The following is a 115,343-nucleotide window of genomic DNA, read 5'->3' as shown; positions in this document are numbered from 1 at the left end:
TATGATTACGGAAACTCTTTAGAAAGCTGAAAATATAATCCCATCTTCCGCAATTTAACCCAGCAGAATGATCTTTAAGCTCATACAAAATTTCATCCATTTCAAACGAAGCGTGAATCGTTTCCAGTAACACCGTCGCTTTAATTGTTCCGTTTGGAATACCGATATATTTTTGAGCAAATACGAAAACATCATTCCATAACCTTGCTTCTAAATGGCTTTCCATTTTCGGTAAGTAAAAGTATGGACCGCTTCCTTTTGCTAAGAGAGCTTTCGCATTATGGAAAAAATAAAGTCCGAAATCTACTAAGCTACCAGACATATTCTTCCCATCAACTTGCATATGTTTTTCTTCTAAATGCCATCCTCTTGGACGCACAATTAATACTGCTGTTTTACTATTTAAACGATATTCTTTTCCATTTTCATTTTTATGTGAAATCGTTCCCTGCACTGCATCTCGTAAATTTATTTGACCTTCAATCGCATTTTCCCAAGTTGGTGAATTCGAATCTTCGAAATCTGCCATAAAAAGATGCGCTCCTGAATTTAAAGCGTTAATAACCATCTTTCTATCCACTGGTCCAGTAATCTCTACGCGGCGATCCTCTAAATCTTTTGGCAATTGAGCAATTGTCCAATCCGCTTCACGTATGCGCTTTGTTTCTTCTAAAAACTTCGGAAACTCTCCTGCATCAATTCTCTTTTGTTTCTCCGCACGCTTTTGTAAAAGTTCTATGCGGCGCTTATTAAAATTTTCATGTAGTTCCTTTAAAAAACTAAGCGCCTCAGGTGTCAATATTTCGTTGTACGCTGGTAACATTTCTCCGGGCAATGTAACCCGTGAAGTTTGCGTCGACATATTAGCATCCCCTTCTTAAACTGTTTTATAACAGATTTGATTTTATGTTTTATATTATATAACAAATCTTCAGAAAAGGAAGTTTTTTTTGAAAATTCATTTCGTTTTTTTCAAAATACCTTTCTTTCGCGCTTTATCCCATACAAAAAAGGCCACTGTTATACAACAATGACCTTTTTGTATTATTTTTCAAATATCACTTTACTAGTTAAACCTTATTGCTGTCCTTGTTCCATATCATGCAAAATTGCTTTGTATAAAAACTGTGCGTATTGCTCTCTTTTTACTTTCATGGATGGGCCGAATTTATTATCTCCGATTCCCGCCGTAATACCATTTGTTTGAATTACACTAATTGCATTCTTTGCCCATGAATTTGCTGAAACATCATTAAGCGTAGGAGATCCCTTCGCCTGTAAATCAAAAGCATTCGTAAGCACTTGCGCCATTTCCACACGAGTTAACGTTGCTTTCGGTCTAAAGTTTCCATGCTCGTCTCCCATAAAAATTTCTAGTTCCGTTAAAGCTAATATCTCTTCAATAAAGTTTGTTGAGTTTTCATCGATATCCCCATATGGGTTTTCATATTCCTCTTGTTCTTCTATATCAAATACACGATAAATTAAAGCTGCAACTTGTTCACGTGTTACGTCATCACCAAAACCGAAAATTCCATCCCCATATCCAAAAATAATTTCGTTTGCCGATAAATTATGAATTGCCTCTTCTGACCAATGTCCTTTTGGTACATCTTTAAATACAATTGGATTTGTATTTTGCAATGGTGCACTTTCCGCTTTTACAGGGGCCACATTCGTCCCTGCAAATATACCGCCTACCATTGTCGCAATCATCATTACACCCAATATTTTTTCTTCATTGTCCTCTCTGCTTTATACCTCCTTCTTTCTTATTTCAAAAAGGAAGCTGTCACATCTAAGGTACTATATATTAAAAATTCTACAATCTCTTTGTGAACTCCTTTACATTTTTAAATTTCACTTTATTGACACAAAAAGACGCAAATAGTATATATATGCGTCTTTTTAATATCATTTTATTCAAATTATAAAGTAGCACTTTCCTTCATCGATAATTCCTTCTCTGTTCCCTTGCGAAAAGTAAATGCCATTCCTACAAATATAAGAACAATCCCTACTACTTGCATACTAGTCGGTCTAAACCCGGTAAAGACTGTATCTAATAATATTGCAACCGCAGGATCTAAAAACACTAATACAGAAATTAATCTCGTCGATAAACCTCTTAAACTGTCAAAAAATAAGTAATATACAAATCCCGTATGTATAAGTCCTGTTGCTGTAATCATCATCCAGTTCATCTCTGTTAAACCTTGAAACTTGCCAAAATCTACGAATGGTAGCAATAAAAATATACCTAAAAACGTTTGTAAAAATGTCATCGCATATGCGCTCGTATGCTGAATTCCTTTTCCTAATAAAGTGGTAAAAGCATAAAATAACGCTGCAAGAAGTGCCCATACCATTCCAGATGACATTAATTTCTCTAACGACATACTACCGTCTACTCCAGCTACTAAAACGGTACCGATAAAACAAATGACAATGGACATAACCGCAAATACTGTAAGTCTCTCTTTAAATACAATACTACCAATCATTAATACGATAATGGGTGCAAGATGGTACACTGAAATCGCAATTGTAATCGACATAACTTCAAACGCTTTAAATAAAAATACCCAGTTAAAAACGAGAAATACGCCGCATGCTAATATTTGCATTACTTCTTTTTTATTCCATTTCTCACTTTTATACTGTCCTGTTACGAGCCAACACAATGCTAAAAATATAGTTGCACAAATGCAACGAACGAATACTAATTCAAAAGACGGTAAACCTGTTTGAGTAGAAAAAAATCCAATTGATCCGAAAATAGACATCGAAAGGATCATTTTTATAGCCGGCATTGATTTTTTATTGAACACCCTTTCTCCCCTCCTATAAACTATCTTTTACAAATGAAAAATCTCCAAAACATTACGTATTATTATATATTACAATCGGAAAATTGTAAAAAATTAGAATATATTAAGTGATAGCTGCGCAAAATTCCCATAAAAAAAATCATCCTTTGTTATATAGGATGATTTTTTTATTTATTGAGTGGAATTTTTCTATATTAAAACTTAAATATACTACTACTTTTGAAGAGTAAATTGAGCAACTATTTGTTTTAATCCTCCTGCTGCGTTATGCATATGTTCAATTGAAACCGAGATCTCTTGAACAGATTTTTCTTGCTGTTGAATAGACTCTTTTACCCTATCAGTTCGGTCAGATGATCTTTGGGAAATTTGAGCCATGTCTTCTGCCGAAGCCGAAATCTCCTCACTACTCGCTGCAATTTCATCCGTAGACATAGATACCGTTTGAATTTGCTCAGATACTTGCTGTATTTTTTCTGTAATTTTTCCAAATACTTTTTCTGTATGCATTACTACTTGTGTACCTGCCTGTACCTCATGATCTACTTTCCCCATCATATGTACCGTATGGCTCGTTGTTCCCATAACTTGAGTAATAAGCTTCTCAATTTGTTTTGCAGAATTACTAGATTGTTCCGCTAATTTCCGCACTTCATCTGCCACAATCGCAAATCCTCTACCACTTTCCCCAGCACGGGCAGCCTCAATTGCGGCGTTTAATGCTAATAAATTAATCTGAGAGGTAATACCTTGCATAACATCAATAATTTTAACAATTTCTTCTGATTGTTCTTTCATAGTCTCTACTTGTTTAACACCGCTATGTACTGAATTTTGGATTATATCCATCTGTTGATTCATTTGTTTCATTAACTTATTACCACTCTCTGCATCTAATGCTGACTGTGCAGACAATTCATTTACAGATGATGATGTATTCACTATACTCTGCATTCCTTGTGTCAACTCTTCCATCGCACCCGCAGTTTGTTCCATTGCTTGCATTTGGCTCTCTGCACCATTTGCAACTTCTTCAATATCCATCGTTATTTTCTTCGCTGCACTGCTAGATACTTCTGATGCAGATACCACTCCGTCTGCATGTTGGAATAAAAGCTGAATATTATTCTCTACTTCTTTCATATTTGTTCTTAACCCTGTAATCATCTCATTAAAATCACTTACTAATACACCTAATTCATCTTTAGCATTATACTCACCATGTACAGTCAAATCCCCATCTTTCGCTCTTTCCATCATACGACTAACCGTTTGTAAAGGAGCAACTATAAGCCTGCTAATAATATAACTTACTATGCATATAACGATTGTAGTAACTACTACAAGAATGATAAAAGTAATAACGGACCGATCTATCATTTTTTGAGAATCTTTAAATACTTGGTCAGCTAAATTTGAAACATACGCTTCTAGATCTACAGCATAACTAGCTAGCTCTACTCCCTTCGGTTTTAATTCCTTATGAAATTCGTTTACCATTTGAGATTCATTTGTTACCTTCGCTTTATCAAACAACTTCTTATATGTCTCCATATAACTTGGCAAATATTTCTTCATCTTCTGAAACAGTTCATCCTCTTGCTTACTTAAATTGAAGCCATCATCATATTCTTTTAATAAAGAATCATATTTTTCAAGATCCTTTTCAATGTTACCAATAATCCCCTCTTTATTTGCCCCCTCATTTGGTGATGCTGTAATTAATTCTAGTAAGTTATACTCTAGTGAATTCTGTGTACGAAGCATTCCTTCTAATAAAACTACAGAATGTTGATAATCATCTACTACAACCTCTGTATCATGCTTAATCTTATTAATAGAATTAATTGCTACACAGCTCATAATTACCATACCTAAAACTGCTAATGAAATAAGCGATAATAATTTATATTTCACTTTTAAATTTTGTAAAAAATACATTTTTCCACCTTTATTCCTTTATATATAGATTTTTAGAATTTTATAGCTTATTATTTACAAAATCACAATAAAAAGCAATGATAAATATTCCCAATATCAAACTTATATCTCTATAAAGAAAGAAGTAGCATAATAGCTACTCCTTTTTGCTTTGTTTCTCATATTGTTCAAACGTATGAATTCTTTCGAAAATTGGTGGATGTGTGTATAAGAAAAACTTCACTAACTCAGGCGGATTTACTTGACTTAAACTCGTTTTTGATAAATATTGAAACGTTTTTACACCAGATTCCCCATCTTTCGTCATGTCTAAAGCATATTGATCTGCCGCTCGTTCTTCTATACGAGAAACATAGTTTGTTGCGGGCTGTGATGCAAAAGAGAGAACAGAAGAAATTAAGAAAAATAAAGGTAAAATTGAAAAACATGCTACTTTTGAAATTTGCAGCGTATCTCCCCATTTTCGAATACACATATTTATAATACGACTAATGAAATACATCCCTATAAACGATAGCAACACATAACTCGCCACGCCCCAATATATATGTTTCATAACATAATGCCCCATTTCATGAGCCATTATAAATAAAATCTCTTTATCTTTTAATTGCTTAAGCGTTGTATCCCACATTACAATACGCGAGTTAAGTCCTATTCCTGTTACATATGCATTTAACGCATTCGTTTTTTCCGACATATTTACTTCATATACATGTTTAGCCGGAATATCGGCTTTGTCTGCCATCTCTAAAATTTTCGTTTCTAATTCTTTATTTTTCAGCGTCGAGAAGTCGTTATAAAGTGGATCAATAACGACAGGCTGTATGAATGTTAAAAAGATTGTAAATGGAACAGAGAGTGCCCACCCTGCTAGCCACCATCTCTTTGGGAATTTACGGATGAGCCATAACAGAACGGTAACTACGATTAACATCGTCGCATAACTCTCCCAAAAACCGATAACGTGATCTTTTATCCAGCTTTGTGTACTTTGCGTTGAAATGCCGTAATCAACGGATACTTTTCGGCTAATCCATTGCATTGGCAGGGCAAGAACTGTTGTAAGTAATGATAAATAAAAGAAATAAATCGCAACTTGCAGGACACTTATTTTCGTCGTTTCCTTCGACCATTTCTCAAACTTCTTTGAAATACCGAGCACAAGTACAAATAATAATATAATCCATTCCAGAGGCGTCGCTAAAAAGTACAGTAAATTTTTCACGCGCGAATAATCTTGGCTTAGCGTAAGCTCTCTTGCATTCATAAACGTTTCTGGATCTGCACTCGTTCCTTTATACATGTCCGGAATAAGTTCATGATTCCATCCAAATAAATACCAATATATAAGCAACGCAAACCCAACGTACAAAAAAAGCGACCACCCAATAACCTTCCTCACGCTATTCCCTCCTCTATGCTGCCTGTCTATTATTATTGTAAGTTCGTACATGCTAAATTAGAACAAGCTTATTACGCGAATTGCTCGAGATCCTTTTATTTACATAAAAAAACTCTTCTACAAAAAGAAGAGTTTTACCTACCTTTAGACACTTTCTTCGGTTCATACTCTGGGATAAGAAACGTACTTACAACCCAACATATTAAACCAGCGCCTTTTAAATAGCGTATATATTCATAGTCTTGAAAAAATAAAGTCGTTACAATAAGCGTAAAAAATCCAATTAAAACTAGTACGTATCCTATTTGCTTCTTAGATAACATAACGTGTCCCCTTAAGGAAGTACATCCACTAATAAACTAAAATCTTGTAAAGAAAAAGTACTATATTTCATAATACCTTGTACAGCTAAAAGTAAAATAAGACCGGTCACACACATATAATTAACGCTTTCTTCACTCTTTTTTTCAGCAACTATTCCGCCGCTTATACATAATATTCCTAACAAATGGAGTGCTAAATACATAAAGAAATAAGCTTCCTCCCAGCGAAGAATAACATTGACTGTCGTTATCAGCACAATACTAGGGTGTGTCTAAAAACTGTTGTTCATTGTGTTAATCGAAAAATGGCAGCGATATACACAAAGGCTAAAAAAGAAGATGCCAGCTTATCATAACGTGTTGCGATTCTACGGAAATGCTTGATTTTATTGAAAAAACACTCCACTAAATGGCGTTCTTTATATAAATACCAATCCACATTCCAAGGAGCTTTCGCATTTGACCTGGGTGGAATGGTATAGGTTGCTTCATGATCGGTAATATAGTTACGAATCGTATGAGAACCATAGGCCTTGTCACCAAGAATATTGCTGCCCTTAATCGGTATTTCATCCAAAAGCTCGCAAACAGGAGTGCTATCAAAAATATTTCCGCCAGTCAAATGAAATAAAATGGGGTTGCCTAAACCATCAACAATTGCATGGATTTTGGTAGTTTTTCCACCGCGACTCATGCCAATATGCTGATGACACTCATGATTTACAGCCTTTTTTTTGCACCAGCACTATGTTGATGCGCTTTGATACTGGTTGAATCTATGCTGAGGTTTTCAAGATCCGGTTCAGCATTTAATTCTTGAAAAATAGTCAGTAAGACACCTTCATCACGCCATTTGCAGAAGCGAGCATACACGGTTTTCCATAATCCGTAATGGTCCGGCAAATCACGCCAGGGAGCGCCGCTCCTAGCTATCCATAAAATAGCATTGAACATTTCACGATTACTCCTTTTAGGCGGACGACCAGTAAAATACGGTGGGAAAAAGTCTTTGATTTGTTCCCATTGTTCATTTGTAAGTTCGTAGCGGCGTGGCGTCATAGAAAATACCCCTCTCTAAATGATTTGAGGTAATCCTATCATAGAAATAGTTTTTAGACACACCCTAAGCAAAATCAAATAAAAAAACTTATTTGATGATATTGTTTCATTCATATAATTTTATACATCCCTTTCAAATTTAGAATTAATGATGTTTTAAAGCTATAAAGTAAATGATTGTTTTCATACTATAAAACAAAAGGAAAGCCACTATTACTTTCTCGAATACTTTATGAACCCACATATACTTCTCTTCATTTTTTCTGAAGATGCGCTTCATCATTTCTTCTACAATTAGACCAAATATTAGTAAAACCCCTAACACAATAAGAAGAGAAATAATATTTTCTTTTACATGAGTACTAGAAAATAAGTAATACTCTGGAAACACAATCGTATCTACTACAGGTTGCACCCAATGACAAACGCTTTTATCACACATATCTGTAATAGACGTAGCATCTATAATGTCTTTCAATATTTTTCCAATCGCCTTCTTCATCTCATTTACTCCCCACTACGTCTGAAAAGCTTTTTTCCTGCTCTACATATATAGCTGGCATTTCTTTACTCCAATATTTGCGGTTAACAAATAAGAAGATGAGTACTAAGTTTAATCCTGTTATAAAAATAATAAGTCCTGGGAAAAAGGTCGTATAATTTGAGAAATCTGCAAAACTCATTATCTCTTCTCTGTTTATTAAATAAGAAGCGCCGATTACAAATGCATTGTTTAACATGTGAATAGCAATTGGCATAAGTAAACTATTCGTACGAATATATACGATTGATAGTACAACGCTAAATACTACTGCGCCTAGGAAATCAACATGTAACAACGCAAACAACATCGCTACTACAATAATCGCTATACTCGTTCCCCATTTTGCTGCAAAGCGTTGCAGTAAAAATCCACGAAAAACAAATTCACCAATAATTGGCGCAATGAATACGACCATAATAAATTGATATACATATCCCCCTGTACTATCTATAATCGGTTCACGTAATGCGTTCATAATAAATTCCGGTGTAATCCACGCAAAGCTATACATGTACAAAATAAGATACCCGTAACTAAACACGCATAACATAATCGTAATGTATAAAACTTGCACCAGGTTAAATGTTTCATTTTTATTAATAAATAATGAAAATGAAACACGTTGTTTTCTATACTCAAAAAAAATCCATGTAATCGGAAGAATATAGAATATAAGAATATTTATAAAAGTAGAATTCTGCATATGAAATGTATTTTCTATCAATTCATTACTGGCTCTTGCAACTAAAGTTAATAGTGCAAATACAATTAAAAAATATCTAGCTCGCATCGCTTGAAACGGATTCACACTCATCTCCTCCCCTATGTTCTTTTATCATATCATTTGATTCTTAATTTTTTGCGAAAGAAAACCTTAAAATTTCCTTAAAAATTCCATAAATTATAGAAAAATGATATGATATTCGAGGAAATTAGGAGGGATTTTTTATGTACCAAGCAAATATTTTGCTCGTTGATGATGAAACAGCAATTTTACAATTACTAACTACCATTCTTGAAAAAGAAGGTTTTTCTCATATTACAACTGCAACATCCGCTGAAATAGCTTTATCTCTCACCGCGCAAAACAATTACGATTTAATTATTTTAGATGTCATGCTTCCTGGACAATCTGGTTTTGATATTTGTCCAATCATTCGCGAAAAAACAGATTGCCCTATCTTCTTCCTCACAGCCAAAACATCTGATTTAGATAAAATATCTGGATTTTCACACGGTGCAGATGATTATATTACGAAGCCATTTAATCCACTTGAAGTAGTCGCTCGTATGAAAGCACAACTCCGAAGACATATAAAACAAGCAGTACCACACGAACAAAAAGCAAACTCCAGTTCATTTGGTAGATTTGAAATTGATCGATATTCCGCAGAACTTACAGTAAATGGACATGTTGTCGAATGTTCCGCCCAGCTATTTCAGCTATTACTCTTCTTTTGCGAGAATCCGAACTACGTATTTTCGAAAGAAGAAATATACGAGAAAGTTTGGGGAGCACCTGCCTATAATGGCGATGATAATACCGTTATGGTTCACATTCGAAAACTACGTGAAAAAATTGAACAAGACCCAAGTAAACCAGAATATATAAAAACCGTTCGCGGACTTGGCTATAAGTTCATTACAAAGTAAGGTGACGATATGAACTTTAATAAACGACTTATTATCCAATTTATCATGCAACACGTATTTGTTTTAGTTACATTACTGATTGCTGTAGTAGCTGCTTTCACTTATTTATTTTTTCTTGTTACGAGTACTTCATACGAACCGAACATTCCAGATTCTGATAATTTTACGATTTCCAGATATATCTCTTCAGAAGATGGCGATATTTCGTTAAAGGTTGAAGTAAAAGACTTAATTAAAGAGAAAAATGATTGGATTCAAGTTGTAGAGGAAGACGGAAAAGTTCTCTATCACTTTAATACGCCTAGTGACGTGCCAACATCTTATACGAAAACATCATTATTCTCTTATATACAGAATCATATAGAAAGCCCTTATACGTTTACATATTGGGAAATTGAATTAGAAGAAAAGAACGTACTTGTTATTTACGGCGGTACGGTAAAAAGCAATCTATTACTGAAAACGATACAGAAAGAGCACCCTTCTGTATCTACGGATACGTTCACATTAACAGAAGAAGAAAAACAGTTACTTTCTAAAGAAAAAGCAACGCTTCAAATCTTTAATAGTGTCGGCGAAGAAGTATTCTCCTATCCAAATGAAAAGAAAAAAACGTTTTCTGCCATACAAGCTGCTCTTAGCGAAAAGGAACCGTGGAATCATAAAGAAAACACGTCTAGCTTTTACGATACAAATAGCAATCACCTTCTCGTTATAACTGCAAAAAATGAGCACTACTACCCAGTTGATGAAATAGACGATGTATTTGCTAAAAAGTTTCTAATCGGATGCGGGTTAATCCTTCTTATCGTATTTGTTTATTTAGTCATTCTTTCTATTTGGTACGGTAATAAATTTGGAAAACCGTTATTACACGCGATGCGCTGGCTTAAAAATATCGCTGGTGGAAAATACGAAGAGCCCTTTAGTAAAAAAGGGAAACCTGTCAGGTTCCGGCGATCTGGTAAAGAAAAATGGTCATTCCGCTTATTTAGTGATGTGACAAATTCACTAGAGCATCTTTCTATTACACTCAAAAAAAATGATGCGATGAGGCAAGTACTGCAGCAAACACGTGAAGAATGGATTACCGGTCTCACACATGATTTAAAAACACCACTTAGTTCTATATATGGCTACGCATTATTACTAGAATCACAGCAATACAACTGGACTGATCGCGACATTCAACAATTCGGCAGCGTTATGAAAGAGAAATCTCAATATATGACGACATTAATCGATGACTTAAGCTTAACGTATCAATTAAAAAATAACAGTCTTCCTGCGCAGCACGTAAACATTGAAATGAATCAATTCGTTCAAAAAGTATTATTACAATTCATTAATAATCCAACACTTCAAAATCAAAATATTGAATTCGTACCAAGCTCAAATAAAATTCAATATTTCATTGAAGAAAAATGGTTCCAGCGTATTATCGAAAACTTACTCGTAAACGCTGTAAAACATAATAATGAAACGACAAATGTCAGCGTAAAACTTTCCCAAAACACTACTTCATTTACACTCTCTATTTCAGATAACGGAAAAGGAATGGATGACAAAACGAAAGAACTTCTATTTGAGCGATATTACAGAGGAACAAATACAGAAGAAAGCAACATCGGAACGGGGCTTGGCCTTGCTATTACGAAACAGCTCGTTCATGCTCATAACGGAACGATTTCTATTGAGAGCGAACTTGGAAAAGGAACGACGATTATACTTATGTTCCCGTTTCATTCGTAGAAAAGACGCTATGTGGCGTCTTTTCTTTTTTTCATTTCTGGGGGGCGTCGGTAAATGAAATTATACCGGCGATTTTCTAGATATATCGATTTGTCGACAAAACCAACAATACTAATCTACTTCTCCTACTTATACAAAGTAAAAATAAAACTATTAACAAATACATTTCTAAACTGTTATACTATAAATAGAAGTATAAACTAATTAAGTTTTGCATAAAATGAAGTAGACGAGGTGCTTCCAACACCCCGTCACTGCAACTAATTACCGCCAGGGGAAGGTTGCAACTAAAGCTTATTTGCGTTTAGAAGACTTCCCACGCTTCGCAGGCAGACGGGTGGTCTTCTTTTTGCGCTTTTTTGCCGTTAATTTCTTAAATCCCATAACTATACCTTCTCTAGCTATAGTTTTTGTGATTTCCAACAAAATTTGCAAAAGAAATTCCATATGATTACACCTCCTTTCTTCATTAAATGAAGAAAGGGTATAACCTTCCACCCGCAATATTTAATTGCTACTTTATTTTACAATTTTCAAATGTATTACAGATAAAGCAATACAAATTTAACAATCCACTCATAAAGTGAAACTTTAATCAGTGGGGGTTTTCTTCATCCCCCACTGATTATTAGTTGAACCAATCGGACTTTTATGGGCAGTTGATCCTCCACCTAACTTCTTTGTTTTCGCTGAATTTTGAGGTGGGGGTCTTACTGCCCATTAAAGCGGGATAAAAATAACCTTTCACAACTCACTATGAAAGGTCATCTCCATATTTTAGCTATTTCCCTACTAATACAAACTCATTCTCATCAGGTGCTTCCATTACCGCAACATGTCCTGATTCTGTTGGAAATGGTTCGCGAATCCATTTTACATCTTTATTATCTTTTAAACTTTCATACGTTTGTTGCACATCTGCTACTAATACTTCGACTTCCATAAAATTAATATCCGGATGATTACTTATTACTAACTCCGAACTTTTTTCATCTGGAAACTTCAATCCTATTCACGTCCAAATAATCCCTTCTTCTAATTCTCTTTCTATAACCCAGTTTTGCTCCATTCCCATTTCTTTATAAAAAGAAACTGACCTTTCTATATCCTTCGTATGTATAGATACACATTCTAATTTTTTGAACATCTTCCCATTTCCCCCTTTATAAAAAAGCGAACCATCTCCCAATGATTCGCTCTTATCCTATTACTTCTTCTTCACTGGTATCCAAAGTTCAATTTGAGCGAACTCACTTTTATCTGCATGGGAACGCTCATCGTATAGTTCAAACTCATTAACGCCGCAATGTTCGTATCCTGAATGCGGGAACCATTCTGAGAATACAGCATTCCACGTTTGGTGAATAGACGATACCATTTCTTCATGAGGAACTTTCGGCGTTGTAAATACAGCATATGTCGCTGCTGGGAAAGTACGCTTTGCAACTTCATTTGGTACATTTTCAAAGCCTGTAACTTCCATTCCGATAATATAAGTGAAATCGCCCGTTTCTAAATTAAAATCAGTACATAATCCAAGCTCTACCCATTGGCTCGTATCTTTACGATTCGGAATTGTCGTTCCAAGATCTTTTTGTAAATATTCTTGCCAAAATGCTGGGATGTCTTGATGGTTTTTCCCTTCTTTACTTGTCGTCTTCAGCTCATAACCCGCCACTAAAAATTCTGGTTTATTTACAATACGATATTCCATTTGTATGCCTCCTAAATACGGATTTAATTTTCTTTGCTTTACATTTACGCTGTAATACATCGGTGTTTCAATTTCTTGTTTTCGATATTCACTCGGTGTCATTTGAAATATTTTTTTAAAGGCTCTCGTGAACGTTTCGTGAGATTGAAAGCCATGCTCAAATGCGATATCAATAACTTTTTCATCCGTATGAGAAAGTTGATAAGCTGCCCGGGCTAACCTCCTCTTTCGAACATACTCCATTACTGTATCACCTACTAATGCCTGAAATACACGATGAAAATGTGACTCAGAAAAACCTGCAATACGTGCTAAATTACGCAGCGTTTGTTTTTCCATTACATCTTCTTCAATATAATCAATTGACCTTTGAATTTGTGTTTCATAGCTTTCCATCTCTGTTCACCCGCCTTATATGTATTATGATAAAAGAGAATCCTATCCAATTCTTGACGTTTTTTACTATAATTCCATGAAAAATTGTAACTTTTTTATATGTATTTCGTTGTTATGTATGAAGAGAAGGAAATGTAGTGAAACGCAAACAATCATTAGAAGAAATTTACTCCGAACATATGCAAGATTTATCCCACTTTAATGGGCAGTAAGACCCCCACCTCAAAATGCAGCGAAAGCAAAGAATTTAGGTGGGGGATCAACTGCCCATAAAAGTCCGATTGGTTCAACTAATAATCAGTGGGGGATGAAGAAAACCCCCACTGATTAAAGTTTCACTTTATTTCGCTATCTTCTCTCCCTAACCGGAGATTCTCACTGTGCTGAAGATCTCATGCAAGAAACATTTTATCGAATGCTCGTCCACATTGATTATTATAAAGGAGAAGAAATTAAGCCTTGGTTATTTACGATTGCCTACAACGCCTTTATCGATTGGTATCGAAAAGAAAAAAGATATAAAACAACAGAGGTTACAGAATTCCATTTACCAAACGTACCAAGTACAGAGCACTCTTATTTTGTAAAACATGAGATTGCTAGTTGGTTAGACAGTTTATCTTCTCTTCCGCTCCAAAGACGAAATGTGTTACTACTACGAGATTACTACGGATTCTCATATATAGAAGGAATTTTTTCTGATGTGATAATTTTGAAAGGATTATGGTTGCGATTAACGTTGCTTCTTCTAAATATATTTTATCTTTCTTTTTAACAATTGTATATAAATGGAATTACATTTATACACTCACAATAAAACCCTAATGTGCTACGCTCATTAGGGTTTCGTCTTTTCCATATATTTCTTCCGATAATGCAAGGGTGTTTCTCCGTATATTCTCTTGAATATTTTTGCAAATTTACTTGGGTTATCGTATCCAACCTGCATTGAAATTTCGGTAATGGATTCATTTGTATGAATAAGTAATTCCGCTGCGTACTCTACACGTTTACGCTGTATATATTGATAGACTGACATTCCAAACGACGCTTTAAAATAGCTTTGCATGCTTGATTCACTAATATTCGCCATTTCGGCCAAATGCTGAACTTGAATCGGTAGGTGAAATTGCTGATGAATTACATCGAGAATTCCCTCAATTCGCTGATCTACAACTTCTGGCCAAATTTTTTGAAGACTATGCGCTAAAAACTCTAAAACCTTCGCTTTAATTAATAAATGGTTCATCGCATTTTCTTTAAATTCGATTTGTAAATAACGCGCAATAGAACGATGAATGGTTTCGCTATTTTTTTGAAAAATAATTTTTTGAGAATGAAGAAAAAACTGCTCAATTTCCTTCCAGCTATCAAGCTGATTTTCTTGAATAAGATAACGTTCCAACCACTCTAAATCGAGAAAAACACTCATTCCTGTTAGCTGATCATATTGAAGTTGTTCTTCAATTTCATTAAAGAATAGCAATGTTTTCGAGTCATATTGTGCGGAAAGTAACGGCTTTCTTTTTTGGTTAATTTGTCCATCCAATATGACTGTAATCTCTAATATTTTTTTCAATATAGGCATTTGGGGGCGTTGAAATGTACAGTTATCAAAAATCTGAATTTCAACCCCTTCTTCAATATACAACCGTCTGACTTTACCATTTTGAAAAGGAAAATGATAAGCCGTTCCTAGCCAAATCTCGTGATGAGCAGCGTCGTTCATTCTTTTTATTTCCGTAAAAAAGGCGTTTAATATATTTTTCAATTTCTTCACCTCCGCCTCAAATTACGATTTCGGGCTATTTTTTCGTTATTGGAGTAGTTAGAACTACTGATAATGTTTATCATTTGGATTATCAATGGTTAGGAGATGAATCGAAATGAATATAAAAAAATTTGCAGCAAAAGATTTAATTACAATTGGATTATATACCGTTCTCTTATTTATCGTACAGTCTATCGTCATCGTCGTCGCGAGTCCACTCATGGCATTTGCACCACCACTTACTCCCGCTATCGGTATGTTCTTTGGCGGCATCGTCTATATGTTAATGGCCTTGCGCGTGAGTAAAAGAGGAACACTTTTATTAATGGGGACATTAACAGGGATTTTCTTTGCCTTAATGGGAACACCTATTATTCTACCTTATTGCATTCTAACTGCTTTCATCGGTGAACTTACTTTACTGAAAGGCGACAGTTCGCAATATAGAAATCGTCATCGTCAAGCAATCGCATACGGAATTTACGGTGCTTTCTTCAGCATTGGTTCCTATATGACAATTTATTTACTCGGTAGTAGTCAGTTAGAAAAAATGCGTTACTCAAAAGAAGCAATCGACGAATTAATTTATTTTGCTTATTCACCTATATGGATGACAATCGGTCTTATCGGCGGATTCATTCTATCCTTGTCTGGCTGTTACTTTGCAACAAAACTATTACAAAAACATTTTGTTAAAGCTGGCTATTTATATATGAAGAAATAATTAGGAGAGGTTTTTATGTTTGATGCTCGTTTACAATTTACTCTATTAATCATCTGTGGATTTTTAGCAATTTCCGCTACAAGCACCGGTTCACTTATGCTCGCAGCGTTTGCTATTCTTTTACTCATTTGTCAAAAACAATATCGTTTAGGACTCAAATGGTTCATTATATACGGTTGTTTGTTCTTTGCACACTATTTCATTTCAACTTATATGAATGCTTCCATTTTAAATGTGTTTTTATTAATGCTACTCATTGCCTTAAAAACTTTACCTACGTTAATTATTGCATCTGGATTATCGAAAGTCCCATCAGGGCAGCTACTAGCAAGTTTACAAAAATTAAAAATTCCTGAAAGTGTTTTATTAACTCTTACAGTTGCCTTGCGGTTCTTTCCTATTTTACGCGCTGAATCCAAAATCATCAGAGAAAATGTACGTATTCGTGGTATTTCATTAAAAAGCCCGAAAAATTGGATTCGTTTAAATCAAGTGTTTGAATATGCAATTATCCCTTTATTGATGAGAACGATTCGACTGGCTGATGATTTGAGTGCCTCAGCAACAACTCGCGGAATTGATGCACCTTGCAAAAAAACAAGTCACTATGCGATTGCCTTCTGTCCGAAAGATAGCATTGCTCTTCTCCTCGGTTTATGCATGTTTGGCACGCTTTGGATTTCATAAGGAGAATAGCTATGATTACACTCAATAATGTTCAATTTGAATATCAACCTGGAAAACCCCTTTTAAAAAATATAAATGTAACAATTCAGGAAGGAGAATGCGTCCTCATTACCGGCCCTTCTGGATCCGGAAAAACGACACTAGGACGAATATTAAATGGTTTAATACCAAGCTTTTATGAAGGAAACTTACAAGGTGAAATTATCATTAATAATGTCCATACGAAGGATACTCCGATATGGGAACTTAGTAAAAACATTGGTAGCGTCTTTCAAGATCCAAAATCTCAATTTTTCACTTCTATCGTTCAAGATGAACTTGCTTTTGAACTTGAAAATCATGGAGTTGAAAGAACTGTAATTCAACACCGATTACAAGACGTTTTACAACAAATGAAATTAGAATCTATACAACATAACCCCGTCATGAGTCTTTCTAGTGGTCAAAAACAAAAGGTGGCAATTGCTGCGTCGCAGCTAATTGATCCATCCCTATTTGTAATGGATGAACCTTCTGCGAATTTAGATTTACAAGCAACGAATCTTCTCAAAGAAGAATTAGTCTCCTTACGAAAAAAAAATAAAACAATTGTCATTGTAGAACATCGCCTTTATTACTTAATGGATCTTGTAGATCGTATTATTTATATGGAAAATGGTGAAATCAAAAAAATCTACACGCCAAAAGAATTGCTCGCGTTCTCTTGCGAAGAAATACAAGCACTAGGCTTACGTTCTCCCTTTATTGAAAAAGGAAAAATGAACGACCGTACTTTTCCTTCAAAATTAGAAAAAATGCAGATTGAAGGCTTGCACGTCAAACATAAACGAACAAAAGATTGGGTACTGCAAGATTTGAACATCACACTTCATGCAAATGAAGTAACCGCATTAATCGGAAAAAATGGTGCAGGTAAAACGACGTTTGCCCGCACATTAACAGGATTAAAAAAAGAAAGTACCGGCAACATCCACATCGATAACATGCAACTAAAAGCAAATAAAAGAATGCAAAAAATTTGGTTCGTTATGCAAGATACAGTGTACCAACTATTCACCGATAGCGTATGGAATGAAGTATTACTCAACCATCCTAACCAGGAGGAAATGGCCGAAAACGTTCTAAAAGACCTCCATTTATGGCATTTGAAAGAAAATCATCCTGCCACTTTATCAGGTGGAGAAAAACAACGGCTCGTTCTCGCAATCGGTTTAATGAATGAAGCTTCTATTTTCATACTAGATGAACCGACTTCTGGTTTAGACGGCATGAACTTACAACGTGTTATCGAAGTAATTCATCAACTCGCCAAACGCTCCTGTCACGTACTTGTCATTACTCATGATCACGAACTCGTAGCTGGTGCTTGCCAACGTATTATAAAACTAAAAAACGGGAAGATTACAACTGATGTTCAAGCCAATACATTCTCTTATCGAGAACTTGTAGATTTTATGTATGAGATAGAGTAGTTTAATAGAGGATTAACCGTTAAAAACACCTTACTAACAACTAAAGATAAATAATAAAGTACAACAAAAAAGGTTACCCTAAAATAGCTACATCACTATTTCAGGGTAACCTTTTCTATTCAATCTGAAATCACTTTCACATACATCCCTCTCACCGCTTTTTCATAAGCGACCTCACTCATCTGTTTTATATTTTCTGATACGACAGACGATTGAACAACTTCACCTTCACGAAGGAATGGAGGATTAATAAGACGAACTTTATTTTTCTGATACAAATCATAGTCGTTTCTATCTTCTTTTACCTTTACATTCGGATGAACTTTGCTTAATAAAGCACCTACTTCTTGATCTTTACATAGCTGTAATTTCGAAATTAATTCCTCATCTTCAAGAAGAAAGTCATCTACATGAATAACCTTTTTATGTAGAGCTAACTTTAGCGTTTTCGCTAACATATCATTTCCGTAAATATTCATTGGCTTCATAAAGAAATCGATTACTTCTTTGTAATACGTTTCTGTAAACCATTCGGCTATTTCGATGTTTTGAAGAACCATCTTTCCATCAACTGCGATTAAATCATCTAAAAAATCTTGAGCTTCTTCCAAAGAAATATATCCATATGTATACATATCTCTCAATGTATAATCCACTCGATCTGCGCATAATTCGGGCGCTGACCTTTCCAGTAACGTCCACTTCGAATCATCTAACAAAATATCTTCATAGTTATAGCCATACTTCGCAAGGATCGCTGGAATTTCTGAGTTTTTTACGACAGAACTAAATATCTCTTCATGATAACTTTCATTTCTATTATCAAAAACGTAATCAATCACATGAGAAAAAGCAGTATGTGATACGTCGTGCAGTAAACCTGCCATTTGCTCTTCTACTGAACCACCGAGTTTTTTTATTAACAACATAACACCAACTGAATGATCAAAACGTGTTACATTCCATTTCTCATTCATTAAGTAACTTGCTCCTGCTTGATGAATTCCTTTCAGTCTTTGCACAGACTTACTTAAAATTAATTCTTCTAACACTTGATCCACTTCAAATTCTCCGTATAGTACATCTGATATGATCACTTATAATCCCCCTTTATTTCAGCCATGTCTTATAATCGTACCTTTTTTATGAAATTAGCACCAACAGAGATATTTATTGTTATTTGTTTTTATTGAAAAAAATAGAGAGCCATCAGCTCTCTATTTTTTAATCCTATTCAAACGTAACTTCCACCTGTACAATCTCAGATCTACTTCCAAGTCTAAGCGGTGGTCCCCAAAATCCGAAACCAGAAGAAACAATAGCGTGGAATGCACCTTTTTGTGCGTATCCCCAGTCTAGTTCGTACATTCTTCTCGTTACAATATGATTCGGCGCCATTTGTCCACGGTGCGTGTGACCGGATAATAGTAAATCTACACCAGCATCCGCTGCCTGTTTTAACTCGAATGGTTGATGATCCATTGCGATAACTGGCATAGATTTATCTACCGTACTCATTAAACTTTCAAAGCTTTGGCGATCTCGCTCAGTTTTATCTCTTCTTCCAACGAGATAAAAGTTATCTTCAATTGTGATCACTTCATCTAACAAAATACGAATATCAATCTTATCCATCTCTTGTAAAAACTCAGGAACCGCCCGTCCGTAATATTCGTGGTTTCCTAACACACCATATACGCCTAGTGGAGCTTTCATTTGTTTCATAATTGGTCCCATATTTTTTTGAATGAACACACCTGGATGATCATCGATAATATCACCTGGCAGTAAAATAATATCGGGCTCCATCTCCTTTACATGACGGACAAGCCTTTTTAAATGCGAAACGCCAGATAATTTACCGAAATGCATATCAGAAGCCATCGCAATGCGTAAGCTTTTACGTCCCTCTACTTTTTTCGGTATGTGCACCTCGTATTTTCTTACTACTGGGCTATATGCGTTGAATACCCCATATGCAAAAATAAAGATAAACGCAAGTAACACGACAGTTCCTGTCCAAACAATTGCCGTCTCTTTCTCCATTGAAAACTGTAGAAGGAAAACTGTAATATCGGCTAACGGCAATAACATAAGCGCATATTGTATGACCGCAAACCAAATTGAACCTATCGTTCGTAGAAATGGCAAAAACTTAAACACTTGTACGAGAATGTATGCATATGAAATAAATCCGACTACGAAAGCGTAATATCCCCAAGATTGCCAGCCGAATACTGCATGAAGCCAAACCCATCCGTTCCAGCCGATGTAAAACATAAGTAGTGTGTATATAATTAATATCGTAAATATATTGAGATAACGAAGATTTTTCACAGCGAGCCTCCTTCTTGATTTCTTCTATTATATCTTGTTATGCACTTATAGCGTAAATATTAAGCACTTCACTATTCACAATAAAAACCTCGATAAATGTATCGTCTTAACATTTTTAGGCATCTCTTCACCTTTATTTCGAAAAGCCCCCTTCACATATTAAGTACATCAGTATAATAAAGCATATCATCCGTCTGAAAATACATAACAGATCCGCGGCTATAATAATTAACAAATTGAACCTGCTCTCCTAGTTCATTACGAAGATTCATATCATGCACATGATTATCGTTTAAATCATAAACAACCAACTTTTTATCTTGCGTAATGAATACTACTTTATCTTGAGCAACCGCAAAACTTCCCGACCATGTTTCCCTAGTTAAATTTATTTCATTCCACGACATATGAAATTTTTTATCTTTCATTTGAACTAAAGGAAATTCTGAATAATAATAGAGCCAGACGTCTCCATCTAAAACATTTATTGCATAACAATCATCTATATACGGTATATTATATTTTTCTACATATTGATCATAGCTATCAAAAATCAATTGACCTGTAGAATTAAAAGCAACTATACCATTTACTCCAATTGGGCACTCTCCAAAAATCCCTTCATCACAATAACTAACCCATATATCTTCATTCGCATCAACCTGACAATCTTGAATCCCTTCTCCAGCATAAAACTTAACATATTCACTTCCATCTGGATTATAAATAACTGCATTATCCTCTTCATACTTAAACATAAGCAACCATCTCTCTCCGATTCGTTGCATACATATCACCGATTCAACATCTATATCTACATTTAAATTAATATTACTTATACTCCCATTATTTTTATCCAAATAAATAATACAAGGGCGATCCTGATTATCTTGTACTAATAAAATTATATTTTGTTTATAGTCCACGTTCATTTTTCTAAATTGATAAGCTTCAACAATAGACTTAAAACTGATTAACTCTTTACATACGATATCTTTCATATAGATAAAAACCCTCTCATTGATTCTAAACATAAAAAATAAGCGTCAAACTTCCTTAATTTTAATAAGTTTGACGCCTATCCTCAATTATAATTTATTTAACTACAAACAATATCTCTTACTCTCTCAAAACCTATATATAACCCTAAAGATTTTTTATATTTCCTTTATAAATTATGAGCACCTCAAAATTAACCAAGGATACCACAATATCTCTTCCGCCTCTATCTTTTGATTATCAATTAAATGAATAACATATTGTGCATCCTCATAATTAGCGATAAGTGATAATTCATTTAAATTCTTACCATACTTTCTAAAATCCGTCTGTAAATTATTATGAATAAACGAATAAAAATTATTGTTACTATAGCCACATATATCAAAGCCTAACATTTCATCGTTATTGATACAGAATGGCAATGCATCTTCCATAAAATTATATATAGAACAATCAAAATCATTCTCTTCTCGCTCATTCAATAAAAAATTCGCCCGATACTCTTCTGAAAGATTTAAACTAACAATTTCCAACTCCTCTATACCCTTTAAATAGTTTTGCTTAAAAAATCTCGCATCCTCTAAATTCCTAAAAACATTAGGCCAGGAGAACCTTTTTTCCTCTATCAATGTATCTAAAAAACATTGTGCCTGTTCATGCTCCTCTTTACTAATCCTTAATCTTGAATTTATTAGTTTAGTAATAGATTCATTTTCATTTGTATTGGACCAAGGGAAAAACCAATAATCAGGGAATGTAGGTCGTACACCATTACTTATCGTTACAATAATTGAGGAAAGTCCCTCAATTATACAATTTTGATAAATAAGCTCTTTTTCATATGAAATTATTATAATACAAAGGCAACCATCTTCATAAAGATGGTTGCCCCTATTTTTAAACTTGCATCGCTTTTTCTTTTAACGCTCTTCTTAACAATTTACCCGTCGTATTCTTCGGCAATTCTGTTAAAAATTCGATACTCATTGGCACTTTATATTTTGCTAAATGTAACGTGCAATAATGCATAAGTTCCTCTTCTGTTACGTTAGCTTGTTTCAAAACGACGTATGCTCGTACTGCTTCTCCTAAGTTTTCATCAGGAACGCCAATTACGACAACTTCTGCTACAGATTCGTGTGTATATAATACTTCCTCTACTTCACGAGGGTATACGTTATAACCGCCAACTAAGACGATATCTTTTTTACGATCAACGATATAGAAGTAACCTTCTTCATCCATTTTCGCTAAGTCACCTGTATATAGCCATCCGTCTTTCAATGTCGCTGCTGTATCTTCTGGAGCGTTATAATATCCTTTCATAACGTTAGGCCCGCGAACAATTAATTCACCGACTGCGCCAACAGGTACTTCTTCCCCAAGTTCGTTCACAATTTTGTTTTCTACATGCCAAATATTTGTACCGATCGACCCAGGTTTACGCGGACGATCTAGCGGGTTAAAACAAGTAACTGGTGATGCTTCTGATAAACCATATCCTTCTGAAACGATTACGTCAAAACGTTTTTCAAAGTTTTGCAGAAGAGCAACTGGCATTGACGCACCACCTGAAATACAAAGGCGAAGCGTCTTCACATCTCCTGCGCTTGCTTCTTCAAATAAATATAAATAATTGTACATTGTCGGTACACCAGCAAAAATTGTTGGTCCGTACGTGCGACAAATACGGAATACTTCTTTCGGACTAAATTTCGGTAACATTAAAATAGTTGCTCCGTTCACAATCGGTGCATTTACCGCCACTGTTAAGCAAAATACATGGAACATCGGCAAAGCCGCAACAACGCGATCATCAGCAGTATATTGTAAATACGACGCTACATCGCTCGCATTACTATATAAGTTTTTATGTGTTAACATCGCACCTTTCGGTTTTCCAGTTGTACCTGAAGTGTATAGAATAACCGCTACATCTTCTTCATCTAATTCTGGGCCTTCAAAAGTTAAATCTCCAGACCCTATCATTCTCGTAAACGTTTTCATTTTTTCGGTTTCTGCATGGTTAAAATCTGATGAGGTTTCGCATATGATGATGTTTTCAAGTGAAGGAAGTCTTGTTGTAAGAGATTGTATAACAGGTAGAAGGACGTCGAGTACAATGATTGTTTTTACATCTCCATTTTGTAAAATATAATGCATTTCGTCTGCTGTATAAATTGGATTAACTGGAATAACAGTTGCTCCAGCTTTCATTGTTCCGTATAAACCGACCAAAAAATGTGGTGAATTTCCAACAACTAATGCGACATTGTCCCCTTTTCCAATGCCCATCGCTGCTAAATTGTTAGAAAACCTTGTGACCATTTTGTTTAATTGGTCATATGAGACCGACTGATCCATAAATATATAAGCCGGTTTATCCCCCTTCTTTTTCGCCGTTTCAGCCAAAGATTGAACGAGATTCACACAAACCCCACCTTTATAAAATTTAGAATATTTAAAAATTCTAAATTAATTATATTAAAAGAAAATTAAAGTAGCAAGTGATATTCCATTAACTGCATATACAACGATCACCTCCTGTTGACTCTCTTTGGAAAGATAAGGGGATTTCATTTATTAGCACACTATGAAACGAGTGCTAAAATCATTTCAGGATAATATGCATTCATTTTTTCTCTCAGCATTGCAAGTTCTTCTTTATTTAAGCTCGTATACTCCCCGTACAAGTTAAGAACGTCCGCTCCATCTTCATGAAAAAACAATGTAACATATAATATCGGTAATCCTTTATTGTCATCTATCGAAAAGACAAGATCTGGCGTTTTATTCACCGTACTAAAAGTTTCATTTCTTTTCCATTTCTTATTTTGAAACATTGTTTGTATATCAGCGATCTTTCGTTTGTTATCCGTATGCGTAAAATATATGACATGATCCTTCGCTGGCTTTCCAATAGATAAAAGTGTGCGACTTGAAGATGTTTCATCGTTACAAGCTGTCATTCCGATAACGAAGCTAAGCAATAATACAACGTACATTACCCTTGTCATTTCGATCCGCCTCCTTTTGAATATATATATTCCTTTATAAGAGGCAAATGTCCTGTGATTTTATGGTATATGAAATTATATCGGCGATTTTTCGAATATATCGACTGTAACTCGAAATATATCAGCGATTTTCCAAGTATATCTACCGTAACTCGAAATATATCAACGATTTTTAAAATATATTGACTTACCGACAAAACATGACAACCTACGCAAAAAGAAAGAGGCTGTCCGTTACGGCAGCCTCCCTTATTTTTAGAAGAATAAATGTAAGAAATCTTCTGTTGTAATATTACCGAAGTAGCGTTTAATATCTACGCCTTCCAAAGCTGCAGTGAATGCATCTTTATCAAATTGTACACCTGTTAGACGCTCTTCAATGTCATGCACATCTAGTGATCCGAAGAAATCACCATAAATTTTACATTCTGTTACTGTTCCTTTTTTCACTTCAAGACGAACATCAACTTGTCCAACTGGGAAGCGGTGTGAATGTTGTAAGTTGAACTTCGGAGATTTTCCGTAGTTCCAGTCCCAATTTTGGTAACGTTCTTCAGAAAGTTTATGGATTTCTTTCCAATCCTCTTCTGTTAATTCGTACGCCGGAATTTCTGTTTCCCCTTCGAAAATTGTTTCTAGAAGAAGTTGTCTAAACTCTTCTGTCGTCATTTTTTCGTTTAAGAATTCTGTAATGTTCGCAACGCGGCTACGGATTGATTTGATTCCTTTTGATTGAATCTTATCCATTTTTACTTTTAACGCTGATACGACGTGATCGATTTCAGAGTCAAATAGTAACGTACCGTGACTGAACATACGACCTTTCGTTGAGAACTGTGCGTTACCTGAAATTTTTCTACCTTCAGCTAAAATGTCGTTACGACCACTTAGTTCTGCATTTACGCCTAATTTGCCGAGCGCTTTCGTTACAGGCTCTGTGAATTTTTTGAAGTTGCTGAAACTGTCGCCATCATCTTTCGTAATAAAGCTGAAGTTTAAGTTTCCTAAATCGTGATATACTGCCCCTCCGCCTGATAGACGACGAACGACATGAATTCCTTGTTCTTTTACGTAATCTGCATTAATTTCTTCTACTGTGTTTTGGTTTTTACCAATGATAATGGAAGGTTCGTTAATGTAGAACAGTAAATATGTTTCGTTAATATCTAAATTCTTCACACAATATTCTTCAATTGCTAAGTTTATTCTAGGATCTGTAATCCCTTTATTATCAATAAATAACATCGTATCACCTCATGAATTCCATACGTAGCCACTATGCGCTAGCGTAATATGGCCACTGAAAATTTGTTTTGCTTCTGTTACTAAATCAGATGGGTTGCCTGTATGCGGTAAGTGCGTTAATAAAAGTTCTTTTACATTCGCATCTTTCGCAATACTTGCCACTTCTGTACTATTCATATGCCCTGCTTTTGCAGCCTCTTGATGTGCATACATATTACACTCACAAATGAAAAGATCAGCATCTTTTGTGAATGGAATGAATTCAGGAATATAACTTGAATCAGCGCTATATACTACAGCGTCACTACCAGCTGTAATACGCATCGCAAAGCATGTAACAGGATGAACAGTTTTTAAGAATGAAATCGAGAACGGTCCAATTTGAAGTGTTTCTTCTGGATTGTACGCGATTCCTTTCGTATGTGGTTCATGCGTTAAAGAATGGAATCCATTCTCGTCAAACGTATGACCGTATATTGGTAATTCCGGTAGTTGCCCCTTTGTCGCACTTGTAATTAATCTCGCATATTGCAATACCCCAATGTCTGCAACATGATCATGATGATAGTGTGACAGTACAACTGCATCTATATCAGATGGTGTTATATATTTTTGAAGCTGTGCTAGTACACCACTACCACAGTCGACAAGTAAACGAAAACCATCGTGTTCAAACAAATACCCCGACGTTGCTTCTCCCGCTTCTGGAAAGCCGCCCCAAAAGCCGACAACAGTCATTTTCATATGTATCCATCCTTTCTCAAACCGAGTAGGAATGCATGTTTCACTTACATTCTACATTGTTAACTATAATCCATTTCCTAAACTTTTTCATTAATTTTCATTTTGTTATAAAACAGTTGTTGACTTTTGTTTTTTGTACTAATACAATGATAGTAAGAAATGGAAATGGAGGGATTGACATGATCGATCAACCAATGGAGTTTTTCAGAAATTTACCGACGAAAACTTGTGCACACTGTGGGAAAGAAATTGATGAGCAGCACGAAGCATACCATAACAAATGTGATGACTGCGTTCACGAAGAATAGTAGTTTATGAACATAAAAAAACCTAGCAGACATAGTCTACTAGGCTAATAACATCGTATTCTTCTTCATCGTTGAACCTTTCACCAAGAGCTCCAGTTCAAACTCATACAATTCTTTTTGTCGATAATTTTTCGTATGGATTTTATCCATCATCAGGTCGACAACTTTTCGGGCCATCTCATCGATTGGCTGTTCAATTGTCGTAATACCTGGCTCTGTAATCTGTGATAATATTTGATTATCAAAACCGATAACAGCGAGATCATCTGGAATGCTCCAGTCATGGCGTTTTGCCTCTGAAATGATTCCAGCTGCAACCTCGTCGCCTCCTGCCAAAATCGCGGTAGGATTTTTTTTGTCCTTTAATACTTCATGGAATATTCTCTTTCCATCGTCCCAAGAGAAAGCGTTTTCAAGAAAATCGATCGCTTCTACTTGGCGGCTCTTCTCCGTTATGGCACGTAAAAAGCCCATTTTTCGCTGCTGGCTAACCACTTTGGTTTCGTTACCACGGCAAAAAATAAGATTACGATATCCTTGTTCTAACACATGCTTAGCAGCTATGTATGCTCCTTGCGCATGATCAAACTTCACTGTTGGAACATTTGCTTCCTCAATATATTCATTACATAACACGATTGGACCGTGCTGTAAGTATGGCTCTACATCTTCCCACGGATTTTCTAGTGAACATAGAATAATCCCATCTACTTGTTTCGTAGATAATAATTGTAAATACTCCATCTCTTTTTCCGGTAAATATCTTGTTTGACAAATAATCAGTTTATATTTATGTTCAGAAGCAGCAATCTCGATTGCTTCAATAAATCTACTGAAGAAAGGATTTGTAATCCTTGGAACTAGCACCGCAATTGTTTCCGTCTTTTGTTTACGAAGCCTTCTCGCCGCAGAATTAGGAACGAAACCTAAATGCTTCATTGCTAATTGAACCCTTTTTTTCTTCTCATCTGAAACATATGGATGATTATTAATCACCCTAGAAACCGTTGTCCTTGATAACCCCGCTAATTTCGCCACGTCCTCTATAGTCGACACGAAATCCTCCCCCTTTGCATGAAAACGTTTTCTTAAACTGATTATATAGTATATTATTGGAAACTGCAATATCGGTTGTTATGATTTTACTATATTAATATTATACATAGGGAAAAGTCTGTTAATGGGAGGAGAGTTTATACTACTTTTAGAAGTTTATAGTAGGCATATTCATAAAAGGAGGGTGTTGCAAAACTAAAATAAATATGCAATGTTATGAATCAGAAAAACTAGCTGAACATGTAATAAATAGCGATTTTGACCATACCAACGTGGCTGTTCCAGCCCTTTATCTTTGAGATGACCAAACTGTTGTTCAATTTTCCCACGCTCTTTCATCAACTGTTTGCCAAAGATGGTTTGTGCAAAATGAGATAATACACGGCGATGTGTACTTTTGCTTTGTTCGCCATTACGTGGGTTAATTGGATTCACCGCAAAAATATCACATGTTTTTGCAATTTCATAAATGCGCTGACTATCATAAGCAGCATCTGCAATGGAAAATAACACATTTTGATTTTGTATATCTTGAAGCAATACAGGAGCCATTTTGCTATCATGTACGTTCGCTGTTGTAAATGCATACGACAATACAACACCTTCTGGTGTAGAACAGACATGAGCTTTATATCCCTTATACCAACCATAACGAGTAGATTTCCCCCATTTTGCTTGGGAATCATATAAACTACTCCGTAAGGCAGTGCTATCAATTAAAACACACGGAATTAATCCTAAATTCATTTCTTCAAGAGTTTGTTTATGAATCAACGGAATACCTTCATTGCGAAACCAAGTTCCTACACGTGAGAAAGTGGATATATGAGGAACAAAGGAAAGACCACAAGATACACGAAATGAAGGATATTGATGCAAAAAGCGAGTTAACTTACGTAATGAATTGATTTGGAATACCGTTTTCACAAAAAAACATTTGAGTAAAGCTTTTCTACAGATAGGTGGGCGGCCTGTAATAGGCGGAACGCCTCCAATGGTTAAACTGTCTACGTAGGCAAATAAAATGTGTAAAATGGATTGATTGTGATCAAAATTGGTTATCATACTAGTAAATCCGTCCTTTCTGGAGATAGTTTAGGGTACTATCATTCTTCCAGGAAAACGGATTTTTTTATGCATTTATTTTTGAATATTTATGAGTTTTGCAACACCCTCATAAAAGATAAAGGGGAATTTTCATGAATCGGACAGATCGCTTGTTAGCTATATTAATTGAATTACAAAGAAGACAAACTGTTACAGCACAAAGCTTAGCGGAAAAATTTGAGACAAGTATAAGAACGATTTATCGAGACATGGATGCACTTAGTGAATCTGGCGTCCCACTTTTCGCCATGCCCGGCCACGGCTATTCATTAATGGATGGTTATTTCTTACCACCCATTCAACTTACGCCTGAAGAGGCCGTTACTCTTTTACTAGGCGGTGATTATATCGAGAAAACTTTCACTTCTTCTTTTTCTGTACATGCGCGATTAGCAAAAGAGAAACTTGAGGTTGTCCTCCCTACTGATCAACAAACGAAAGCCCAGGAATTACGGGGAACTTTTCGTTTCCTTTCTCCTATATTTTCGCATCAGCAACCCGAGCGAGAGAATTTAGAAAAACAACTTTTCTTACTGCAAGAATCTATTCAGAAAGAGCAAGCGATCTCTTTTTCGTACCTTAAGCCACGTGAAACTATGAAGATAAAGCGAACTGTTCATCCTTATGGCTTAGTCAACATTTCAGGAATTTGGTATATCGTTGCCCATTGTTTACTTCGAAAACAAATACGTAATTTCCGCTTAGATCGAATGGAGGAATTACAGCGAGAACAAGAATTCTTTAAAAAACCTGAAGACTTTTCTTTGCAGGAATATCAGCCTAAAAGCAACCGTACTATGATGATCCATTTATTATTCCCAACCCATATTGCACATAAAATTATTGAATCACGATACTTCTTTATAGATTCATACGAGCATAGAGATAATTGGTTTCACGTCTTTTTAAAATCAAGAAACATAGGCGAAGTATTTCAATGGGTATTAAGCTGGGGAAGCCAAGTGCAAGTACTTGAACCAAACATTCTTTCTGAGAAAATCCGTGATGAAGCAAAAAAAATGTTACAACTTTAATTTTTTTATTTCACTACTGACATAATGTTGTCAGCATTACTTCTTTATAGTAGGTATTAACAAATACATTTTCATAAAAAGGAGTTAGCAATATGAAGAAATTTGAGGAGTTAACAACGTATTACATAGAGGAATTAGAAAAGTACTCTATAGAGCAATTTAGGATGAAGCCTTCTAGTGAGGAATGGTCTCTTGGTCAAATGTATAATCATTTAATTGCCTCAACATACATGCAGTTAGATGCAATCGCGAAATGTACAACTGAAACACCATCAGCAATTAACAAGAAAACGGATATGGGTGAAAAAGTATATAAACTTGGTGCTTTCCCAAATATACAAATCAAAGTACCAAATCATCCTGGATATACACCTGAAAATCCCTCTAATAAAGAAGAAATACAAAAACGTATTCTAGAATTAATTACAGTTGTTAAAGACATTGAGCCAACACTTTCTTCTATTCCAAGTGATTGTAAAGTAAAGCACCCTGGGCTTGGTTACTTACATGCAGCAGAATGGTTCCAACTTATTTCTATGCATTTTGCACATCATTTACGTCAGAAAGATCGACTGGAACTTAAGGTTTGCTAAGTGTAAACATTCTACTAAAAAGAGACTGCCAATATCGGCAGTCTCTTCACTAAAATGTTGACTGACTATACCGTTATTTATAAAGTTCCGTATCTAGGCATGTTACTTGCTAGTAATGGAAGACTCTTTTTTATTCAATATAGAGCCCCATCAATACGTCATCTTCATATGTTCCATCTTCATATTTAATTTGCTTTCTTTGTCTTCCTTCTTCTACAAACCCCATACGTTTATACACCTTAATCGCCCTATCATTAATAGAAACTACACCTAAGCAAATTTTCTCTAAACCTTCCTGTCCTTTAGCCCAACTAATAAGAAATTCAATTAGTTTCGTACCAATTCCTTGATTACAGCACGCCTCTCTAATCCCCATTCCCATTGTACCTGCATGTCGTAGGCGTTCTAGTTCGTAGCGTTTGAAAAGTAAAAAGCCAACCACCTTACTATCTACTTCATAAACTATATAAAGATTCCCTTTTTCATTGCTTTTCCGTATCTTTTCTTTTTCTGCATCAATATCATTTGGTAATTTCTTTGGAGATACTATGAAAAACTTTGTAGTACTTTCTGATAATATAATTTCTTTTCTAATATTCATTATTGCTTCTGCATCAGTCTCTTTTGCTAATCGTATCATTGAATCACCTCGTACCTTTTTCTAAAAACTATAAAGAAGAATAAATAACGTGAAATTCATTATTTTAACTCCTCCCACTTCGCCCAAACTTCTCTCCCATTTATATGGTACATATTATCCTCTCGATCCATAAACCCGTGTACAATAAACTCGCGTCTAATCGTACAAAAATCATCATGATATTGTTTTATGAATGTATTAATTTCTTTTTCCGTATATTGATTTTCAGCATTTAACTTGCTAATTAAATGCTCCAACAATACTAGTTTTTTCTTCTTTTGACCTGGAATCGATTTTAGGCGGTCCTCTTTATCGAAAAAGTTACGAATCGTCGTATCTCTGAATTTGATTTCATTTTCGGTCATGTTGTTATCCCCCATCGGTTTTTATGTAATACAAATTTATTGTTTGTCCTTACTATTCTTCTTCATTCTTTCACTTACAACATTCATAAGGTAATACCCGCTAATTAGCACATAGTAAACTAAAAGTATTCCTAGTGCGTCTTTCATATTTGTATATTTTTCTTTATGAAACAAGATAGGTGAAAGGGCGTAAACAAGAAAGATGATTAGCGGATTTAAGACAAAATAATAAGTAAGATTTCCTTTCATCATATCAACTCCTCTATTCTAGTTTTCTCTGTAAATTGCTGTAAATCCTTTTCTTTCGTCTCTATAGCTTTTAAAAAAATTTATATATAAACTACAGAAAAGACGCCCTACATTAAAATAAAAAAGCACCGAAAAGGTGCTTTTTTCTATGCTTCAATCAATTGATTTTCAGCAATATTTCTAAATTGTCGTTTGTGCATCCAAGTTAATGATGCAATTGTTCCAAGTGATAATATAACGATAAAGATCATGAGCACTCCTATGTTTTGCCACATGAAGTTAAAGTCCCCGCTTGATACGACTGCTTTCAATCCTGATACAGAGTATGTCATCGGTAACCAAGCATTGAATGGTTGTAAAAACTTCGGAATCAATTCTAGTGGGAATGTTCCAGCACTTGTTGTAAGCTGAATAATTAATGTGATGATGGCGATGAAACGCCCTGCATCACCGAATGCTGTTACTAAACATTGAATTAATGCGATAAACGCTAAACTTGTAACGATGCTAAAGAGTATAAAATACGGCATACTTTGTACTTCTACACCTAATCCAAATAGTAATATAATATCTGCTACTATCGCTTGAATAATACCGACTGATAGTAACACGCCGAACTTACTAATAAACCAACTAAATCCTGATTTCGGAACGCCAACTGTATCACGTAATGGATATACGATTGATAATAGTAATGCCCCAACAAATAAACCGAGTGATAAGAAATACGGTGTAAATCCAGTTCCGTAGTTAGGAACTTCCGCCATTTTCTCCGTCTTCACTTTTACAGGACTTGCAAACATATCATACGTTTTATCCGTCCCTTTTACTTCACCAGTTTTCTCTGCTCCTTCGCCAAGTTTCTCAGCAAGTTCACCTGAACCATCGTTTACTTTTACGAGACCATCTGTTACTTTTCCTGATCCGTCTGCTAGTTTATTTACGCCGTCGATTAGTTGGGTTGAGCCGGTTGACATTTTATTTAGGCCACCATTTAGATCGCCCAGACCTGTTGTTACTTGATTTGAGCCATCTGCTAATTTGGTTACTCCTACTGATAATGTACCTAAACCACCTGTTACTTGACTTGAACCGTCTGCTAATTGATTTATTCCACCTGCCATTTGGTTTGCTCCTACAGATAACGTACCTAAACCGCCTGTTACTTGGTTTGAGCCATCTGCTAATTGATTTGCTCCTGCAGATAATTGACCTAATCCAGCTGTCACTTTTCCGGATCCGCTTTGTAATTGTGTTACTCCATTAATTAATTGAACTGATCCATCTTTTAATTTATCCGCACCTATTTTTGCTTTATCTAATCCTTCACCAAACCCATGAAACTTACTAACAAATTCATTTTGTGCGTTCGTTAATTTCTCAACACCACCTGCCAGAGTTTTCACCCCTGCTGGATTTGGTAATTTGTTTTGCAATCCATTTGTTGTTTGATGTATTTCGCCTGTTAATTGTTTTACTTCTTCATTTAATTTATTTGTTCCACCTGCTACTCCGGCAGCTTTTTGCTGAACTGTCGCTGTACTTTTTACAGCACTTGTTACGAATGGTTGTAACTGCTCTTGATATTCTTTTGGTAAACTTTCAATTTGCTTTTGTAAATTCGCTACCTCTTGCGCTGCATTTTTTGCATCTCCTGCTGTTGATTGTGTAAGTTCATTTAACTGAGTTACATTCGCCCCAGCTCCATCTATTTTCTCATTTACTGTATTCAATATAGAAGGAACTTTCGACTGCATTTCCTCTAAGCCTACAGCAGACTTTTGTACGTTACTATTTAACTCTTGCAATCCCTTTTGAATTTCTTGAGACCCTTTTTCTAATTGACTTTGCCCTTCAGCAAGTTTTCCCATACCATTTGATAGGTCAGTTGTTCCTGTTTGTAATTCACCAGATTTACTTACTAGTTTGTTCAAGCCACCAGTCACTTTCTCAGATCCATCACGCAATTCACCCGTTTTGCTATTTAACGTATTTAAACCGTTCGTTACTTTTCCGGATCCATCCACTAATTTTCCTATACCTGTCTGCATTTCACCTGTTTTGCCATTTAGCGTATTTAAACCGTCTGTTACTTTTCCGGATCCATCTTGTAATTTTCCTATACCCGTTTTGCTATTTAATGTATTTAAACCTGCTGTTACTTTTCCAGACCCATCTACTAACTTATTAGATCCATCTGTTAATTTCCCAACTCCATCCTTCATCTCCCCAGACTTTCCTTGAAGTGTATGAAGGCCATCTGTCACTTTACTTGAACCATCGTGCAATTCACTTAATCCGTCATGTAGTTTATTTGCTCCTTCCGCCCCATCTGCTAATCCTTTTGAGACGTCTTGAATAGAATCAAACATTTTCTCTGCATATGTTTTCGTTAACGTACTTGATACTTCACCTTTAATTTTTTCAATGGCTGTTCCGCCAATTTGTGAAGATAAGAAGTTTAAGCTTTCGTTTGGAATGTATTCTAAGTTTAATGGTTTTGGATCATCTTTTAATAACGTTGTAGCGTTACTTGAGAAGTCATTCGGAATGCGTACTAACATGTAATACTTTCTACCTTCCATTCCTTTTTTCGCTTCTTTTTCACTTACAAACTCCCATTTGAAACTTGTATTATCTTTTAAATTATCAACGAGCCCTTTTCCAACCTCAATTGGTTTCCCATCAAATACTGCACCTTTATCTAAATTGACTACCGCAACTGGTAAATCATCTAACTGTTTATACGGATCCCAAAAGGCCCATAAAAACATACCTGCATATAAAATTGGCACGAATAAAACCGCGATAATTGGAATTAATATTTTTTTACTTTTTATAATTTCAGTAAACTCTTTACGAAGTAACTGATTCCATTTCATCATTTCTCCCCCCTTTATTAAAATGACCAAAATGTTCATTTGGTCATTTTTACCCAAACAAAAAGGCTATACCTATTCATACATATGCCTTATCCCCGAATTTATACTATGCAACTGTTCCTTACTACGAAGTGAATATTTCTATTATCCCTCCTAAAATTAATATATGACCATTTTGTTCAATCAGTCACTTTTTTATAATAATAAAAGGATTATCTTAGTTTGACAATCCTTTTAATAAATAAAGTTCAAATAATTCTGCGATTTTTTCTTTTTCTAACGGTTTATGGTTTTTTTCCCAATCAAAAATAAGCGATACGTATAAGCGAAGCATAATAAATGCTGTAATTTCTGGATCACATTTGCTAATTTCACCTTTATCAATCGCAATCTTTAAATACGATTGAATAACAGAAACGATTTCCACATCTACTTGTTGCATCACTTCTTGTACTTCTTTCGTTCCCATATCGCGTTCTTCTTGAATTAATTTAATCATGAGCTGATGTTCTTTTCTGAATTCTAATATGCTATATAATGCTCTATGTACATTTTCAAAAAATGAAACATCTGAACGAATTGCATTTTCTGCAACTTGCTTCATTTCTGTAATTAAATTAGAAATAATTTCACCAAATAGCTCTTCTTTATTTTTGAAAAAAGTATAAATCGTTCCTTTTCCTACATTCGCTAACTTCGCTACTTGATCCATCGTTGTTGCTTTATAACCGAACGCTGAAAAAGACTTTGTTGCAGCTTCAATAATAGAACGTTTTCGATCTATCGCCACATCGTCACCTCCAAAAATGACCAATTGGATAATATAGTCAATCAGTACATCTTTGATATTACCACACGCTTACATTCTAGACAAGTTCTCTTTTTTATTATTTCCAGTATAAAAAAATTCCAGTCAGTGTATATCATACTGTCAATAGTTTATCAGAAGAAAAGAGAAAAGGAAAAGGTGTTCTTAAGATATACAATTAAACCTTACTTAACAACAACAAATTTCCCTTTTTTCAAATAATCAAATAAAAAAACAAGAAAATCTTTACATTTAATAGTAATATAGAAAATAGACAAGTTTATCAAAATAGTGGAGGCTTTTTCAGTCATGATGCGTGCGCTTCGTTTAAATATAAAGCAAGCTTTTTGTAGTCGTATTTCTTTAATTATTATGTTTAGTGGATTCGTTCTTATTTGTATTTATCACTATTACTATGTCATTCGTTATTTAGGAGACGCAGCGAGTGGACCTATTTCAACAGATATAAAATGGATCGGATTTCGCGACAATGAAATGGATGTTTATTTATTATTAATGCCAGTTATTGCGAGTTTCCCCTTTAGTACAAGTTACAATTCGGATAAGTCAGATGGTTTTAAACCGTTTGTGAGTAAGGGGATTTCTTTATTTCCTTATTCAGTAATGAAATATATCGTTACGTTTTTTTGCGGAGGATTTCTTTATACATTTCCATTCATCTTATCGTTATTATTTTGCAAATTAACCATTCCAGACGGAACACCTACGATTGGTTCAGGCATCATAAATGCTGATGGAATGTTCGCAAACCTATATTTCGATGCGCCTCTCACTTACATTACTGTATATATCGGAATTAATTTTTTATTTGCAGGTTTAATGGCCCTTTTAGGACTTGCTGCATCTGTATGGTCACAAAAGGACTATATGGCAATTCTCTTTCCATTTGCAGTTGCCTCCATTCCTTACGTCCTGCTAAATACAATATTTCCTTCAATAGGCGGAGCACCTATTCATTTATATGATCCGAAACAACCATTGCAAGGCATGTCACCGTATATTTTAACGATGCAATGTGCTTTCTTCCTTCTCGTTAGCTTATTTATGTATATACAAGGAGTAAAGCGGGATAGAAAAAAATATAGAAGAAGACTGCAAAAAAGAGATCGGTGTAGAAAAGCGCTTCAAGCAATTTCAGACTAAGTGATTGTACGAATAAGAGCGTAATTCCCTAAGTTAGCTTAGAGAATTACGCTCTTATTCTCATTTCCATTTATCAATCGTATAATCATCTCCCCTTTACGGCGTACCTGCCAATCCCCATAAAATAACGACCGCCGCAAAATAAATCGCTTTAATACCTACAACTAAACATAATAAAACAACTGCATATTTACTTAATTCTCTTCTTGCGCCTATTAGAGTAAAAATGACTGCGAAACTAAATGTTACATAGGACAATGCTGTATGTATTAAGTTATACGTAATATCCAAATTTTGAGTAAGTCCTGTTACCTCCGCTACAAATTGGAGCATGACGATTGTACAAAACAAAATTGCAAGCTGATTCATTAATTTTCCATTTAACCACGCTTGCATCTTTAACCTCCTCATTATAAAAAGCTGAATTTTCAATTAATTTTAACATGATTTTTACAGAAAAAGAACGCTCAGTATATCTCTAAGCGTTCTTTCATGACTATTTAAGAAGCTTTCTTCAAATCAATTTGAGCAAGTACTGGATCGTGGTCACTTACACGTCCATGTTCTTTCATAATGTTTGAGTTTAAGTGTACTGGATCTACAATTGTGTGTGGTGCGATGTTGTTTGTTACTAAAATATGATCTAACACTTGTGCATTTCCTTCATGAATGTACGTGTAGCGGTTCTCTTTCGGCACTGTGTTTAACATATTTTTCAAGATTGTTCCTTCTAGTGCTTTTAGTGGTTTAGCAAACTCAAAATCGTTCATATCTCCTAACACAACAACTGGTGCATTCGTGTTCTTTTTCTGAATTCCTTGTACGAATTGATTTACTTCTTGCGCTAACTGAATTCGTTTTTCTTCACTCTTTAATACGAGCGGCTGTACTTTTCCAAATGGCGTTGCATCTCCTATTTTTGAGTTTAAGTGATTTGCAACGACAACAACGTTTTGTCCTTGGAACGTAAATTCTGCTGCAAGCGGTTTACGTGTACTTTCAAATAATGAACTTTCGTCTCCAATGCGAACAACGTTTTTATCAAGTAACTTCGGTACTGCTGCTAATTTCACCCGTGATGGGTTGTAGAAGAAACCGACGCGAATATTCGCTCCTGGTGCTCCCCCGTCTAGATTATTGTTCGGAGCAATTTCTACATACTCATACTTCGGTCCACGAATTTCTAGCACTGCATCAATGATACGTTTTGCGCTTAACGAAGCATCTGTTGTACCGTCATTAAGCGTTCCGTTATTATCTTGCATTTCCTCTACACCGATAATATCTGGCATTTTTAAATTGTATTTAATAGAATACGCTAACGCTTTTACTTTTTCATCTGTCGTTTCTTTTTTATTCGCCGAGAAGTTTTCAATGTTATATGTAGCAACTGTTAACTTATCAAGACGCGGCTGAATATTCGCACCTACTTGCTTAAATCCACCGTCCACTACTGATGGTAATTCTGTTATTGGCGAAATGCGGAACGAACCGTAATCATATCCGACTACCCCTGTTATATCTCCAGTGAAAGCATCTCCTACTTTCGCTACATAATCACGAGGTACTTTTACAGAAAGACGCTCAGGATTTAATTGATTTTCATCTAAAAGAGGTGTACCATATTTCGTTACGACTTTATCTCCACCATTTTTTACTGTTACATATAAATTCCCGTTTTTCTGAGGAGCAATAATTTTTGGCGTTGGCATCGTAACGCGCATACCTTCTACACTTTCATAAAAGTCGATTGCATCTTCATTTGGATCAAATAAACCAAATGCATCATTATCGATAATTTGATCAGGAATTTTCACACCGTTTTCTCCAAGTACAATCGGCGCTGGTAAAGCTTGATCTTTTGCGATTACAGCAACGCGGTTCGCTTTAATTTCCGTCGTTGTTAAGTCTGTTTCAAATCGCTCTGCATATCCAGGCCCAACATATTCTTCTACTACTCCATCAACTTGAATAAGATCTCCTACCGCTACATTCGCATCTTTTTTGTATACATACATACCTTCTGAAGTAGCTGGATCATTATCTGGCTGATTGTCTTCTATATAAAAACCATTTTTATCAAGCGCTGTTACAACGCCTTCCACATTGTATACTTTCTTCCCGTTGTAAGGAGAAATATGTGATTTTCCTTGAATATCATGAATACGAACTGGTTCATTATTTACGATAATAAATGAAAATGTTGAAACCGCTGAAGAAGTAAGCCCTTCTTTCTCTGCGATTGCTTTAATCACACTATTTTCATTCACTACAATTTGTCCGTTATAACGAACACTCTTATTTGTAGGGTTAGAGCCATCTAACGTATAGTAGATTGTTGCTCCTTCTGTATTAGTTGTTAATGTTACCGCTGTTCCTTTCGCAATTTCCCCGCCACCAGGCGAAGCTACTACATCGCTAACACGGTTTTGTTCTTCCCCTTGAAACTTATGAGCTGTTACCGATTTTAAACCGGGGCTACTAAAATATAATTCAAGCGTTCCTGTTAAACTAACTTTCTTCCCGATATTTTCAGGATGATCTTTCACGTTTACTGCCGATCTCACATCGCCTTTTGGCAACTGAACAGGCATGATTTTGTCTGGATTCGTTTCAGTTGGCGAATCCGCAATTGCTACGTTTGTATCATCAAACTTAGCAGGATCTTTCGTGTATTTAGAAGGACTTTGCGTATATCCAACGATGTATCCTTCCACTGTCCCCTTCGTTTTCCCTTGCTGCTTAAATACTTGAATTGCTTTTTCTACTGACATAGAAGTATTTTCTTCTGCCTGCGCTAAAGTTCCAGTAAATGAAAGCAATAGCAATAATGATAAAAAGACACTTAACAATTTCTTCACAGCCATTTCCCTCTCCCTATTTCATATTTTCTCAGCATTTCTATCATAACAAATGATTCGTTATATAGAATGCTATTTCGACAAGTTTTACAAAAAATTTATTTAATTTACAAGCTTTCAAACTATAATACAAAATAATAATTTTACACCTTCTACGAATGCGACCTATAATAGTAGAGAGAGAAAACAGAAAATATCGAAATTTCATTGGCATGTAAAATGGATTCATTTGAATAGGAGTGATTGGATGGAAGTGCAAACAGAAACATACCGCGCAGCTATGAATGGAACATTAGAACGTCATTTTTCAGATATGATTGCCGTTATACCAACTAGAATTACAATTGAACAGTTAAAACAGCGGCTAGAGACTATCTCTACTAAAGTGGATGAATTAAAAATTGTTTACAGTGATGAGACAAGCCTTATTGTTGAGTTACATATGGATGAAACAATCATACCGTATGAACTGCATATTGATGAAACGGATGATCCAGAAGAATATAAAATGTACAATAGACAAGATTCTACAATCGTAGATCGTAATTTTGAAGATGCTGCTTATGGCACTGAAATTTTCACTCGTACGCTATTTGTAGGCGATGTGCTGGACTGCTTTTTCCAGCAGTTACAGTTTTTATGGAACCTCGCTCCAGACTTGTTATTTGTAATCGATTCAAGTGCAGCAATGAAAGTAATATCTAGAAGCTATATTGAATATCACGTTGAAAATGAATTATTACCTGACATTCCTGACTTGTACGTTATTCATTCTGTTTATGAAGACGATAAAGACGATGAGCCTACGCAATATTGGTTTCATACACACGGCCTTTTAAGAGCAGGCGTAACGGAAATAGAATTAATTATTCCAAATCGTATTTCTTCCTACTACGGCATTGGCGACCTTTTTCAAACATTTGCTAATAACGCCGTTGAGAATGGACAAGTCCCTATGAATGAGCCTATCGTTATCGCGTATAGTCAGCAAGGTTCTATACATACAGTAGCTGTTCCATGGGAAAAGGGATTATCTTATATTGGGCATAAAACGAGTATGGATCAATTATCTTCAATCGAGGATGAAGAAGTGAAACTACAACCAATAGATGCGCAAAAAACATTCTTAGGCGGGATGGATGACCGAGATGAATACCATCAATCTCCGTCCGTTCTCTTATTCAAATTTAATACTTCAGAAGAATATATTGAAAGTTTTTTCAAAGAACACGAGGAAGCTACTGGGCTCATGTTCTATAAAACAAATAGTGAAACCGATCGTATGGCTTACAATGCGAAGAATACTTTCGGGTATTTCAGCAACATTTTTCACATTGAACAATCAAATGAAGATTTTCGTTTCCTCGCTAAGTTTGGTGTCTCCTACGAAGAAGGAAAAAGTGAACATATGTGGTTTGAAATGCAAGAAATCACGGAAGATTTCATTCAAGGAATACTCATTAATGAACCATATTTTATAGAAGATATGAGTGAGGGAAATAGTTATCAGTTAGATTTTGATAACCTAACAGAGTGGGTGATTTATGCGGGAGATGCTGTTATAAAGCCAAATAACTTATATATGTTTATTGGTGAATAAGTAACGAAACGCCTTCAATATGATTGAAGGCGTTTCTTATATTTTATTGTACGAGTAATTCCGTCTCCATTACTTTCTCCAAATGAGATAGTACACGCTTTGCGGCTTTCTCACCTTGATCAATACAGTCCGGAAGACCAGAACCAGCGTAAGAACTACCTGCCAAGTATATACCTGGCAACTCTTTCTCCATAAATGTTGTGAGTTTCTTCATTCGCTCGTTATGGCCTACTGTATATTGGGGCATCGCTTCTTTCCAGCGACTTACGACTGTAAACTCAGGATCCTCTGTAATATCCATCGTCTTTCGTAAGTCTTCTAGTACAAGCTGAACGAGTTCCTCTTCTGTTTGTTCTACAACTGCTTCATCACCAGCACGACCGACGTAACAACGAAGAAGCGTTTTTCCTTCTGGCGTTGTATGTGGCCATTTTTTATGTGTCCACGTACATGCTGTAATTGTGTAATCGCTATTTCGAGATACGACAAATCCTGTTCCATCAATATCGCGCTGAATGGCTGATTTTTGGAAAGCCATTGCCACATTCGCAACTGATGTGGACGGAATGTTGCGGAAGAAACGAAACTGCTTGTACTGTGCAAACATAGATGGCAATACTTTATGTGAGCTTGCCACTACGACCGCGTCCGCTTCTATTTCTTTTCCGTTACTAAGAGTAATCGTGTAAGCATCACCAAGTTTTGCAACTTTTTCAATGCGAGTTCCCTTTATTATCGTACCTTCATGTATCTTCGCTTCGAGAGATTCTACGATAGATTCTAAACCTGTTTTCACTGTTTGGAAGATTCCCTTTTTCGGTTCAGATTTCTCTTTTTTCAGAGCAAGTGTACGCATACCGAGTGAAATACTGCGATGTTTCTGCTCAATTTGATACATTTGCGGGAATGTTGACATTAAGCTCATTTCATCAATATCCCCTGCATAAATACCCGATAGTAATGGTTCTATTAAATTTTCAACCACTTCGTTGCCGAGGCGATGTCTGAAAAAATGCCCGAGTGATTGGTCAGATACTGGCTTTGATCTCGGCATTAACAGATCAAAACCAGCTCTTAGTTTACCAATTGGGGAGAACAGCCTGGAAAATAGAAACGGCGTAATTTGCGTTGGAATTCCCATCATCGATCCGCTCGGCATTTTATGTAACCGATTGTTTACGAGGATAAATGATTGACCGGCCTTATTATTTACAATTTCATCGCCAAGACCTAATTCTCGCGCTAATCTAGCTGCACTTTCCTTTCGTGCTAAGAAAGAATCCGGCCCGCGTTCAATTGTAAATCCATCTTTTCGAACGGTTTGAATTTTCCCGCCAAGTTTACCCGATGCTTCTATCAGTAATGTATCGATCGGCAAGTTGTTGTCATGAATATCTTTTTGTAAGTTATACATTGTTGTTAATCCTGTGATGCCACCGCCGATGATTACAACTTTTTTCCTCAAGCATGCTCCCCCTTTCTTTTTACAATACAGATTCTTTTTTCTTTAATACAACATCTGTTAAGCACTCAATAAATGCGTCCGATGCATTTGGCATTTCTGGACGATAATATTTTGCACCAATTTCATCTGTTACAACTTTACACTCAAAGTCATTGTCATATAGAACTTCTAAATGTTCCGCAACAAATCCAACTGGTGCGTATACGAATGAAGTATAACCATACTTTTCGTTTAGTTCTCTCGTTAAATCTTGTACATCTGGACCAATCCAAGGATCTGGCGTGTTTCCTGCACTTTGCCAACCTACTGCATAGTTTGCTACTTCAGCTCCGCGCGCAATATAATCCGCTGTTTCATTTAACTGATCTGGATATGGATCGCCAAGTGCGATAATTTTTTCTGGTAAGCTATGTGCAGATACGATTAATACTGCTTTTTCACGCTCTGCTTCTGACATACCGTTATATATACCTTTCACTGCATCAACCCAGTACTGGATGAATTTCGGTTCTTTATACCAGCTATCAATGCCGTGAATTGTTAAGTTTCCAAGTTTCTCAGCTTCTTCTTGTGCTCGTCCAACGTATGATTTTACGCTAAATGTAGAATAATGCGGCGCAAGAACAAGTGCGATTGCATCTTGTATACCGTCGTTATGCATATCTTTCACTGCATCTTCAATGAAAGGTTCGATATGTTTTAAGCCAAGATACATATGGTACTCTACTTCATCTTGTACTTCATTTAAACGCTGCTCTAACTTTTTAGCTTGCTCTAATGTAATAGTAGCTAAAGGAGAAATACCACCAATTGCACGGTAACGCTCTGTTAAATCTTCTAGCATTTCAGGACTTGGCTTTCTTCCTCTACGAATATGTGTATAGTAACGTTCAATATCTTCTTCTTTATATGGCGTTCCGTATGCCATTACAAGCAAACCAATTTTCTTTTTCATACAGCAATGCTCCTTTACTTCGCTAACTGCCCTTTAGAGTATTCATGAATAAATGTAGTTAAACGTTTTAATGTATCTGGATTTACTTCTGGGAATACACCGTGTCCTAAGTTAAAGATATAACCTGGCTGTTTCATCCCTTGATCTAAAATACCTTTTACATGTTCTTCAATAACAGACCATGGCGCAAGTAAGAATGAAGGGTCCATATTACCTTGTACCGCTTTATGAACGCCGCGTGCGCGTGCCTCTTCGATCGGTAAGCGCCAATCTAAGCCTACTACATCAAGCGGTAAGTCGTGCCATTCATTTATTAAGTGTGCAGCTCCTACGCCGTGCATAATCATCGGTACACCCACCTTACGAACTTCTGCAAAAATACGCTCCATTGCTGGTTTAATAAATACGCGGTAATCTGCTACATTTACTGTTCCAACCCAAGAATCGAAAATTTGAACAGCTTTTGCTCCTGCGTTAATTTGCGCTTTTAAATATGTAATAACCATATCTGCTAGCTTATCCATTAAAGCGAACCAAGCTTTCGGCTCTGCATACATGAACGCTTTCGTATTATGATAATTACGAGATGGACCGCCTTCAATCATATAGCTCGCTAATGTAAATGGAGCCCCTGAAAAACCGATTAACGGTACGTCTAACATTTCTGTCGTTAATAAACGAATTGTATCTAATATGTACGGTACGTCATCTTCTGGATTGATTTCCCCTAGTTTTTCTACGTCTTGTAAAGAACGAATTGGATTATCAATAACTGGGCCAATACCTGATTTAATTTCTACATCCACACCAATTGCAGGTAGTGGTGACATAATATCTTTATACAGAATTGCTGCGTCTACGTTATATTGATCAACTGGTAACTTTGTAACGTAAGCACATAACTCTGGATTGTGTGTAATTTCAAATAAAGAATACTTTTCTTTTATCTTTCTATATTCCGGCTGCGAACGACCTGCTTGACGCATATACCATGCTGGTACATAATCAGTACGTTCCCCCCTACATGCTTTTAAAAATGTCTCATTTATAGTTCTTACCAAGACCCTTGCTCCCTTCCTTGCCAATGCTTTTGCTCTAAATACGTTCTATTCCGATATTTATCTTTTTTTACTATACAGCTTGTAAAAACAAAATGCATAACATTATGTACGTTGTTCATGAAATTGACACAAACATTCGTAAAACCGCTTACTATTTTCACAACATTCTTATTATAGCACAGAGAAAAACTATGGTTTAGCTACTTTTGACTTTTCTCCTTCACGTTTCGTTTGTGTGTTATATGGTACAACGTAAAAACTCGGTTTTGAAAAGATGTTAACGAACTTTTCCTCATATTCTCCGGCACCATTTACAGTGCCTACATGCGTATGAACTCCGTTTTCCACTCTATAAATACGATACATAATTCTTTCATCTGGAAGTGGTGTCCAGCTTAATTTTGCTTTAAATAAACCGAAAGGGCTAAACGCTAATTTCATTTTCACATCTTCAATCTTGCGCAGCCGAATCGGAGCACCGATTGTTTCCACACCTTCTGGTTTCATAAACTGCTCTTTCTGTTCCACATTTGCCTTCGTTAAAATTTTCTTAAACAATTTCGTTGCTGACGCACTTTCTCCTTGCAACTGATGCTCTTTATCCGTACGGTCATAACCAATCCAAACAGCACCTACTAAATTTGGCGTATAGCCAACGAACCACATATCTCTAGCTCCATTATCGTCATTCGGTAAGGAAGTTGTACCTGTTTTTCCAGCTAATGCACCGCTATATATGCCTGCTCTTGCTGTCCCTTCCTTCACAACCCCTTCTAACATTTTTGTCATATACCATGCCGTTTGTTTCGAGAAAATTTTCGTTTCTACTTTTGGCGATTCTCCAATAACTGCGCCGTGTCTATTTAACACTTTATCAATCACGTGCGGCTCAATAATAGCGCCATTTGCTAAAAATGCACGATACATTTTCACAAGATCAAATGTTGAAACACCATTTTTCAGCCCGCCAAGTGCTGTACTTAAACCAGCATCGGCAATATGAACATTTCCTTTCTCTAAATATTGCTTTCCTTCTTCTACCCCTAACTCATTTAATAAAGAAACTGCCGGCACATTTGCTGACTCTAAAATCGCATCGTACATCGTCATTTCTTTCGAATACGCATGGTTATAATTTCGGGGTTCATAGCCTTCAAATGAATTTCTTTCATTCGTCAATAAAGAATACGGATTATACTTTTTCGTTTCGAGTGCTGGTGCATAGACGATAAGTGGTTTTAGCACAGAACCGGGCTGTCTTTTTGCGAAAATACGATTAAAGCCTCTCGGGACGTACTTTCTTCCGCCAATCGCCGCTTTAATTCCGCCCGTACGATTATCCATTAATAAAAAAGCACCTTGCGCCCCCTCTTCTTTACCAGGGAAATTCCTTGCATCTTGAAACTGGTTATACGCTACCTTTTGAATCTTTTCATCCATCGGTACGACAAACGTATATCCTCCGCGCAGTACTTCTTGATGAGACAATCCGTATAAACGAGCTGCTTCATCTATAACCATATCAATATACGGCATATATGCGAGTTCATTCTCGTCTAAGTTTTTATATAAAGCAATTGTCTTTCCTTGATAACGTACACTATCTTCGGCAGTCAAATAGCCTTGTTTATGCATAAGTGACAATACGAGATCACGCCGCTCCTTACTCTTCTCTGGTGAGAAATACGGTGAATATCCGTTTGGCGACTTCGGAAGACCTGCAAGCATTGCGCCCTCTTCTACTGTTAAATCTTCTACATTTTTATTAAAATACAACTTTGCTGCTGCTTGAATACCGTAAGCCCCATGGCCAAAATAAATATGATTCATATACATTTCAAGAATTTGTTGCTTCGTATATTTTTGCTCTAATTGAAGAGAAATTGCGACTTCCTTCAATTTACGCGTAACTGTTTTTTCACGAGTTAAAAAGACGTTTTTCGCTAGTTGCTGCGTAATGGTACTACCGCCCTCTACCTTTTCTCCAGCTAACGTATCTTTATAAAGAGCACGGAATATAGACGGGTAATCAATTCCTTGATGCTCATAAAAACGAGAATCTTCCACCGCAATAAACGCCTGCTGGACATGCTTTGGAATTTGCTCTACTGGTACGAGATCTCTATTTTCTACATATAATTTCGTAATCTCTTTCCCTTTCTGGTCAACGATACGTGATGAAGAGTGGAAAACGAGCTGCTTTTCATCCATCATATAGCCACCAGCTAACACAATAAGTTTATAAAGTACAATCGCTAATACTAGCGTTGCGAATCCACCTAATAAAGTCCACTTTACTTTCTTCATACATCGGCCTTCTTTCCAAATGATGGTACATTTATTATTTGAAAAAGAAGTATCTTTATGTATATAATCTTCGAAGTTTTTTAAGAGAGTTGATATAATAGAAACAAATAATTAAGGGGGCATTAAAATGAAGGCTATTATTTCATACGAAACACCTCTAGAACAAGCACATTTCACTGCAAAAAATAATGAAAAAGATATGTTTTATAAAGAAAATACAGAAGAATCTGTAGAAGGTTCGCTTCAGTATGACGTACTAGACGCTGTTGGAGAATTTAAAGGACAACCTGGCTATATCGTTTGTAACAACATTTCTGTAACAGACGAAGGTCGCCCAGTATTTGAAAACCGATTTAAAAACCGAGCAGGCCTTATTGAAAACGAACCCGGCTTCCAAGCAATCCGTGTTCTACGCCCATTAAGTAACGATACATATGTCATCTTAACGATGTGGGAAACAGAGCAAAACTTTAAAGATTGGACAGAATCACGTTCATTCGAAAACGCTCATAAAAAACGCCCTGCACAAGCAGAAGGACAAGCTCAGGCGCATCCACATGCGGAACAGCAGAAAAGTATTTTCTCTCGTCCGTCATTTGTGACTACTTTTGATGTGTTAGTTTAGGTTTTGGAGTTCGGAGTTTGAAGACCACGGTATGTGAAATTATATCAACGATTTTCCGAATATATCTATCATATCTTTGAATATATCAACGATTTTTTCAATATATCGACTAATCGACAAATGACGACATAAAAAAGGAAACACCGTTACACGCCGGTGTTTCCTTTTTCTTTGTACCAATTATATATACGAAGCGCATCTTCTTTTTGCATATGCTTCACTTTGTAACGATGCCCCGCTACCGATACCACTGCTGTACATAGCTCGTCTTTCTTTTGAAAATGCGACTGACCATATCCTACTGCTTGAACATGTCTTCTTCGCATAATTCCTGTATATTTCGCGAGTCCTCGGTACACCATTACTAACTGATTGTCTCGTATCATATAACCACTACTTGTATACCGAGCGTATGCAAGTAACATAAATACAATAAATAATGGTATCAGGCTGAATAACGCAATATTCTGTGTAAAATATATACTCGCACCGACGATCGGCACAGCGAGCACAGCACTTGTAATCCATCCCATGATCACATAACGGCGCAATGCTACTTTCGGTAAATGAACGATTTCCTCTTCCATTTCATACGGCAACTGCAAATACGTAAGTAACTGCTGCACATCTTTTTTCTTCATAAAAGGATGTAGCATCACTTCATTCCCTGCCGCTTCTGTACTTTGAATGACTTCTACTTCGACAGAGCAATAACCGAAAGGCTCTCGGAGAATTCCTTCTTTCACCGTAATCGCTTGAATGCGATGTAATTTTAACACAAACTCTTTCTTATCAAATAACCCTTGCACGATGCGAACTTCATTTCCGTTTCGCTCTATTTTAAAGTTCGCATATTTTAACGCATAGCCAGCTGTCGAAACGACCCACGAAACCGCCATTAAAATCGCGGCCATAACGATTAATTCATATACACCGTTATCCATCACATACGCTTCCACTTTATTTATGAGCCATTCTGGAAGAAATTGATTAAACTCTGTGTAAATAAGAAGTAATCCTGAAAACACTAATCCGAATCTACCAGACGTAATGGAAGCTACTAAAATCTCTTTCATCGTTAACTGATAAATCGTCTTACTTTCTTCTGCCATGGGTACTTCTTCACTCGCAGCGCTTCTTTTTTTATTTAATAAAGCAATCAGTTCCTTCGCTTCCTCTTCTCTAATACCAGCTAACATCACTTCCGGCTCACTACCGCCGCCCGCTACTTCAATATTTAATTTCGTCAGTCCAAGTATTTGATAAATGATGTTAGAAGACGTACTAATATTTTGCACACGTTCTTTATTTAAGTAACTTTCTTTCTTAACGAACACACCGTGCTTTATATGTAAAATATTATTTTCAACCCAGTACACTTTGAAATACCATTTTATAGCTGAGAAAATTGCCATAATAAATAATATGGCCAAAAGAACAAGATGAAAAAAATACCAAGGTTTTACTTCACCATCTGAACGAAATAAAACAAGAAAAATAAAAGGCAACAAAGTCGCAATTCGAATACCTAATAAAATTGTGATCGGATGTTGCCTCTTATACATCCTCATCACTCACTTTCGCAAGTTCTCCAATTTGTCTTTTCAGCTGCTCTGCTTCTTCTTTCGTTAAGCCTGGAATACTATGAGAAGTTGCCGCTGTTGAAATATGTAATTCTGCTAAATTATACTTTCTCATAATTGGGCCCTGTTCAATCGTTACGTGCTGTACACGCATCATCGGAATAAGTACGCGTTTTACAACGAACATTCCCTTTTGAATCTCAATCTCTTCTTCATTTAATCTGTAACTATAATAACGTTGACGTAAATTTGGAAACACAAAATAATCAAGCGGGATAAATGTAATAGCGCCTGTTACTAGCAAGCCAAACAACCAGCCCCACCAGTTAAAATTGATCATAAAAAAGAAATACGCAATTACGACTGCTAGTATAACTGCCGCCCCAATTAAAGCGTGGATTCGCCACACTTTAAGCATATTAGAATGAATCTCCCTTTCTAACGGCTGCATCTCATCACTCCAATTATATGAATGTATTAATTATATATTAGTTGGTATATACATATTTGTAAAATTATAGTTTTCTATATCGTATCAATCATTTCCTTAAAATTCCCTTCATTAATCGAATACACTTGAAACTGAATGTAGTCTATTTCATTCGTATTCGGACGGGCATATGGCAAAATAGTAAATTTAGAAGCTGATTTTCCTAACATATCTACAATCATTAAAGAAACGTCAATATATTCGAAGTCTATACAGAATACTACTGCTTCTCCCGTAAATTCATAATCTTTAATCGCATCATAGGACTTATTCGCACTAATGAGCATCACTTTTAATAGTTGGTTCAAATTTTCTGGTTTAAAATTAATCATATATACAGCTCCTTTTTTCAACAAAACACTACAAAAATAGTGTAATCTTATACTTTCATAGCTTCACACATCAATTATATTAAAAATAAAGCTAGTTTTTTATATATTTTTTGATATAATTACATACGGGAAACGGGAAGAAATTTGTCTTCCCTTGTGTTTTTATTTGCATCTAGTACTTTTACTAGATGCCTTTTTTTATGCTAAAAAGGTACCCTCATATACTTTGAGGATACCTTTTCCATCAACTTAGTGCACTTCAACAATTGTACCATCTTCGAATACTTTAAATACACCAGTAAATCCTGGTCCACCTGCACCTTCTATTTTATATGTCGTATGTACTCTTATTTGATAATATTTCTTTCCATTCTCTACTTGCGTATTTTCTAGCGTGTAATCATAGTCTTCTTTATATTCATTTTTGATATATGCTTTCGCTTTCTCAAAAGTAAATGCATCTTGAGTCTTTCCTGTCTCTACTTTTTGGTTCTTTTCTGTTACTACCTTCTGATTCTTTTCTGTCTCAGTTTTTTCGTTCTTTTCTGTTACTACCTTCTGATTTTGCTCTGCCTCAGTTTTTTGAGTCTTTTCTGTTGCTACCTTTTGATTTTTTTCTGCCTCAGTTTTTTGAGTCTTTTCTGTTGCTACTTTTTGATTCGTTACTGCATTTGTTTTTTGTGCCTTCGCTGCAGCTTCATTCTTTGCAGTTTTTTCTTCTTCATTCATTTTAGTAACTAATCCTACCGCTTTTTTATTATATTCTTCAAGATTCTTGTTATCTTTTGTTTCTGCAACTAGCTTATTTAATATCTCTTTCGCTTCTGCATAATTTTTCTTACTTATTAACTCTTCACTTTTCGTCAGTTGCTCGCTATACTTCTTTTTTTGCTCTAAGATGGCTAGTAATGCTGTTCGTTCTTCCTTTGCTTGTTTTACAAGCGTAGCATTTCCATTCTTCATGTTCTCTACTTTTTCAAATGACTTGATTGATTCTTCTACCTTTGTTTCTTCTTTTAACTTCACTGCTTCAATCATTACTTTCGTTTGTTCTACAAGCGTCTTTGCATCTGAATCGTCTTTTTTCTCATCTAGCGCTTTTTCAAATGATGATAAAGCATTTTTATATTCTTTATTCGTTAACGCGGTCTTTCCTTCATCCATTGCTTTGTCAAAATTCCCATTACTACACCCAGCTAACATTAAAAACGTAAGTCCAATTACCATTAATAACTTTTTCATTTTTTCTCCTCCTATATATCCCTAAAACGATAACAGCATATGTATAAAAGTCTGTGTAGTAATTAGACTGAAAATAAAGATGTACTTTGTGTGTGGGAAAGGAAGTACATTTCATTTACTATCATTACTTAAAACTCCTAAATAGTTGGTAGTTGGTTTTCTTCTTCTTTTAAAGACAGAAAGGAATTTTAATAATGTGCGTAAAGCTCTCACCAGGCTCTTTACTACACACACTCTTATACACATAGAAAAACTATTTTTAGGTTGCTATTTTTTCAGCTTTACTTTTTCTCTCTTTGTAACATACCGATAAATAAAAGAAAACAAACCGTAACATAAGTTACCTTTCGTAACTATTTTGTAACACAAATGTAACATAAGACTTTTAAACACACAATAGTTTTTTTACATTATTTTCCCCTATCTACATTTTAAGGTGTTAATACAGTGCTAAAACGAGTTTCATCTCCCACCTGCTATTGGACTATCATCCTTTGAATACTTTAGGAAAAAGCTCTCTTTCTTAAAGTACTCAAATTAATTACATAGATAACTCTTTTTTTCCCCAAAACATTACGAAGGCCTTTAACCTTTTATTTTCACATTAAATATATATAGCTATTTTTTTGATATAACCATATCAAGAAAATAGGAAGAACTTTTTCTTCCTTTTTGTTTCTATTTGCATCGAGTTCTTTTGCTAAATATTTTTCATGCCAAATAAAAAAGGTATCCTCCAATACTTTGAGGATACCTTTTTATTTTTATTATCTCTGCTGTTTTCTACCTAATACGAGCAATCCAAAACTCATCATAATAAGAAGTGCTCCCATATATGGTTCCACAGGCATTTTCTGTCCTGTCTTCGGTAATTCTTTTTCAGGCTTCTCTGGATTCATTGTTCCAGGTTTCTCTGAATCCGTTGTTCCTGGTTTCTCTGAATCCATTGTTCCTGGTTTCTCTGGATCCGTTGTTTCTGGTTTTTCTGGATCCGTCGTTTCTGGTTTTTCTGGATCCGTCGTTTCTGGTTTCTCTGGGCCTGGTGGTGCTAAAGAAGTCAATTTGTTTAATACTTCTAATTGAACTGGACTTATCATTCCTTTTGTAATTTCAAATGGAATTGGATTAGTTAATTTTTCATAACCCTTTGGTGCTTCTACTTCTACAAGTGTGTAGTGACCTACAGATAAGTCTGAGACTTTCGCTTTTCCTTCTTTATCTGTTGCTACTTTCGTTACTACTTTTCCTTTTTCGTCATGAACTTCAAAAACTGCCCCTGATAATACATTCTTACTTTCAGCAGCCATTTTTGTAATTTCTACTGAACCTTTATCTAACTGTTCATTCTCTACTTTTAGTAATAAAACTTCTGTCATACCTTTTTTGATTTCGAATGATACTGATTCTGTTAGTTTTTTGTATCCTGGTAAACTTTCCGTTTCTACTAATTTGTATTTTCCTACTGATAGATCTGAAACTTTCGCTTTTCCTTCTTTATCTGTTGTTACTTTCGTTACTACTTTGCCTTGCTCATCTTGCACTTCAAAGACTACGCCTTCTAATGCTTTTTGACTGTCTTTATCTACTTTTGTAATTTCTACTGAACCTTTGTCTAATTGTTCATTCTCTACTTTTAGTAATAAAACTTCTGTCATACCTTTTTTGATTTCGAATGATACTGGCTCTGTTAGTTTTTTGTAACCTGGTAAACTTTCCGTTTCTACTAATTTGTATTTTCCTACTGATAGATCTGAAACTTTCGCTTTTCCTTCTTTATCTGTTGTTACTTTCGTTACTACTTTGCCTTTTTCATCTTGCACTTCGAAAGTTACGCCCGCTAACACTGTTCCACTGTCTTTATCCACTTTTGTAACTTCTACATTACCTTTGTCTACCAATTCATTCTCTATTTTCAATGATAAGACTTTCGTCATACCTTTTGTAATTTCAAATGATACTGGTTTTTCTAGCTTTTTATAGCCTGGTAAACTTTCTACCTCTACTAATTTGTAACTTCCTACAGATAGGTCTGAAATGTTTGCTTTTCCTTCTTTATCTGTTGTTACTTTCGTTACTACTTTGCCTTTTTCATCTTGCACTTCGAAAGTTACGCCCGCTAACACTGTTCCACTGTCTTTATCCACTTTTTTAATTTCTACTGAACCTTTATCTAACTGTTCATTCTCTACTTTTAGTGATAAGACTTCTGTCATACCTTTTGTAATTTCAAATGATACTGGTTTTTCTAGCTTTTTATAGCCTGGTAAATTTTCTACTTCTACTAATTTGTAACTCCCTACAGATAGGTCTGAAATGTTTGCTTTTCCTTCTTTATCTGTTGTTACTTTCGTTACTACTTTGCCTGCTTCATCTTGGATTTCAAAGACTACACCTGCCAATGTCTTCTGACTGTCTTTGTCCAATTTTGTAATCTCTACTGTGCCTTTATCTACTTGTTCGTTTTCTACTTTCAGCGATAAAACTTCTGTCATACCCTTTTTGATTTCAAATGATACTGGTTTTTCTAGCTTTTTATAGCCTGGTAAACTTTCTACCTCTACTAATTTGTAACTTCCTACAGATAGATCTGAAATGTTTGCTTTTCCTTCTTTATCTGTCGTTACTTTCGTTACTACTTTGCCTTTTTCATCTTGCACTTCAAAGACTACGCCTTCTAATGCTTTTTGACTGTCTTTATCTACTTTTGTAATTTCTACATTACCCTTGTCTAACATTTCATTTTCGACTGTTAAAGCAAGAGATTTTGTCATGCCTTTTTCAATTTGGAAAGTAATCGGATTTACTAATTGCTTATATCCTTTTGGTGCTTTCACCTCTACTAGCTTATATGTTCCAACTGATAAATTAGTAACTTTTGCTTGTCCTTTTTTATCTGTCGTTATTTTAGCGACTACTTGTCCTGCTTCATCTTGAATATCAAATACTGCATCAGCTAAAGCATCTTTATTTTCTTTGTCTACTTTTGTAATTTCTACATTTCCTGTATCCACTAATTCATTTTCGACTGTTAATTGTAATGCTGTAACTCTACCTTTTTCAATTTCGAATAAAATTGGTTTTTCTAGTGGTTTGTATCCGGCTGGTGTTTCTACCTCCACCAACTCATACTTTCCAATAGATAAATCTGAAACGTTTGCCTTTCCATCTTTATCCGTTTTTACTTTTGTTACTACTTTCCCTTTTGAATCACGTACTTCAAATACAATACCTTCTAATGGTGCTTTACTATCTTTGTCTATTTTTGTGATTTCAACATTCCCCGTATCCACCATTTCGTTTTCTACAGTGAACGCTAGAGATTTTGTCATACCTTTTTTAATTTCAAATGGTACCGGCTTTTCTAATTTTTTGTATCCTGGTAAGCTCTCTACTTCTACCAGCTTGTACTTTCCTACAGATAAGTCTGAAACGTTTGCTTTTCCTTCCTTATCTGTTGTTACTTTTGTTACTACTTTGCCAGTTTCGTCTTGAACTTCGAAGACTACACCTGCTAACGATACCTTATTATCTTTATCTATCTTCGTTATCTCTACATTTCCCGTATCTACCATTTCATTTTCTATTTTTAATGATAGAACTTCTGTCATACCTTTTGTAATTTCAAATGATACTGGTTCTGCTAACTTTTTGTAACCTGGTAAGCTTTCTTTCTCTACTAATTTGTACTTTCCTGCAGATAAATCAGCAATTTTTGCTTTTCCATCTTTATCTGTCGTTACTTCTGTTACTACTTTGCCTTGCTCATCTTGTACTTCGAAGACTACGCCTTCTAATACTTTTTGACTGTCTTTATCTACTTTTGTAATTTCTACAGATCCTTTATCTAACTGTTCATTCTCTACTTTCAATGATAGGACTTCCGTCATACCTTTTTTAATTTCGAATGACACTGGTTCTGTTAACTTCTTGTAACCTGGTAAGCTTTCTTTCTCTACTAATTTATATTTCCCTACTGATAAATCTGAAATTGTTGCTTTTCCATCTTTATCTGTCGTTACTTTCGTTACTACTTTATCTTTTTCATCTTGCACTTCGAAGGTTACGCCTGCCAATACTGCGCCACTTTCTTTGTCCACTTTTGTAATTTCTACTGAACCTTTATCTAACAGTTCGTTCTCTACTTTCAATGATAAAACTTTCGTCATACCTTTTTTGATTTCGAACGATACTGGTTTCGCTAGTTTTTTATATCCTGGTAAGCTTTCTACCTCTACTAGCTTATATTTCCCTACTGATAAATCTGAAATTGTTGCTTTTCCATCTTTATCTGTTGTTACTTTTGTTACTACTTTATCTTTTTCGTCTTGCACTTCGAAGGCTACGCCCGCTAATACTGCGCCACTTTCTTTGTCCACTTTTGTAATTTCTACTGAACCTTTGTCTAACTGCTCATTCTCTACTTTTATTGATAAGACTTTCGTCATACCTTTTTTAATTTCGAATGATACTGGTTCTGTTAATTTTTTGTATCCTGGTAAGCTTTCTTTCTCTACTAATTTGTACTTGCCTACAGATAAGTCTGAGATTTTTGCTTTTCCTTCTTTATCTGTCGTTACTTCTGTTACTACTTTTCCTTGCTCATCTTGTACTTCGAAGACTACGCCTTCTAATACTTTTTGACTGTCTTTATCTACTTTTGTAATTTCCACTGAACCTTTATCTAACTTTTCGTTCTCTACTTTCAATGCTAGGACTTCTGTCATACCTTTTTTAATTTCGAACGATACTGGTTCTGTTAGTTTTTTATAGCCTGGTAAGCTTTCTTTCTCTACTAATTTGTACTTGCCTACAGATAAGTCTGAGATTTTTGCTTTTCCTTCTTTATCTGTCGTTACTTCTGTTACTACTTTTCCTTGCTCATCTTGTACTTCGAAGACTACGCCTTCTAATACTTTTTGACTGTCTTTATCTACTTTTGTAATTTCTACTGAACCTTTATCTAACTTTTCGTTCTCTACTTTCAATGCTAGGACTTCTGTCATACCTTTTTTAATTTCGAACGATACTGGTTTCGCTAGTTTTTTGTATCCTGGTAAGCTTTCTACCTCTACTAGCTTATATTTCCCTACTGATAAATCTGAAATTGTTGCTTTTCCATCTTTATCTGTTGTTACTTTTGTTACTACTTTATCTTTTTCATCTTGCACTTCGAAGGTTACGCCCGCTAATACTGCGCCACTTTCTTTGTCCACTTTTGTAATTTCTACTGAACCTTTATCTACTAGTTCGTTTTCTACTTTTAGTGATAAGACTTTCGTCATACCTTTTTTAATTTCGAACGATACTGGCTCTGTTAGTTTTTTGTATCCCGGTAAGCCTGCTTTTTCTACTAATTTGTACTTGCCTACAGATAAGTCTGAGACTTTTGCTTTTCCATCTTTATCTGTCGTTACTTCTGTTACTACTTTTCCTTGCTCATCTTGTACTTCGAAGACTACGCCTTCTAATACTTTTTGACTGTCTTTATCTACTTTTGTAATTTCTACATTACCCTTGTCTAACATTTCGTTTTCTACTGTTAAAGCAAGAGATTTTATCATACCTTTTTCAATTTGGAAAGTAATAGGATCTACTAATTGCTTATATCCTTTTGGTGCATTTACCTCTACCAACTTGTATGTGCCAACTGATAAATTAGTAACCTGTGCGTGCCCTTCTTTATCTGTCGTTATTTTAGCGACTACTTGTCCTGCTTCGTCTTGAATCTCAAATACGACATCAGCTAAAGCATCTTTATTTTCTTTGTCTACTTTTGTAATTTCTACATTTCCTGTATCCACTAATTCATTTTCTACAGTTAATTGTAATGCTGTTACTCTACCCTTTTCAATTTCGAATGAAATTGGCTTTTTAAGTGGTTTATATCCTGCTGGTGTTTCTACTTCCACCAACTCATACTTCCCAATAGGTAAATCTGAAACATTTGCTTTCCCATCTTTATCTGTTGTTACTTTTTTAACTACTTTTCCTTTTGAATCACGTACTTCAAATACAACATCTTTTAACGGTGCTTTACTATCTTTATCTATTTTTGTTATCTCTACATTCCCTGTATCCATCATTTCATTTTCTACTTTTAATGATAGAACTTCGGTCATACCTTTTTTAATTTCAAATGATACTGGTTCTTTTAGTTTTTTGTAACCTGGTAAACTTTCTACCTCTACCAATCCATACTTGCCTACAGTTAAATCTGAAACATTTGCTTTTCCATCTTTATCTGTCGTTACTTTTTTAACTTCGTTACCTTTCTCGTCTTGGACAACGAACGTTACTCCCGCTAACGGTGCTTTATTATCTTTGTCTATCTTTGTTATCTCTACATTCCCCGTATCTACCATTTCATTTTCTATTTTTAATGATAGTACCTCGATCATGCCTTTTTTGATTTCAAATGATACTGGCTCTGTTAGTTTCTTATAGCCTGGTAAACTTTCTTTCTCTACTAATTTGTACTTTCCTACAGGTAAATCTGCAACTTTTGCTTTTCCATTTTTATCTGTTATTAATTCCTTTACTACTGTTCCAGCTTCATCTTGCACTTCGAAGACTACACCTTCTAATGCTTTTTGGCTGTCTTTATCTACTTTTATAATTTCTAATGAGCCTTTATCTAACTGCTCATTTTCTACTTTCAGTGATAAGACTTCTGTCATACCTTTTTTAATTTCGAATGATACTGGCTCTGTTAATTTTTTGTAACCTGGTAAGCTTTCCGTCTCTACTAATTTGTATTTTCCTACTGATAAGTCTGAGACATTCGCTTTTCCATCTTTATCTGTCGTTACTTTTTTTACCACTTTTCCTTTTTCATCTTGCACTTCGAAGACTACGCCTGCTAGTGCTTTTTGGCTGTCTTTATCTACTTTTGTAATTTCTAATGAGCCTTTGTCTAACTGCTCATTTTCTACTTTCAATGATAAAACTTCTGTCATACCTTTTTTAATTTCAAATGATACTGATTCTGTTAGTTTCTTGTAACCTGGTAAGCTTTTCGTCTCTACTAATTTGTACTTTCCTACTGATAGATCTGAAACGTTTGCTTTTCCATCTTTATCTGTTACTACTTTTCTTACCACTTTATCTTTCTCACCTTGGACTTCAAATTCGACACCCGCTAATACTGCGCCGCTTTCTTTGTCCATTTTTGTAATTTCTACATTACCTTTGTCTACCATTGCATTTTCTACTGTTATTGGGAATATGCCGTCCCCTGTTACATTTACTTCGAACTCTTTTTCTTTTAATTGGTATCCTTCGGGCGCTTTCGTTTCTTTTAAAATATATTTTCCTGGTGCTAACGGTTTAGAAATTGCCTTACCGTCTTTATCTGTAATAATATGCTCAACTACTACACCGTCTTTTACTATATCAAACTCTGCATTTGCTAACGCTTTACCACCATTTTCCGAATCAATTTTCTTTAATTCAATTTGACCCTTTTGCATGGTATTTTTAATTTCAATTGTTTTTGTTTCTCCAGCTTGAAGCGTAACCTCTACCGGACTTGTTAATTTTTGATATCCCTCAGGTGCTACTTTTTCATAAACTTTATACGTCCCAGGAGTTAAAGTTTGAGGTGCTGAAAAACCTTTTTCGCCTGTTTTCAGTACTGCAACAACCTTATCCTCACTATCTCGAACTTCAAATTCGGCACCTGTTAACTCTTTAGTCGGATCCTCAGCATCTATTTTATGAATAGCTACTGTACCGTCTTTTGGAGGTTCAGGCGGCGTAACCGTTACTTCATTTGATGTTAATTTCTTATCATCAAAATGTAATTCTGCTTTATTAGGAATCTTCTTATCTACGTAAGAAGATAAGTCTGCATCAGCTTTAATTTTCGCCTTAATATTCAAGTTAATTATCTGGTCTTCATATGACTTATAGTCAAAACTCTCACCGAACGTAAATGTTACTTCACTTTTTTGTTTATCTATCTTTAGTGTTCCTTTAGAAGTAATATCTTGGCCATTTTGATCATACACTTTTGCCTCTAATACTTCTAATACATCTTCTAAATCATCACTAATTACCATAGATGTGTATTTAGGAGGATCGTTTGGTATATGTGTACCAACTTGATATTGAATAGGTTGATCCATTTGCGCTAACTGCTGATTCTCTACAAGCTTACCACTCTCATCAACTATATTCTTTTCAATACTAGGTGGATGATCGTCGCCTGAACCAGTTCCTCCCCCACCACTTACGAATACTTCTCCTACTTTTTCTTCAGTTTTAATATTTTTGCCTTCTAATTTCACTGTATTTTTATGAGGCTTTGCAGCAGGATTAGTAATTTTTGTTTTATATCTTAAAATATAACCTTTTGAACTGTCTGGAAATTCAATTGTAAATCCAGTTTTCGTTGCATTAATTTTAATTTTAGATAAATCTGCTGGCTTAATATTTGTTGGTGCATAGCCATCTTCAAATACAGCCTCTTCTAATACTAAGCTATCTGTAATTAATTCATGCCCAGGTCCTAATGTGTCTGTTAATTTAAGATCTTGCATTTCTGTTCCAGTTGCATTTACATATACAAGCCAATCAGCAATGGACGGATCTTCTTGATTATAAGAACCCCATTTCAATAGATTATCTGTATTGGGCTGTGGCTTCGGTCTCTCTGTCGTATTATTTACACTTACTTCTTTATTAACGATTTGACCATCAACGTTAAATTCTAATGGAATTTCTTTGACACCATCATATGCTTCTAGCCCAAAGTAGAATTCTACGAATAAAGAACCTTTAACGTTATTCTTTCCTTCTACGTAATCACCCATAGTACACGTCAATAGACCTTTTTTCATCTCACATGTACCAACTGTTTTTCCTTCAGCATCTTTTAAAGGAAAACTCATATTCATAAGATCTTTTCTGAATTCTTTTGGCATATCAATTGTGAATTGATCTCCACTTTTTATTTTTTCTTTAGCTGACCACTTCACTTCTACTTTCATGCCATCTGAGGCTTGATATGGTTCAGACGTTGTACCATCAGTACGGGAAATATTAATCTCGTCCACTGGATTTTTTATCACAGCGGCTTGAATAACTGGAGCCCACACATTTAGCACTGAAAATAATACTAGAAAAACTAATGAAACCATCGAAATATGCCTTTTAGTACTTTTCATTTGCATAATTCCCTCCTATTTTTTATATTTATATAACAAAAAAAGACCGTCCGGTTGCATCAAAAATGTGCAACCAGACGATCTTAGTAACCAATATGTATTACCGTAGACTCTAAGCTTTGCGGCCTATCCTTTCGAATAGTGTGCTAAAAATATTTTTTATTCTTTTTTTGTTTCATTTTCCTCTTAAACCAAATATTACTATACCGTCTGGACGGTTATAATTCAATACTCTATAAAATTGTTCTATTTTTCTAATAAAAAAAATAATTCACCAGTGCATTAAATAAGCAATGGTGAATTATTTTACATTATATAGTTCGTATATTCTATTTATATGAATTACAAATAAGAGCTTGAATCACTTTTTCTCTTAATTCGGGGCTTAGTCTTCCAACCCCTAAATATTCCGAATACCATAATCCATCTGCCGCTAATCTAATAATTGTGGCACAAACTGAATCTATCTCATCATTTTCTATTTTATTTTGCAGTTGCTGAAATGATTGTTGTAACGGTTCAAGTAATTCAGGTTTTAGCATTAATGCTGCCATCATACTACTACCCAGCTCTTCTACTCTTCTCTCATTACTTAATCTTTCCTCTACAAAAGAACGTACCCACCTTCCTTTCTTCTCTAAGTCTTCCGCAACTTTATTGTGAATAGCGTCTTGATACTCCTCCGTCCCTTTGAGTATCATGCCCTCTATTAAAGCTTCTTTAGTTGAAAAGTGATACAACAATCCACCTTTACTTATCCCCGCCTCTTTAGCTACCGCTTCTAAAGTTAACTTAGCAACCCCTTTACATTGCACAATTTGAGAAGCGGCTTCTAAAATCTTTTGCCGTGTTATACTTGTACTCATTCCTTTTTAAAACCCCATTTCTACTAAATTTATATAAATACGTACCTTATTTTCAATATCGCTGAGTAATAATAAATATTTTCTTTATACAACAAAAGCTTCCTCGCCTTTGAATTGTTCGTTGCTTCTTCTATTAAAAATTTCCATATCATTCAATATGATAACATTAAATACACAAAGTTGACTATACATCTATACTTTTATATTCATTGAAAATATATCCATAAACACGCAATGTACAAAAAATTTATTATCCTTATATATCCATTCTATAATTTAAAGATGTTTATATTTTCATAAAAATAAAGTGAAATTTTATAAGGATGATTCCATTGAAAAAATTTTCTATTAGTTATTTAATATGCTTACTGGTTTTTTCTATCATTGTGAACGTTTTACAGTATACACTAGTTCCAAATTATACTGACTCCTGGGGACCGATTTAAGTATCTATTATTATGTTTTCAATTCTTGGAAGCATCCCTGTTCTTATCGGTTGTTTATTTGGTGAATTTTGTTATAGAAAAATAAAAAGGAGTCACGAATTAAAGATCGGAATTCCTTTATTTATATTGTTAGGTATTTCTTACAATCATTTATTCTTTATGTGGTTTAACGACAGAGATTTTTTATCCTTTTATTTAGAAGCTTTTCTGGATACTGGCCTTCCTATTACTGTATCATCTTTACTGTTTTATCTTGTAAGACGGCGTTAATTCTTTCATCATTGCATAAAAAAATGTTATTACTCTTGTTACATTGAGTAATAACATTTTTATTTTAAGCTATTTAACAAATTTACTTCCAACTAGCATCCTTCACATCTTCACTAGTCGGCTTTTTAACTGATTTCACAAAACATTCCCCGCAAGCATCAAATGCAATGAAGTTTTTCTGTGCTTGTCTTAACGAGACTTCATTCGCCCCGCCTTCAAAGTCAGGATCGTTAAACTGAACCTCATCATCTTCCCAATAACATATATTACAAATTTCATATGTACCTGGTGGTTCTTCTTCTATTGTTCTATATCCGCAGCATGGACAGGTGTATTTCATTTTGTCACTCCATTATTAACTTGTTTTTTCCGATATATTCCGGCCCACAAAGAATGTAACAGCGCAAATCATAGTTATTCCCATGAAAAAAATATTAGAATCTTCATATGTAGTTGGAATCCCAACCGTTACTGAAACAATACTACAAGCTAAAAGTAAATATAATAATAAAGATATAATATAGCTTAGTTTAAATCGTAAAATGATACCTCTAAACAATAACTCACCAAGTAGACAGCCACCTAAAATGATAGGTACTCCGAAATACAATGTAAGGACTCCCATTTGCGCAGTAGATTAAATTATTTTACCAAGTAAGTTCGGCGAAACCAGCTCACTATTGTTTCCCATCCTATCATATAAATCAAGTGCCGTTACTGAAATAAAGAAACTTAATATAGAAAATGAATACGGAATTAAAAACTTGCTCACTCTCATTCACCTCGCTTTTCCTTCCCCATATATTATTCATTATTTTCACATAAAGTGAAACTTTAATCGGTGGGGGGTTCATCCCCCACTGATTATCAGCCCTCACCAATCGGGCTTTAACGGGCAGTTGATCCCGCACCTAACTTCTTTGCTTTTGCTGAATTTTGAGGTGGGGATCTTACTGCCCGTTAATGCGGGATTAAAAAATAGCCCGTCTTCCGCAAAAGACGAGCCGTTCTATTTAATTCTCACTCATTCTCTTCTTATACCAATCCTGCATTCTCTCCGCATCTGCTACTCTCGTATGCTCTAGTTTATAATTGGATGATGCGTTAGAGAACTTATACGTACATAAATCCGCTCGGCGCTGGAAATATGATTGTGTTTTTTCCATTGATTGGACATGTCTTCTTCTAACAAGTCCTGTATATTTTCCGACGCTGCGATATACAAGCGTAATTTGCTCTCCGTTTACACTGTAACCATTTGTTTTAAATGTTGCGTATCCAAGTGTAAAGATGAGGATCGCGAGCGGAATTAACGCCCACATGATGAAGTGCTTTTCAAAGTATATACTTATTCCAATAAGTGGGATTGCTAGTATTGCGAAGAATATAAAACTATCAATTAAGTAACGACGTAATGCTACTTTTGGTAATGAAATAATGTTTGTATTCAGTTCATATGGTAATTGTAAATGTGCAAGTAACTGTTGTACGCGATCTTTTCGAATGATAGGATGCAGTGTAACTTTTTCTTTTTCGTCACCCATTCCCTTACTTTGAATGACTTCTACTTGCACAGCACAATAACCGAATGGCTGACGCAAAATACTTTCTTTTATCGTAATACCTTGAATACGATGTAACTTTAGTACGAGTTCTTTTTTCTCAAGTAATCCTTGCGAAATGCGGACTTCATCATTTCTTCGATTCACTGTGAAATCTCCATGTTTTAGCGCATAACCGATTGTCGATATAATCCATGAAAGGACAATCAAAATAGCTATCATGAAAATCCAGCCATATATATCATGTTCCATTACATACGACTTTACGCCATTCTCTATCCATTTCGGAATGTACTCATCTACTTGGTGATACACGAAAAAGATTAATGAGAATAACAATCCAAACTGACCAGATGTAACAGATGCTAATAAAATTTCTTTCCAAGTTAATTTGTATTCTGTCGCTTGTTTTTCTTCTGTAACGATTTCTTTTTCGACTACTTCTTCTGATATATCTTCTGCTTTCACTTCTGGAGTTGGCTCATTTAGCATTGCAATAAGCTCAGTTGCTTCTTCTACTGTAATTCCAGCTAAGCTTACTTCTGCATCATCGCCCCCGCCAGCTGTTTCGATTTGAATTTTCTTTAAGCCAAGCATTTGATATAACACGTTAGAACTTGTATTAATCGTTTGAACACGTTCTTTATTTAAGTAGCTCTCCTTCTTCACAAAGAGCCCTTGTTTCACATGTAATACGTTATTTTCAACCCAATATGTTGTGTAATACCATTTTTCAAACGCTGAAAAGACAGTGAGTAAGCCGAATGCAGCGGGAATTAAATACCAAAACGGGAATTTTCCATTTAAGCTAAACATGAAAATAATGAGTGGTATAAAGTCTGTTATTTTTAATTCTAATAACATCGTGATTGGATGCTGCCTCTTATACATCCTCATCACTCACTTTCGCTAATTCTGCGATTTTCGTTTTCAACATTTCTGCTTCATACATCGTTAAGCCTGGGATGCTATGTGAAGTTGCAGCTGTTGAAATGTGTAATTGTGCTAATCCATATTTTCTCATAATCGGTCCTTGTTCAATCGTCACGTGCTGTACACGAATCATCGGTACTAATACGCGCTTTACGACGAAAAGACCGTGCTGAATTTCAAGTTCTTCTTCATTTAGTTGGTAGCTGTAATAACGCTGACGAAGTTTCGGGAATACGAAGTACTCCAATGGTGCTAGTGCAACCGTTAACCCGATTAACACGTACAAAATCCACGCCCACCAATCAAACTTTATCATGAGGAAAAGGTAAGCTAAAATGACGAGAATACCGATTCCTTCTTCAATTACAGCCCGAACTTTCCACACCTTGACCATGTCAGGGTTAATTTCATTTTTCAATGGATCCATGTAACCACTCCAAATCTAGTAATCTAATATACGAATACTCTCAATCTATATTTTACATAACTTTACATAAAATTGAAATTTAATCTTCTTTCTTCTCAGGAATAAAATATCCGAACCAAAGTAACCAAATGAAACCTATTAGTTTCATCCAACTTCCATCCGTTTGAAAAGCTTCAATCATACCTGGTATTTTATAAAGTGAAACTTTAATCAGTGAGGGGTTTGTTCATCCCCCACTGATTATTAGCCCTCACCAATCGGGCTTTTACGGGCAGTTGATCCCCCACCTAACTTCTTTGCTTTCGCTGAACTTTGAGGTGGGGGTCTTACTGCCCGTTAATGCGGGGTAAATCCCAATAAATCCAAGTAAACCGAGCCACCAGTTTTTTTGCATTTTCATTTTTATTCCTCCTTCATTACGTTTTTCACATTTTGAATCCAAATTTCTTTATACTTTAACTGGAATCCCATCAGCATGTAATTACTCATATTATCGATTACGAGCGCTAACGTATGAGCATTTTCTTCCGTTGCATGTTGTGACACAACGTCAAGTTCTACACCTTTCTTCAATAAATCGTGGAAACCATTTAAGAAATCTTCTTGTATTTCAAATAAGCGTTTCTGATACTTTTCATTTCGCGCCGCAGTTACGATGAATTCATTTATAACACGTAATATTCCTTCTTGGCCTTCATACTCAGAGAGCATATGTAAACCATCGGCAATTAATTTTTCTGTAAAGTTTTCTTTCGTATATTGTTCTTTATTGAAATAACTCACGAAATGATACCCAGAAAAAATTTCTTCAAATAAAAAATCAACTAACGCTTCTTTAGAAGAAAAATGATAATAAATAGCCGGTTTTGAAATACCTACCTCTTTCGCGATCATGGAAAGGCTCATTTTCTCAATGCCGTGCTCTGCCATGAGTTTAAATGATGCCTCTACAATGTTTTGCGATGTTTGTAAATTCTTTGTCATACTGTACCTCACTTATTTTTACTTACCGGTCGGTAAGTAAATTATAAAATGAAACGAAATGATTTGCAAGTTAGTTAGCGCTTCAGGAGGAATTTATTGGTAAATACAGAAAAGTATAAAGTAAAAGCAACATATAACAATAAGGAGGATATTCCTATGGGACTTGGTGGTAAAGGCGGTAGTGGTGGCACTGGTGGTGGTGAAGCTGGACAAGACGGTAAGAGCGTTAGTAATGGATATATAGTACTCATTGTGCTCTTTATCGTATTGATTGTAGTCGGAGTTGGCTATAACGGCATTAACTTCTAAAAAAAGCATCCTACATTACACATGTAGGATGCTTTCTTTCTAATTTCTATTAAGTATTCGCATACGATAACAATTCATCGTCACTTCTCCGAGCCTTTGCAGTAATTGATAGTTCGCATATGCGCCGACCGGGGCACCGATTATTGGTACGAGCTGAAGCATTTTTGCTAAATCGATATAGTCTCGGTACTCTGTTTGGAACTTTTCCCAGTCCATATGATTTTCTTCTTCTGTATCCCACGTTTCGATTGCTTTCCATATTTCTTTTCGGTGATCGTCACTTGAAAAAGCAAGTTGGAAAACGTGAAGGATAAAAAGGCGCTCTTCTTTATCGCTCGTATCAAATCCGTACAACGTTGCGGCATCGAATAAAAATTTAATTTTAATGCCGAGTAAAAGCGGAAAATCAGCAAGGCCAAGGAGAATACCGCCAGCTCCCGTCCCTGCTCCTTCTGCCGCTGCTATTTTTTTGTACTCATCCATTTTTTTACGTACTTCGTCGTCTCTTCTTTGCAATGACCAGTTCGTCTCTTTTAATTTCGGCTTTATAAAGTTTGATCCAGCACTAATCGTTTGCACCATCATCCGAATCGTTTCCGTTAATACTTTTTGCACTTTCGCCGGAATAAGCTGTTGCACTTTCGTCTGCACTTTCTTAGAGAACCGTGTCATCATAGAAGAATCTTTCATGAATGTAGCTTTCCACTGCTCCAATTCTTTTATAACCTTCTCTTCGTATGTAATCATAGGTTCATTCCCTTCAATTTAAACGCTCAATACGTTTCGCCCCGTATTGATAAACGAAACCGATACTAAATACTATGCTTACGACTAGTAAAATTCCCGTCATCATGAAATCTTTCGTCGCAAGGGCGAATATAACTGTAAATACAACGCTGCCGGTAATAAGGATCGCATTTAATAAGACAAGAAAATCTTTCTTCTTCTCTTCTCCCCCTACCGGATACAAATCAAGCCAAATCTTCATGCGGTGATGTTTCCATAAAGTTAATAGCTGATAACCGATTAAGTATAGGAAAATAAGGCTTACGATAAATCGTCCATATAAAAACGGAATGAAGTAAAGAATAACTCCTCCAAGAGCGAGCAAACGCATATATAAACCGAAATAGTTACCAGATCGTAAAAACGTTCTCGTATATAAGTATAAATATGTACGCTTCTCACCAATCATCGAAAGAATGAAATCAAGCCATTTTCTACGTGCTACTCTTTCTTTTAATGCTGGTACATCAACGAACATGTTCGCGATGCGGTACAGCAGCATCATCTTCTTACCTTCTTCAGAAATTAAGTACTCCCAGTTTAGCGGCTTTCCCTTCACCATTTGATGCAGTACTACAAGGTATAACACCATGAGAAGGACGATTCCGCCAACAAAAATAACGGAAGTACGCTCTACAAGAAAGTACACAAATAAGCCGTTTAAAATAAAACGAATGAACCAATCAGCTCTTTGTATATTTTGGTCTGTTAAAAATGATTTTTCCCATGCAACGAATAAGTTCCACGCTTTTACAATGACAAACGCGAGTACAATCCATATGTAAGCCGCTCCTGTTTGCTTCATTTGTTGGAAGTATAACGGGGCAAGCGCTGCCGCTACAATTGCGATTATGTATAACTGAATCATAAACGTAAAGAGAAATGCCTTTGTAAAGTACGGTTTTAACTTTTGTTCAACTGGCAGTAAGTAAACGAGATCTGCTTCTTTTAATAACGTTTGAATGGATCCGGCCGTTAATACGAGTCCAAGTAACACTGCCATAACGAGCGCTGTCGGAAATGAAGGTGTTAACGTTTGTAACCATTGCTGATAATAATACGCTCCTGCGCCGATGATGAATACGAAAATAAATTTCAAATGATCATTAAATACGTATTTACTATATGTACGAACTTCTTTTAGAAAGTGACGAAATCGTTCTTTCCATAATGCTGTGCTATTCATAATCTTCTTCCTTCGTTAATGCAATATAAATATCATCTAGCGTTGCACCTGGCATATTAAAATCGGATTGCAGCTCAGATAATGTTCCCTTCGCTCTTACTTCGCCTTGATGCAAAATAATGAACGAATCACAATAACGCTCTGCCGTCGCTAAAATATGTGTACTCATTAAAATTCCTGCACCACTCTTTTTCATTTGATCCATCATTTGAAGGAGTGATTGAATCGCTAACGGATCCAGTCCAACGAACGGTTCGTCCACAATGTAAAGAGATGGTTCCACTAAAAAGGCACTCATAATCATTACTTTTTGTTTCATCCCTTTTGAGAAATGAGATGGAAACCATTTTAAACGATTTTTCATGCGAAATTCTTGTAATAGTTGTCCTACACGTTCTTCATATTGTTGTTCATCGACACCGTACGCCATCGCTGTTAATTTCAAATGTTCTTCTAGCGTTAGCTCGTCATATAATACTGGTGTTTCTGGGATGAACGAAAAACTAGAACGGTACGCTGTCATATCATCACGAATTGTTTTCCCGTTAATTGTGACAGTTCCTTTTTTCGGTTCCATTAAACCGATAATATGTTTAATTGTCGTACTCTTCCCGGCTCCATTTAAACCGATTAAGCCGACAAGTTCGCCTTTATTCACAGAGAACGAAACATCTTTTAGTACAGGTCGTTTCGTATATCCTCCTGTAACATTTTCTACACGCAATAACTCGCTCATACGACACCACTTTCTTCATTAGTATTCATTCTATATTCATCTTACCAAAAATAGCGCTGTACTACATAGTATCGATGCCCTCAAAAAAAAATTTAAATTTGTTAGCATATATTTTTACGAAAGCGGACATCATAATTAGTGAAGAAGGAACACATTGAAAAAGCAACCACCAATTGATGAGTACAACAACATAGTGAAGTCATCATGAAATGGGGTGTCCATGTTGGACAAAGAAATTTACACATAACCAGATCATTTGTTTCATTTTCGAAACGGGGTGTCTCCGAAAGAGCATATACTGTTTTAAAAAATAAACAATTTCCTTTTATAAAGATTGCAATTCATTTCACTTGAAAATGGGGTGTCTGCGAAACGTAAATTACGATAATGCTTTTTCAATCCCTCTTCAGAAAACAGGAAGCTGAGTCAGCTTCCTGTTTTTCGTGTTTGTTCTCTTATATAATTATGGTAAAATACGGCTAAGGCTACTTGAAAGGATGAGATCAATGAACCATACAGCGGACAATTGTATTTTTTGTAAAATTATTGATGGGCAAATCCCTTGCTCAAAAGTATACGAAGATGAACATGTGCTTGCATTTTTAGATATTAGTCAAGTAACAAAAGGACATACTCTTGTTATTCCAAAAGTTCACAAACAAGACATTTTTGCGTTAACGCCAGAAATCGCATCACACATTTTTTCTGTCGTTCCGAAAATCGCAAATGCGATTAAAGCAGAGTTTAATCCAGTTGGCTTTAACCTACTTAACAATAACGGTGAAAAAGCTGGACAAACTGTGTTCCACTTCCACCTTCATTTAATTCCACGCTACGGTGAAAACGATGGTTTCGGTGCTGTTTGGAAATCACATCAAAATGAATACACAATGGAAAATTTACAAAACATCGCAAGTACAATTGCACATAGTGTGGAATAGTGACACTATAATAAGAAGTAATACATAACAAGCCACTTTCCTAAAGTCATTACATATTGCACGGCTTGTTTCTCCATTCAAGATGCCGGGGACTGTGTACTTTTCTTCCCCTTATCTTAAAGATATGCATATTTTTTCACATCATGAATACGAACAAAAAATAAGGAGGTTTCCTTTTATGTCAAAAGCTAAATCCTTTATTACAGGTGTCATTTGCGGCGGAGCAGTTGCTGGATTAGCCGTTCTTTTCTCTACTCCTTCTTCTGGTAAAGCTATGCGCGGTAAGCTAAAAGAAAAAGGAACTGATATTAAAAAGACTTTAGCTGATATTACAGCTGATACAAAATTATTAAAACGTCAAATCGTTGAAACTGCTTCAGAAGGTAAAGAAGTGTTTCAAGAATTAAAAGAAGATATGCAAGACACGCTTTCTAACTGGAAGCAAGATATTTCTCAAAACAAACGACATATTGAGCAAGAAATTTTGGACATTCAAAAATCAATTGAGAAACTACAAGAAGCTGTTCCGGAAAAAGCGTAAACAAATTCCTGCTTAGTTTTTTGCATATAACAAATATTTTTTATATAAATTGACCTTAACACGGCATATCACACAGATATGCCGTGTTTTTATGCATTTACAATATATGTTATCACTTAACATGTAAGGACAACACATGTATTCACGACTCATAAAACGCTTCCATAGTTATGCATGATTTGTATAGAATGTCATTTTTCCGAAAAATTTTCACAATTCTCACAAAAAGACTTTATTAATTTTTACTTTACTGGCATAATAGATAGTAATGAAAAAGAATGTTAAAGTGGGTGAGTAAATGAAAAGTGGAGAAAAAGATTACTCGGTAAAAGAAGCGATGATTTTCAGCCAACGCATTGCTCAATTATCGAAAGCGTTATGGAAATGTGTAGAGAAAGATTGGCAACAGTGGATTAAGCCTTACGATTTAAACATTAATGAGCATCATATTTTATCAATCGCTTATCATTTAAAAGGGGCTTCTATTTCTGAGATTGCTAAGTTTGGAGTTATGCACGTATCAACGGCGTTTAACTTCTCGAAAAAGCTGGAAGAACGCGGCTATCTTGTATTCTCGAAAAAAGAAGATGATAAACGAAATACGTACATTGAGATTACAGACAAAGGGGAAGAATTACTACTTCGCTTAATGGAGGAGTATGATCCTGAAAATAACTCTGTATTTAATGGGGCTCTTGCACTTCGTAATTTCTATGGTAAGTTCCCAGAAAATATCGAACTTATCGCTATCTTGCGCAATATTTACGGACAAGACTTCATCGATATTTTTGAGAAATCATTAGAGAATATTGAGGAGAATTTTACGGAATCCGATCAGAAGTTAGTTAAGAAGTAATCTATTTATTTTTTCGCAATCATGCTTAAGAATTCATTCATAAGCGGCTTAAATAAACCTTGTTTTGCTAGCGCTTCCGCAGTTTCGTGTACTTCGAGCTGATGTGGAAGCGCTTTTTCAAATTGATCTAACAGCGCATCGAACAAAAGAAGTCCTTCTGCTTTCTCCACTACATATTGCTCGTTCAGTATTTCACAAAGATGTAGTATACGTTCAATATCTTTTTTGCGGGCTTTTTTCTTTATGATCAAAGAATAAAATGGACACTTTTCTTCATCAATCATTTTAAATAGTAGGTCTACGTAGTATTCAGCTTGTTCTAATCTTCTAACAACGTCCATTTTCTCCCTCTCTTTCTAACACAAAGTCTTCTATTTCTGAATTTTATAACACGAACAAAATATCGTATGATACAATATATAAAGTATATGTATTTTACCAAAAGGAGGTCTCGCCTCATGACACTTATAACAGTTGTTTTTGTCGCATTCGCACTTCTTGTTATATTTTACACGAATTTCATGACACATACACTGTGTGAACGAAAACAAATAGCTGCGAGCCGCCAACCCAGTGTCTTTCGGGTTATTAATGTATGTATAACAATTTTATTAATTTCTAGTTATATAGAAATTATATTTCATGGAAAGTGAGGAAGGAAAGCCCCTTCCTCACTTTTTTCCTCTATAAGCAAATTATACCTACTATAACCAATAAAATAAACAGTACAAGTAATAAAATAAGTTGAGAATTCATCCCCATCCCCTCCTCTTTTCTGTATATGCGGCATGCGCCCAATATGGAACACCTTCAAAATCTGACACGCACTGGTTAAATTTTCTTTATCAATATGAAATTGAGTCGAAATATGATATATTAAATTTTGTACATATTGCTTATACTATGAAATAAATGACACGCATCTTAACTTTATCCTCAGCCTCGGTAAGCCCTGTTAAGCGCGCTTTACCAATATACAAAGCAAAAGTATCAGTGAGACTTAATCGGGCTCTTATGAATCAAAATTCATTGGTGTAGGATAAATTAAAAATACATAATAGTAGGAGTGTTTATCGAATGAAGAAAGCTATGCTTGCCTTAGCCGCAACAAGTGTAATCGCATTATCAGCATGTGGAACATCATCATCAGACAAAATCGTTACATCTAAAGCTGGTGACATTACAAAAGACGAGTTCTACGAGCAAATGAAAACACAAGCTGGTAAACAAGTACTAAACAACATGGTAATGGAAAAAGTACTTATTAAAAACTACAAAGTAGACGACAAAGAAGTAGACAAGAAGTTCGATGAAATGAAAAAACAAGTCGGTGATCAATTCGATACACTATTAAAACAACAAGGTCTTAAAGAAGAAACGTTAAAAAATGGTGTTCGTGCTGAATTAGCTCAAGAAAAAGCTATCGAGAAAACAATCACTGATAAAGAACTAAAAGAAAACTACAAACCTGAAATTAAAGCAAGCCACATTCTTGTAAAAGATGAAGCGACTGCGAAAAAAGTTAAAGAAGAACTTGGACAAGGTAAATCTTTCGAAGAGTTAGCGAAACAATACTCTGAAGATACTGGTTCAAAAGAAAAAGGCGGAGACTTAGGATTCTTCGGCGCTGGTAAAATGGTTAAAGAATTCGAAGATGCTGCTTATAAACTGAAAAAAGATGAAGTAAGCGAGCCTGTAAAATCACAATTCGGTTACCACATCATTAAAGTTACAGACATTAAAGAGCCAGAAAAATCATTCGAACAATCTAAAGCTGACATCAAAAAAGAATTAGTTGCGAAGAAAAAACAAGATGGCGAATTCATGAACGATCTTATGATGAAAGAAATCAAAAAAGCGGACATCAAAGTTGACGATAAAGATTTAAAAGATCTTTTCGAAGAGAAGAAAGCTGACGCTAAGAAAGACGAAAAGAAATAATGAAAAGCTCGGGATTAGCCCGAGCTTTTTTTGTTTGCCCTCTTCTCGCGATACATTGCGTCTAGATTCGGTACATGAAATTATGTAGTTGATTTTTGTGAATCTAAATTATATCAGCGATTTTTCAATTATATCGACCGCAACTCTAATTATATCGGCGATTTTTCAATTATATCGACTTACCGACAAAAACTGACAATGATCGCGATCCCCTCTTCAAGAAAAACAAAAAACCTCGATTCCGCCACACGGAACCAAGGTTTATCTTATTATCATTGATTAAATTAAAAAACTATGTTAAATTAGTACAGAAACACGTTTTCAAAAAATAAAAAGAACGTATTTATCCGTATCTTAATTTTACACCAAAACACATCTTCAGTCAACCTCTATTTTTCACTTTTAAAGGAGTGCTTACGTATGAACAAAAAACTTGATTTAGAGCAAAAACGATTGGATACCGTAATAGAAACGATTACGGAGCAAATTGATAAACTGGAAAACGAAACTGGCAGACGCCGGGCGGAAGTAATCCATATTCGTAAAAACTTTTGGGATGACGTGAAAGTGAATACTGATACTTTTGATGATTACCTTGAAACAGTTATCAACTTAAGACAACAAGCTCAGTCACTAGCTGTCACACAAATTACCCATAAGCACACCTTTAATCGACTTGCCGCATTAAGACGCATGCATAAAGCACCTTACTTTGGGCGAATTGATTTCAAAGAAGAAGGAGAATCTGCTGCGGAGAAAATTTATATCGGCGTGGCTACACTTACTGATGCAAGCGGAGAAAACTTTCTTGTATATGACTGGCGCGCACCCATTTCGAGTGTGTACTACGATTATCCACCAGGACCAGCTGAATACAGTACACCAGGCGGCGTAATCCACGGTAATGTGGAGAAAAAATTACAATACATTATTCAAAATGGCGAGATTGATTCTATGTTCGATACGAGTCTTACAATTGGCGATGAAATCTTGCAACAAGCGCTCGGTAAAGGCACGAACAAACATATGCAGAGCATCGTTGCTACGATTCAGCGCGAGCAAAATGAAATTATTCGTCACGATGAAGGCCGACTACTTATCGTGCAAGGAGCTGCTGGTAGTGGTAAAACGTCAGCTGCCCTGCAACGAATCGCCTACTTACTATATAAATATCGCGAATGGTTAAAAGCAGATCAAATTATTCTCTTCTCCCCTAACTCTATGTTCAATAGCTACGTTTCTAACGTACTACCTGAACTCGGTGAAGAAAATATGCAGCAAGTGACATTCCAAGAATATTTAAACCATAGACTCAGTAAGTCATTTGATGTTGAAGACCCTTATGAACAATTAGAATATATGTTAACTGAAACGAATAGCCCTACCTATAAAACGAGAAATGCGAGCATTCGATTTAAAGCATCTACTCAATTTTTCGAGATGATTAGAGCGTACAGACAATCTCTTGAATCTTCAGGCATGCTATTTAGAGGAATGAAATTTAGAGGAAAGTTAATTGCTTCTGCTAAAGAAATTACAGAGCAGTTTTACAACACAGACTCCTCCCTCCGCTTCCATAATCGAATTGAAAAGTTAACAGATTGGCTAAATAAACAAATAGATGCAATTGAAAAAACAGAACTGAAAAAGCCTTGGGTAGAAGAGGAAATTGAATTACTTAGTAAAGATGAATACCAAAAGGCTTATAAATATTTACAGAAAAAAGGCGAGTTTGAAGACAACTCCTTTAATGATTATGAGAAAGAAACGAAAGTACTTGGACGTATGATTGTCCGTAAAAAATTGAAGCCGCTTCGTAAAGGCGTTCAAACATTGCGCTTCATCAATTTCACAGGCATATATAAACAACTCTTCACAGATGCATCATGGGTTACTGGGGAAAAACCGAAAGAGTGGGATGACATTTGCTCATTAACAGTAAACATGCTCGATGAAGGAAAGTTATATTACGAGGATGCGACTCCATTTTTACTTTTAAAAGAATTAATTGAAGGCTTCCAAACGAATAGATCAATTAAACACGTACTGGTAGACGAAGCACAAGATTATTCACCGTTTCAATTTGAGTTTTTAAAACGTCTCTTCCCTGCTGCAAGAATGACTGTACTCGGGGACTTTAACCAAGCGATATTTGCCCATGCGAGTGAAGCAGTGAATTTCAATACACTTACTAGCTTATACGGACCAGATGAAACGAACGGTATCAACTTAACTCGTAGCTATCGCTCAACAAAACCAATTATTGAATTTACACGTGCTCTCGTACCGGAAGGAGAGAACATTCACGCCTTTGAACGTGACGGCGAAAAACCTACAGTGACGAAAGTATCGAATGATAGCGAACTGCACGAACATATTACCGCCAAAGTTGCTGAACTACAAAAACAACAGCACAATACGATCGCAATTATATGTAAATCTGCAGCTGAAAGCGCCGCTGCCTACGAAACACTTAGTCATATCGAGAATATTAAACTTGTGAAAAGTAACTCAGCCGAGTATGAGCAAGGCATCGTCGTGATCCCTGCTTACTTAGCAAAAGGTATCGAATTTGATGCTGTTATTATTTACGATGCTTCTAAAGATGCGTACAGCGATGAGAGCGTTCGTAGATTGTTCTACACTGCTTGCACGCGCGCAATGCATGAACTGCAACTTTATAGCGTTGGCGAGGTTAGTCCTTTTATACTTGGGGCTAATTCGGAAAGTTTTGAAGTTATTACACCTTGATGTGAATCAGGGTGTTTCTTTTTTCATGAAGGATTTAAACCTTAAAAGTAGAATATATCAGTTTAGAAAAAGCTAAGGAGTGACAAGATGACCCATTATTTTATCGCTATTTATGAAGGCGTGTTCCCTAACGAAAAATTACATAACATTTTACAATCTAATCCTACTTTTACCACCCTAAACGTCCGCCCTCTCGAAATCTCATCACCAAGACCTTTCACATTATTAGTTGGCGCAGAACATGATGCTCTTACCATCGGCCTTACAGATACATACCATTTATTAACGAAAGAGTTACAAAAACTAGAAGAACAAGAAAAGTACTATTACGTATACGATTATAAAATTAGAAAGACCATCGATAACCCGACCGAAAAATGTTTTCCATTAGCCAAAATTAATATAAGTGTTACGAAATTCCATAAGATGATTCAAAAAGTAAAAGATTTAAAACGACCAGTATTTGCAGGTTATAATATCACTTCTCATGATGCAGACATACTTACACTTGATGTACTTCTATCTTCACCTTTATTAGATCCTAACACTTCCGAAAAAGATGCGGAAGAATACACTTATTTACAACAACTAGCTGAATCGATATCTCGTTCTGAATTATGTATTTCTATTAAAGCGAGTGCACTTATTTAAACAAGAAAAGAGGGTTATTTATCATAACCCTCTTCCACTATCTATTTTCGTTTGTACTTGATCATAATAATGAATTCTTTTAGCATCAAGGTGTTCTTCTCATACTAAATGAAATATCCTTACGCCGATATACACTCAGCACGATCCCCATTATAAGCGCATGAAATACAGTCGGCGTTAATCCGTAGCTAATAAAAGGTAAGGATATAGCAGTAATAGGTAATAACCCTAAAATCATACCAACGTTATAAAGGAATTGAACTACGAAAAGAGTCATTCCTCCAATGAGAAGCAATTTACCATACCGATCATTTATTTTATAAGATATGAACACTAACCTTACTACGAAAAGAGAAAGAACGAAGACAAGAACTAGCGCAAGCACATATCCATAATAATAAGTCAAACTTGCAAATACAAAATCAGTATCTGGATTAGGGATGAGCTTTACATCTCCATATGTACCAAACCAACCTGCTGACGACATTACCTCTTTTAAACGTATATACATAAATCCTGCACCCTGTGCATCACGCTCTGGATTCAAATACCCTAAAAATCTATCCAAATAAACTCCTTTTACTGTGGACCAGGAAAAAGAGGCCCCTATAATCAATAAACAGATTGGTACAATTGTAATAATTAATGCCGTTTTCTTTCCTAATTTACTCCACCAAAGCATAACAAAGATCATTGCGATATAAATAAACATTGTTGAAAAAGCGGATCCAATTAAGAATAAATAGAGAGAAAATAAATACAAAGCGACAAGATACCTAACTTTTAACCTACTATTATTGAAAAAAGAAGCCCAAGCTAGAAAAAAGAACGGCACCGCCATTAAACGACTAATTGCAACGGGACCAATTTTTATTAACGGTTCTCCAGCCACCAAAACGCTCGGAAAACAATATAATATTAACAAGATAAGTACACCAATTGTGTAAAACAGCCACCCTAACCTCTCTAATTTCCGGTAATCAGTCAGCATCATCACTGCAACTGTTGCACTACCTAGAATAACAGATATCACCTTATTCATTAGTAAGTCATCCATATATCCAAAAGCTATAACCGGCAAAAACCCTAACCCCATAGCAGCCACTAATAAAATAAGTAAGAACCAATCCACCTTCGGCTTATGAAGTTTATTAAGTTCTTGCCCTAGTTTAATCGGACTTCCCATTTGCTCAACAGCTTTATCTTCAGCAATTTCCTCGCTTAATCCTTTATCCATCCACATATTCTTCGTCTGTTTTAAGTGAAAGTCTAGCTCAGTTGCTACAAAGCTCTTTGCTTCTTTTGATTTAATATGATTCGTAACTTCGCTTACAAAACGCTCCCCTTTTTTGTTCAATTTTTTCTCACTCCTGTACTAAGCCTTTTAATATAAATCGTACCTTCGTAGCATTCTTCTCTGCCTTTCGCAGCATCTTGTTTCCTTTATCATTTAATTGATAATATTTAGCTCCCGTGTGATCCCAGCTAGATTGGATAAAGCGATTCTGCTCTAGACGATGTAATACAGTGTATAGAGACCCTTCATTGCCTTCGAATTTTTGAATCCCTCTCCCCCGCAGTAACTGCATCAATTCATAACCCGTTTTTTCATTCATCAGAAGTTGCAACACTGCTAAAAGGATATCTTCTTCCTTTTCGGATGATTGATTGATTTTTTCACGCACCTGCTTTCGGTGTTGATCAGAAAAACTCAAATGTTTAAACGTTGTATTCTCCATTGATTTTCGCAGGCCTTTTAATCGATCTTCCATTTGATTATTCCTCCAATCCTTTCTTCAAAAGCTCCTTCGCTTTTTTCAGTCTCGTTTTTATCGTGTTTTCATTCACGTCTATTACAATAGCAATCTCTTTAATTGATAATTCTTCATAATAAAATAGATAAATCACTTCTCGATATTTTACCGGTAAACTCATCACTGCAGAAGCGAGCTCACGGTCCTCCGCATTTTGAATGACAATTTGTTCGACACTATCATTTTGAACCCCAATATAAGCAGATTCATCCTCTGCCACGATCACCTTTTTGTTATACCAACTCTTTATATAGTCCTTACATTGATTAATCGCAATTCTCCATAACCACGTTTTCACATTCGACTTCCCTTTGTATGTATGAAGAGATTTATAACATTTCACAAATATATCTTGCGTTACATCCTCAGCAACCTCTTTATTATTCACATACGAATACACAAGCTGCAGGACTTCTTGTCCATACTTGTTCATGATTTCATCGATAAGGAGTTCCTTATCTTCTATTTCAAACGCTTCTATCGTTAATTCATCCACATCATTTCCTCCTTCCCATATATTAGACGACGCACTGTATGGAAAAGTTTTATAAATGTATAAAAAATACGGATGGCAATAACGTTTTTTATAAAACCCTTTCCAGATACTTACATATAATAAACCGAATAGTCGTTACAATACATTCACCTGAAGAGCGTCTTCCTCCCAAAGCGCTCTTTCATTTTGCAATAAGGATTTTTATAGTCAAGATTCCCCTCAGCTCTAAAGACCGCTAAATGAAAAAGAGAACCCATTTAATCGAGTCCTCCTTCTTCCTAACGCTCACTTAAAGAATCTAATATCTCATAGCCATACAAAGAGGGCTTCATAATATCAAAACCAATAAAGTCTTCATACTTCTTATCCGAAAAATAAAATACGATATTATGAAATAACACTTTTTGCAAATGAGTATCCTGAGAAAGTCTAAATGAGTATATGTATTTATTATCATTTGAAGTTTTCTTTTTATATATTTTACTCCTATTTGCTAATTCTTTTAATTTGCGAGCATTTTCTCCAAAAAACTCAATCCCCACTATGCGATCAAATTGATCTATATCTAAATTTAATGTCGGATTTTCTTCTAATTCTTCAGTCGATTCAATCTTAATTTCTGAAGTGAATGGAATTACATACAGATATGCCATCTGGATTTCAGAATCGTAAGTAATTAATTTTTTCATGATACACCTCATATTGGTATCCTTATTTTTTAGTTATGTTTGTTTATTTAACAAGAAACAAAGTTGAATGAAAACCTTAACTTGTAGGAGACTCACAAACAAGTTTCATATGACAAACCACACGAACCAATCATTTAAAACTAGGGCTTTTCATCCATATGTCTTGTTCCCTATTTTAAAACATAATACAATTGAAATGTAACTTAATAAGCTATAACTAGTAGGTGTGATAATCATCTCTTCCATTTTGAAAAAAGGGGGGAGGTGATAATATGATCGCGATGTTTGTAATTAAATTAGTGTATGGTATCCTAACCGGAGCTGGCGTTGTCATCGGTAGAAGATACGTCGGTCCGTGGCTAATTTCTGTATACAAAAAAGCGAGAACCACCCTGCTTCGTGGAAAAGGTAAGGGCGGTTCTCGGCTAAAACGTTAATGTAATTGTCTTATAACCGCACCTACTACCACCACAATAGCAAGTTAGGTTACACAAGGCAGAAGTTTCTCAGGCTTCTGTCTTCTTTATTTTATGCAAAATTCATACTACATACTCTATCATCATTGTAACACATTTTATTTATTTTTAGTCAAGGTAAAAACCACCTGAAGGGCTCCCCTTCAGGTGGTTCTCTATTTTACGCTAACGCAGCTGCCTGCTCTTGTTGATCTACAGGAATTACAGCGTCTGTTAATGCTTTTTCTAATTCTGCTGTGTATTTCATTTGCTCTTCTTTGCTCCAGCCTAGTTTCGCAGCCATATAGTTGATTACTGCTTCTTTCCACTCGTATACCCAGTGAATGTTGAAGAATACAGCGCCTCTGCGGCGTACGAAGAAGTCAACTGGTTTTGCTGTCATTTCGTAATCCATTGCGTATACAAGTGGGATTAGAACGTCAAGCGGCATGTTGTATTCTTTCGCTTCGTCTTTATGTTTTTTCGCTAAGTCGAACAGTACGTCAACGTTAGAACCGTAGAATTTCGCGAATTCTTCCGCTTGTGCTGTCGTTAAACCGTATTTCGTACCTTCGCCTGCTTTTTTCGCAACGAATGCTGGGAATCCATGTGAACCATCTACATGTCCACCAGAGATTGGCATATGTTTCGTGTCGCTCTTCGGATATGCACTATGACCTTCTTTTTGTAGTAAGTTCGTTACGTAGTCTACTACCATTTCAGCCATTTTACGGTATCCTGTTAATTTTCCGCCCGCAATTGTAATTAAACCAGATTCAGAAGTCCAAATTTCATCTTTACGAGAAATTTCAGATGCATTCTTTCCTTCTTCGTAAATTAACGGACGTACACCAGCCCAGCTTGACTCCACATCTTTTTCTGTAATTTTCACACTTGGGAACATGTAGTTAATCGCATTAATGATATATGTGCGATCTTCTGTTGTCATGTGCGGTACAGCTGCGTCTTTATCATAGAACGTATCTGTTGTACCTACGTATGTTTTTCCACCGCGAGGAATCGCGAACACCATACGTTTATCTGGTGTATCGAAGTAAATAGCTTGCCCTAATGGAAAACGTTTTTGGTCAATTACTAAATGCACACCTTTTGATAACTGAAGTACTTTCCCTTTTTTCGAGTTATCTTTTTCACGAAGTGTATCTACCCAAGGACCAGCTGCGTTTACAATTTTCTTACCGTACACTTCATACACTTCGCCATCTAGTAAATCGATTACACGTACACCGCATACTTTTCCATCTTTATATAAGAAACTGTCTACTTTTGCGTAGTTAACAGCTTTCGCACCGTGTTCAATCGCTTCTTTCATTACTTCAATTGTAAGACGCGCATCGTCTGTACGATATTCTACGTAGTAACCGCCGCCCTTTAGTCCTTCTTTTTTTACAAGAGGCTCTTTGTTTAATGTTTCTTCACGGTTAAACATTTTTCTGCGCTCGCTTCGTTTTACACCTGCTAAGAAGTCATATACACGAAGACCAATTGATGTACTGAATGATCCGAACGTACCGCCTGTATGGAACGGAAGTAACATCCACTCTGGTGTTGTTACATGGGGACCGTTCTCATATACGATCGCACGCTCTTTCCCCACCTCTGCTACCATTTTCACTTCAAGTTGTTTTAAATAACGTAGACCACCGTGTACAAGCTTCGTTGAACGACTTGATGTACCTGCTGCAAAGTCCTGCATTTCAAACACAATTGTGGATAACCCGCGTGTTGCCCCATCTAATGCAATACCAGAACCAGTAATACCTCCACCAATTACGATCACATCTAACTCTTGTTTATTTACTCCATTTAATACGTCTTTACGTTGTTTACTTGAAAATTTCATGGTAATTCCTCCCTTTGATAACGAAAAAAGAGACCACGAACTCCGCTATAGATTTCGCCTCTATAGCGTGTTGTGGTCTCTCCAAATCTCCTACCGAATTATTAACTTGTCACCATTATAACACTGTTTATGATTATTTGAAAGCTTTTGTTGCTTCAATTGCTTTTTTCCATCCAGCATATAGCTCTTCGCTTGTTTCCGCTTCCATCGTTGGTTCAAAGCGTTTGTCCATATGCCACTGTTCTTTAATTTCATCTTGGTTTTTCCAATATCCAACCGCAAGACCAGCTAAGTATGCTGCACCTAAAGCTGTCGTTTCATTGATCACCGGACGCTCTACAGGAACATCTAAAATATCACTTTGGAACTTCATTAAGAAGTTATTTTTAACTGCTCCGCCATCAACGCGTAATGTTTTCAGTTCAATGCCTGAATCTGCTTCCATTGCACATAATACATCTTTCGTTTGGTACGCTAAAGATTCTAGTGTTGCACGAATGAAATGCTCTTTCGTCGTACCGCGCGTTACACCAAACATAGCGCCGCGTACTTCACTATCCCAGTACGGTGTACCTAATCCTACGAATGCTGGTACAACGTATACACCGTCAGTTGATTCAACGCGAGAAGCATATACTTCACTCTCACTTGCATCTTTAAACATACGCATTCCGTCACGTAACCACTGAATTGCAGAACCTGCTACGAAAATACTTCCTTCTAATGCGTAGTTTACTTTACCATCTATACCCCATGCAATTGTTGTTAATAGGCCGTGCTCAGAAGCTACTGCTTTTTCACCTGTGTTCATTAACATGAAGCAACCAGTTCCGTACGTGTTCTTCGCCATACCTTCACCGAAACAAGCTTGTCCAAATAATGCTGCTTGTTGGTCACCAGCTACACCTGCAATCGGTATATTTTGACCGAAGAAGTGATAATCAATTGTTTCTCCATATATTTCAGATGATGGACGTACTTCTGGAAGCATGCTCTTTGGCACTGTTAACATGTCTAGAAGCTCATCATCCCACTGTAAGTCGTGAATGTTAAACATTAATGTACGTGATGCATTTGAGTAATCCGTTACGTGCGCTTTACCGCCAGACAATTTCCATACAAGCCACGTATCAATCGTTCCGAATAATAGATCGCCGTTTTCTGCTTTTTCTCTTGCACCTTCAACATTATCTAAAATCCATTTTACTTTCGTACCAGAGAAGTATGCGTCAATTAAAAGACCTGTTTTTTCGCGAACCATTTCGCTATACCCTTTTTCTTTTAACTCATCACAAATCTCCATTGTTTGACGAGATTGCCATACGATTGCGTTATAAATTGGTTTACCAGTCGTTTTATCCCATACAACCGCTGTTTCACGTTGGTTCGTAATACCGATACCAGCGATTTGTTCTGGTTTTACATCTGCTTCGCTTAAGCAAGTTGCGATAACTGCTAAAATAGATCCCCAAATTTCTTGTGCATTATGCTCTACCCAACCTGGCTTTGGAAAATGTTGTGTAAACTCTTTTTGAGCTGAATGAACAATTTCACCTTTTTTATTGAACAGAATTGCGCGTGAGCTAGTTGTTCCTTGGTCTAAAGAAAGAATATATTTTTTCATATCGGTTTCCCCCTATGCTACTTTTCTACTATTTGTATTGCTTTCACTTTTTTTACTTGTCATATAAGAGATTGCTAGTATAATCACAGTTGCAATAATCACATAAATAAGTGCTACATTTTGTTTTCCTTCAAATACAACTTGATGGAATAATCCTGCAAGTGATCCGCCTAAAATTGGACCAACTACTGGAATCCATGCATACTTCCAGTTTGAACCGCCCTTTCCTGCAATCGGAAGGAAGAAGTGTGCGATACGCGGACCTAAATCACGAGCCGGGTTAATCGCGTATCCTGTTGTTCCACCTAATGATAAACCAATACTTACAATTAAGAAACCTACGATAAATGGATTTAAACCATCTGCAAATTTATTTGCTCCAATTGCTAATATACCAAATACTAAAACGAATGTTCCAATCATTTCACTTAAAAGGTTTGTAAATGTGTTCGGAATTGCTGGACCTGTCGCAAATACACCTAACTTTGTTCCTGGATCTTCTGTTTCTTTCCAGTGTGGTAAGTAATGTAAATATACGAGAACTGCCCCGATAATTGCCCCAATCATTTGTGCTGCGATATACATAGGTACGTCACTCCATGGGAACGCTCCCTTAAAAGCAAGTCCTATCGTTAAAGCCGGATTTAAATGTGCCCCACTAATTGATCCAACCGCATACGCTGCCATAGCAACTGCTAAGCCCCAGCCCATTGTAATAACAATCCAACCAGAATCTTTCGCAAACGATTTCTTTAAACTTACACCAGCGCAAACGCCGCCACCAAGTAAGATTAACAACGCAGTCCCTACTAACTCTCCTAAAAATGCTGACATAGTATCCCTCCACAATCAATTTAAACGCTTCCAAATGTGATAGAGGTAAAATGAATGGCCATTCGTTTTTGTCAAAAGAAAAAGACCCACAGCTTTGCACGCTTCTATATAAGTTTATATAGAAACAATGAAATGTGGATCTCTACTTTTCTCCGTCACGTTTATTAACTTGTCTATAATGTTAACCTCTCATGAAAGCGGTGTCAACAGAATTTTTTCACATTTTCGTCACTTTTTTTGGTAATGTTTCCATAGTTCCCGTTTTGATGTCGTAATTGCTGTCGCACCAGCATTTAACGCTTTCTCCACATCATCAACTGTACGAATAAAACCACCCGCCAAAATCGGTACACCAGTACGCTCTTTCACTTCAGCGATAATGTCCGTCATTGCCCCTGGAAGCACCTCTATATAATCTGGCTTCGTCTTTTCTAAAAGATTGCAACTCTTCTCCATTGCACTCGAATCGATTAAAAAGATACGCTGAATTGCCACAACACCTTTTTGCTTCGCCTTCATAATTACGCTCGCCTTTGTCGAAAGTAACCCGTATGGTCTAAATTCCTGGCATAAATACTCCGTCGCATGCCCATCACTCTGCAAGCCATGAATTAAATCCACATGTAAAAACACCTTTTTACAATATTGCTTCGCAAGTGATATAACACTCTTCAATTGACCGACATGAATATCTAAAATAACGATATATTCATACGAACTATGTAGTAACTTCTCCAAATCTTTAATTTGCCTCACTGCCGGCAAAATCTTTTGTTCATGAAATTCCATTCTATATGTCCCCTTCTTTATGTCATCCTATCCTTTATAGTACACAATTTAAGTGAAAAGAACAGCTAGTGTCGGGGATTTCTTTCAAAACTTTCTCTTACCTATATATTTTCTTCAACTTATCAGATCCCATACCACCTATAACCATTAATAAGAGCGGTAAAAAATTCATTACATACGGTGCATCCACTATAATTGTAATGCTCGCTCCTGCAAACTTATTTAACATCCACACAACGATTTTTGTAACAAATAAAAATACGCCCATCATAAATAAGCTATCAAAAAACACCTTCCATTTTGGATATGCCAACTGCTTACTATCTTCAATAACTTTCTGTGTCAACTCTTCATCACTCCTTAGCAACTCATCAATCGTAATACCGAACAGATCGCTTAAATGAATAATAATTTCAATGCTCGGATAGTTCTTTCCCGTCTCCCATTTAGAAACAGATTGCCTACTTACATGAATCTTTTCAGCCAAATCATTTTGCGACCAATTTCGTTTTTCTCGTTCTTCTTTTAAACGTTCACTAAAAATCATACTGTGTTTATCACCTCTCTATGCCTAGTATGGACAAATACATGATGAAGAGTAAAGCGAGTTGTCGTTGCATAGCCTGTGCAACTTGTGCGTTACAGGTTGTAATTGCGCTATGTATTGTGTCAATTCCATATATTTTTCTTCTATAATAATTTCCCGAACAATAATACAAAGAACCGATACTGGTAAAGACTAAATGAGGCATAAAAAATATGCTACCCTTTCTTATCATTCTCCAGAAAGAATAACGTAAATATTCATTTTCAAACCTTTTCATCAAAAAGAAAAGAAGCTAACAATACATTGTTAACTTCCCCGCTGAAAGCAAAATAGTATTTTTCCTTATCTTCTAATATCTAGGTTGTGATTGAATATTTGTAAGATGAACATCATACATATCAATGATTTCAAGAAATCTATCAGCTTCACGGAAAACATGGTCTGCTAATAATGGATGGATGATACTCTTTATTTTACATTGTTCAATTAAATCACGTGCTGTTTTCTTAAAATCCCGAAGAGATGCAACCGACACACGATTTTGATCTAAAAATTGATCTAAAAGAGGGACTGTTTGGGATTGTGGTTTCATAGATTCTAAGTCAATTGCTTGATACATTAATGCATCAAAATCATTGCTAAAATTCCGCGCTGTATCTACAAGCTTTCTTTCTGATGGATCAAGAAGATGACCAATAAATTTAGCATGGTCTGCCATAATCCTTAGAAAGAAAACATTTTCTTTAATAATGGCATCAGGAAGGGCATCTAATTTCCCTTCATTTAATTGTATTAAACGTTTTCTAAAATAGTCAGCTTCCCTACTTGTGTGATCAACTAACAGCGGAAAGTTATTTTGTCCTGGCAATTTACATGTGAGAATCAATCCTAAAATTTTTCGTTTAAATCCCCAAATATTAGTTGCGGCTTGTTGTACTTCTGCATTAAATCTTTTGATTTGCTCAGGATCTGTTTCATTTGTATAGGAATGCGCTATTTGTTCGATATGTTCAAACAATCGATAAAATTGATTCGCCTCTTCGATTAGTTGCGTATCCTCGCATCTAAATCCCAAGCGAAGAAAAAGAGAATGCTCCTTCATGATTCTAGACCAAAAACGAATTTCATTTAATGAACGTTCAACAAACATTACAGATGTAACACCTGTATCCGGATGTAATGTAGTTTCATCCCTATGCATTGTTAATCCCTCCCAGTAAATATCGCGCTAGTTCCATTCTTATGAGAAAAAATATATATAAATACCATCAGTAAAAGTTCATGATGAATTTCGTATACATGCTCTCCAAAAAGAAAAAAGCTATCACCTAGATGTAAAGTTTTACTAGATGATAGCCTTTCAACATTTCTATTAAAGTAATACAGAATCCTTATCACTATCCTGATTCCGTTTCTCTCGCTCTTCTTCTAAACGCTTCATATACACTTCGCCTTCTTTTTCGATAAACTCATTATCCATATCTTGCTCTTTTTTTGAAGTATATAAAACCATGTAGCCACTTAATACGATCCCAACGATTACAAGATACACCCACCATGGTAAAGTTTCCACTGTACTTCATTCCTTTCCTTAGACAAGCCTTATTAGTTTCACTGTATGAGGAAAGCAGTGGATTTATGCTTAAAATTTATTGTGGATTCTTCGCGAAGAACGCTTGTACATATTCCATAAATTCGATTGGCTCCTGACGAAACGGTGCGTGGTATCCTTTTTCAATAATATGGAACGTACTATCCGTAAATAGCTGATGATACAGTTCACCATTTTTCCAAGAAACGCTCTTATCGTGTCGTCCCCATATAATTAAAGTCGGCACCTTAATTTTATCAGCTTCCATCGCAATGCGGCGCTCTCTCATTTTCGTCAGCTGATCATAATGCTCTTTATCATCGCGACTATTTTTCACTGCATTTTTATTGTAATCTGTAATCTCTGTTACAGTTTGTAAGTCCGTTGATAGCGGCGGCACTTCATAGCTTTCTTTTTGCTGGAAAGACTCGATCCCTGTAGAATCCGCTAAAACGAGATGCGTTACTGCATCCGGATATAAATACGCTAAATTTAGAGACATCTCTCCGCCCATCGAATGACCAAGTACTGCGAATTGATCGTATCCGAGTTTCTTCATTAACTTATAATATAAATTCACTTGCGCAGGAAACGAATACTGAAAATCAACCGGCTTCGAAGAACGTCCAAATCCTAAAATATCAACCGCGATAATCGTATGGTCTCGTGCAAGTTCCGGATAAATATCACTAAACCCATCTGAAGAACCACCAAACCCGTGAAGCATAAGTAAAGGCGGCTTCCCCTCACCAATTTGCTTAAAGTATATCGTCTGCCCATCAATCTGCGCCATACTCTCTTTCGTATTCAGCTTCATCATAACATTATTTTTCACTTCTCCAACCTTCGCAATCGGCTTATCAACGAAGTTACATACGATTAACAAAACGAGCACAATACCGCTAATAAAATAAAATTTAAACCCTTTCAACATTCCCGTCTCCTTTCTCTTGTTGCTATTTAAAGTTTTTACATTATTTGGTTGTTTTATAATTAATTTTAATTGTAACTATAACAGTTACAATTATACTAAAAAAATATTACTCACTGCCATTAGTGATGGTTATTTTGTAACTATTATAGTTACATATTTAAAGTAAGTCAATTCTTTTCTCTACATGGCCTAATAACAAAGAAAAGGACTTCATGTTGAAGTCCCTTTCTTTGTTATTATAGTTGGCTTACTCCGCCGTCTCCTCTATTATCTGCTGGTGCTCCGCCATCTCCTTTATTGAAATTGGCTGGCGCTCCTCCTGTATCTCCTATATTAACGTAGTCTGGTTTTGCTGGTGCTGGAACATCACCGTGCTCCGCTTGTTGTACAAAAGAACTATTTAAACCGACAGATACAATACCAACTAACACTATACCAGTTACAGTCATACCTATTTTTTTAAACATTATTTTAATGCTCCTCTCTCTATCTTCTTCTCTTTTGCCTGTAATGCTTTGTAAAAATAATCACTTGCTTTCATGTAATTAGCATCCTCACGAAACTTTATTGCAAGTTTTTCCACATATTCCTGAGTGTAACTATATAAAGATTCTTTATCAAAATAAGTAATTCCTTTAAGGATAATCTGCTCTAATTCTTTAATAGGAACATTACCATTTACTGCTTTTAAAATACTAAAATGATGTATATACTCTTCATTTTCTAACTCCATACAAATATTTAATCCTCTATCAATTAATTCTTCAGCAATGTTTGTTTCTCCCAGTTTAAAATGTTCCCTAGCTTGTAGGAAAATCGCTTTGAAATGTGCTGGGAATTTCTCTGTTACTTCCGAAAGATGTCGAATAGCTAGTGCAGAAAGGTTTTGACTTGCGTATAGCCACCCTAAATTATGACGTACCCTTAAAAGCAATATAGCGTTATCCTGTTTTTGTAGAATATCTATCGCTGAATTTAGACACTCTTCTGCTTGTTCATATTGCTTTATTTGTATGGCAGTTAGTCCTAAAAGATTTTGAGATAAAGCAATATTCATATCTTGTCCTGCTTGTTTTGAAAAAATTTCTTTAGCTTTATTTACATATTTTATTGTATTCATTGGTTGCCTTGTATTGTAGAAAAATGCAGAAAGACGATAACAGAATTCCCCATATTCTAATTCATCAGGAATATATTTTATTAGTGTTTTGGCCTTCTCATAACATCTACTTGCATCATTGTAATTTGATATTAGAGTTGCATGCATTGCCTTAAAAAAATAATAGTAATATGACAAACGATTTTCAGACGTTTTATAAATTTCATCAATTTTATCAAAACTATTTTTAGTAATTTGTAAGCCATCCGCCAGCACTTTATATCTAAAATCTAATAAAGAGTAATATAGCCATAAATCCCCATCCTCTTTTACATTAGAAAACTCACTCTCAATATCTTCCTTCATTTCCCTAGCCTTCTCTATATTTTGCTGCAACATTACACGATACCAATCATCTAAAGAATGTTTCATTTGCTCCCTTGTTACTACATCTGCTCCCATACACTCGCATCCCCTTTTCTCCAAACTTACAAAATTTGGATATTTATACAATTATCCAAATTGTATATTATCACCTCTTTTCTATGTATTGAAAAATAATTGTCAGAAAATTAAATATTTTAATTAATTATACCAAAGTTTTCCTTTTTGATAACTTGAGAAATAATTGTCAGAAAACTTCATGAAACAAATAAAAAAGCAAGCAGTTCCAGCGATCAGCTAAAACTACTTGCTCTCCTACTTACTATTTTTATTCTTTAATAAATTCTTTCGTACTTCTCACTGTATCAATTGGACGAACTAATTTTTCGATTTCTTCACGTTTTGGCTCTAAGAATGGAGGTAAAGATAATTTTTCGCCAAGTGTTTCGTATGGCTCATCTCCCATAAACCCTGGGCCATCTGTTGCAAATTCAAATAAAATTTGTGGTGCAACTCTTGCGTATAATGACTCGAAGAAGTGACGGTCTACATAGCCAGATGAAGGAAGCCCTACGCTACCGATTCTCTCAATCCACTCTTCTAATACAGCGCGATTTTCTACGCGGAATGCAGCATGGTGAACTGTACCAAAACCTTGTTGTGCTTCTGGAAGAACCGTATTATGTTCTACAATGACAGATGCACCGTTTCCGCCTTCGTTTACTTCAAATAAATAGAATTCTCCTTCTTGTGCAACCTCTTTAAACAATAGAACTTTTTCTAACACTTCTTTAAAGAAACTAAAGTTTGAAATGCGGATAAATACAGGGCCTAAGCCAGTAATTGCATATTCTAATGGAACTGGACCGTTTTGCCACGGTGTACCTGATTCTATCCCGTTATCTAATTCATCTGAGATTAATTGATAGTGTTGATCATCAAAGTCAACGAAAGAAAGAGTTTTCTTACCAAATTGCTCTTTAATGCCTGTATGTTCCACTTCAAGACGATCAAAACGTTTCACCCAATATGCTAATGCTGCATCAGTTGGAACGCGGAATGAAGTTTTTGAAATTTCATTTGTACCGTGTACTCCTTTTGGAATACCTGGGAAGTCAAAGAATGTCATATCTGTTCCTGCACTACCTTTATCATCTGCAAAGAATAAATGGTATGTTTGAATATCATCTTGATTTACTGTTTTTTTAACTAAACGCATTCCTAAAACGCGAGTGAAAAACTCATAGTTCTTTTCTGCACTACTTGTAATTGCTGTAACGTGGTGAATTCCTTTTAATTGGTTCATTTTATATTCCTCCAATGGTTTTAAAGTTATATTTTCTCTTCTATTATTTCTCTTCAATAGGTGCTAATATCGCTTCAATTTCTGCTCGCTGATCTTCTAAGAACGGCGGTAAATCAAGTTTTTCTCCTAAATGCTCTACATCTCCATCAACTGTAAATCCTGGTCCATCTGTCGCAATTTCAAATAGGATTCCGTTTGATTCACGGAAGTATAAGCTTTTAAAGTAGAAACGGTCGATAATGCCTGAAGAATGGAAACCTTTTTGTATTACCTGTTCTTCCCAGTAAGCAAGCTCTGCATCGTTCTTTACACGAATTGCTAAATGATGAATGCTACCGCGGCCTGGCTTTTCAGTAGGACCATCTAAATATTTCACAACGATTTCTCCGAAGGCTTCTCCTTTAATAGACTGGAAAACCGCTTCTTCATCGCTTCGGCTAACCTCTGTATAACCAAATATGTCTGTTAATGTACTCGCCAGTTTATCAAGTCTACGAACTGTCATTTCCACAGAGCCCATTCCTTGAATTTGATGTTCAGCAGGAACTTCTGATTTCTCCCAAGTTTCCCAATGCTCTACTTTTTCTCCGTTTGAAACGAGTAGTACTAACCGAAGACCTTCAGCATCCTCAAATTGCAAAGCAGGACGATTTGCATATGTTGTCATTTCACTATGTTTCACATCAAATTTCTCAAAACGTTCTTTCCAGTAATGCAAGCTATCCTCTGAAGGAACTAGTAATCCAATTCGAGTAATTGCATTCGTACCGCGGTACGTTTTTCCTACTAAAGGAATTTCGAAAAACGATAATTCAGTACCTGGACTTCCTGTTTTATCTCCATAAAATAAGTGATACATTGATGGATCATCTTGGTTTACTGTCATTTTCACACGACGTAAGCCAAGTACATTTTTATAAAAGTGATTATTTTCATTTGCATTTTTCGTAACCATTGAAATGTGATGATGCCCTTTAATTTCATACATTGTTTATTCCTCCGTTTCGTTTTACTAGTCAAGTGATAACTAAAAAATAACATTTCCCACAACTAATATGGTTTTTAGCGTTTCAATTTATTCTCATTATATTTTTGTAAATTCATCTTAGTTTTTACTGAATAAGTTACTTTGTTTTGTAAATCGAAAGCAAGTGAGTGTATGTTTTTCATATGACTCAATCGCTTTCGTTACTATCACTTTACAACTCAAGTGATTAAAAAGCAAGTGATTTATCTCAAATTCGAGATATTTTTTTATTGCATAACATTTTGAACTGGAGAATGATGAATTTCTATATGGGATAGCGTCATAAAAATGTGGATTTACAACGCTAAGTCTTTTATAAACTTTCCCTTACGTTTTCATGTATCCATTTCCGCATCAGCTGTAACATCCCTCTAACATAATTATTATCATATCTCTTCCTTCTAATTGGAGCGGAATTTGATAAGAGTGATGCGAACACTCCATCTTCCAATCCGTTTCCCACTCTATTTGTTCATCCGAACGAAACTGAAGAGTTGCTTTAAAGATTGGAAAACGTGCTTCAGCTCCCCTACATAGGAAGTAAGTATGTATCACGTTTATGATGATTTGAGCAAGGGGATACTGCAAAAGTGTTGCAATGAAGGGGAATATAAAATAAGAAGATCAATCTAGAAAAACTATCTAGTTTGATCTTCTATTATTTTATTTCTCATTAATACATTTTTACCCTTAAAATAAAACTATCAACGGGTGGATTATTCTTTATATCCTCAAAATCAGGTCTAATTTTAAAGTCAAATTCATTTGTTATTTCGCTCAATGAATAAAGGTTTGTTCCATCTACACTTGTATGTGGGGCAATATATCCTCTTTGATCCCAATTCCCTTTGAAATCTGATGGTATTGTACTTTTTCCGTTTTGTTCTATTTTAGCCCCAGGTGCACCGGAAAAAATAGTTTGGTTTGTAGTGTTATTAATTGTGTACTTCACACGAACTATATTATCAGCTTGTTCAACTTTATGAACTGTAACAATAATCCCATGTTGTTCTAAAGTTACACTTGTAGCAGATTGCTCTTGATTTTGATTAGGTTTTTGTTGATTATTGTTTGAATTATTATTCGAGTTATTATTACTATTATTAGTGCCCCATTCATTATTTGTATTAGTGTTATTATTACCATTAGAATTGTTTGCATTGCTGTTATTGTTATTATTGCCATTAGAGTTATTTGCATTGCTGTTATTGTTATTATTGCCATTAGAGTTATTTGCATTGCCGTTACTGTTATTATTGCCATTAGAGTTGTTTGAACTACTATTATTGTTATTATTGCTTGAATCATTATTATTATTGTTTTGTTGTTTACTAGATTCAGCGTTTGTTTTTTCTTTGTTATCAGTTACACCACAAGCTGCCATAGAAAATGCTAATCCAGTTGCTAATAAAATTTTCCCCGATTTTTTCTTCAAATATTTCATGGTATTTTCGTCTCTCCCTCTTCAAATCCTATTGTCATTTAAAAAACACTAGACCTTTCTAAAATAATCCAAAAATCCCCTTCATATGTATGTAATTTTACAAGAAGTTACCATTATAGTCAAAGTTATTTGCATAATTAGAAACTTAAATCAATTAGGTGCATATTAAAAAAGAAAGAACCAAAAAAATTTCACGTGAAATGTAACTTATATAATCTTAGCTTGATGGAGATGGGGCTCACCCACATTGTAATGAAAATATACTTTAAACAAATTTCAACATAAAATTTGGCTGTTATTTTTAGACCTGTTGTAAAGGCTGAAGGGATTCTAACTTTAATATCTGTCATATTCTATCGACACTCAACTAAAAAGTTGATATGCTCCCATTCTAGTGGCAAGATATGTTTTATTAGTTCTTCGTTACACCCATGCGTACTTCTTAACTATTTTATCCCGCTTTAATGGGCAGTAAGACCCCCACCTCAAAATTCAGCGAAAGCAAAGAATTTAGGTGGGGGTCGGGCTGCCCATTAAAGTCCGATTGGTTCAACTAATAATCAGTAGGGGATGAAGAAAACCCCCACTGATTAAAGTTTCACTTTATTTCATTTTCAATAAAAAACAGCCTCACTAAGTTTTTAACACTTAATGAGGCCATTTGATTCACATTATTAATTATGGAACGTCGGCTTATAGAACGAACGATTATCAAGTGCAAAAACACGCTCTGTGTATTCGCCTGGTTTTGTGCGTCCTAATGCACGGTCCATCATGTTCATTTTTGCATCTAAGTTATCGATGTAGTGCAGAATTTCTGCTTCTTTTACTAACGGTGGTTTTGGACTACCCCATTCTGCTTTTCCGTGGTGAGAAAGCACGATGTGTTGAAGAATTAATACTTCTTCTGCATCGATTTGTAGCTCGTCTGCTGCTTTACCAATTTCGTTCACCATAATAGAAATGTGGCCTAGTAAATTTCCTTCTAACGTGTACGTTGTAGAAATTGGGCCAGATAATTCGATTACTTTACCAAGGTCATGTAAAATAACGCCTGCATATAGTAAGTCTTTATCTAATGATGGGTATAGAGCCGCAATAGCTTTCGCTAAATCAAGCATCGATACAACGTGATAAGCTAGTCCAGATACGAACTCGTGATGATTTTTCGTCGCTGCTGGATATTCTAAAAATTCATTTTGATGCTTATTTAACAAATGTCTTGTTAGACGCTGAATGTTCGGGTTTCTCATTTCAAATATGTATTGCGTAATTTTTTCAACCATATCTTCTTTTTTCACTGGCGCTTTTTCTACGAAATCCGAGATATCTGTTACTTCATTTTCATTTGCAACACGTATTTGTTTCACACGTAATTGAATACGTCCTTTGTAGTTTAAAATATCACCCGCTACTTTAACGATTGTTTCTGCTACATATTGTTTCTCAACTTCTGGCGATACGTCCCATAGCTTCGCTTCAATATCTCCACTTGGATCTTGTAAGATTACTGTTAAAAATGGTTTCCCATTGCTTGCTAAACCTTTCGTCGCTGTTTTAATTAACAAGAAAACATCGACTTGTTCACCAACTTCATATTCTGCAATTTTCTTTTTCATTCGAATTCCTCCACCATATCAATTACTTTTAGTATAGCATACTACAACTCATTTTCTTTACGCTTATGCGTTAATTTTATAATCTGTTTTTCTGTAAAATACGTTAATAAATGCGCATGGCATGTAAAGAAGATGACTTGTCTATCTTTCGCAATTTCCTTTATGAGTTCAATTGTACGATTCGTCCTTATCGCATCAAAATGCACGAAACTATCATCAATAATAAATGGATAATCATGCTCAAACGTTTTCGCTAACGCAAATCGTAACGATAAATATAACTGCTCTGCTGTCGCTTGACTTAGTTCATGACTGTAAAAACGCATACCGTCGTTACGCTCAACGATGAACGGTTCCGCCTCTGACGGTGAAAAGATTTTACTATATCGTCCGCCTGTTAAATAGACGAAATACTCTTCTGATTTTTGTAAAATACGAGGAAGATGTACTTCATGATAATATTGCTTCGTTTTCGTTAATACTGTCTTCGCGGCCGCATAAGCAGCCCACTTCTTCACTTGTTCACGCACTTGCGCTTTTTTCATTTCCCATTCGTGCAGTAAATCACCGTACGTACTACCTTCTTCTAAATTCGCGATTTCCATACGATGTTTCGCAATACGCTCTGTCAGTTCTTTCTCTTTCATAAGACAATTTTGTGCAGCTGTCATTTCTTGCTTTAATTTTTCATCATAACCGTCAGCCTCATAATGTTCAGCTAATGATAAACTCGTTAAACGCTGTTCTAACAGATCAATTTGCGGTAATAAACGCCCTACTTGCTTCTCAGCATCTTCACGTTTTTCTGCCAGTTTACCTGCTTCTAAAAACATCTCTTCATCTGTAGAATGTGCGATATGCCATAAACCATCTCGTTCTACTAACAGTTGTTTCAATTGCTCCTGCATGAACTCATATTCTTCTTGCCATTCCGCAAGCTTCTCTTTTCGCTGCTTACAAGTTTGTCGCTTCTCTTTCTCATTTTGCATACGGCTTTGTGCCTCGTGCAGTTTACTATACTCCGCACTACCGATAACAGTTTCTAGTTTATGTTCAAATTGCGAAATCATTTCATATAATGAAGATTTCCGCTCACTTTGTTTCTCTAACTCGCGATATAATTGCTGCATTTTTTCCATACGCTCAAACGCCGGCAATATGTGTGCATACGTATAAAATTCAGGGAACATAAAGCGCACTTTATACACATTTACTTGTTCGCTAATGCGGAACGTTTCTCTCTCCCATTCCTCATACGATGAAACGACTTTATCATACGCTCGCTCCATTTGCTGTAACTTATATGACTCACGCTCAAATAATTTACGTATCTCTTCATCTTTTTCTAATTGATAGCGCACAGACATCGCTTCTTCACTTTGTCTCCCGCCAGCACTTTGCTGAAGAGTAAGAAGCTCTTCTTGTAATCCACTTGAAGGATCTTTATATAAAACGAGGGCAAGAACGATCCCTACAAAAATAATGACACTAATAAATAAGAGTAGGCGGTTGTCTATAAATAAGCTTGTGAATAAAACGACTGTGTTAATAAGAAGTAACAGAAGACAAACTCTTTGCCACTGTTTTTTCTTTTGCACTGCGGCTCCTGCCTTCTCTTCATACTTGCGCTTCATTCGCTCTGCACCCATACCGATAAATGCCGCATCTTGGAATGACTTTTCTTTCTCAACTAGCGTATTTCGTTCTTCATCCGCTAACATTTGTTGCTTAACCTGTTTTATATTTTCTTCTTGTTCTTCTAGTTGCTCTTGCGCTACTTTAAAACGCTCGTCAAGCTGTACTTTTTGCGTTTCTAGTTCGCGCGCCTTTTGCACCGTTTGCGTAATTAACTCTTTCGTTGCCAAACTCATATCAAACGAAAGAGCTGTTTCTTTTTCAAAAGTAGCACCGATTTGTTGCTCTAATTCTGTCAGTTCTTCTTTTATGTTCGTAATCGTTCCTGTTATATCACGCATTTCTTGGCGTGCATTTTCATAAGACATATGCTGCATACGAAGTTCTTCTACATAACTTTCTTTTTGTAAAAACTCTTCATCTATTTGAATCGATTCAATTTCCGATTGCACATTCTCTATTTTTTTATGGAGCGAATCAACTTGTAATTGGAGCGGCTCCATCTTCGCCTTAATCGCTTCATAACGCGCCATTCCGTTTACAGGAAATTGTCCGCCCTCGTTTTCTAACACTTTCTCATGCGCACACTTTTCAATAACGAGAGGCTCAAGCACAGCTAATATTTCATAATCTTGCTTTCGCTTTTCTGCACTCTCTTTTTCCGCACGAACAGCAGCAAGTTTCTCTTCACTTTCTTTTAACTGCTCCACTTGCTTTTCATACGTGCCAATTTTCCCTTGCCACTCTTTCATCTTCTCTTCAAGCTTCTTCATTTCTTGCAGTGACACGTTAATTTCTGGTTTACGACCGCTCGGCTTAAAGCGCTGATCCATTTCTTTCTCTAGTTTTTTATCTAGCTGTAATAACGCATCGCTTCCGACTGCACTTGCCGAAAATAAATAATTTCCGATATCCGCTTCGCCTAGCTGATGAATATTTTGAAGACCGTGCATATCAAATGAAAAGACAGATTCAAATAAACTTTCATTCATCCCGCTTAATATATCGTGTAAAATTTCCTCGTTGGCCGTTTTCCCGTCTTCAAAATACACGGTCACCTCGCCAGCTGCCGTCTTTGGCAATCGCTCAATTTTCAAACGACCGTACTTCTCTGTTTGTATAGTCATCGCACCGCCATACTTGCTACCTTCTTTCGGCTCATAACGGCGCTGTCCTCTCGTTGGAAAACCGAATAAAATACTTTTCATAAATGAGCGAATTGTCGATTTCCCCGCTTCATTTTCACCGTATAACACTGTCAGCATTGACAGATCTATTTCCACATTTTCTAATTTTCCGTACCCATAAATATGGAGTTTTTCAATTCTCATTTCTTATCCCTCTCTTGCTGGAATAATTGCTCTAAAATAATATTTTCTGCTTCCTTTTGAATCTCTTTCTTCTCTTCTTCTGTAAAAGATTCAATACTATTACGCGCTACAGGAGATGTCCAAATCGTGCGTAACACGCCGTCCATATTAGTGAAAGCTTCTAGCTCTTTTAGCACACTACCGACGAAATGATTTTCCTCTTTCAAACGCTCGATTTCCGCAAAAGAAACCGTCTCATTTTTCCACTTCATCGCATATACGAAGTCTTTTCGCCCTTCGCCAGCTGCTAAAATATGAAAAATCTCTTCCACACGTTTTTCATCACGTAAATAAGGAGAAAGTGGGCCTTGTCCTGTAAATACGACAGTAAGTAGCGTCCCTTCCTCTTCTCTTCGGCACTCATTCATCGCACTTGATATCAACGTCATAAGCTCATCGACAGTTTGCAGTCCATCAATATTCACTTCAATTTCATCCCATACAACATCTGCCGTATGGAAAAATGAACATTGCGTTCCTTGTTTCGTAAGTTCAATCAGGTATGCACCCTTTTCCCCTGTCTCCTTACGATGACGGCCTTGTATATTACCTGGATAAATAATGCACGGCTCTTCTAATAAAATTTCACGTTTATGTATATGACCAAGAGCCCAATAATCAAACTGCTTTTCTTTCAGCTCACGAATTTGAAACGGTGCATAACGATTATGCTCTGCATCTCCTTCCATACTTCCGTGAAGCATGCCAATATGAAAAGGCGCATCACTCATTTTCGTATACTGCGCTGTCATATTATCCGTTACCGCTTGCTGCAAATAACTAAACCCGTAAATAGAAGCTAATAGCTCACCATTTTTATAAAATGATTTCTCTTCTACATAAGGCTCCGTAAATACATGAACATTTTCCGGAAACTCAATTGCTGCCCAGCTTCCCCCTAAATGATCATGGTTACCGTGAATAATAAAAGCAGGGATATCATACTGCGACAGTCTCTTCATTTGCTCGCGCACAAACACTTGCGCTCTCAAACTTCTCGTCTCCGCATCGTACAAATCCCCGGCTAGTAATACGAAATCAACGCGCTCTTGAATCGCTTTATCAATAATACGTTCGAACGATTCAAACGTACTTTGCTTCATTCTCTCCCAAACAGACTGCGCAACATTCATTTCCATCCCTTTAAACGGACTATCCAAATGCAAATCAGCCGCATGTATAAACTTCACTTGTTTCACAAATAACGATCCTTTCTATCTTTCAAAAGTTTCATTTTATCAACATTAAAATTGCTGAAAACCTTAATAAGTAGGAATGAATAGACTCCCCACTAGTTAAAGTTTCACTTTATTGTAACACGCAATGTCATATATTTCTTTGCATATTCTAGCGATTTATGCCAAAATAGTTATAAGATTCTGATTTTTATTATTGGAGGGAATTTTCATGGGAGTATACGTTCTAACAGTCTTTGAAAAAGATGGTTCTAAAGCATTAGACGAATCATTCGAGGCGGCAACTGAAAAAGAAGCGAAAGCAAAAGGTGAATCTATTTTACAAGAAAAAGGATTGTATGAAAAAACACATCGCTGCACATCTTCTGCAGGTAAGCTCGTTTTATTCCAGCGCTAAAAAAAGAAGCGTCATCCGCTTCTTTTTCACTCTACTATATCTTCGTCACACCACGTAAACACCACATCTAGAATGCGATTACCGATACGTACGCGATTATTCCATTTTCCTGTTTGGATCTGATGTTGCAATTCTGCTTTCATCTTTTCCGTCCAGTCGTGAATCGTTTCACTACCGTCGTACGGATATACGCTCGGAAACTCTTCCTGCAGTAGATGCAAGCTCTCTGCATCAAAATGAAAATGGAAGAAGTAGTTTGCTGTAAGCGATGGTTCTTGCAATCGTAAAAAATGATCATCAACTTGCTTTCTATTCCTATAGAAAGTAAAGATATTCACTTTACCGCTCGTAATTTGGTCAATTTGAATTTCGTGCTTCTCTATAATCACGTCTTGCCCACCTCGTTATATACTATCCTTAGTATATATGTCTTTTGCAACAAAGTTAACCATTTTCGCACGAAATTCATTTCCTTCATTATATTACCTGTACCTCCATATGCAATCAGAACAAATAAAACAAAGTTGAAGGGGAGCGATCACATGTATTTCGGAAGCAAAGGTTGGTATGTAAAAGAACTTAAAAAATTAGGTATTCGTACTTACGAAGGTAAAAAACTAGAATCATATCGTACGCATGTGTTATCTAGTTTACTTGAGAGAATGAAGAAAGCTTCGGCTTAATTGATGTAGGAAGCAACTACGGTTGCTTCCTTTTTATATAGTGGAAAAAAAGAAATAATCCTATCTTAACGTTCTATCTTTACCGTTATACTCAATTGATAAAAACCACCCATTATCAACTGAATCTCTATTACCAAATCTCTTTCTAGATAATCATTCGTACATACTTTAAATTTCCCATACTTATTAACCCGTCCGCTTCCAACATACATATCACCACTTGTTATGACAATTGTTGAATGTGGTTCTGCACGACCCAACACAAAATTATGACCATATTCCACAGAAGCTATCGTTATTTTTTGATGCATATTATTAATTGAACCTATACATTTCTTTTTACACAAATTAACATTACTTTCTTCAGCCCTCGAAAACGCCAGATTCCTGTTAATCTTTTCCGAAGAGGAAGCAACATTCCCCAGCCAAATAAACCTATCAAATGTAGTAATAGGTAGAAACATCTACGCTAACTCCCCCATTCTTCTTTCTCGTTTTTATCGGCTACAATCTTTTGATGAACTTACAGTATTAATTTCTATATCAATATAAAAAAATATCCTTTTTCTATTCAATTTCGCACTGTTAATTTGTATAGAATACATAGAATACTGTTTTTCACCCCAGATGCAATGACAACACTACATAAAATAATCCACAATCCATTAAATGTAAATCCACCTTCAAATGTGTTAATAATAATTATGTTGCCGATTATTAAAAGAATCCATGAAATGGAATACTGTTTTCCATTTGTAATATATAAAACTCCATCCTCATAACAAACTGTAATTCCTCCACCTTGCCAAACACCAATAGCGAAAGAAAAAAGCGTAACTGCCAATAACTCTGCTTGTAAATCTCTAGTCATTGGTTGCGGCGCCGTATAAGTAATAATCCCTATCATCAGGAGAAAAGTAATAATATGTATCCAGTTTAATTTTGTTTGTTTGCTTTGCAGCCAAATAAAGAAAATTAATACAGGAATTAAAAGCAAAGTTTCCATTTACTTATTCTTCTTCCTTTCCTACATTAGAAACGTCTATAATTGTAATGCAATTAGATTGTTCTTAAATCTCTCATACTTTCTGAAGCATAACATGAGAAAGAAATAAAAAAATCGTACAAAAGGGCACGCCTATAATGTACGATTGGGCATATATAATATTTTAAAAATGAATTAACTTCCTTTCAATAGATACAGCTACTGCTTCTGACCGTGAATTAACACCTAATTTATTGTATATATTTGTTAAATATGCTTTTACCGTTCGCTCAGCTATTCCCATATCAAATGCAATTTCTTTATTCTTATATCCGCGCGCAATAGCTTTCAGCACAAACAATTCTTTAACCGTTAAGTTATTTTCTGCAACCTTATCAGCATGTACTTCTTTCCTTTTATACTTCACTATCTTTTCCATAATATTTGGTTGTAGTAAAATCTCACCTCGAATAGCCGCTTCCAATGTTCGAAACAAATTCTCTCGATCCGTATCTTTTAGCAAATATCCTTTTGCCCCTAACTCAATTCCCTTTAACATTAATTCATCTTCGTTATAAGTAGTTAATATAATAATCGGCGTATGGTTTTGTTTTTCATTCAAAGCCTCAATTGTTTCTAAACCACTCATTTTAGGCATATTCAAATCCATTAAAATGACATCAGGTTTCTTCTTTTCTATGAAAGAAAGGGCTTCTTCTCCGTTTGCAGCCTCACCTATAATTTGAAATGAATCACTCGTTTCTATTATTAATTTCAGACCTTCTCTTACAACGAAATGATCATCTACAATTAATACGTTATGCTTCATGGCTATCTCCTTCTTTATTTATAGGCACTTGAATATACACTTTCGTACCTTTCATCTTTTCACTCAATATATGTATTTCTCCCTTAATCAATCGAACACGCTCATTTAGACCAATTAAACCATAATGTCCAGGATTCTTACCGATATATCTAGTATCAAAACCAATTCCATTATCTTCAACTTCAATAGTAAGTTTTTCAAGATCATCGATATATTCAACATTTAAATTTACATCTGCTGCCTGTGAATGTTTTGCGATATTTGTTAAACATTCACTAATTACATATAAGCAGTGCTCTTTTACTACGCTTGAAATATACGGTGGACTTTGGATAGTAAATCTCACATGTATAGACGTAGCTTCAGAAAAACGTTGAACCTCTTCTTTTACTGCTCCATTAAATGAATTAGTAGTATGACGCAAATCATCAATAACCAACCTTGCATCATGTAAAGTTTGTCTCGCTCTTATCATAGTTTGTTTCATAATCTCTTGAGATCGTCCTGTATTCCCTTTTTGCATATGGGCATCTATCGCTTCCAATTGCATAATTAAGCTCGCTAAACCTTGCGCTAACGTATCATGTAAATCTCTTGCCATACGCTGCCTTTCATTAGCTAATGTCAATTCTTCCACTCGCATATATGCAGACTCTAACTCTTTAATATAGCTCTGTATACGATTACGTGCATCAAATTGCTGCTTATTAATATAAGAAAAAGGAATAATAATTGCTAACACTAAAAGAAACATAGAGATAAGAATAGCTAATTTATTCACACCATAATTGATACTAATTGCAGCACAAAATATTGCATACATAAGAGTAAAAACTGCCATTACTTTAAATATATTGTTATAAACATATAAACTTTGGGCGATTAAAATAGGAGTTAACCCAACAAAAATCGCTATCGAAGCATTTGTTGCAATAAACGCAGCCAAAAACACAATGAAAAGTTGTACAAAAAAGAAGTACAACAATTGCCTATTTTTTAATGAACTCGCATACCAATGAAAAATAGTATGAATAACAATGACTATTGTAAAGAAAAAACTATCCATAGAGAAAATATTATTACGAAATTCTAAAAGTATTGAAGCTATATATACGAGTGTAATCCATAAAATAATAAACCTTCTTGGAATAAATACCACTTCCAATACATTTGTATCCAAATCTATATTTAAACTTATTTTTTTCATATCTGACCTCCACCATTACATTATACAAGATGCAACTTACATTTTGATAAAGTGAAACTTTAATCAGTGGAGCTTTTGTCTATCCCCATTGGTTATTAACCCTCATCAATTGTGCTTTTACAGGCAATCCACCCCACAAATAGCGAGATAAATTATTAATTCCTCTTTATCCTCATTACTGAATGCAAATATGAAATATTGCATATCGAAATGCATTGATGTATTTGTAAGCGCTTACTATAATAGGTATATAAAGATTCATTACATCCTACCATTAAAAAAGGAGGCACTCATATGGAAATCGCAATGGCAGTTTTAAAATTTGTAGGTGGGGTAATTCCATTAGTTCAAGAACTTTTAAAAGCATTTATGTAAGATTATTATTCAGCAATTATCTATACGAGTTATCATACAAATGATCTGTATATCAAAAGCAAATTGATACACAGATCATTTGTGTGAGAAAACTTTATACGAGAACTATGTAGCCTAGTAGAACAATAATAATGTATCTATCTCAAGTTAGAAAAAGACGCTCACAAGAGCGTCTTTTTCTTATTATTACTACGTATTCAGGAGAAATCGATTTTATCAAATAGATAAACGACGAATTTCTGTTCCCTTTTATTTTTTGATAACGAAATAATCACTCCAACCAAAAATGCTATAATAAACCCAATCAAACTAAGGGGGCACTTTTATCTTGCACGGAAAACACATTCAATTTCATGAGTTTGGTAACCCAAAAGATGTATTACAAGTTGAATATAAAAATATAGAACCTCTAAAAGAGAATGAAGTTCTCGTTCGTATGTTAGTTAGACCGATTAATCCATCTGACTTAATTCCAATCACCGGAGCGTACGCTCATAGAATCCCATTACCTAACATACCTGGTTATGAAGGTGTTGGTATTGTAGAAGATGTAGGTGCGGGCGTTACGAGAGACCTTATCGGTAAACGTGTTTTACCGTTACGCGGAGAAGGTACTTGGCAAGAATATGTGAAGACATCAGCTGATTTGGTAGTCCCTATTCCGGATTCCATTGATGATTTTACAGCGGCACAAATGTATATTAATCCTCTTACGGCGTGGGTTACATGTACAGAAACGTTAAACTTACAACGTAATGACGTTTTATTAGTGAATGCTTGTGGATCCGCTATTGGTCATCTTTTTACGCAGTTATCACAAATTTTAAACTTCCGATTCATTGCTGTTACAAGAAATAATAAGCATACAGAAGAATTACTACGCCTTGGTGCTGCATATGTAATCGATACTTCCACTGCCCCGCTTTATGAAACCGTTATGGAGTTAACAAATGGGATTGGTGCAGATGCTGCGATTGATTCTATTGGAGGACCTGACGGAAATGAATTAGCATTTTGTGTACGTCCAAACGGGCACTTTTTAACGATCGGTCTTCTATCAGGTGTACAAGTTAACTGGGCAGAGATTGTCACGAAAGCAAAAGTGCACGCAAACATATTTCATTTACGACATTGGAATAAAGAAGTGTCACCATATAAATGGCAAGAAACGTTTCGTCACTTAATTCGCTTAGTAGAAAATAAACAATTACGTTTTATGAAAGTACATTCTACATACGACCTAACAGATGCGAAAACAGCGGTTGATATCGTGCAGTCTGCTGAGAAAGCTAAAGGGAAAGTGTTTTTGACGAGTTATTGATTACAATTGAAGGAGTCTTTTTGATTGGCCATTTAAATAGACTAGATAATACGTTTAGGAATAACTAATTGTAAGTATCTGGTATAATTCTATTAAAAGGTGAAAGGAGATTTTCACATGTGGCTAATCACGGCAATCGCGCCTGTTGTAATAGTTGGTGGAATTGTAGTATTTGTAATTAAAAGATTGGAACATAAATATAAGAACGGAAAATTAGGTAAGAAAAAATCTCAAAAAGCTCAACTGTTATTAGATAGTTTCATACCTATGGGAATGCTTGTCGGCTGTATGATCGGTTTGATTTTCGGTATGTTTTTCCCGGATTTCTCACTGCTTTCCATTAGTTTAGGGTCTGGAATAGGCTATTTATTTGGTTATTTCGCCTATGAAATTTATAGCAAGACAGGAAACAATTATTCATAATCCAAAAACAGACGCGATTACAAAATAAGCGAAGACAAAAAAATCCCCTCAAAGCATGAACTTCAAGGGGGAGCCTGTTTTTTATTTACTTATATACGTACAGCTGTACCACTTATAGCAACCATTAACATTCCATCACGAACAACTTCGTAATCTACGTCAATACCAACGATAGCGTTCGCACCTTTTTGTTTTGCAAGTTCTTTCATTTCATCCATTGCGATATCACGAGCTTCTTTTAGCTTGCTTTCGTAAGAACCAGCACGACCACCGACAACATCACGAACAGAAGCGAATAAGTCGCGAACAATATTTGCCCCCATAATAGCTTCACCATTTACAATATCGATATACTCAATAATTTCTTTACCTTGAATTCCAGACGTTGTTGTTACAATCATGACTGACACGCTCCTAATAAGTTGTAGTTTGAATAAGCTTTCTTATGTCTTTATTATGACATGGAACAAGTAACGAATCTATTGAATTACCTTACAGGAATGTGACAGTTTTGTAAGAATACAGCGACTATTTTGTTCACTAAAGCGCTTTAACATTAGGATACATAAACGATTCTCTATTTTCCTTCCAGTCCTTTTCTACTTCTTTAAAAGTTGGTCGCCCTAATTCTTCATTGTTTTTCTGTTTACGAAACCATTTCTTCACATACTGTTCTCCACTTTTATTTTGAACTGTACAAAGGAAGCTATTACTACTATCCTTTACTATTTTTACAATCACGAAAAGACACCTCTTCCCTTTTAAATAACAGAATAGAACTTGATCTTTTACTATAAGCCCTTCCTCTCTTATAGTTATACGACTCCTCGGCCGCGCCAAAGTTGTAAGATCAAAAAACGATATTCACTATGTTTACATTTTTCATCATTGATATGTGAAGTACATATTATTTAAAGAAATCAGAGTTATAAGCATTATGCTTATCAAATATTTTATAGATTTCTAACTTATCATCTAATTTTGCATCTACTAAAATTAATATATTTCCATCGTAAATGTATTCTTCATATTTCTTAGCGTGTTCTTCGGGAATTCCTAATCCGATAAATGCTCCTATTAAACTTCCAGCTCCTCCGCCAATACCGGCTCCTCCAATAGCTGCTGCAATAGGTCCCGCTGCTACGATTGGACCCATTCCAGAAACGGCAAGTATACCAAGACCTGTTAATAAACCACCGAGTCCGCCTGCTACTCCTCCTGCCACAAGCCCTGTCGCTGAAAAGATATCCGCTTTATGTGCAGTTTCATGATTCACTTTTTCACCCGATTTTTCTTCCAGATGTTCAATTTCCTTTTGATCCTTCGCAATAGCTGAAATATTATCCGCCGAGTATCCTTTATCATTTAATTCATTAATAACACATGCCGCATCATCAATTGTTCTAAAAACACCTACTATTTTTCTATCTACATCCATAACTATTAACCTCCTAAAGTTTTATATAATGTATCTTTATCTTTCTTCATTTCTGTATACACTAATCTTTTTATTAACATAACCATTTACGAAAAAAGCGAATAGTAAAAGGATTACAAGCGAACTACTTAACAAGTAAATTAAATCAAATGTAATATCAATCATCATTTCATTCATGTATACCAGACTCCTTTTTATTTAAAGTAAAAGTATATTTTTATAGAATAGAAATCTTATAATTCATCTTGAGTCAATCTCTTTGTAGTATATGTATACCCTTCGTAACGCTTTCTAAACGTAAAAAACTATAATTATATTTTTTTACGTTTATATGTTTAACATTTTTTAAAACGGGTATGTTTATATTGTTATGCTTACTATATGGAAAGGAATATTTCGATGAATGCAATCCAATCTACTACTATTCTTTATAATGAAACACCTACAATAACGCAGATTCATCATTTTTATGCTTTAATGACAACATTTCAAACGAATGTATTTATAAGTAAACACGGAACACTTACTTCTATTAAAAGCTTAAGCACATTAATATCCTTTTTCCTTACTGTAAAAAAGAGAGAGCTTGTATTATTTATCTTTGAAGGAATAGATGCAAAAAAAGCTTTAAGAACACTCTTTCCTTCTTAAAAGTTTTATTATCCCCCTATTCCCTCGATCGTTACTTTTCATATATGTTTTTATATTTCAAAATGATTTCCTCTATTAAAAAAGAACCCCCTAATACAATAGGGGGATTTCTAGTTTGACCCTATGAAAACTGATATAATATATATTACGTTTTTCATTCTTTACAATTGAAAACTTTGAATAACCTTGAAGGTAGGAATTTTTAATGAAATCGAAAGCAAAATTTAGTATTCGCTTCAAAATTATGGCTGGTTATTTAGTTATCATTTTGTTCTTGCTTATTTCTTTCATTATGTTAAACAATGGGATTTCCAGTTTACAAAAATCTCGTAATTTTATTATTAATCACGATTTTAAAGTTCTTAATTTAACGAATCAAGTGGAGAAAGATTTACTAACAATTGAAAATAAAGCGAAAGGATTTATCACTTCTAATGATGCAAATTACGTTCAATCTCTTAACGCTGCGGAAAAGGATTACGAAAAACATTATCAAGATCTTTTAGCTCTATTAGAGGATAACCCTTCTCAGCAAGAAAAATTAAAACAGATTAATGAAAACATTACTAGTTGGATTAATAAAGAGATTCACCCATTCATTACGAATCACAATAGTAATAACGTACAAGCAATCGACACGACTCAAATTCAATCATTACAATCGCAGCTAACTAACTTCCGTAGTGTAGAGGAACAACTAACGAAAAAAAGAGCTGCACAATTAGATACCGAAAATAATAAATTAGAGATTTGGTTATACAGTTTATTGTTCTTACTTTCTTGTATTTCCATTATTATTTCACTCTATATTTCGAATTCCATTACAAAAACGATTAAAAATGTAATTCAAGTTATTAAATCCATTTCTTCTAAAGAAAAAATTACGGAAAAAATTCATGTGAACAGCCATGATGAAATAAAAGATCTAGCTCACACAACGAACCACTTACTAGACGAAATATCGAAAAGAGAGTGGTTGCAAACCGAGCTTGCAGAATTAATTTTAATGTATCAAGGTGTATCTTCTATTGAGATGTTAGGTAACAAAATTCTTAGTGGAGTTATACAAAAAACGCAAACTTCTTGCGGTGCATTTTATATACGTGAAGAAATTGAAGACACTGTCTACTATGTGAAAAAAGCTTCTTTCGCAGATCAAGGTGCTGATATTGGGAAACAATCCATTAAAATGGGTGAAGGTTTCATTGGACAGTCTGCTTTAGAAAAGAAAAGTTTTATTCTCAGGGACATACCTGAAGAATTTCGTTACGTTACTACTGGATTATTAGAAATACGCCCTAAAAATCTACTAGTCGTCCCTATCTTATTTGAAGATGAAGTGATCGCAGTAATGGAATTAGTAAGTGTAACTGAGATTTCAGATTTACATCAAGATTTAATTCAACAAACTGTTGATAATCTAGGTTTAACGATCCATAGCATTATGGGACGTATGCGAATTCAAACTCTTTTACATGAATCACAAGCAATGACAGAAGAGTTGCAAGTTCAATCAGAAGAATTGCAAACGCAAGCTGAAGAACTACAAATGCAAGCCGAAGAATTACGAACAACGAATGAACAATTAGAGTCTAGAACTGAAGAAGCTGAACAAAAGACAGCTGACTTACAAATTACTAAATCAGAATTAGAAGAAAAAGCAAGTGAGTTATTACGTAGCTCAAAATACAAATCAGAATTTCTAGCAAATATGTCACATGAATTACGCACACCGTTAAATAGTATTTTACTATTATCTGAAATGTTAAAAGAAAATCATGATAATCATTTATCCGATGATGAAATTGAACTAGCAACCGTTATTCATTCATCAGGAAAAGATTTACTTACTTTAATTAATGACATACTAGATTTGTCTAAAGTAGAAGCCGGAAAACTAGATGTGATTTTTGAAGCAACGAACATAAGTGACATGGCAGCAAATATGCATCAAAACTTTTTACATATAGCTGCACAAAAAAATGTCGAATTTACTATTGAAGACAGTGATGCTATTCCTGATCTGTTTTATACAGATACAAAACGGATTGAACAAATTATTAAAAACTTATTATCCAATGCATTTAAATTCACGGAAAAAGGATCCGTTTCTTTACATTTCGATTCGATAGAAACAACCCATTTAAGTGATGAAATGCAATCTATCAGTAATGATTGGATGACAATTTCGGTAAAAGATACTGGTATTGGTATCGCTACAGAACAGCATCAACTTATTTTCGAAGCCTTTCAACAGGCAGATGGCGCAACGATTCGGAAATATGGTGGTACAGGCTTAGGGTTATCTATTTGTAAAGAATTTGCTAGATTATTAGGTGGTTGGATTACGTTGGAGAGTCATGTAGGAGAAGGCAGTACTTTCACTGTATATATTCCTAACCTTCCAAATGGACTAACTGATATACAAGTATCCAATTTAGAAGTTGCAGCAACGATAGAAGATGTTATTCCTGCTGAAGTTGTGGAGGAAACTATCGTGACTCCAGAAACAGATAACGTCTTCCAAGAGAAAACCATTTTAATTGTCGATGATGATCACCGAAATATATTTGCATTACAAAATGCATTAAAAAAACAACATGCCAACATTATTACTGCACAAAACGGTATAGAGTGTTTAAAAATACTTAAAAACAATACAAATATTGACCTTATCTTAATGGATATTATGATGCCGAATATGGATGGTTATGAAACGATGGAACATATCCGAATGAACTTAAGGTTACATGAAATACCTATTATCGCATTAACTGCGAAAGCAATGCCAAATGATAAAGAAAAATGTTTATCTGCTGGCGCTTCAGATTATATAAGTAAACCATTAAATTTACATCAACTCTATTCAGTAATGAGTGTATGGTTAATAAAATAAGTGAGGTTTAATTTTAGTGGAAAATAAGTATTATAATTTTGATCCATCCGTCGATATGGATAAGCGCACGAACTTAGAAATTGAATTACTATTGGAAGCGGTATTTAAACTATCTGGCTTCGATTTTCGCCAATATGCTCGCACATCTATTTATAGAAGAATTTGTAATCGAATGCAGCTCTCTAATATACCAACCATTTCAAAATTAATTGAAAAAGTAATTCATGAGGAAGGCTTTTTAGAACAGTTATTAAATGATTTCTCCATTAACGTAACTGAAATGTTCCGTAACCCTAACTTTTTTAAAGCGCTAAGAGAGCATGTCATTCCTGAATTAAAAAAGTATCCTGAAATTAGAATTTGGCATGCTGGATGCGCAACCGGTGAAGAAGTATTATCAATGTCTATCTTACTTCACGAAGAAGGATTAAGTGAAAAAGCTGTTATTTACGCAACAGATATGAATACAAATGTGTTAGAAAAAGCAAAACAAGGCATCCTTCCGTTAAATAAAATGCAAACTTATACGAAAAACTATTTACAAGCTGGCGGTACACAAGCATTTTCTAACTATTATTCAACAGATAATCGTTTTGCTTATTTTAATCCATCACTGCTACAAAACATTATTTTTGCACAGCATAATTTAGTAACTGATCAATCTTTTAACGAATTTCATATTATACTTTGCCGTAACGTTTTAATTTACTTTACTAGTAAACTTCAAAACCAAGTACAGCAACTATTTTATGAAAGCTTAGGTCATAATGGATTCCTATGTTTAGGAAATAAAGAAACTCTTCGTTTTTCAAATATAATGCCGCATTATATCCAGTTTAATCCTAACGAACAAATCTATCAAAAAATACAATAAAAGCGTATGAAATCCTCTGTTTGGATTTCATACGCTTTTTATTTCGCATTCGTTTGTATCATAATTAGGCACATATCATCTGATTGTGTTTTCTTCTGTTCTTCCCTATAAAACCCTTCTATCTCTTCTTCTAAATCCCCCCATTTTCTTTCTGTAAAAGCACGTAATTTCTCTTCAGACTCAAATTCATCATTTGCAATTGCTTCAAGCACACCATCTGTAAATAATAATATTTGAGCGTTCTTCTCAAAAGGTATAACTGTCTTTTTAACTTTTATTTCATCAAAAAATCCTACCGCGCAACTCCCGCGATTTAGTTCCACTACATTCGCTTCATCCACTAAAACGTATCCAGAAGGATGTCCTGCATTTACATATTCAATTGTTCTCTTTTCTGTATCCACTACTAAGTATATCGCTGTAAAATAATATGGAATATTGTCATTCTCATTATGTAAAAGAGTCATATATTTATTTAAGTCTTTAATGACGAGTTCTGGATCGATTAAAGATTTAATCGTTTCACGTAATACAGACGAAATAAACATACAAACTAATGAAGCAGATATACCATGTCCCATCACATCTAATAATATAATACCGTAGCGGTTTTCATCGATTTTATACCAATAATACATATCTCCAGCTAGTTTGAATGAAGGTAAATAGCTTGCTTCAATTTTTATATGATCTTCTCTTAATGGGCTACTTAATAAGTTTCTTTGTACTTGTGTAGCTAAATCCAACTCATTACGAAGGTTTTCTTCTTGTTCTTTATGCCAATTTAATTCCGATTTCAAGCGTAATGCTACACGCATACGCGCTAACAATTCAACTTTATTTATCGGTTTCGTAATATAATCCATTGCGCCTATATCAAGCGCTTCAGCTAATTTATTCGCATCTTCTAAAGCTGTTACAAAAATAATAGGAATATCTTTAAACTTCTCCTCTTTTTGTAATCGCCTACAAACTTCAAGTCCGTCAATTTCAGGCATCATAATATCTAATAGTATTAAATCAATTTCATTATGCCTGGAAGAATCTTCTCCAAATTGAATGTATTCGAAAAGCTCTTGTGCAGAATTAAGCGATACAAGATCCTGATATCCGGCTTGTTTTAAAATTTTTTCAATTACAAAGATGTTAACCGGATTATCATCGACAATTAAAATGGACACAAGTTATTTCCCCTTTTCTTATATAAAATGTAAATCGATTATCATTTTCTATTTTTCTAGTATTACATACTCAGTTACAAAATGAAAATTTCCTACTCAAACATATTTATACAGCAAAAGAACAAACCCCCAGAAATGAGAGTTTGTTCTTTCACTCTATTAATTTCCACTTTTAATTTAACACCATTGCTTTATCACTTAAAAGACGATCTAACTCTTCCATATGATTTGTTTCATCTGCGATCATATCTTCTAACTTTACAACTAACTCTGTCATATTTAACTTCGCTGCCTGTTCTTTTCTCATTTCATAACGCTTAATTGTTTCATATTCTGACTTCCTAGCTTCTTCTAACATTTCTCTAACATCTTCTACTTGTTTCACTGGTAAAGGAATCGTAGTAGGTGTACCACCTAACGTCTTAATTTTCTCCGCTAAATATAGGGCATGTCCTTGTTCATCACTAATTTCAGATTCAAAGAAAGGTTTTAACACTTGTCTATATATACCAGAAACTGTAGCTGCATTATGGTTATACATAATAATTGCCGAGTATTCTCCTGCTAAATCTTCATTCAATCCTTCGATTAGTTCTCTCACATCGTGTGACATTTTTATATCTCCTCCTATACTTAATAACTACCCCTTTTCTCATGTTTTAAACATAATTCTTTAAAATTTTTTATGTATCTAAAAACGCCGCTTGCTTCAATTTACTTATCGCTTGTCTTTTAATACGAGAAACGTGCATTTGTGAAATACCTAATCGTTCCCCTGTATCCTTTTGATTTAAATTTTCACCAAATATATAATGAATAACACTCTTTTCCGTATCATTTAATACGTTAAAAATATCCTTTAAAACGAGACGTCTTTCTGTCTCTTCATATCCTTGCTCTACCTCACCTACAGATTCAATTCTCGCTACCGAACTTCCATCAGATGAATTTTCAACTACATCATCTAAGGAAGATACTCGATAATTATTTTTCGCATCCATAATTTCTAGCACTTCCTCTTCGGATAGTCCTAAATGATCCGCAATCTCTATAATCTTCGGTGAACGCTGCAAATGATCTGTTAGCTCCTCTATCGCAAGTTTAATTTTCCCGCCTAAATCTTTAATTCGCCTTGGAACATGAATACCCCAAGTTTTATCACGTAAATACTTCTTTATTTCACCTACTATCGTAGGTATTGCAAATGGCTCAAAAGCGTTCCCTATTGAATAATCATACCTTCTTATTGCGCCTAAGAGCCCTAACATTCCTACTTGTATAATATCCTCATGCATCGGACCAACTTTTGAATAGCGATATGCAATGGAATGTACGAGATTTTTATAATGATTAACTAATCTTTCCTGTGCTTCATCACATTGGTTTTGTTGGAAGTCTATAATTAGTTTAATAACGTCTTCTTTAGCAAGATTTGTAGGTTGAGATTGGATTTCCATCATTCTCCACCTGCTCTCTTTGTATATATTTTGTCATTAAAACTGTCATGCCCTCATCATGCATAATTTGTATATCATCCATTAACGTATTTATTAAATATAAACCTAAACCATTTTCTGGCAAATGTTCTACTGGTTTATTAATATCATACGGACCAACTTTACTTTTTAAGTTATTAAAATTAAAGCTAACCCCATTATCCGCAACCATAATTTCTAATCGATCTTCATATAGCCCAAAGACAATTGCAATTTCTCCAACATCTTCTTTGTATGCATGTTGTACAATATTTGTACAAGCTTCACTAATAGCAATTTTCATATCTTCTATATCGTCATAAGCAAAGCCCATTCGATTCGCAACACCAGCCATTGTTAAACGAATAATAGCTACATATTCTGCTTTTGCAGGAATTTTCATTTCTATCTTTTCAAAATTCTCCATCATCCCTAGTCACCTTCTTTCTACTTTTTCAAAATCGGAATTCAAATTTAATATTTCTGTTAGTCCTGTAATATCAAATAATCTTTTTAATCTTTTAGATACACCAATAAACTCTAGTTTTCCATCATTTTTCTTAACTGCTTTTAATAGCGCTATAAAAACGCCTAAACCTGTACTATCCATATAATCTACGTTATGAAAATCTACTACAATATGAACCTCTTTTTCACTTGCAATAGGCACGATCTTATTTTTTAAATCTGATGCCGTATATGCATCAATCTCACCATTAAGTTGTACTGTATACCCTAAATCATTTTGCAAAATATTTATTGCCAAATTCATTATTTCCGCCCCCTTATCTCAAACTACTACTATGTTAATTACCCATAAAAATTAATTTTAAACATATTTTTTTATTTTTATTATAAATAAATTTTCTACACCTTTCTCGGCTTAACACTTAAAAAATACTACTAAATGTTTAAACCTTATAAATTTGTGTATGTATAATGTATAAACATTATTTTTAGGGGGATCTATCTATGGAAGAGCACAACTTTAAAAAGGGAGATTTCGTTCAATTTTCTTATCGACACGATCATGCTACAAAATTAATTGGTTCCATTATTAACATACTGACGAATACAATTGTAGTTGATATAGGTAATAGCGATGGCTTATCTCATATAGAACCAAGGCAGGTCGTAAAAATAAATAATTGTGAAAAAGTAACGATGGTTTAATACATAATAGAAAGTGTAATT

Annotated in this window: 111 protein-coding genes, 7 pseudogenes and 1 riboswitch (1 of these 119 running past the window's edge); of the genes and pseudogenes, 32 read left to right on the top strand and 86 right to left on the bottom strand. The window is 35.3% G+C overall.

The window, feature by feature from the left end:
• The 11 genes and pseudogenes from aceB to QCI41_RS23960 all read right to left on the bottom strand — a co-directional run.
• A protein-coding gene (gene aceB / locus QCI41_RS24005) for a malate synthase A (RefSeq protein ID WP_353836472.1) crosses the window boundary here: on the bottom strand, positions 1-862 show its 5' portion. 728 nt of this gene lie to the left of the window's left edge; 862 of the gene's 1,590 nt are visible here — the first part of the coding sequence; it begins with the start codon at positions 860-862; its stop codon lies off the left edge, out of view.
• A gap of 215 nt (positions 863-1,077) precedes the next feature.
• Complete coding sequence (locus QCI41_RS24000) at positions 1,078-1,719, bottom strand: S-layer homology domain-containing protein (protein ID WP_353838805.1); 642 nt, start codon at positions 1,717-1,719, stop codon at positions 1,078-1,080.
• Positions 1,720-1,928: 209 nt separating this feature from the next.
• Positions 1,929-2,831 carry a DMT family transporter gene (locus QCI41_RS23995; RefSeq protein ID WP_081253853.1) on the bottom strand — a complete coding sequence of 301 codons (903 nt, stop codon included), beginning with the start codon at positions 2,829-2,831 and terminating at the stop codon, positions 1,929-1,931.
• A 213-nt stretch (positions 2,832-3,044) separates the two neighbouring features.
• Entirely contained in the window at positions 3,045-3,836 is a 792-nt protein-coding gene (locus tag QCI41_RS30770; RefSeq protein WP_483299553.1) for a methyl-accepting chemotaxis protein, read from the bottom strand.
• 156 nt (positions 3,837-3,992) lie between these two features.
• Positions 3,993-4,772: pseudogene (locus QCI41_RS30765) on the bottom strand (MCP four helix bundle domain-containing protein); the annotation flags it as partial.
• Positions 4,773-4,908: 136 nt separating this feature from the next.
• Positions 4,909-6,177, bottom strand: a complete 1,269-nt coding sequence (locus QCI41_RS23985) for a M48 family metallopeptidase (RefSeq protein ID WP_353836474.1) — start codon at positions 6,175-6,177, stop codon at positions 4,909-4,911.
• Positions 6,178-6,311: 134 nt separating this feature from the next.
• Positions 6,312-6,500: a hypothetical protein gene (locus tag QCI41_RS23980; protein ID WP_353836475.1), complete on the bottom strand. Its 189-nt coding sequence runs from the start codon at positions 6,498-6,500 to the stop codon at positions 6,312-6,314.
• Positions 6,501-6,511: 11 nt separating this feature from the next.
• Positions 6,512-6,703: a hypothetical protein gene (locus QCI41_RS23975; protein WP_353836476.1), complete on the bottom strand. Its 192-nt coding sequence runs from the start codon at positions 6,701-6,703 to the stop codon at positions 6,512-6,514.
• A gap of 83 nt (positions 6,704-6,786) precedes the next feature.
• Positions 6,787-7,559, bottom strand: a protein-coding gene (locus tag QCI41_RS23970) for an IS5 family transposase (protein ID WP_483299041.1) whose coding sequence is annotated in 2 segments (ribosomal slippage) — positions 6,787-7,229 and positions 7,229-7,559 — 774 coding nt in all. Because the reading frame shifts where the segments join, the coding sequence is not laid out codon by codon here.
• A gap of 145 nt (positions 7,560-7,704) precedes the next feature.
• Positions 7,705-8,061, bottom strand: a complete 357-nt coding sequence (locus tag QCI41_RS23965; protein ID WP_353836477.1) for a hypothetical protein — start codon at positions 8,059-8,061, stop codon at positions 7,705-7,707.
• Between the two features lies 1 nt (position 8,062).
• Positions 8,063-8,911 (bottom strand): CPBP family intramembrane glutamic endopeptidase, encoded by an 849-nt coding sequence (locus QCI41_RS23960; RefSeq protein WP_353836478.1) that lies wholly within the window; start codon positions 8,909-8,911, stop codon positions 8,063-8,065.
• Positions 8,912-9,051: 140 nt separating this feature from the next.
• On the opposite strand from QCI41_RS23960, the gene QCI41_RS23955 reads away from it, so the two are divergent.
• Both QCI41_RS23955 and QCI41_RS23950 read left to right on the top strand, forming a co-directional pair.
• A complete protein-coding gene (locus QCI41_RS23955; RefSeq protein ID WP_353836479.1) occupies positions 9,052-9,756 on the top strand; it encodes a response regulator transcription factor in 705 nt (234 codons plus the stop codon).
• Positions 9,757-9,765: 9 nt separating this feature from the next.
• Positions 9,766-11,508, top strand: coding sequence for a sensor histidine kinase (locus QCI41_RS23950; protein WP_353836480.1), 1,743 nt, complete (start codon positions 9,766-9,768; stop codon positions 11,506-11,508).
• A 294-nt stretch (positions 11,509-11,802) separates the two neighbouring features.
• Here the strand turns inward: QCI41_RS23950 and QCI41_RS23945 are convergent, their stop codons facing one another.
• The 3 genes and pseudogenes from QCI41_RS23945 to QCI41_RS23935 form a co-directional block, all read right to left on the bottom strand.
• A complete protein-coding gene (locus QCI41_RS23945) occupies positions 11,803-11,955 on the bottom strand; it encodes a hypothetical protein (RefSeq protein ID WP_000394950.1) in 153 nt (50 codons plus the stop codon).
• Between the two features lie 334 nt (positions 11,956-12,289).
• Positions 12,290-12,655 (bottom strand): annotated as a pseudogene (locus tag QCI41_RS23940) (VOC family protein).
• A 60-nt stretch (positions 12,656-12,715) separates the two neighbouring features.
• Positions 12,716-13,618 (bottom strand): AraC family transcriptional regulator, encoded by a 903-nt coding sequence (locus QCI41_RS23935; protein ID WP_060489268.1) that lies wholly within the window; start codon positions 13,616-13,618, stop codon positions 12,716-12,718.
• A gap of 340 nt (positions 13,619-13,958) precedes the next feature.
• Here QCI41_RS23935 and QCI41_RS23930 point away from each other — a divergent pair.
• A pseudogene (locus QCI41_RS23930) lies at positions 13,959-14,306 on the top strand (RNA polymerase sigma factor); the annotation flags it as partial.
• 150 nt (positions 14,307-14,456) lie between these two features.
• On the opposite strand, the gene QCI41_RS23925 reads toward QCI41_RS23930, so the two are convergent.
• Entirely contained in the window at positions 14,457-15,398 is a 942-nt protein-coding gene (locus QCI41_RS23925; protein WP_353836481.1) for a helix-turn-helix domain-containing protein, read from the bottom strand.
• Positions 15,399-15,504: 106 nt separating this feature from the next.
• Between QCI41_RS23925 and QCI41_RS23920 the strand changes: the two genes are divergently transcribed.
• The 3 genes from QCI41_RS23920 to QCI41_RS23910 are packed head-to-tail and all read left to right on the top strand — an operon-like array spanning position 15,505 to position 18,272.
• Positions 15,505-16,113 (top strand): MptD family putative ECF transporter S component, encoded by a 609-nt coding sequence (locus tag QCI41_RS23920; protein WP_353836482.1) that lies wholly within the window; start codon positions 15,505-15,507, stop codon positions 16,111-16,113.
• 15 nt (positions 16,114-16,128) lie between these two features.
• Positions 16,129-16,800 (top strand): energy-coupling factor transporter transmembrane component T, encoded by a 672-nt coding sequence (locus tag QCI41_RS23915; RefSeq protein WP_353836483.1) that lies wholly within the window; start codon positions 16,129-16,131, stop codon positions 16,798-16,800.
• Positions 16,801-16,811: 11 nt separating this feature from the next.
• Positions 16,812-18,272: an ABC transporter ATP-binding protein gene (locus QCI41_RS23910; RefSeq protein ID WP_353836484.1), complete on the top strand. Its 1,461-nt coding sequence runs from the start codon at positions 16,812-16,814 to the stop codon at positions 18,270-18,272.
• A gap of 119 nt (positions 18,273-18,391) precedes the next feature.
• Here QCI41_RS23910 and QCI41_RS23905 read toward each other — a convergent pair whose 3' ends face one another.
• From QCI41_RS23905 to QCI41_RS23870, 8 genes are all read right to left on the bottom strand, one after another.
• Positions 18,392-19,369 carry an HD domain-containing protein gene (locus QCI41_RS23905; RefSeq protein WP_353836485.1) on the bottom strand — a complete coding sequence of 326 codons (978 nt, stop codon included), beginning with the start codon at positions 19,367-19,369 and terminating at the stop codon, positions 18,392-18,394.
• Positions 19,370-19,502: 133 nt separating this feature from the next.
• A complete protein-coding gene (locus QCI41_RS23900; RefSeq protein ID WP_353836486.1) occupies positions 19,503-20,609 on the bottom strand; it encodes a metallophosphoesterase in 1,107 nt (368 codons plus the stop codon).
• A gap of 152 nt (positions 20,610-20,761) precedes the next feature.
• Positions 20,762-21,610 (bottom strand): hypothetical protein, encoded by an 849-nt coding sequence (locus QCI41_RS23895; RefSeq protein ID WP_353836487.1) that lies wholly within the window; start codon positions 21,608-21,610, stop codon positions 20,762-20,764.
• A 174-nt stretch (positions 21,611-21,784) separates the two neighbouring features.
• Positions 21,785-22,468 (bottom strand): hypothetical protein, encoded by a 684-nt coding sequence (locus QCI41_RS23890; protein WP_353838807.1) that lies wholly within the window; start codon positions 22,466-22,468, stop codon positions 21,785-21,787.
• Between the two features lie 40 nt (positions 22,469-22,508).
• On the bottom strand, positions 22,509-24,041 hold the full coding sequence (locus tag QCI41_RS23885; protein ID WP_353836488.1) for a fatty acid--CoA ligase family protein: 1,533 nt from the start codon (positions 24,039-24,041) through the stop codon (positions 22,509-22,511).
• 161 nt (positions 24,042-24,202) lie between these two features.
• Complete coding sequence (locus tag QCI41_RS23880) at positions 24,203-24,628, bottom strand: hypothetical protein (RefSeq protein WP_215562831.1); 426 nt, start codon at positions 24,626-24,628, stop codon at positions 24,203-24,205.
• Positions 24,629-24,883: 255 nt separating this feature from the next.
• Entirely contained in the window at positions 24,884-25,873 is a 990-nt protein-coding gene (gene lplA / locus QCI41_RS23875; RefSeq protein ID WP_353836489.1) for a lipoate--protein ligase, read from the bottom strand.
• 9 nt (positions 25,874-25,882) lie between these two features.
• Entirely contained in the window at positions 25,883-26,617 is a 735-nt protein-coding gene (locus QCI41_RS23870; RefSeq protein WP_016088969.1) for an MBL fold metallo-hydrolase, read from the bottom strand.
• Positions 26,618-26,796: 179 nt separating this feature from the next.
• Between QCI41_RS23870 and yhfH the strand changes: the two genes are divergently transcribed.
• The gene (gene yhfH / locus QCI41_RS23865) at positions 26,797-26,925 is read left to right on the top strand and encodes a protein YhfH (protein WP_000567010.1); all 129 of its coding nucleotides are present in this window, start codon (positions 26,797-26,799) and stop codon (positions 26,923-26,925) included.
• Positions 26,926-26,964: 39 nt separating this feature from the next.
• Here the strand turns inward: yhfH and QCI41_RS23860 are convergent, their stop codons facing one another.
• Both QCI41_RS23860 and QCI41_RS23855 read right to left on the bottom strand, forming a co-directional pair.
• Positions 26,965-27,981: a LacI family DNA-binding transcriptional regulator gene (locus QCI41_RS23860; RefSeq protein WP_000103725.1), complete on the bottom strand. Its 1,017-nt coding sequence runs from the start codon at positions 27,979-27,981 to the stop codon at positions 26,965-26,967.
• Positions 27,982-28,176: 195 nt separating this feature from the next.
• On the bottom strand, positions 28,177-29,046 hold the full coding sequence (locus QCI41_RS23855) for a transposase (protein WP_353836336.1): 870 nt from the start codon (positions 29,044-29,046) through the stop codon (positions 28,177-28,179).
• Positions 29,047-29,180: 134 nt separating this feature from the next.
• Here QCI41_RS23855 and QCI41_RS23850 point away from each other — a divergent pair, with 134 nt between their 5' ends.
• The 3 genes and pseudogenes from QCI41_RS23850 to QCI41_RS23840 form a co-directional block, all read left to right on the top strand.
• Positions 29,181-30,122 carry a helix-turn-helix transcriptional regulator gene (locus tag QCI41_RS23850; protein ID WP_353836490.1) on the top strand — a complete coding sequence of 314 codons (942 nt, stop codon included), beginning with the start codon at positions 29,181-29,183 and terminating at the stop codon, positions 30,120-30,122.
• A gap of 92 nt (positions 30,123-30,214) precedes the next feature.
• Positions 30,215-30,715: a DinB family protein gene (locus QCI41_RS23845; protein ID WP_353836491.1), complete on the top strand. Its 501-nt coding sequence runs from the start codon at positions 30,215-30,217 to the stop codon at positions 30,713-30,715.
• Positions 30,716-30,772: 57 nt separating this feature from the next.
• Positions 30,773-30,859, top strand: a pseudogene (locus QCI41_RS23840) (PH domain-containing protein); the annotation flags it as partial.
• Here the strand turns inward: QCI41_RS23840 and QCI41_RS23835 are convergent.
• From QCI41_RS23835 to QCI41_RS23815, 5 genes are all read right to left on the bottom strand, one after another.
• On the bottom strand, positions 30,846-31,355 hold the full coding sequence (locus QCI41_RS23835) for a GNAT family N-acetyltransferase (RefSeq protein WP_353836492.1): 510 nt from the start codon (positions 31,353-31,355) through the stop codon (positions 30,846-30,848). The pseudogene QCI41_RS23840 and the gene QCI41_RS23835 overlap by 14 nt on opposite strands.
• A gap of 59 nt (positions 31,356-31,414) precedes the next feature.
• Positions 31,415-31,720, bottom strand: a complete 306-nt coding sequence (locus QCI41_RS23830; protein ID WP_353836493.1) for a DUF2087 domain-containing protein — start codon at positions 31,718-31,720, stop codon at positions 31,415-31,417.
• A 36-nt stretch (positions 31,721-31,756) separates the two neighbouring features.
• Positions 31,757-31,972, bottom strand: coding sequence for a hypothetical protein (locus QCI41_RS23825; protein WP_353836494.1), 216 nt, complete (start codon positions 31,970-31,972; stop codon positions 31,757-31,759).
• 143 nt (positions 31,973-32,115) lie between these two features.
• Complete coding sequence (locus QCI41_RS23820) at positions 32,116-34,851, bottom strand: YhgE/Pip family protein (RefSeq protein ID WP_353836495.1); 2,736 nt, start codon at positions 34,849-34,851, stop codon at positions 32,116-32,118.
• Positions 34,852-35,068: 217 nt separating this feature from the next.
• Positions 35,069-35,641 (bottom strand): TetR/AcrR family transcriptional regulator, encoded by a 573-nt coding sequence (locus QCI41_RS23815; protein WP_000963377.1) that lies wholly within the window; start codon positions 35,639-35,641, stop codon positions 35,069-35,071.
• A 327-nt stretch (positions 35,642-35,968) separates the two neighbouring features.
• On the opposite strand from QCI41_RS23815, the gene QCI41_RS23810 reads away from it, so the two are divergent.
• The gene (locus QCI41_RS23810; RefSeq protein WP_000984168.1) at positions 35,969-36,823 is read left to right on the top strand and encodes a hypothetical protein; all 855 of its coding nucleotides are present in this window, start codon (positions 35,969-35,971) and stop codon (positions 36,821-36,823) included.
• 96 nt (positions 36,824-36,919) lie between these two features.
• On the opposite strand, the gene QCI41_RS23805 is transcribed toward QCI41_RS23810, so the two are convergent.
• Positions 36,920-37,219 carry a hypothetical protein gene (locus QCI41_RS23805; protein ID WP_001149500.1) on the bottom strand — a complete coding sequence of 100 codons (300 nt, stop codon included), beginning with the start codon at positions 37,217-37,219 and terminating at the stop codon, positions 36,920-36,922.
• Between the two features lie 104 nt (positions 37,220-37,323).
• Positions 37,324-39,690, bottom strand: a complete 2,367-nt coding sequence (locus QCI41_RS23800; protein ID WP_353836496.1) for a DUF6359 domain-containing protein — start codon at positions 39,688-39,690, stop codon at positions 37,324-37,326.
• A gap of 241 nt (positions 39,691-39,931) precedes the next feature.
• Here QCI41_RS23800 and QCI41_RS23795 point away from each other — a divergent pair, with 241 nt between their 5' ends.
• Positions 39,932-41,284 carry a DUF4026 domain-containing protein gene (locus QCI41_RS23795; RefSeq protein ID WP_353836497.1) on the top strand — a complete coding sequence of 451 codons (1,353 nt, stop codon included), beginning with the start codon at positions 39,932-39,934 and terminating at the stop codon, positions 41,282-41,284.
• Positions 41,285-41,327: 43 nt separating this feature from the next.
• Here QCI41_RS23795 and hemY read toward each other — a convergent pair whose 3' ends face one another.
• From hemY to QCI41_RS23775, 4 genes are all read right to left on the bottom strand, one after another.
• Complete coding sequence (gene hemY, locus QCI41_RS23790) at positions 41,328-42,749, bottom strand: protoporphyrinogen oxidase (protein WP_353836498.1); 1,422 nt, start codon at positions 42,747-42,749, stop codon at positions 41,328-41,330.
• Between the two features lie 19 nt (positions 42,750-42,768).
• Positions 42,769-43,704, bottom strand: a complete 936-nt coding sequence (gene hemH / locus QCI41_RS23785) for a ferrochelatase (RefSeq protein WP_353836499.1) — start codon at positions 43,702-43,704, stop codon at positions 42,769-42,771.
• Positions 43,705-43,718: 14 nt separating this feature from the next.
• Positions 43,719-44,765: a uroporphyrinogen decarboxylase gene (gene hemE, locus QCI41_RS23780; RefSeq protein WP_353836500.1), complete on the bottom strand. Its 1,047-nt coding sequence runs from the start codon at positions 44,763-44,765 to the stop codon at positions 43,719-43,721.
• Between the two features lie 189 nt (positions 44,766-44,954).
• Positions 44,955-47,072: a transglycosylase domain-containing protein gene (locus tag QCI41_RS23775; RefSeq protein WP_353836501.1), complete on the bottom strand. Its 2,118-nt coding sequence runs from the start codon at positions 47,070-47,072 to the stop codon at positions 44,955-44,957.
• A 127-nt stretch (positions 47,073-47,199) separates the two neighbouring features.
• Between QCI41_RS23775 and hmoB the strand changes: the two genes are divergently transcribed.
• On the top strand, positions 47,200-47,697 hold the full coding sequence (gene hmoB, locus QCI41_RS23770; RefSeq protein WP_353836502.1) for a heme-degrading monooxygenase HmoB: 498 nt from the start codon (positions 47,200-47,202) through the stop codon (positions 47,695-47,697).
• 146 nt (positions 47,698-47,843) lie between these two features.
• Here hmoB and QCI41_RS23765 read toward each other — a convergent pair whose 3' ends face one another.
• From QCI41_RS23765 to QCI41_RS23740, 6 genes are all read right to left on the bottom strand, one after another.
• Positions 47,844-49,262, bottom strand: a complete 1,419-nt coding sequence (locus QCI41_RS23765) for a PH domain-containing protein (RefSeq protein ID WP_353836503.1) — start codon at positions 49,260-49,262, stop codon at positions 47,844-47,846.
• Positions 49,255-49,731 carry a PH domain-containing protein gene (locus tag QCI41_RS23760; protein ID WP_001182715.1) on the bottom strand — a complete coding sequence of 159 codons (477 nt, stop codon included), beginning with the start codon at positions 49,729-49,731 and terminating at the stop codon, positions 49,255-49,257. Before QCI41_RS23760 ends, QCI41_RS23765 begins: the two co-directional genes overlap by 8 nt.
• 74 nt (positions 49,732-49,805) lie before the next feature.
• On the bottom strand, positions 49,806-50,102 hold the full coding sequence (locus QCI41_RS23755; RefSeq protein WP_353836504.1) for a protoporphyrinogen oxidase: 297 nt from the start codon (positions 50,100-50,102) through the stop codon (positions 49,806-49,808).
• A gap of 249 nt (positions 50,103-50,351) precedes the next feature.
• Positions 50,352-51,344: a hypothetical protein gene (locus QCI41_RS23750; RefSeq protein ID WP_353836505.1), complete on the bottom strand. Its 993-nt coding sequence runs from the start codon at positions 51,342-51,344 to the stop codon at positions 50,352-50,354.
• Positions 51,345-52,111: 767 nt separating this feature from the next.
• Positions 52,112-60,517 carry a SpaA isopeptide-forming pilin-related protein gene (locus QCI41_RS23745; protein ID WP_353836506.1) on the bottom strand — a complete coding sequence of 2,802 codons (8,406 nt, stop codon included), beginning with the start codon at positions 60,515-60,517 and terminating at the stop codon, positions 52,112-52,114.
• A gap of 59 nt (positions 60,518-60,576) precedes the next feature.
• Positions 60,577-60,669, bottom strand: a riboswitch (cyclic di-GMP riboswitch).
• Positions 60,670-60,840: 171 nt separating this feature from the next.
• Positions 60,841-61,377, bottom strand: a complete 537-nt coding sequence (locus tag QCI41_RS23740) for a TetR/AcrR family transcriptional regulator (RefSeq protein ID WP_000107850.1) — start codon at positions 61,375-61,377, stop codon at positions 60,841-60,843.
• Between the two features lie 332 nt (positions 61,378-61,709).
• Here QCI41_RS23740 and QCI41_RS23735 point away from each other — a divergent pair.
• A pseudogene (locus tag QCI41_RS23735) lies at positions 61,710-62,093 on the top strand (hypothetical protein).
• An 82-nt stretch (positions 62,094-62,175) separates the two neighbouring features.
• On the opposite strand, the gene QCI41_RS23730 reads toward QCI41_RS23735, so the two are convergent.
• The 6 genes and pseudogenes from QCI41_RS23730 to QCI41_RS23705 form a co-directional block, all read right to left on the bottom strand.
• Positions 62,176-62,433: a CPCC family cysteine-rich protein gene (locus QCI41_RS23730; RefSeq protein WP_353836507.1), complete on the bottom strand. Its 258-nt coding sequence runs from the start codon at positions 62,431-62,433 to the stop codon at positions 62,176-62,178.
• Positions 62,430-62,865, bottom strand: a pseudogene (locus tag QCI41_RS23725) (hypothetical protein). Before QCI41_RS23725 ends, QCI41_RS23730 begins: the two are co-directional and overlap by 4 nt.
• Before the next feature lie 241 nt (positions 62,866-63,106).
• Positions 63,107-64,546 (bottom strand): PH domain-containing protein, encoded by a 1,440-nt coding sequence (locus QCI41_RS23720; RefSeq protein WP_353836508.1) that lies wholly within the window; start codon positions 64,544-64,546, stop codon positions 63,107-63,109.
• Positions 64,539-65,015, bottom strand: coding sequence for a PH domain-containing protein (locus QCI41_RS23715; protein ID WP_000371369.1), 477 nt, complete (start codon positions 65,013-65,015; stop codon positions 64,539-64,541). Before QCI41_RS23715 ends, QCI41_RS23720 begins: the two co-directional genes overlap by 8 nt.
• Before the next feature lie 265 nt (positions 65,016-65,280).
• Positions 65,281-65,415, bottom strand: coding sequence for a hypothetical protein (locus QCI41_RS23710; protein WP_353836509.1), 135 nt, complete (start codon positions 65,413-65,415; stop codon positions 65,281-65,283).
• A 2-nt stretch (positions 65,416-65,417) separates the two neighbouring features.
• Positions 65,418-65,999, bottom strand: coding sequence for a TetR/AcrR family transcriptional regulator (locus QCI41_RS23705; RefSeq protein WP_000164864.1), 582 nt, complete (start codon positions 65,997-65,999; stop codon positions 65,418-65,420).
• Between the two features lie 156 nt (positions 66,000-66,155).
• Between QCI41_RS23705 and QCI41_RS23700 the strand changes: the two genes are divergently transcribed.
• Positions 66,156-66,308: a sporulation protein YjcZ gene (locus QCI41_RS23700; protein WP_353838808.1), complete on the top strand. Its 153-nt coding sequence runs from the start codon at positions 66,156-66,158 to the stop codon at positions 66,306-66,308.
• Between the two features lie 39 nt (positions 66,309-66,347).
• Here QCI41_RS23700 and ecsC read toward each other — a convergent pair whose 3' ends face one another.
• The 3 genes from ecsC to ecsA are packed head-to-tail and all read right to left on the bottom strand — an operon-like array spanning position 66,348 to position 69,016.
• On the bottom strand, positions 66,348-67,055 hold the full coding sequence (gene ecsC / locus QCI41_RS23695) for an ecs operon protein EcsC (protein ID WP_000634124.1): 708 nt from the start codon (positions 67,053-67,055) through the stop codon (positions 66,348-66,350).
• A gap of 13 nt (positions 67,056-67,068) precedes the next feature.
• Positions 67,069-68,280, bottom strand: a complete 1,212-nt coding sequence (gene ecsB, locus QCI41_RS23690) for an ABC transporter permease EcsB (protein WP_001089119.1) — start codon at positions 68,278-68,280, stop codon at positions 67,069-67,071.
• Positions 68,273-69,016 (bottom strand): ABC transporter ATP-binding protein EcsA, encoded by a 744-nt coding sequence (gene ecsA / locus QCI41_RS23685; RefSeq protein WP_001292606.1) that lies wholly within the window; start codon positions 69,014-69,016, stop codon positions 68,273-68,275. The genes ecsB and ecsA overlap by 8 nt, the downstream gene beginning before the upstream one ends.
• Before the next feature lie 506 nt (positions 69,017-69,522).
• On the opposite strand from ecsA, the gene QCI41_RS23680 reads away from it, so the two are divergent.
• The 3 genes from QCI41_RS23680 to QCI41_RS23670 all read left to right on the top strand — a co-directional run bounded on the left by QCI41_RS23680 (position 69,523) and on the right by QCI41_RS23670 (position 71,354).
• Positions 69,523-69,957 carry an HIT family protein gene (locus QCI41_RS23680; RefSeq protein ID WP_060489209.1) on the top strand — a complete coding sequence of 145 codons (435 nt, stop codon included), beginning with the start codon at positions 69,523-69,525 and terminating at the stop codon, positions 69,955-69,957.
• Between the two features lie 178 nt (positions 69,958-70,135).
• On the top strand, positions 70,136-70,498 hold the full coding sequence (locus tag QCI41_RS23675) for a YtxH domain-containing protein (protein ID WP_000030297.1): 363 nt from the start codon (positions 70,136-70,138) through the stop codon (positions 70,496-70,498).
• Between the two features lie 298 nt (positions 70,499-70,796).
• Positions 70,797-71,354 (top strand): HTH-type transcriptional regulator Hpr, encoded by a 558-nt coding sequence (locus QCI41_RS23670; RefSeq protein ID WP_000834920.1) that lies wholly within the window; start codon positions 70,797-70,799, stop codon positions 71,352-71,354.
• Positions 71,355-71,359: 5 nt separating this feature from the next.
• Here QCI41_RS23670 and QCI41_RS23665 read toward each other — a convergent pair whose 3' ends face one another.
• Positions 71,360-71,695 (bottom strand): DUF1878 family protein, encoded by a 336-nt coding sequence (locus QCI41_RS23665; RefSeq protein WP_000383646.1) that lies wholly within the window; start codon positions 71,693-71,695, stop codon positions 71,360-71,362.
• A 117-nt stretch (positions 71,696-71,812) separates the two neighbouring features.
• On the opposite strand from QCI41_RS23665, the gene QCI41_RS23660 reads away from it, so the two are divergent.
• From QCI41_RS23660 to QCI41_RS23645, 4 genes are all read left to right on the top strand, one after another.
• Positions 71,813-72,007 (top strand): hypothetical protein, encoded by a 195-nt coding sequence (locus QCI41_RS23660; protein ID WP_000172691.1) that lies wholly within the window; start codon positions 71,813-71,815, stop codon positions 72,005-72,007.
• A gap of 424 nt (positions 72,008-72,431) precedes the next feature.
• Complete coding sequence (gene prsA / locus QCI41_RS23655; RefSeq protein ID WP_353836510.1) at positions 72,432-73,295, top strand: peptidylprolyl isomerase PrsA; 864 nt, start codon at positions 72,432-72,434, stop codon at positions 73,293-73,295.
• A 420-nt stretch (positions 73,296-73,715) separates the two neighbouring features.
• Positions 73,716-76,046, top strand: coding sequence for an RNA polymerase recycling motor HelD (helD, locus tag QCI41_RS23650; RefSeq protein WP_353836511.1), 2,331 nt, complete (start codon positions 73,716-73,718; stop codon positions 76,044-76,046).
• 87 nt (positions 76,047-76,133) lie between these two features.
• A complete protein-coding gene (locus tag QCI41_RS23645; RefSeq protein ID WP_353836512.1) occupies positions 76,134-76,697 on the top strand; it encodes a hypothetical protein in 564 nt (187 codons plus the stop codon).
• Between the two features lie 85 nt (positions 76,698-76,782).
• On the opposite strand, the gene QCI41_RS23640 is transcribed toward QCI41_RS23645, so the two are convergent.
• The 4 genes from QCI41_RS23640 to QCI41_RS23625 form a co-directional block, all read right to left on the bottom strand.
• Positions 76,783-78,054, bottom strand: coding sequence for an FtsW/RodA/SpoVE family cell cycle protein (locus QCI41_RS23640; RefSeq protein ID WP_353836513.1), 1,272 nt, complete (start codon positions 78,052-78,054; stop codon positions 76,783-76,785).
• 7 nt (positions 78,055-78,061) lie between these two features.
• Positions 78,062-78,469, bottom strand: coding sequence for a PadR family transcriptional regulator (locus QCI41_RS23635; RefSeq protein WP_353836514.1), 408 nt, complete (start codon positions 78,467-78,469; stop codon positions 78,062-78,064).
• A 4-nt stretch (positions 78,470-78,473) separates the two neighbouring features.
• Positions 78,474-79,007 (bottom strand): sigma-70 family RNA polymerase sigma factor, encoded by a 534-nt coding sequence (locus QCI41_RS23630; RefSeq protein ID WP_088092908.1) that lies wholly within the window; start codon positions 79,005-79,007, stop codon positions 78,474-78,476.
• A gap of 278 nt (positions 79,008-79,285) precedes the next feature.
• Positions 79,286-79,696, bottom strand: coding sequence for a DUF2283 domain-containing protein (locus QCI41_RS23625; RefSeq protein ID WP_353836515.1), 411 nt, complete (start codon positions 79,694-79,696; stop codon positions 79,286-79,288).
• 272 nt (positions 79,697-79,968) lie between these two features.
• Between QCI41_RS23625 and QCI41_RS23620 the strand changes: the two genes are divergently transcribed.
• Positions 79,969-80,133, top strand: coding sequence for a hypothetical protein (locus QCI41_RS23620; RefSeq protein WP_000561154.1), 165 nt, complete (start codon positions 79,969-79,971; stop codon positions 80,131-80,133).
• A gap of 199 nt (positions 80,134-80,332) precedes the next feature.
• Here QCI41_RS23620 and glpD read toward each other — a convergent pair whose 3' ends face one another.
• From glpD to QCI41_RS23540, 16 genes are all read right to left on the bottom strand, one after another.
• On the bottom strand, positions 80,333-82,015 hold the full coding sequence (gene glpD, locus QCI41_RS23615) for an aerobic glycerol-3-phosphate dehydrogenase (RefSeq protein WP_353836516.1): 1,683 nt from the start codon (positions 82,013-82,015) through the stop codon (positions 80,333-80,335).
• 133 nt (positions 82,016-82,148) lie between these two features.
• Positions 82,149-83,639, bottom strand: coding sequence for a glycerol kinase GlpK (gene glpK / locus QCI41_RS23610; RefSeq protein WP_353836517.1), 1,491 nt, complete (start codon positions 83,637-83,639; stop codon positions 82,149-82,151).
• A 12-nt stretch (positions 83,640-83,651) separates the two neighbouring features.
• Complete coding sequence (gene glpF, locus QCI41_RS23605) at positions 83,652-84,473, bottom strand: glycerol uptake facilitator protein GlpF (protein ID WP_353836518.1); 822 nt, start codon at positions 84,471-84,473, stop codon at positions 83,652-83,654.
• A 228-nt stretch (positions 84,474-84,701) separates the two neighbouring features.
• A complete protein-coding gene (glpP, locus tag QCI41_RS23600; RefSeq protein WP_060629825.1) occupies positions 84,702-85,262 on the bottom strand; it encodes a glycerol uptake operon antiterminator GlpP in 561 nt (186 codons plus the stop codon).
• A 97-nt stretch (positions 85,263-85,359) separates the two neighbouring features.
• On the bottom strand, positions 85,360-85,809 hold the full coding sequence (locus tag QCI41_RS23595; protein ID WP_199714228.1) for a helix-turn-helix domain-containing protein: 450 nt from the start codon (positions 85,807-85,809) through the stop codon (positions 85,360-85,362).
• A 349-nt stretch (positions 85,810-86,158) separates the two neighbouring features.
• Positions 86,159-87,010, bottom strand: coding sequence for a DUF2935 domain-containing protein (locus tag QCI41_RS23590; protein WP_353836519.1), 852 nt, complete (start codon positions 87,008-87,010; stop codon positions 86,159-86,161).
• Positions 87,011-87,181: 171 nt separating this feature from the next.
• Positions 87,182-87,382 carry a sporulation YhaL family protein gene (locus QCI41_RS23585; protein WP_000449223.1) on the bottom strand — a complete coding sequence of 67 codons (201 nt, stop codon included), beginning with the start codon at positions 87,380-87,382 and terminating at the stop codon, positions 87,182-87,184.
• Positions 87,383-87,458: 76 nt separating this feature from the next.
• Complete coding sequence (locus tag QCI41_RS23580) at positions 87,459-88,331, bottom strand: alpha/beta fold hydrolase (protein ID WP_353838809.1); 873 nt, start codon at positions 88,329-88,331, stop codon at positions 87,459-87,461.
• Positions 88,332-88,570: 239 nt separating this feature from the next.
• Positions 88,571-88,801 carry a Phr family secreted Rap phosphatase inhibitor gene (locus QCI41_RS23575; RefSeq protein WP_327973834.1) on the bottom strand — a complete coding sequence of 77 codons (231 nt, stop codon included), beginning with the start codon at positions 88,799-88,801 and terminating at the stop codon, positions 88,571-88,573.
• Complete coding sequence (locus QCI41_RS23570) at positions 88,801-89,895, bottom strand: response regulator aspartate phosphatase (RefSeq protein WP_000500581.1); 1,095 nt, start codon at positions 89,893-89,895, stop codon at positions 88,801-88,803. The genes QCI41_RS23575 and QCI41_RS23570 overlap by 1 nt, the downstream gene beginning before the upstream one ends.
• A 250-nt stretch (positions 89,896-90,145) precedes the next feature.
• Positions 90,146-91,123 (bottom strand): ring-cleaving dioxygenase, encoded by a 978-nt coding sequence (locus QCI41_RS23565; protein WP_353836520.1) that lies wholly within the window; start codon positions 91,121-91,123, stop codon positions 90,146-90,148.
• 43 nt (positions 91,124-91,166) lie between these two features.
• Positions 91,167-92,111 (bottom strand): ring-cleaving dioxygenase, encoded by a 945-nt coding sequence (locus QCI41_RS23560; protein WP_353836521.1) that lies wholly within the window; start codon positions 92,109-92,111, stop codon positions 91,167-91,169.
• A gap of 712 nt (positions 92,112-92,823) precedes the next feature.
• A complete protein-coding gene (locus tag QCI41_RS23555; protein WP_353836522.1) occupies positions 92,824-93,594 on the bottom strand; it encodes a hypothetical protein in 771 nt (256 codons plus the stop codon).
• A 674-nt stretch (positions 93,595-94,268) separates the two neighbouring features.
• Positions 94,269-95,213: a 3'-5' exoribonuclease YhaM gene (gene yhaM, locus QCI41_RS23550; RefSeq protein ID WP_000726645.1), complete on the bottom strand. Its 945-nt coding sequence runs from the start codon at positions 95,211-95,213 to the stop codon at positions 94,269-94,271.
• Between the two features lie 41 nt (positions 95,214-95,254).
• Positions 95,255-98,179, bottom strand: coding sequence for an ATP-binding protein (locus QCI41_RS23545; RefSeq protein WP_353836523.1), 2,925 nt, complete (start codon positions 98,177-98,179; stop codon positions 95,255-95,257).
• Positions 98,176-99,417 (bottom strand): metallophosphoesterase family protein, encoded by a 1,242-nt coding sequence (locus QCI41_RS23540; protein WP_353836524.1) that lies wholly within the window; start codon positions 99,415-99,417, stop codon positions 98,176-98,178. Before QCI41_RS23540 ends, QCI41_RS23545 begins: the two co-directional genes overlap by 4 nt.
• A 208-nt stretch (positions 99,418-99,625) precedes the next feature.
• Between QCI41_RS23540 and QCI41_RS23535 the strand changes: the two genes are divergently transcribed.
• The gene (locus QCI41_RS23535; RefSeq protein ID WP_000539551.1) at positions 99,626-99,811 is read left to right on the top strand and encodes a YhzD family protein; all 186 of its coding nucleotides are present in this window, start codon (positions 99,626-99,628) and stop codon (positions 99,809-99,811) included.
• A gap of 26 nt (positions 99,812-99,837) precedes the next feature.
• Here the strand turns inward: QCI41_RS23535 and QCI41_RS23530 are convergent, their stop codons facing one another.
• Positions 99,838-100,200 carry a hypothetical protein gene (locus QCI41_RS23530; protein WP_353836525.1) on the bottom strand — a complete coding sequence of 121 codons (363 nt, stop codon included), beginning with the start codon at positions 100,198-100,200 and terminating at the stop codon, positions 99,838-99,840.
• A 153-nt stretch (positions 100,201-100,353) separates the two neighbouring features.
• On the opposite strand from QCI41_RS23530, the gene QCI41_RS23525 reads away from it, so the two are divergent.
• Complete coding sequence (locus QCI41_RS23525) at positions 100,354-100,494, top strand: YflJ family protein (RefSeq protein WP_000273536.1); 141 nt, start codon at positions 100,354-100,356, stop codon at positions 100,492-100,494.
• 65 nt (positions 100,495-100,559) lie between these two features.
• On the opposite strand, the gene QCI41_RS23520 is transcribed toward QCI41_RS23525, so the two are convergent.
• From QCI41_RS23520 to QCI41_RS23505, 4 genes are all read right to left on the bottom strand, one after another.
• Positions 100,560-100,958: a hypothetical protein gene (locus QCI41_RS23520; RefSeq protein ID WP_353836526.1), complete on the bottom strand. Its 399-nt coding sequence runs from the start codon at positions 100,956-100,958 to the stop codon at positions 100,560-100,562.
• Positions 100,959-101,065: 107 nt separating this feature from the next.
• Entirely contained in the window at positions 101,066-101,500 is a 435-nt protein-coding gene (locus QCI41_RS23515) for a hypothetical protein (protein WP_353836527.1), read from the bottom strand.
• Between the two features lie 163 nt (positions 101,501-101,663).
• A complete protein-coding gene (locus QCI41_RS23510) occupies positions 101,664-102,308 on the bottom strand; it encodes a response regulator (RefSeq protein ID WP_002087211.1) in 645 nt (214 codons plus the stop codon).
• On the bottom strand, positions 102,298-103,515 hold the full coding sequence (locus QCI41_RS23505; protein ID WP_046957133.1) for a sensor histidine kinase: 1,218 nt from the start codon (positions 103,513-103,515) through the stop codon (positions 102,298-102,300). Before QCI41_RS23505 ends, QCI41_RS23510 begins: the two co-directional genes overlap by 11 nt.
• A gap of 190 nt (positions 103,516-103,705) precedes the next feature.
• On the opposite strand from QCI41_RS23505, the pseudogene QCI41_RS23500 reads away from it, so the two are divergent.
• The 3 genes and pseudogenes from QCI41_RS23500 to QCI41_RS23490 all read left to right on the top strand — a co-directional run bounded on the left by QCI41_RS23500 (position 103,706) and on the right by QCI41_RS23490 (position 105,634).
• A pseudogene (locus QCI41_RS23500) lies at positions 103,706-103,890 on the top strand (hypothetical protein).
• 328 nt (positions 103,891-104,218) lie between these two features.
• The gene (locus tag QCI41_RS23495) at positions 104,219-105,211 is read left to right on the top strand and encodes a zinc-dependent alcohol dehydrogenase family protein (RefSeq protein WP_353836528.1); all 993 of its coding nucleotides are present in this window, start codon (positions 104,219-104,221) and stop codon (positions 105,209-105,211) included.
• Between the two features lie 117 nt (positions 105,212-105,328).
• Positions 105,329-105,634 (top strand): hypothetical protein, encoded by a 306-nt coding sequence (locus QCI41_RS23490; RefSeq protein ID WP_353836529.1) that lies wholly within the window; start codon positions 105,329-105,331, stop codon positions 105,632-105,634.
• Between the two features lie 89 nt (positions 105,635-105,723).
• Here the strand turns inward: QCI41_RS23490 and QCI41_RS23485 are convergent, their stop codons facing one another.
• The 4 genes from QCI41_RS23485 to QCI41_RS23470 form a co-directional block, all read right to left on the bottom strand.
• On the bottom strand, positions 105,724-106,035 hold the full coding sequence (locus QCI41_RS23485) for a YbjQ family protein (protein WP_353836530.1): 312 nt from the start codon (positions 106,033-106,035) through the stop codon (positions 105,724-105,726).
• Positions 106,036-106,174: 139 nt separating this feature from the next.
• Complete coding sequence (locus tag QCI41_RS23480; RefSeq protein ID WP_046957135.1) at positions 106,175-106,375, bottom strand: DUF4028 family protein; 201 nt, start codon at positions 106,373-106,375, stop codon at positions 106,175-106,177.
• Positions 106,376-106,541: 166 nt separating this feature from the next.
• Positions 106,542-107,072: a general stress protein gene (locus tag QCI41_RS23475; RefSeq protein ID WP_000382164.1), complete on the bottom strand. Its 531-nt coding sequence runs from the start codon at positions 107,070-107,072 to the stop codon at positions 106,542-106,544.
• A 36-nt stretch (positions 107,073-107,108) separates the two neighbouring features.
• Entirely contained in the window at positions 107,109-107,249 is a 141-nt protein-coding gene (locus tag QCI41_RS23470) for a hypothetical protein (RefSeq protein ID WP_001004564.1), read from the bottom strand.
• 222 nt (positions 107,250-107,471) lie between these two features.
• Between QCI41_RS23470 and QCI41_RS23465 the strand changes: the two genes are divergently transcribed.
• The 3 genes from QCI41_RS23465 (at position 107,472) to QCI41_RS23455 (ending at position 111,493) form a co-directional block, all read left to right on the top strand.
• Entirely contained in the window at positions 107,472-107,723 is a 252-nt protein-coding gene (locus tag QCI41_RS23465) for a hypothetical protein (protein ID WP_142306237.1), read from the top strand.
• A gap of 205 nt (positions 107,724-107,928) precedes the next feature.
• A complete protein-coding gene (locus tag QCI41_RS23460) occupies positions 107,929-110,619 on the top strand; it encodes a response regulator (RefSeq protein ID WP_353836531.1) in 2,691 nt (896 codons plus the stop codon).
• Between the two features lie 16 nt (positions 110,620-110,635).
• A complete protein-coding gene (locus tag QCI41_RS23455) occupies positions 110,636-111,493 on the top strand; it encodes a CheR family methyltransferase (RefSeq protein WP_098831493.1) in 858 nt (285 codons plus the stop codon).
• 38 nt (positions 111,494-111,531) lie between these two features.
• Here QCI41_RS23455 and QCI41_RS23450 read toward each other — a convergent pair whose 3' ends face one another.
• The 5 genes from QCI41_RS23450 to rsbV all read right to left on the bottom strand — a co-directional run bounded on the left by QCI41_RS23450 (position 111,532) and on the right by rsbV (position 114,921).
• Positions 111,532-112,674 carry a SpoIIE family protein phosphatase gene (locus QCI41_RS23450; RefSeq protein ID WP_353836532.1) on the bottom strand — a complete coding sequence of 381 codons (1,143 nt, stop codon included), beginning with the start codon at positions 112,672-112,674 and terminating at the stop codon, positions 111,532-111,534.
• A 172-nt stretch (positions 112,675-112,846) separates the two neighbouring features.
• Positions 112,847-113,287 (bottom strand): ferritin-like domain-containing protein, encoded by a 441-nt coding sequence (locus QCI41_RS23445; RefSeq protein WP_353836533.1) that lies wholly within the window; start codon positions 113,285-113,287, stop codon positions 112,847-112,849.
• A gap of 70 nt (positions 113,288-113,357) precedes the next feature.
• Positions 113,358-114,134 (bottom strand): RNA polymerase sigma factor SigB, encoded by a 777-nt coding sequence (gene sigB, locus QCI41_RS23440; protein WP_353836534.1) that lies wholly within the window; start codon positions 114,132-114,134, stop codon positions 113,358-113,360.
• Positions 114,097-114,579: an anti-sigma B factor RsbW gene (rsbW, locus tag QCI41_RS23435; protein ID WP_353836535.1), complete on the bottom strand. Its 483-nt coding sequence runs from the start codon at positions 114,577-114,579 to the stop codon at positions 114,097-114,099. Before rsbW ends, sigB begins: the two co-directional genes overlap by 38 nt.
• Positions 114,580-114,585: 6 nt before the next feature.
• Complete coding sequence (gene rsbV / locus QCI41_RS23430; RefSeq protein ID WP_353836536.1) at positions 114,586-114,921, bottom strand: anti sigma b factor antagonist RsbV; 336 nt, start codon at positions 114,919-114,921, stop codon at positions 114,586-114,588.
• Between the two features lie 200 nt (positions 114,922-115,121).
• On the opposite strand from rsbV, the gene QCI41_RS23425 reads away from it, so the two are divergent.
• Entirely contained in the window at positions 115,122-115,322 is a 201-nt protein-coding gene (locus QCI41_RS23425) for a methyltransferase (protein WP_353836537.1), read from the top strand.
• The last annotated feature ends 21 nt before the right edge of the window (positions 115,323-115,343 follow it).

It is taken from the genome of Bacillus cereus group sp. MG4 (assembly GCF_040460055.1).
Classification (GTDB): domain Bacteria; phylum Bacillota; class Bacilli; order Bacillales; family Bacillaceae_G; genus Bacillus_A; species Bacillus_A wiedmannii.
The sequence above is the reverse complement of the archived record's forward strand: the minus strand, read 5'-3'. Positions and strand labels throughout refer to the sequence as shown.

What these genes read in the sequence shown, in the direction of transcription:
- ecsB (WP_001089119.1), bottom strand. Translation starts at nt 68,280, where the DNA reads ATGAATAGCACAGCATTATGGAAAGAACGATTTCGTCACTTTCTAAAA.
- QCI41_RS23855 (WP_353836336.1), bottom strand. Translation starts at nt 29,046, where the DNA reads ATGATAACCAATTTTGATCACAATCAATCCATTTTACACATTTTATTT.
- QCI41_RS23660 (WP_000172691.1), top strand. Translation starts at nt 71,813, where the DNA reads ATGACACTTATAACAGTTGTTTTTGTCGCATTCGCACTTCTTGTTATA.
- QCI41_RS23740 (WP_000107850.1), bottom strand. Translation starts at nt 61,377, where the DNA reads ATGAGTACAAGTATAACACGGCAAAAGATTTTAGAAGCCGCTTCTCAA.
- QCI41_RS23470 (WP_001004564.1), bottom strand. Translation starts at nt 107,249, where the DNA reads ATGAATGAAATGATGATTGATATTACATTTGATTTAATTTACTTGTTA.
- QCI41_RS23805 (WP_001149500.1), bottom strand. Translation starts at nt 37,219, where the DNA reads ATGCAAGCGTGGTTAAATGGAAAATTAATGAATCAGCTTGCAATTTTG.
- QCI41_RS23665 (WP_000383646.1), bottom strand. Translation starts at nt 71,695, where the DNA reads ATGGACGTTGTTAGAAGATTAGAACAAGCTGAATACTACGTAGACCTA.
- QCI41_RS23545 (WP_353836523.1), bottom strand. Translation starts at nt 98,179, where the DNA reads ATGAGAATTGAAAAACTCCATATTTATGGGTACGGAAAATTAGAAAAT.
- prsA (WP_353836510.1), top strand. Translation starts at nt 72,432, where the DNA reads ATGAAGAAAGCTATGCTTGCCTTAGCCGCAACAAGTGTAATCGCATTA.
- QCI41_RS23730 (WP_353836507.1), bottom strand. Translation starts at nt 62,433, where the DNA reads ATGAAATACACCTGTCCATGCTGCGGATATAGAACAATAGAAGAAGAA.
- QCI41_RS23800 (WP_353836496.1), bottom strand. Translation starts at nt 39,690, where the DNA reads ATGGCTGTGAAGAAATTGTTAAGTGTCTTTTTATCATTATTGCTATTG.
- ecsC (WP_000634124.1), bottom strand. Translation starts at nt 67,055, where the DNA reads ATGATTACATACGAAGAGAAGGTTATAAAAGAATTGGAGCAGTGGAAA.
- QCI41_RS23515 (WP_353836527.1), bottom strand. Translation starts at nt 101,500, where the DNA reads ATGGAAACTTTGCTTTTAATTCCTGTATTAATTTTCTTTATTTGGCTG.
- QCI41_RS23705 (WP_000164864.1), bottom strand. Translation starts at nt 65,999, where the DNA reads ATGACAAAGAATTTACAAACATCGCAAAACATTGTAGAGGCATCATTT.
- QCI41_RS23595 (WP_199714228.1), bottom strand. Translation starts at nt 85,809, where the DNA reads ATGATTTTTAGTGAACGTTTAAAAGAAGAACGAGAAAAACGAAATTGG.
- QCI41_RS23625 (WP_353836515.1), bottom strand. Translation starts at nt 79,696, where the DNA reads ATGAAAAAATTAATTACTTACGATTCTGAAATCCAGATGGCATATCTG.
- QCI41_RS23670 (WP_000834920.1), top strand. Translation starts at nt 70,797, where the DNA reads ATGAAAAGTGGAGAAAAAGATTACTCGGTAAAAGAAGCGATGATTTTC.
- QCI41_RS23590 (WP_353836519.1), bottom strand. Translation starts at nt 87,010, where the DNA reads ATGCATAGGGATGAAACTACATTACATCCGGATACAGGTGTTACATCT.
- QCI41_RS24000 (WP_353838805.1), bottom strand. Translation starts at nt 1,719, where the DNA reads ATGATGATTGCGACAATGGTAGGCGGTATATTTGCAGGGACGAATGTG.
- QCI41_RS23920 (WP_353836482.1), top strand. Translation starts at nt 15,505, where the DNA reads ATGAATATAAAAAAATTTGCAGCAAAAGATTTAATTACAATTGGATTA.
- QCI41_RS23820 (WP_353836495.1), bottom strand. Translation starts at nt 34,851, where the DNA reads ATGAAATGGAATCAGTTACTTCGTAAAGAGTTTACTGAAATTATAAAA.
- QCI41_RS23830 (WP_353836493.1), bottom strand. Translation starts at nt 31,720, where the DNA reads ATGACCGAAAATGAAATCAAATTCAGAGATACGACGATTCGTAACTTT.
- QCI41_RS23950 (WP_353836480.1), top strand. Translation starts at nt 9,766, where the DNA reads ATGAACTTTAATAAACGACTTATTATCCAATTTATCATGCAACACGTA.
- QCI41_RS23485 (WP_353836530.1), bottom strand. Translation starts at nt 106,035, where the DNA reads ATGATTGTAACAACAACGTCTGGAATTCAAGGTAAAGAAATTATTGAG.
- QCI41_RS23850 (WP_353836490.1), top strand. Translation starts at nt 29,181, where the DNA reads ATGAATCGGACAGATCGCTTGTTAGCTATATTAATTGAATTACAAAGA.
- QCI41_RS23475 (WP_000382164.1), bottom strand. Translation starts at nt 107,072, where the DNA reads ATGGATGTAGATAGAAAAATAGTAGGTGTTTTTAGAACAATTGATGAT.
- ecsA (WP_001292606.1), bottom strand. Translation starts at nt 69,016, where the DNA reads ATGAGCGAGTTATTGCGTGTAGAAAATGTTACAGGAGGATATACGAAA.
- QCI41_RS23575 (WP_327973834.1), bottom strand. Translation starts at nt 88,801, where the DNA reads ATGTTTAAAAAAATAGGTATGACTGTAACTGGTATAGTGTTAGTTGGT.
- QCI41_RS23520 (WP_353836526.1), bottom strand. Translation starts at nt 100,958, where the DNA reads ATGTTTCTACCTATTACTACATTTGATAGGTTTATTTGGCTGGGGAAT.
- hemH (WP_353836499.1), bottom strand. Translation starts at nt 43,704, where the DNA reads ATGAAAAAGAAAATTGGTTTGCTTGTAATGGCATACGGAACGCCATAT.
- QCI41_RS23980 (WP_353836475.1), bottom strand. Translation starts at nt 6,500, where the DNA reads ATGTTATCTAAGAAGCAAATAGGATACGTACTAGTTTTAATTGGATTT.
- glpD (WP_353836516.1), bottom strand. Translation starts at nt 82,015, where the DNA reads ATGAAATTTTCAAGTAAACAACGTAAAGACGTATTAAATGGAGTAAAT.
- sigB (WP_353836534.1), bottom strand. Translation starts at nt 114,134, where the DNA reads ATGATGGAAATCCAATCTCAACCTACAAATCTTGCTAAAGAAGACGTT.
- QCI41_RS23465 (WP_142306237.1), top strand. Translation starts at nt 107,472, where the DNA reads ATGAATGCAATCCAATCTACTACTATTCTTTATAATGAAACACCTACA.
- QCI41_RS23635 (WP_353836514.1), bottom strand. Translation starts at nt 78,469, where the DNA reads ATGGAAGATCGATTAAAAGGCCTGCGAAAATCAATGGAGAATACAACG.
- glpP (WP_060629825.1), bottom strand. Translation starts at nt 85,262, where the DNA reads ATGGAATTTCATGAACAAAAGATTTTGCCGGCAGTGAGGCAAATTAAA.
- QCI41_RS23870 (WP_016088969.1), bottom strand. Translation starts at nt 26,617, where the DNA reads ATGAAAATGACTGTTGTCGGCTTTTGGGGCGGCTTTCCAGAAGCGGGA.
- QCI41_RS23680 (WP_060489209.1), top strand. Translation starts at nt 69,523, where the DNA reads ATGAACCATACAGCGGACAATTGTATTTTTTGTAAAATTATTGATGGG.
- QCI41_RS23555 (WP_353836522.1), bottom strand. Translation starts at nt 93,594, where the DNA reads ATGAAATATTTGAAGAAAAAATCGGGGAAAATTTTATTAGCAACTGGA.
- QCI41_RS23975 (WP_353836476.1), bottom strand. Translation starts at nt 6,703, where the DNA reads ATGTATTTAGCACTCCATTTGTTAGGAATATTATGTATAAGCGGCGGA.
- QCI41_RS23915 (WP_353836483.1), top strand. Translation starts at nt 16,129, where the DNA reads ATGTTTGATGCTCGTTTACAATTTACTCTATTAATCATCTGTGGATTT.
- QCI41_RS23965 (WP_353836477.1), bottom strand. Translation starts at nt 8,061, where the DNA reads ATGAAGAAGGCGATTGGAAAAATATTGAAAGACATTATAGATGCTACG.
- QCI41_RS23490 (WP_353836529.1), top strand. Translation starts at nt 105,329, where the DNA reads ATGTGGCTAATCACGGCAATCGCGCCTGTTGTAATAGTTGGTGGAATT.
- QCI41_RS23935 (WP_060489268.1), bottom strand. Translation starts at nt 13,618, where the DNA reads ATGGAAAGCTATGAAACACAAATTCAAAGGTCAATTGATTATATTGAA.
- QCI41_RS23945 (WP_000394950.1), bottom strand. Translation starts at nt 11,955, where the DNA reads ATGGAATTTCTTTTGCAAATTTTGTTGGAAATCACAAAAACTATAGCT.
- QCI41_RS23700 (WP_353838808.1), top strand. Translation starts at nt 66,156, where the DNA reads ATGGGACTTGGTGGTAAAGGCGGTAGTGGTGGCACTGGTGGTGGTGAA.
- QCI41_RS23745 (WP_353836506.1), bottom strand. Translation starts at nt 60,517, where the DNA reads ATGCAAATGAAAAGTACTAAAAGGCATATTTCGATGGTTTCATTAGTT.
- yhaM (WP_000726645.1), bottom strand. Translation starts at nt 95,213, where the DNA reads ATGAAAAAGAAAATTGCAGAATATGAAGTTGGTGAACAAGTCGATGTT.
- QCI41_RS23425 (WP_353836537.1), top strand. Translation starts at nt 115,122, where the DNA reads ATGGAAGAGCACAACTTTAAAAAGGGAGATTTCGTTCAATTTTCTTAT.
- QCI41_RS23955 (WP_353836479.1), top strand. Translation starts at nt 9,052, where the DNA reads ATGTACCAAGCAAATATTTTGCTCGTTGATGATGAAACAGCAATTTTA.
- QCI41_RS23845 (WP_353836491.1), top strand. Translation starts at nt 30,215, where the DNA reads ATGAAGAAATTTGAGGAGTTAACAACGTATTACATAGAGGAATTAGAA.
- QCI41_RS23675 (WP_000030297.1), top strand. Translation starts at nt 70,136, where the DNA reads ATGTCAAAAGCTAAATCCTTTATTACAGGTGTCATTTGCGGCGGAGCA.
- QCI41_RS23715 (WP_000371369.1), bottom strand. Translation starts at nt 65,015, where the DNA reads ATGGATCCATTGAAAAATGAAATTAACCCTGACATGGTCAAGGTGTGG.
- hmoB (WP_353836502.1), top strand. Translation starts at nt 47,200, where the DNA reads ATGAAGGCTATTATTTCATACGAAACACCTCTAGAACAAGCACATTTC.
- QCI41_RS23620 (WP_000561154.1), top strand. Translation starts at nt 79,969, where the DNA reads ATGATCGCGATGTTTGTAATTAAATTAGTGTATGGTATCCTAACCGGA.
- QCI41_RS23880 (WP_215562831.1), bottom strand. Translation starts at nt 24,628, where the DNA reads ATGACAAGGGTAATGTACGTTGTATTATTGCTTAGCTTCGTTATCGGA.
- QCI41_RS23560 (WP_353836521.1), bottom strand. Translation starts at nt 92,111, where the DNA reads ATGTATGAAATTAAAGGGCATCATCACATTTCAATGGTTACGAAAAAT.
- QCI41_RS23750 (WP_353836505.1), bottom strand. Translation starts at nt 51,344, where the DNA reads ATGAAAAAGTTATTAATGGTAATTGGACTTACGTTTTTAATGTTAGCT.
- QCI41_RS23645 (WP_353836512.1), top strand. Translation starts at nt 76,134, where the DNA reads ATGACCCATTATTTTATCGCTATTTATGAAGGCGTGTTCCCTAACGAA.
- QCI41_RS23525 (WP_000273536.1), top strand. Translation starts at nt 100,354, where the DNA reads ATGTATTTCGGAAGCAAAGGTTGGTATGTAAAAGAACTTAAAAAATTA.
- QCI41_RS23775 (WP_353836501.1), bottom strand. Translation starts at nt 47,072, where the DNA reads ATGAAGAAAGTAAAGTGGACTTTATTAGGTGGATTCGCAACGCTAGTA.
- QCI41_RS23755 (WP_353836504.1), bottom strand. Translation starts at nt 50,102, where the DNA reads ATGATTAATTTTAAACCAGAAAATTTGAACCAACTATTAAAAGTGATG.
- QCI41_RS23910 (WP_353836484.1), top strand. Translation starts at nt 16,812, where the DNA reads ATGATTACACTCAATAATGTTCAATTTGAATATCAACCTGGAAAACCC.
- glpF (WP_353836518.1), bottom strand. Translation starts at nt 84,473, where the DNA reads ATGTCAGCATTTTTAGGAGAGTTAGTAGGGACTGCGTTGTTAATCTTA.
- glpK (WP_353836517.1), bottom strand. Translation starts at nt 83,639, where the DNA reads ATGAAAAAATATATTCTTTCTTTAGACCAAGGAACAACTAGCTCACGC.
- yhfH (WP_000567010.1), top strand. Translation starts at nt 26,797, where the DNA reads ATGATCGATCAACCAATGGAGTTTTTCAGAAATTTACCGACGAAAACT.
- QCI41_RS23760 (WP_001182715.1), bottom strand. Translation starts at nt 49,731, where the DNA reads ATGCAGCCGTTAGAAAGGGAGATTCATTCTAATATGCTTAAAGTGTGG.
- lplA (WP_353836489.1), bottom strand. Translation starts at nt 25,873, where the DNA reads ATGTTATTTATTGATAATAAAGGGATTACAGATCCTAGAATAAACTTA.
- QCI41_RS23895 (WP_353836487.1), bottom strand. Translation starts at nt 21,610, where the DNA reads ATGAAAGATATCGTATGTAAAGAGTTAATCAGTTTTAAGTCTATTGTT.
- QCI41_RS23505 (WP_046957133.1), bottom strand. Translation starts at nt 103,515, where the DNA reads ATGAAAAAAATAAGTTTAAATATAGATTTGGATACAAATGTATTGGAA.
- QCI41_RS23810 (WP_000984168.1), top strand. Translation starts at nt 35,969, where the DNA reads ATGATGCGTGCGCTTCGTTTAAATATAAAGCAAGCTTTTTGTAGTCGT.
- rsbV (WP_353836536.1), bottom strand. Translation starts at nt 114,921, where the DNA reads ATGAATTTGGCAATAAATATTTTGCAAAATGATTTAGGGTATACAGTA.
- QCI41_RS23835 (WP_353836492.1), bottom strand. Translation starts at nt 31,355, where the DNA reads ATGATACGATTAGCAAAAGAGACTGATGCAGAAGCAATAATGAATATT.
- QCI41_RS23510 (WP_002087211.1), bottom strand. Translation starts at nt 102,308, where the DNA reads ATGAAGCATAACGTATTAATTGTAGATGATCATTTCGTTGTAAGAGAA.
- QCI41_RS23570 (WP_000500581.1), bottom strand. Translation starts at nt 89,895, where the DNA reads ATGGGAGCAGATGTAGTAACAAGGGAGCAAATGAAACATTCTTTAGAT.
- QCI41_RS23535 (WP_000539551.1), top strand. Translation starts at nt 99,626, where the DNA reads ATGGGAGTATACGTTCTAACAGTCTTTGAAAAAGATGGTTCTAAAGCA.
- helD (WP_353836511.1), top strand. Translation starts at nt 73,716, where the DNA reads ATGAACAAAAAACTTGATTTAGAGCAAAAACGATTGGATACCGTAATA.
- QCI41_RS23720 (WP_353836508.1), bottom strand. Translation starts at nt 64,546, where the DNA reads ATGTATAAGAGGCAGCATCCAATCACGATGTTATTAGAATTAAAAATA.
- QCI41_RS23710 (WP_353836509.1), bottom strand. Translation starts at nt 65,415, where the DNA reads ATGAAAATGCAAAAAAACTGGTGGCTCGGTTTACTTGGATTTATTGGG.
- QCI41_RS23825 (WP_353836494.1), bottom strand. Translation starts at nt 31,972, where the DNA reads ATGATGAAAGGAAATCTTACTTATTATTTTGTCTTAAATCCGCTAATC.
- QCI41_RS23765 (WP_353836503.1), bottom strand. Translation starts at nt 49,262, where the DNA reads ATGTATAAGAGGCAACATCCGATCACAATTTTATTAGGTATTCGAATT.
- QCI41_RS23445 (WP_353836533.1), bottom strand. Translation starts at nt 113,287, where the DNA reads ATGTCACACGATGTGAGAGAACTAATCGAAGGATTGAATGAAGATTTA.
- rsbW (WP_353836535.1), bottom strand. Translation starts at nt 114,579, where the DNA reads ATGATGGAGAATTTTGAAAAGATAGAAATGAAAATTCCTGCAAAAGCA.
- QCI41_RS23460 (WP_353836531.1), top strand. Translation starts at nt 107,929, where the DNA reads ATGAAATCGAAAGCAAAATTTAGTATTCGCTTCAAAATTATGGCTGGT.
- QCI41_RS30770 (WP_483299553.1), bottom strand. Translation starts at nt 3,836, where the DNA reads ATGCAAGCAATGGAACAAACTGCGGGTGCGATGGAAGAGTTGACACAA.
- QCI41_RS23565 (WP_353836520.1), bottom strand. Translation starts at nt 91,123, where the DNA reads ATGAACCAATTAAAAGGAATTCACCACGTTACAGCAATTACAAGTAGT.
- QCI41_RS23795 (WP_353836497.1), top strand. Translation starts at nt 39,932, where the DNA reads ATGGAAGTGCAAACAGAAACATACCGCGCAGCTATGAATGGAACATTA.